This window comes from Pseudarthrobacter sp. PvP090 (assembly GCF_040547365.1).
Lineage (GTDB): Bacteria > Actinomycetota > Actinomycetes > Actinomycetales > Micrococcaceae > Arthrobacter.
The window spans coordinates 57,672-142,455 of record NZ_JBEPPO010000014.1 but is presented as its reverse complement, the minus strand read 5'-3'; the positions used below and the strand labels follow the sequence as shown (position 1 = coordinate 142,455).

The 84,784-nt window shown below is 69.1% G+C and carries 73 protein-coding genes and 2 tRNA genes (1 of these 75 running past the window's edge); 45 read left to right on the top strand and 30 right to left on the bottom strand.

The genetic code is table 11. The features are described from left to right. Nucleotides 1-251: 251 nt before the first annotated feature. On the bottom strand, nt 252-884 hold the full coding sequence (locus tag ABIC21_RS16560; RefSeq protein WP_354351475.1) for an O-methyltransferase: 633 nt from the start codon (nt 882-884) through the stop codon (nt 252-254). Nucleotides 885-1,203: 319 nt separating this feature from the next. Between ABIC21_RS16560 and sigE the strand changes: the two genes are divergently transcribed. From sigE to ABIC21_RS16545, 3 genes are all read left to right on the top strand, one after another. Next, nucleotides 1,204-1,839: an RNA polymerase sigma factor SigE gene (gene sigE, locus ABIC21_RS16555; RefSeq protein ID WP_354351463.1), complete on the top strand. Its 636-nt coding sequence runs from the start codon at nt 1,204-1,206 to the stop codon at nt 1,837-1,839. Nucleotides 1,840-1,847: 8 nt separating this feature from the next. Continuing rightward, nucleotides 1,848-2,987, top strand: a complete 1,140-nt coding sequence (locus tag ABIC21_RS16550) for a hypothetical protein (protein ID WP_354351462.1) — start codon at nt 1,848-1,850, stop codon at nt 2,985-2,987. Nucleotides 2,988-3,142: 155 nt separating this feature from the next. Continuing rightward, complete coding sequence (locus ABIC21_RS16545; protein WP_354351461.1) at nt 3,143-3,532, top strand: twin-arginine translocase TatA/TatE family subunit; 390 nt, start codon at nt 3,143-3,145, stop codon at nt 3,530-3,532. Here the strand turns inward: ABIC21_RS16545 and ABIC21_RS16540 are convergent. Genes ABIC21_RS16540 through ABIC21_RS16530 form a run of 3 tightly spaced genes read right to left on the bottom strand, consistent with a single transcriptional unit; the run spans nt 3,529 to nt 6,759 of the window. After that, on the bottom strand, nt 3,529-4,695 hold the full coding sequence (locus tag ABIC21_RS16540) for an Mrp/NBP35 family ATP-binding protein (protein ID WP_354351460.1): 1,167 nt from the start codon (nt 4,693-4,695) through the stop codon (nt 3,529-3,531). The genes ABIC21_RS16545 and ABIC21_RS16540 overlap by 4 nt on opposite strands. A gap of 11 nt (nt 4,696-4,706) precedes the next feature. Continuing rightward, a complete protein-coding gene (locus tag ABIC21_RS16535; RefSeq protein ID WP_354351459.1) occupies nt 4,707-5,495 on the bottom strand; it encodes a DUF1003 domain-containing protein in 789 nt (262 codons plus the stop codon). Next, nucleotides 5,476-6,759 (bottom strand): magnesium transporter MgtE N-terminal domain-containing protein, encoded by a 1,284-nt coding sequence (locus ABIC21_RS16530; RefSeq protein ID WP_354351458.1) that lies wholly within the window; start codon nt 6,757-6,759, stop codon nt 5,476-5,478. The genes ABIC21_RS16535 and ABIC21_RS16530 overlap by 20 nt, the downstream gene beginning before the upstream one ends. 77 nt (nt 6,760-6,836) lie before the next feature. On the opposite strand from ABIC21_RS16530, the gene ABIC21_RS16525 reads away from it, so the two are divergent. Beyond that, nucleotides 6,837-7,760, top strand: a complete 924-nt coding sequence (locus ABIC21_RS16525) for a YflT domain-containing protein (RefSeq protein ID WP_354351457.1) — start codon at nt 6,837-6,839, stop codon at nt 7,758-7,760. Nucleotides 7,761-7,882: 122 nt separating this feature from the next. On the opposite strand, the gene ABIC21_RS16520 is transcribed toward ABIC21_RS16525, so the two are convergent. After that, nucleotides 7,883-9,466 (bottom strand): aminopeptidase P family protein, encoded by a 1,584-nt coding sequence (locus tag ABIC21_RS16520; RefSeq protein ID WP_354351456.1) that lies wholly within the window; start codon nt 9,464-9,466, stop codon nt 7,883-7,885. A gap of 94 nt (nt 9,467-9,560) precedes the next feature. Here ABIC21_RS16520 and ABIC21_RS16515 point away from each other — a divergent pair, with 94 nt between their 5' ends. Continuing rightward, on the top strand, nt 9,561-10,406 hold the full coding sequence (locus tag ABIC21_RS16515) for a PHP domain-containing protein (protein WP_354351455.1): 846 nt from the start codon (nt 9,561-9,563) through the stop codon (nt 10,404-10,406). A 72-nt stretch (nt 10,407-10,478) separates the two neighbouring features. On the opposite strand, the gene ABIC21_RS16510 is transcribed toward ABIC21_RS16515, so the two are convergent. The 3 genes from ABIC21_RS16510 to ABIC21_RS16500 form a co-directional block, all read right to left on the bottom strand. Continuing rightward, nucleotides 10,479-11,348, bottom strand: coding sequence for a DNA-methyltransferase (locus ABIC21_RS16510; protein WP_354351454.1), 870 nt, complete (start codon nt 11,346-11,348; stop codon nt 10,479-10,481). A gap of 8 nt (nt 11,349-11,356) precedes the next feature. Further along, entirely contained in the window at nt 11,357-13,126 is a 1,770-nt protein-coding gene (locus ABIC21_RS16505; protein ID WP_354351453.1) for a DEAD/DEAH box helicase, read from the bottom strand. 300 nt (nt 13,127-13,426) lie between these two features. Continuing rightward, the gene (locus tag ABIC21_RS16500) at nt 13,427-14,920 is read right to left on the bottom strand and encodes an RNB domain-containing ribonuclease (protein ID WP_354351452.1); all 1,494 of its coding nucleotides are present in this window, start codon (nt 14,918-14,920) and stop codon (nt 13,427-13,429) included. Nucleotides 14,921-14,961: 41 nt separating this feature from the next. Between ABIC21_RS16500 and ABIC21_RS16495 the strand changes: the two genes are divergently transcribed. Further along, on the top strand, nt 14,962-15,633 hold the full coding sequence (locus ABIC21_RS16495; protein ID WP_354351451.1) for a ferritin-like fold-containing protein: 672 nt from the start codon (nt 14,962-14,964) through the stop codon (nt 15,631-15,633). A gap of 51 nt (nt 15,634-15,684) precedes the next feature. Here the strand turns inward: ABIC21_RS16495 and thiE are convergent, their stop codons facing one another. After that, the gene (gene thiE, locus ABIC21_RS16490; RefSeq protein ID WP_354351450.1) at nt 15,685-16,380 is read right to left on the bottom strand and encodes a thiamine phosphate synthase; all 696 of its coding nucleotides are present in this window, start codon (nt 16,378-16,380) and stop codon (nt 15,685-15,687) included. Between the two features lie 154 nt (nt 16,381-16,534). On the opposite strand from thiE, the gene thiO reads away from it, so the two are divergent. The 4 genes from thiO to ABIC21_RS16470 are packed head-to-tail and all read left to right on the top strand — an operon-like array spanning nt 16,535 to nt 19,292. Then, nucleotides 16,535-17,887 carry a glycine oxidase ThiO gene (gene thiO, locus ABIC21_RS16485; RefSeq protein ID WP_354351449.1) on the top strand — a complete coding sequence of 451 codons (1,353 nt, stop codon included), beginning with the start codon at nt 16,535-16,537 and terminating at the stop codon, nt 17,885-17,887. Then, the gene (gene thiS, locus ABIC21_RS16480; RefSeq protein WP_354351448.1) at nt 17,884-18,120 is read left to right on the top strand and encodes a sulfur carrier protein ThiS; all 237 of its coding nucleotides are present in this window, start codon (nt 17,884-17,886) and stop codon (nt 18,118-18,120) included. The genes thiO and thiS overlap by 4 nt, the downstream gene beginning before the upstream one ends. A gap of 5 nt (nt 18,121-18,125) precedes the next feature. Then, the gene (locus ABIC21_RS16475; protein ID WP_354351447.1) at nt 18,126-18,944 is read left to right on the top strand and encodes a thiazole synthase; all 819 of its coding nucleotides are present in this window, start codon (nt 18,126-18,128) and stop codon (nt 18,942-18,944) included. 18 nt (nt 18,945-18,962) lie between these two features. Continuing rightward, nucleotides 18,963-19,292, top strand: a complete 330-nt coding sequence (locus tag ABIC21_RS16470) for a 4a-hydroxytetrahydrobiopterin dehydratase (protein WP_354351446.1) — start codon at nt 18,963-18,965, stop codon at nt 19,290-19,292. 16 nt (nt 19,293-19,308) lie between these two features. On the opposite strand, the gene ABIC21_RS16465 is transcribed toward ABIC21_RS16470, so the two are convergent. The 3 genes from ABIC21_RS16465 to ABIC21_RS16455 all read right to left on the bottom strand — a co-directional run bounded on the left by ABIC21_RS16465 (nt 19,309) and on the right by ABIC21_RS16455 (nt 20,623). Beyond that, complete coding sequence (locus ABIC21_RS16465; protein WP_354351445.1) at nt 19,309-19,611, bottom strand: hypothetical protein; 303 nt, start codon at nt 19,609-19,611, stop codon at nt 19,309-19,311. Between the two features lie 69 nt (nt 19,612-19,680). Further along, the gene (locus ABIC21_RS16460; protein ID WP_354351444.1) at nt 19,681-19,905 is read right to left on the bottom strand and encodes a DUF3107 domain-containing protein; all 225 of its coding nucleotides are present in this window, start codon (nt 19,903-19,905) and stop codon (nt 19,681-19,683) included. Between the two features lie 52 nt (nt 19,906-19,957). After that, nucleotides 19,958-20,623, bottom strand: a complete 666-nt coding sequence (locus ABIC21_RS16455) for a TetR/AcrR family transcriptional regulator (protein ID WP_354351443.1) — start codon at nt 20,621-20,623, stop codon at nt 19,958-19,960. Nucleotides 20,624-20,707: 84 nt separating this feature from the next. Here ABIC21_RS16455 and moeB point away from each other — a divergent pair, with 84 nt between their 5' ends. The 4 genes from moeB (at nt 20,708) to ABIC21_RS16435 (ending at nt 25,687) form a co-directional block, all read left to right on the top strand. Further along, the gene (moeB, locus tag ABIC21_RS16450; RefSeq protein ID WP_354351442.1) at nt 20,708-21,928 is read left to right on the top strand and encodes a molybdopterin-synthase adenylyltransferase MoeB; all 1,221 of its coding nucleotides are present in this window, start codon (nt 20,708-20,710) and stop codon (nt 21,926-21,928) included. 796 nt (nt 21,929-22,724) lie between these two features. Continuing rightward, nucleotides 22,725-22,988 carry a M23 family metallopeptidase gene (locus ABIC21_RS16445; protein WP_354351474.1) on the top strand — a complete coding sequence of 88 codons (264 nt, stop codon included), beginning with the start codon at nt 22,725-22,727 and terminating at the stop codon, nt 22,986-22,988. Nucleotides 22,989-23,189: 201 nt separating this feature from the next. Further along, the gene (locus tag ABIC21_RS16440) at nt 23,190-24,404 is read left to right on the top strand and encodes a virginiamycin B lyase family protein (protein WP_354351441.1); all 1,215 of its coding nucleotides are present in this window, start codon (nt 23,190-23,192) and stop codon (nt 24,402-24,404) included. Nucleotides 24,405-25,027: 623 nt separating this feature from the next. Continuing rightward, nucleotides 25,028-25,687 carry a Type 1 glutamine amidotransferase-like domain-containing protein gene (locus tag ABIC21_RS16435; protein WP_354351440.1) on the top strand — a complete coding sequence of 220 codons (660 nt, stop codon included), beginning with the start codon at nt 25,028-25,030 and terminating at the stop codon, nt 25,685-25,687. 233 nt (nt 25,688-25,920) lie between these two features. Here ABIC21_RS16435 and ABIC21_RS16430 read toward each other — a convergent pair whose 3' ends face one another. Next, a complete protein-coding gene (locus ABIC21_RS16430) occupies nt 25,921-26,484 on the bottom strand; it encodes a dihydrofolate reductase family protein (protein ID WP_354351439.1) in 564 nt (187 codons plus the stop codon). 333 nt (nt 26,485-26,817) lie between these two features. On the opposite strand from ABIC21_RS16430, the gene ABIC21_RS16425 reads away from it, so the two are divergent. Beyond that, the gene (locus ABIC21_RS16425; protein WP_354351438.1) at nt 26,818-27,381 is read left to right on the top strand and encodes a DinB family protein; all 564 of its coding nucleotides are present in this window, start codon (nt 26,818-26,820) and stop codon (nt 27,379-27,381) included. Between the two features lie 139 nt (nt 27,382-27,520). Next, on the top strand, nt 27,521-29,149 hold the full coding sequence (locus tag ABIC21_RS16420; RefSeq protein WP_354351437.1) for an HNH endonuclease signature motif containing protein: 1,629 nt from the start codon (nt 27,521-27,523) through the stop codon (nt 29,147-29,149). 175 nt (nt 29,150-29,324) lie between these two features. Here ABIC21_RS16420 and ABIC21_RS16415 read toward each other — a convergent pair whose 3' ends face one another. After that, complete coding sequence (locus tag ABIC21_RS16415) at nt 29,325-30,662, bottom strand: glutamyl-tRNA reductase (protein ID WP_354351436.1); 1,338 nt, start codon at nt 30,660-30,662, stop codon at nt 29,325-29,327. A 170-nt stretch (nt 30,663-30,832) separates the two neighbouring features. Here ABIC21_RS16415 and hemE point away from each other — a divergent pair, with 170 nt between their 5' ends. The 10 genes from hemE (at nt 30,833) to hemL (ending at nt 41,814) form a co-directional block, all read left to right on the top strand. Beyond that, complete coding sequence (hemE, locus tag ABIC21_RS16410) at nt 30,833-31,930, top strand: uroporphyrinogen decarboxylase (RefSeq protein ID WP_354351435.1); 1,098 nt, start codon at nt 30,833-30,835, stop codon at nt 31,928-31,930. A gap of 4 nt (nt 31,931-31,934) precedes the next feature. Next, the gene (gene hemG, locus ABIC21_RS16405; RefSeq protein WP_354351434.1) at nt 31,935-33,413 is read left to right on the top strand and encodes a protoporphyrinogen oxidase; all 1,479 of its coding nucleotides are present in this window, start codon (nt 31,935-31,937) and stop codon (nt 33,411-33,413) included. A 110-nt stretch (nt 33,414-33,523) separates the two neighbouring features. After that, nucleotides 33,524-34,285 carry a hypothetical protein gene (locus tag ABIC21_RS16400; protein ID WP_354351433.1) on the top strand — a complete coding sequence of 254 codons (762 nt, stop codon included), beginning with the start codon at nt 33,524-33,526 and terminating at the stop codon, nt 34,283-34,285. A gap of 130 nt (nt 34,286-34,415) precedes the next feature. Further along, nucleotides 34,416-35,129, top strand: coding sequence for a hydrogen peroxide-dependent heme synthase (gene hemQ, locus ABIC21_RS16395; RefSeq protein WP_354351432.1), 714 nt, complete (start codon nt 34,416-34,418; stop codon nt 35,127-35,129). Then, nucleotides 35,126-36,409, top strand: coding sequence for a ferrochelatase (locus tag ABIC21_RS16390; protein WP_354351431.1), 1,284 nt, complete (start codon nt 35,126-35,128; stop codon nt 36,407-36,409). Before hemQ ends, ABIC21_RS16390 begins: the two co-directional genes overlap by 4 nt. Beyond that, nucleotides 36,406-37,404: a hydroxymethylbilane synthase gene (gene hemC / locus ABIC21_RS16385; protein ID WP_354351430.1), complete on the top strand. Its 999-nt coding sequence runs from the start codon at nt 36,406-36,408 to the stop codon at nt 37,402-37,404. The genes ABIC21_RS16390 and hemC overlap by 4 nt, the downstream gene beginning before the upstream one ends. A gap of 20 nt (nt 37,405-37,424) precedes the next feature. Further along, nucleotides 37,425-38,384: a uroporphyrinogen-III synthase gene (locus tag ABIC21_RS16380; protein WP_354351429.1), complete on the top strand. Its 960-nt coding sequence runs from the start codon at nt 37,425-37,427 to the stop codon at nt 38,382-38,384. Next, a complete protein-coding gene (gene hemB, locus ABIC21_RS16375) occupies nt 38,381-39,361 on the top strand; it encodes a porphobilinogen synthase (RefSeq protein WP_354351428.1) in 981 nt (326 codons plus the stop codon). The genes ABIC21_RS16380 and hemB overlap by 4 nt, the downstream gene beginning before the upstream one ends. After that, nucleotides 39,361-40,464, top strand: a complete 1,104-nt coding sequence (locus ABIC21_RS16370; RefSeq protein ID WP_354351427.1) for an LLM class flavin-dependent oxidoreductase — start codon at nt 39,361-39,363, stop codon at nt 40,462-40,464. The genes hemB and ABIC21_RS16370 overlap by 1 nt, the downstream gene beginning before the upstream one ends. Nucleotides 40,465-40,482: 18 nt before the next feature. Beyond that, nucleotides 40,483-41,814 carry a glutamate-1-semialdehyde 2,1-aminomutase gene (gene hemL / locus ABIC21_RS16365; RefSeq protein WP_354351426.1) on the top strand — a complete coding sequence of 444 codons (1,332 nt, stop codon included), beginning with the start codon at nt 40,483-40,485 and terminating at the stop codon, nt 41,812-41,814. A 104-nt stretch (nt 41,815-41,918) separates the two neighbouring features. Here hemL and ABIC21_RS16360 read toward each other — a convergent pair whose 3' ends face one another. The 4 genes from ABIC21_RS16360 to ABIC21_RS16345 form a co-directional block, all read right to left on the bottom strand. Further along, complete coding sequence (locus ABIC21_RS16360; RefSeq protein ID WP_354351425.1) at nt 41,919-42,761, bottom strand: MetQ/NlpA family ABC transporter substrate-binding protein; 843 nt, start codon at nt 42,759-42,761, stop codon at nt 41,919-41,921. A 163-nt stretch (nt 42,762-42,924) separates the two neighbouring features. After that, nucleotides 42,925-43,596 (bottom strand): methionine ABC transporter permease, encoded by a 672-nt coding sequence (locus ABIC21_RS16355; RefSeq protein ID WP_354351424.1) that lies wholly within the window; start codon nt 43,594-43,596, stop codon nt 42,925-42,927. Then, on the bottom strand, nt 43,593-44,666 hold the full coding sequence (locus tag ABIC21_RS16350; protein ID WP_354351423.1) for a methionine ABC transporter ATP-binding protein: 1,074 nt from the start codon (nt 44,664-44,666) through the stop codon (nt 43,593-43,595). The genes ABIC21_RS16355 and ABIC21_RS16350 overlap by 4 nt, the downstream gene beginning before the upstream one ends. Before the next feature lie 294 nt (nt 44,667-44,960). After that, entirely contained in the window at nt 44,961-45,671 is a 711-nt protein-coding gene (locus tag ABIC21_RS16345; RefSeq protein ID WP_354351422.1) for a 3'-5' exonuclease, read from the bottom strand. Nucleotides 45,672-45,813: 142 nt separating this feature from the next. On the opposite strand from ABIC21_RS16345, the gene ABIC21_RS16340 reads away from it, so the two are divergent. The 3 genes from ABIC21_RS16340 (at nt 45,814) to ABIC21_RS16330 (ending at nt 53,203) form a co-directional block, all read left to right on the top strand. Next, nucleotides 45,814-46,230 (top strand): MGMT family protein, encoded by a 417-nt coding sequence (locus ABIC21_RS16340; protein ID WP_354351421.1) that lies wholly within the window; start codon nt 45,814-45,816, stop codon nt 46,228-46,230. Between the two features lie 143 nt (nt 46,231-46,373). Then, complete coding sequence (locus ABIC21_RS16335) at nt 46,374-49,628, top strand: ATP-dependent helicase (protein ID WP_354351473.1); 3,255 nt, start codon at nt 46,374-46,376, stop codon at nt 49,626-49,628. Next, on the top strand, nt 49,625-53,203 hold the full coding sequence (locus ABIC21_RS16330) for an ATP-dependent helicase (RefSeq protein ID WP_354351420.1): 3,579 nt from the start codon (nt 49,625-49,627) through the stop codon (nt 53,201-53,203). Before ABIC21_RS16335 ends, ABIC21_RS16330 begins: the two co-directional genes overlap by 4 nt. Here ABIC21_RS16330 and ABIC21_RS16325 read toward each other — a convergent pair. Continuing rightward, nucleotides 53,200-54,678, bottom strand: coding sequence for a macrolide 2'-phosphotransferase (locus ABIC21_RS16325; protein WP_502936017.1), 1,479 nt, complete (start codon nt 54,676-54,678; stop codon nt 53,200-53,202). The genes ABIC21_RS16330 and ABIC21_RS16325 overlap by 4 nt on opposite strands. Nucleotides 54,679-54,867: 189 nt before the next feature. On the opposite strand from ABIC21_RS16325, the gene nudC reads away from it, so the two are divergent. From nudC to ABIC21_RS16310, 3 genes are all read left to right on the top strand, one after another. Then, nucleotides 54,868-55,935, top strand: coding sequence for an NAD(+) diphosphatase (gene nudC, locus ABIC21_RS16320; protein ID WP_354351419.1), 1,068 nt, complete (start codon nt 54,868-54,870; stop codon nt 55,933-55,935). 150 nt (nt 55,936-56,085) lie between these two features. After that, nucleotides 56,086-58,227: an ATP-dependent DNA helicase UvrD2 gene (locus tag ABIC21_RS16315; protein ID WP_354351472.1), complete on the top strand. Its 2,142-nt coding sequence runs from the start codon at nt 56,086-56,088 to the stop codon at nt 58,225-58,227. Beyond that, entirely contained in the window at nt 58,227-58,865 is a 639-nt protein-coding gene (locus ABIC21_RS16310; protein ID WP_354351418.1) for a M48 metallopeptidase family protein, read from the top strand. Before ABIC21_RS16315 ends, ABIC21_RS16310 begins: the two co-directional genes overlap by 1 nt. A 108-nt stretch (nt 58,866-58,973) precedes the next feature. Here the strand turns inward: ABIC21_RS16310 and ABIC21_RS16305 are convergent, their stop codons facing one another. Continuing rightward, nucleotides 58,974-60,497 carry a zinc-dependent metalloprotease gene (locus tag ABIC21_RS16305; RefSeq protein ID WP_354351417.1) on the bottom strand — a complete coding sequence of 508 codons (1,524 nt, stop codon included), beginning with the start codon at nt 60,495-60,497 and terminating at the stop codon, nt 58,974-58,976. Between the two features lie 236 nt (nt 60,498-60,733). On the opposite strand from ABIC21_RS16305, the gene ABIC21_RS16300 reads away from it, so the two are divergent. From ABIC21_RS16300 to ABIC21_RS16285, 4 genes are all read left to right on the top strand, one after another. Then, complete coding sequence (locus tag ABIC21_RS16300; RefSeq protein ID WP_354351416.1) at nt 60,734-61,882, top strand: YlbL family protein; 1,149 nt, start codon at nt 60,734-60,736, stop codon at nt 61,880-61,882. A gap of 145 nt (nt 61,883-62,027) precedes the next feature. After that, nucleotides 62,028-65,048, top strand: coding sequence for a UPF0182 family membrane protein (locus ABIC21_RS16295; RefSeq protein ID WP_354351415.1), 3,021 nt, complete (start codon nt 62,028-62,030; stop codon nt 65,046-65,048). A 203-nt stretch (nt 65,049-65,251) separates the two neighbouring features. Next, nucleotides 65,252-65,325 (top strand) — tRNA-Met (locus tag ABIC21_RS16290). Between the two features lie 144 nt (nt 65,326-65,469). Beyond that, nucleotides 65,470-65,543 (top strand) — tRNA-Met (locus tag ABIC21_RS16285). 115 nt (nt 65,544-65,658) lie between these two features. Here ABIC21_RS16285 and ABIC21_RS16280 read toward each other — a convergent pair. The 3 genes from ABIC21_RS16280 to ABIC21_RS16270 all read right to left on the bottom strand — a co-directional run bounded on the left by ABIC21_RS16280 (nt 65,659) and on the right by ABIC21_RS16270 (nt 70,262). Then, nucleotides 65,659-67,098 (bottom strand): cryptochrome/photolyase family protein, encoded by a 1,440-nt coding sequence (locus ABIC21_RS16280; RefSeq protein WP_354351414.1) that lies wholly within the window; start codon nt 67,096-67,098, stop codon nt 65,659-65,661. A gap of 200 nt (nt 67,099-67,298) precedes the next feature. Next, nucleotides 67,299-68,084 carry a PspA/IM30 family protein gene (locus tag ABIC21_RS16275; protein WP_282381562.1) on the bottom strand — a complete coding sequence of 262 codons (786 nt, stop codon included), beginning with the start codon at nt 68,082-68,084 and terminating at the stop codon, nt 67,299-67,301. A 138-nt stretch (nt 68,085-68,222) separates the two neighbouring features. Continuing rightward, nucleotides 68,223-70,262, bottom strand: coding sequence for a TPM domain-containing protein (locus ABIC21_RS16270; protein ID WP_354351413.1), 2,040 nt, complete (start codon nt 70,260-70,262; stop codon nt 68,223-68,225). A gap of 296 nt (nt 70,263-70,558) precedes the next feature. Between ABIC21_RS16270 and ABIC21_RS16265 the strand changes: the two genes are divergently transcribed. From ABIC21_RS16265 to ABIC21_RS16245, 5 genes are all read left to right on the top strand, one after another. After that, complete coding sequence (locus ABIC21_RS16265; RefSeq protein ID WP_354351412.1) at nt 70,559-72,133, top strand: S1C family serine protease; 1,575 nt, start codon at nt 70,559-70,561, stop codon at nt 72,131-72,133. A gap of 241 nt (nt 72,134-72,374) precedes the next feature. Continuing rightward, nucleotides 72,375-73,175 (top strand): electron transfer flavoprotein subunit beta/FixA family protein, encoded by an 801-nt coding sequence (locus ABIC21_RS16260; RefSeq protein ID WP_354351471.1) that lies wholly within the window; start codon nt 72,375-72,377, stop codon nt 73,173-73,175. 14 nt (nt 73,176-73,189) lie between these two features. Beyond that, nucleotides 73,190-74,143: an electron transfer flavoprotein subunit alpha/FixB family protein gene (locus tag ABIC21_RS16255; RefSeq protein WP_354351411.1), complete on the top strand. Its 954-nt coding sequence runs from the start codon at nt 73,190-73,192 to the stop codon at nt 74,141-74,143. A gap of 4 nt (nt 74,144-74,147) precedes the next feature. Next, nucleotides 74,148-74,927, top strand: coding sequence for a PIG-L deacetylase family protein (locus tag ABIC21_RS16250; protein WP_354351410.1), 780 nt, complete (start codon nt 74,148-74,150; stop codon nt 74,925-74,927). A 75-nt stretch (nt 74,928-75,002) separates the two neighbouring features. Continuing rightward, entirely contained in the window at nt 75,003-75,572 is a 570-nt protein-coding gene (locus ABIC21_RS16245; protein WP_354351409.1) for a gluconokinase, read from the top strand. 101 nt (nt 75,573-75,673) lie between these two features. On the opposite strand, the gene ABIC21_RS16240 is transcribed toward ABIC21_RS16245, so the two are convergent. From ABIC21_RS16240 to ABIC21_RS16225, 4 genes are all read right to left on the bottom strand, one after another. After that, nucleotides 75,674-76,561: an anti-sigma factor gene (locus ABIC21_RS16240; RefSeq protein WP_354351408.1), complete on the bottom strand. Its 888-nt coding sequence runs from the start codon at nt 76,559-76,561 to the stop codon at nt 75,674-75,676. A 1-nt stretch (nt 76,562) separates the two neighbouring features. After that, a complete protein-coding gene (sigK, locus tag ABIC21_RS16235) occupies nt 76,563-77,168 on the bottom strand; it encodes an ECF RNA polymerase sigma factor SigK (protein WP_354351407.1) in 606 nt (201 codons plus the stop codon). Between the two features lie 231 nt (nt 77,169-77,399). Further along, nucleotides 77,400-77,867 carry a tRNA (cytidine(34)-2'-O)-methyltransferase gene (locus tag ABIC21_RS16230; protein ID WP_354351406.1) on the bottom strand — a complete coding sequence of 156 codons (468 nt, stop codon included), beginning with the start codon at nt 77,865-77,867 and terminating at the stop codon, nt 77,400-77,402. Nucleotides 77,868-77,888: 21 nt separating this feature from the next. After that, entirely contained in the window at nt 77,889-78,845 is a 957-nt protein-coding gene (locus ABIC21_RS16225; protein ID WP_354351405.1) for a J domain-containing protein, read from the bottom strand. A gap of 125 nt (nt 78,846-78,970) precedes the next feature. Between ABIC21_RS16225 and ABIC21_RS16220 the strand changes: the two genes are divergently transcribed. Further along, the gene (locus ABIC21_RS16220; RefSeq protein WP_354351404.1) at nt 78,971-79,873 is read left to right on the top strand and encodes a diacylglycerol/lipid kinase family protein; all 903 of its coding nucleotides are present in this window, start codon (nt 78,971-78,973) and stop codon (nt 79,871-79,873) included. A 120-nt stretch (nt 79,874-79,993) separates the two neighbouring features. Next, on the top strand, nt 79,994-80,737 hold the full coding sequence (locus tag ABIC21_RS16215; protein WP_354351403.1) for a hypothetical protein: 744 nt from the start codon (nt 79,994-79,996) through the stop codon (nt 80,735-80,737). Between the two features lie 23 nt (nt 80,738-80,760). Here ABIC21_RS16215 and ABIC21_RS16210 read toward each other — a convergent pair whose 3' ends face one another. Beyond that, nucleotides 80,761-81,174 carry a hypothetical protein gene (locus ABIC21_RS16210; RefSeq protein WP_354351402.1) on the bottom strand — a complete coding sequence of 138 codons (414 nt, stop codon included), beginning with the start codon at nt 81,172-81,174 and terminating at the stop codon, nt 80,761-80,763. A gap of 89 nt (nt 81,175-81,263) precedes the next feature. Here ABIC21_RS16210 and ABIC21_RS16205 point away from each other — a divergent pair, with 89 nt between their 5' ends. After that, nucleotides 81,264-82,013, top strand: a complete 750-nt coding sequence (locus ABIC21_RS16205; RefSeq protein ID WP_354351401.1) for a helix-turn-helix domain-containing protein — start codon at nt 81,264-81,266, stop codon at nt 82,011-82,013. Here ABIC21_RS16205 and ABIC21_RS16200 read toward each other — a convergent pair. Continuing rightward, entirely contained in the window at nt 82,010-82,906 is an 897-nt protein-coding gene (locus tag ABIC21_RS16200) for a DMT family transporter (RefSeq protein WP_354351400.1), read from the bottom strand. The two genes, ABIC21_RS16205 and ABIC21_RS16200, sit on opposite strands and share 4 nt — an antisense overlap. A gap of 50 nt (nt 82,907-82,956) precedes the next feature. On the opposite strand from ABIC21_RS16200, the gene ABIC21_RS16195 reads away from it, so the two are divergent. Continuing rightward, on the top strand, nt 82,957-84,198 hold the full coding sequence (locus ABIC21_RS16195; protein ID WP_354351399.1) for a cysteine desulfurase family protein: 1,242 nt from the start codon (nt 82,957-82,959) through the stop codon (nt 84,196-84,198). A gap of 20 nt (nt 84,199-84,218) precedes the next feature. Here the strand turns inward: ABIC21_RS16195 and ABIC21_RS16190 are convergent, their stop codons facing one another. Continuing rightward, nucleotides 84,219-84,784, bottom strand: partial view of an NAD(P)/FAD-dependent oxidoreductase gene (locus ABIC21_RS16190; RefSeq protein ID WP_354351470.1) — the end only. 679 nt of this gene lie beyond the right edge of the window; 566 of the gene's 1,245 nt are visible here — the last part of the coding sequence; the start codon falls outside the window, past its right edge; the stop codon is at nt 84,219-84,221.

Here is an 84,784-nt window from a genome sequence, read left to right as displayed (position 1 = left end):
CCCCGCGCGCCCGCCGCCCGCGGGGCCCGCGCCGCCGCGCGCCCGGGGGGCGGCGGGGCGCGGCGGCGCGGCGCGGCGCGCGGGCCCCGCCCCCCCCCCCCCCCCCCCCCGCCCGGGCCGCCCCCCCCCCCCCCCCCCCCCCCCGCCCGGGCGGGGGGGGCCCCCCCCCCCGGGCGCCCCCCCCCCCCCCCACCCGCTTTTCGTTTTACCCGCGGAGGTGCCAGCCGCCCCGAACAGTGAGTTGCCGACGGCTACTTCTTGACGGCGACCAGCAGGCCGTCGCCGGTGGGCAGCATTGCCGACGCGAGGCGGTCGTCGTCGCGGATGGCCTTGCCCACGTGGCGCAGGACCACGGTGGTGGCCTCCCGTGCGGCCGGGTTGGCGACGCGGTCCTTGTCCAGCGCGTCGTTGACGATCAGCAGGCCGCCGGACTTGAGCAGGCGGATGGCCTGTTCCACGTAGCCGGGGTAGCTCGGCTTGTCCGCGTCGATGAAGACCAGGTCGTAGGCGGCGTCCGTCAGCCGGGGGAGGACGTCGCGGGCGCGGCCGGAAATGGTCCTCGTGCGGTTGGCCGGGCTGCCGGCTTCCTGGAACGCTTCCCGTGCGGCCTTGAGGTGTTCGACGTCGACGTCGATGGTGGTCAGGACGGCGTGGGGACCCAGGCCGCGCAGGATGCAGACGCCGGAGACGCCCGCGCCGGTGCCGATTTCGACGGCGGTCTGGGCCTTTGAGGCGGCGGCCAGGACGGTCAGGACGGCTCCGACGCCCGGGCCGACCGGGGTGACGCCCAGTTCGAAGGACCGTTCGCGCGCGTGCATCAGGACCTCATCCTCGGCAGGCAGATCTTCTGCGTAGGACCAGCTCGTGGACTTATCGGCGCTCATGTACTTCGCTTTCTGGGCGGCAGGGGGATTGTTCACTCCAGCGTACTGTGTCAGGTGGTACCCGGCCGGGAGGCGCCCCCGCTGCGGCGGTCACACTGCGGCCCGGGCAGAGCGGCGTGAGGGGCGGCGTGATGCGGCGGCGTCGGCGGCCATTCTGCCGTGGGCGGAAGGCACTCCGGCGTCAGGAAATTCCCAGCTTGATTTGAAATGATGAATATCCGCTCATCCGCGTGGTGATCGGCGCCGAATCAAGGATGCAGGAGCTTGCAGCCGCAAGCACCGTCCACGGCGTAAGCACCATCCACGAGGGGAGCGGACAATGTCGGTAGTGGCAGCTGTCCCTGCAACTGAAGAGTCCCAGCCCGCGGCGGAGGCCGAGTGGGTCCGGCCCACCTGGGAGGAAGTGGTGACCAACCACTCCGCGAAGGTGTACCGCCTCGCGTACCGGCTCACCGGCAACAAGTACGACGCCGAGGACCTCACCCAGGAAGTGTTCGTCCGCGTCTTCCGCTCGCTGGAGAACTTCAAGCCCGGCACGCTCGACGGGTGGCTGCACCGGATCACCACGAATCTCTTCCTGGACCAGGCACGGCGCAAGAGCAGGATCCGCTTCGACGCACTGGCCGACGACGCCGAATCCCGTTTGCCCGGACGCGAGCCCGGCCCGGAACAGAGCTTCGAGTTCAACAACCTTGACGTCGACGTGCAGGCCGCGCTGGAGGAGCTTCCCCCGGACTTCCGCGCCGCCGTCGTCCTCTGCGACCTGGAAGGCCTGTCCTACGACGAGGTCGCCGTGGCCCTGGGCATCAAGCTCGGCACCGTCCGCTCCAGGATCCACCGCGGCCGGACCATGCTGCGCGAGAAGCTCGCACACCGCGACCCGCGGCCGCCGCAGACCGCCAAGGCCTCGCTGAAGCCGCGGCTGAAGATGCCGCGCATCGCCGGTCTCCTCTGAACCAGGCAATGCGTCTGCTGAAACGACTGCTCCGTGGCCCGCACGAACGGCGGCCCCGGCACCTGGACTCGTGCGCGGAATGCCGGCTCCGGCAGCGCCGGGAACGGCAGTACCTGGAGCGGCTGCGCGGTGCCGAAGTGCCCGTGGCCAGCGATGACCTGACCGCACGGCTGCTGGCACGCACTGCGGAACTGGCCCGCAATGAACAACGGCCCACCCGCCCGGCGGCGGACCGCGGGTTCCGTCCGGCACTCCGTGCTGCCGTGCTCGGCGCCGGGACCGCGGCAGCCGCCACAGCCCTGCTTGGCGGATCGGCGTACCTGATGGGCGGGGACCACGCCCCGGCGGCTGCCGGAGCGCCGGCCCCCGTCTTTCTGCAGCGGGACCTTGCTTCCGGGGCTGCGGCCGCCGTCGACGCCGGGGCACCGGCCGGGTGGAGCCTTACCGGCGAACCCGATTTCACACCGGCCGGGGCACTCACGGGCGAGCAGCTCGCCGCCCTGCGCTCCGAAGGCTGGACCTGCCCCGAGCTCCGCGAACTCGGCTACCACCTCGTCTGGGCCAGGACCGGGGTGCTCGCCGGCGGTGACATCCTGGAACTTCGCCTCACCGACGGCCGGTATTTCGCGACCGTCCTCGAACAGCGCAATGGCGAACAGAACAGCGGCGAACAGAACAGCGGCGCACGGCACAGTGGCGTTCCCGGGCAATCCGGCGGTCCGCACGGCTGGCCACAAACCGCCCTGCCGGCACCGGTCAACGCACTGACTGGGCGGCCGGCGACGTCGGACGGTTTCACCTCCGCAGCGGTGCCGGCGGGGACCGAGGCGACTGGCGACGGGGCAGGGGCCGAGCGCGGGACCTTGTGGGTCAGGCATGCTGCACCTTTCGCCGCGATCTACCAGGCGGGCGACGTCACCTTCACGTACGTGTCGGACCAGCCTGCGGAGCAGGCCGATGACGGTGTGGCCACCCTGGTACGCGCCCGGGCCGCGGCGACGCCCGGCGACGGGGGATCCGGGCAGGACGGCGCGGTCGACGGCACAGGGGCGGTCCCCGGGGACGGGACAGGGTCCGGCGCCGGGCACAATTTCGCCGCGCGGCTGGAGCGCGGCCTGGGCAGGATTATGGAGCTGCTGGCCCCGTGACGTGCCGATGCCGGCCCGAAGTGAGATGTCGCGCCCATGGGATGCTCCGCAATGGGCGCGACATCTCACCTCGGCGGGGGCACCAGCCCATGGGGATGCACCGTGTGTCACGGCCGAATCGTCCCAGCTCCGATTGAGAGGGTAATCTTCCTACAGTGCTTGGAATCAATGGACCGGAGTTTTTACTTCTGCTGATCATCGGCCTTCTGGTGATTGGTCCCAGCAGGCTGCCCGAATACACCCAGAAACTTGCCAACATCGTCAAGGAAGTCCGCCGGATGGCGTCGGGCGCGCGGGAACAGATCAAGGAAGAAGTCGGCATCGATATCGATGACGTCGACTGGAAGAAGTACGACCCCCGGCAGTACGATCCGCGCCGGATCATCAAGGAGGCGCTCCTCGACGATGACAGCAAGCCGGTCAGCGCCGGCGCCCCGGCGGCGGTGGCCACTGTCGCTGCTGCCGCTGCGGCACACCCGCCGGCCCGGACGGTCGAGCGGCTTCCGGACGGCGAGCCGGCGCCCTTCGACTCCGAAGCGACTTAGCGGGGCTGCAGGCCCAGCGGCTTGCCGCTCAGCCCGCGCGGGACAGTGGCGAGCCTCCCGGCGATGTCCAGCAGTGCCGCGGCCGCCGGGGTCTCGGGTCGGCCCAGCACCAGGGGAACTCCGGCGTCGCCGCCCTCCCGCAGCAGGATGTCCAGCGGGATCTGTCCCAGCAGCGGAACGTCGGTACCCACGGTGGCGGACAGCCGTTCGGCGAGCACAGCGCCGCCGCCGCTTCCGAAGAGCTCCATCCGGCCGCCGTCGGGCATTTCCAGGTACGACATGTTTTCCACGACGCCGGCAACGGCCTGGCCGGTCTGGGTCGCAATGGCGCCCGCCCGCTCGGCCACATCCGCGGCAGCCGCCTGCGGGGTGGTCACCACGAGGATCTGGGCTTTGGGCAGCAGCTGGGCCACGGAGATGGCGATGTCGCCGGTGCCGGGCGGCAGGTCCAGGAACAGGGCGTCGAGGTCGCCGAAGTAGACGTCGGTGAGGAACTGCTCCAGGGCGCGGTGCAGCATGGGACCGCGCCACGCGACCGGCTGGTTGCCGGTGACGAACATGCCGATCGAGATGACTTTGACCCCGTACGCCACCGGCGGCAGGATCATGTCATCCACCCGGGTGGGGGCCTGGGTGATCCCCATCAGCGCCGGGACGGAGAAGCCGTAGACGTCCGCGTCCACGATCCCCACGCGCAGCCCCTGGGCGGCCAGTGCGCAGGCGAGGTTCACCGTCACGGAGGACTTGCCCACGCCGCCCTTGCCGCTCGCCACCGCGTACACCCTGGTCAGCGAGCCGGGGTCGTTGAACGGGATCCCGCGCTGCCCGCCGGCGCCGCGCAGCTGCTCCTTGAGGGCGTCGCGCTGCTCCTGCGTCATGACCTTCAGGTCGACGTCGACGCCGGTGACACCGGGCACGGCGGTCAGCGCCGCCTCGCAGTCGGCGGTGATGGTCCCGCGCAGCGGGCAGCCCGCAATCGTCAGCAGCACCGAGACCCGCACCCGGCCGCCGTCGGAAACCTCCACCGCGTCCACCATGCCGAGTTCGGTGATGGGACGGCGGAGTTCGGGATCGATCACGGTGGCGAGGGCGGCGTGCACGGCCCCCTCCAGAGGGGAGGCCGCGGAGATGCCCTGGGTGGTGCTGTGCTGGCTGGGGTTCATGCGGTGAAGGCTCAGTTCTCGGGGGAAACGGGGTGCGCCGGTGCGCCGGCATTGTCCGGCCCGGCACCTTGCAGCGCGTCCGGTGCGGTGTCGGACTTTTTGGCGGGTTTAGAGTCCTTGCTGCTGTCGGACTTGACCCGGGGGATCTGCTGGGTCCGGGGGCTGCGCTGCTTGTCGCGGCGTTCCTTCAGCTTTTCCTTGACCTTGTCCCGCGGTGTCTCGTGGACGCCGGCGGACGGATCGTGGGTGCGCAGTTCCTCCTGCGCCTCCAGCATGTCCTCGAGCAGGCTGCGCAGTTCGGCCCGGACGTAGTCGCGGGTGGCGACTTCCCGCAGGGCGATCCGCAGCGAGGCGAGTTCCCGGGTCAGGTATTCGGTGTCGGAGAGGTTGCGTTCCGCGCGCTGGCGGTCCTGCTGGAGGGAGACACGGTCACGGTCGTCCTGCCGGTTCTGGGCAAGGAGCAGCAGCGGCGCGGCGTAGGAGGCCTGCAGCGAGAGCATCAGGGTCAGCAGCGTGAATCCGAGGGCCCGCGAATCGAACTGCCACTCCTCCGGGGCGAAGGTGTTCCAGGCCAGCCAGAGGACGACAAACACCGTCATGTAGACCAGGAACTGCGGCGTGCCCATAAAGCGGGCAAAGCCTTCCGTGGTCTGGCCGAAGGCGTCCGGGTTGGGGGAGAACTTCGGCAGGATCCGCTGGCGGCCGCTCAGGGGTGTATCGAGGCTTCCCTTGGCCGATTTGCTGCCCGGCCGGACGTGGGGGTTCCGTGGTGCGCTGTTATCAGCCAATGCGGCCTCCAAGCTTCCTTATCGGGACATCGTCCTCGTGGGCGCGCCAGTCATCGGGCAGCAGATGATCCAGCACATCGTCAACAGTCACCGCCCCCACAAGCCGACCGTCGCTGTTGACGACGGGGAGCGAGTTGAGGTTGTAGGTGGCCAGCGTGCGGGCCACCTCGCTGATGTGGGCCTGGTCCGACACCGGCTCCAGGGTCTTGTCGACCAGGTTCCCCAGCGGCTCGGGCGGCGGGAAGCGCAGCAGCTGCTGGATGTGCACGACGCCGAGGAACCGGCCCGTGGGCGTCTCCAGCGGCGGCCGGGCAATGAAGATCGACGACGCCAGGGCCGGGGAGAGCTCCTCGCGGCGGACATGGGCCAGGGCTTCGGCGACAGTGGCTTCCGGGGGCAGGATGACCGGGACCGGGGTCATCAGGCCACCGGCGGTGTCCTCGTCGTATTCGAGCAGACGGCGGACGTCTTCGGCGCCTTCGGGTTCCATCAGCTGGAGCAGTTCCTCGGCCTGGGCGCTGGGCAGTTCCGCGAGGAGGTCGGCGGCGTCGTCCGGGTCCATTTCCTCCAGCACGTCGGCGGCACGGTTCACGTCGAGGGCGGAAAGGATCTCCACCTGGTCACCTTCGGGCATCTCCTGCAGGACGTCGGCGAGGCGTTCGTCCTGCAGCTCGCTGGCAACCTCGAAGCGGCGCTTGTCACTCATCTCCTGCAGGGCTTCGGCGAAGTCCGCCGGCTTGAGGTCCTCGTGGGTCGCGACGAACTGGGTGGCGGCCTGGGGCTCGGTGCGCGCGCCCTGCTGCGCGTCCGCCCAGTCAATGATCAGGGTCTCGTTGCGGCGCAGCCGGCTCAGCGGGGAGAGGGAATGGCCGCGGCGGACAAAGAGCTTGCTGACAAACCAGTCGCCGGAGCGGTGCTTGTCCATCGCGATGTCCTCGATCGTGGCGTCCCCGCTGCCGTCTGCGAGCGTGACGCGGCGGTCGAACATCTCGGCCACGACGAGGGTTTCCGCGCCGCGCTGTTCGAAGCGCCGGAGGTTCACCAGACCGGTGCAGATGATCTGGGTCTGGTCGATCGAGGTAATCCGGGTCATCGGCACGAAAACGCGCTTCTTCCCGGGGACCTCGACGACGATGCCCACCACGTGCGGGGCGCCCCGGGTTCCGCGGGAGAGCACGACGACGTCGCGCAGCCGGCCCAGACGGTCGCCCAGTGGGTCAAAGACGTCGAGTCCGAGGAGGCGCGCAACAAACACCCGCGAAAGATTTGTGCTCACCTGTACAGGCTACCGAGTCCGCTCTCTTTTAGCTGAATTTACAGCCGGTGCCCAGCCGGATAGGTAAGAATAGGCATATGTCAAACATTTTTGGTGCTCCCAGGGCTGGCGCCCCCAACGGCCCGGACGAGGCCCGCAGTGTCCCCAAGGGCGACACCGTCGGTTCCTACAACTCCTACCTGGATGCCCAGAAGGCGGTGGACTACCTCGCCGACCAGCAGTTCCCGGTGCAGATGGTCTCGATTGTCGGAAATGACCTGAAGATGGTGGAGCGGGTCACCGGCCGGCTGACCTACCCCCGGGTGGCCCTGTCGGGTGCCCTGAGCGGCATGTGGTTCGGCCTGTTCGTCGGCATCATGCTCTCCTTCTTCTCCACGACGCCGGGATATTTCTCGATTGTGACCTCCGTGTTGATGGGCGCGGCCTTCTTTATGCTGTTCGGCATCGTCACGTACGCCATGCAGAAGGGCAAACGCGACTTCACGTCCACGAGCCAGGTGGTGGCGACCAACTACGACGTCGTGGTCTCCTTCGAGGCGGCGAACGAGGCGCGGCGCCTCCTTCACCAGCTTCCGATGACCCAGCATGACGCCTCGGCCTCCGCCGGGTCGGCCGGCTACTCCCAGCGCGACTACCAGCACCAGCCGTACCAGCCCGGTCCCGGGCAGGGGCCCCAGCAGCCGGGCCAGCAGGGCCACGCCCCGCAGCGCCCCGCGGCCTGGAACGACCCGTACGGCCAGCGCACCCCCGACGCCGGCGGGCAGCAGCCTGGCGGGCAGCAGCCCGGTGCCGAGCAGCCCGGCCACCAGCCGGCCGCGGGCCAGCAGGCTGAGCCCCACATCCGACCGGCAGGATCCGCCGACACTGCAGCGGAGACGGAGGAGGTCGCCAAGCCCGCCGGGTTCGCGTACCCGGACCTGCCGGACGGCCGCCCGCAGTACGGGGTCCGCGTCACCGATACGCCCAAGCAGGGTCCCGACGACGGCGGTTCGCAGCAGTAACTCGCAGCAGTATTTCGCAGCAGTACCCGCAACGCAGAAGGCCTCCGCCCCGGTGATCCGGGCGGAGGCCTTCTGCGTGTCAGCGGCGGTGACTGCCAGGAAGGCAGCCGTCAGGAACGGGGTTACGCCGTCGGGCCGTCCGCGTCCTGGTAGATTCCCGCCATCCAGGATTCGACGTCGTCGGCCTTGCGGGGCAGGGCCGCGCTGAGGTTGACCGGGCCGTCGGCGGTCATGAGGATGTCGTCCTCGATGCGGACGCCGATGCCGCGGTACTCCTCCGGGATCGCGAGGTCCTCATCCTTGAAGTACAGCCCGGGTTCGATCGTGAAGACCATGCCGGGGGTGAGGACACCGTCGAGATACAGTTCGCGCTTGGCCTGGGCACAGTCGTGCACGTCGAGGCCGAGGTGGTGGCTGGTGCCGTGCGGCATCCAGCGGCGGTGCTGCTGGCCTTCGGGGCTGATGGCCTCCTCCACGGAGACCGGCAGCAGGCCCCAGACGGCCAGCCGCTCCGCCAGCACAGTGGTCGCCGCGGTGTGGATGTCGCGGAACCGGGTGCCCGGCTGGGCGGCGGCGAAACCGGCGTCGGCGGCGTCCAGCACGGCCTCATAGACCTTGCGCTGGATCTCGGAGAAGGTGCCGTTGGCCGGCAGCGTGCGGGTGATATCCGCGGTGTAAAGCGAATCCGCCTCGACCCCGGCGTCCAGCAGCAGCAGCTCGCCGGCGTTGACCTTGCCGGTGTTCCGGGTCCAGTGCAGCACCGTGGCGTTGTTGCCGGAGGCCGCGATGGTGTCGTAGCCGAGTTCGTTGCCCTCCTCCCGGGCACGCGCGAAGAACGCGCCTTCGACGACACGCTCGCCGCGCTGGTGGGTGAGGGCCCGCGGCAGGACCTTGACGACCTCCGTGAATCCCTGCACCGTGGCGGCGACGGCGGTCTTCATCTGCTCGATTTCCCACTCGTCCTTGAGCAGTCGCAGTTCGGAGAGGGCCTCGGAGAGCTTCTCGTCGAGGGCGTCCAGGATGCCCAGGTCCAGGTTCTCCGGGTCTTTGGCGGTGTTGTAGCGGGCGGTGTCCACGAGGGCGTCGATGTTCTCGTCCACCTTCCGCACCAGCCGGATGGAGATCCCGCCGATTTCGGGGGCGCCTACGTTCTTGGTGATGCCCAGTTCGAGTTCGCTGATGTCCGCGGTGTCCAGTCCGAGGAGGGCTTTGAACTCGGCCAGCGTCGGACGGGCGCCGATCCAGAATTCGCCGGAGCGGGAATCGGCATAGAACTGCTCGGTGTCGCGGCCGGCCAGCGGTCGGAAGTACAGCGTCGCGTGGTGGTGGCCGCCGTCGTCGCCCTTGCCTGCCTCCACGGGTTCCAGGATGAGCACGGCGTCGGGCTCGTGGTCCAGGCCCAGTCCGGTGAGGTGCGCGAAGCCGGAGTGCGGCCGGAAGCGGTAATCGCAGTCGTTGGAGCGGACCTTCAGCGGACCGGCGGGAATGACCAGGCGTTCGCCTTTGAACTGCTCTGAGATGGCGCGCCGGCGGGTGGCGGCGTGGCCGGCGACGGCGTCGCGTTCCGGAAGCTGCTCGCGGGACGGGGCCCAGTTGCTGGCCATGAACGCCTTGAACGCGTCGGAGCTGGGCCGCTGTGAGCGGTTGTTGACGCGCTCTTCGAGGGGCTGGGAAGCGGAGACTTGGGTGTTATCTGCATCTTTCACCGTCCCATAGTCTCACCAGCGGAGCGGCTTAGGCCAACAGGCCGGCGGCGTCCTTCCCCGGGGCGCCGCGGCGGCGATCTACTAGGCTGGTGGGGTGAGGATCGACCTGCATGCCCACTCGAATGTATCCGACGGCACCCAAGCGCCCGGCGCGGTGATGGCCTCCGCGGCGGAGGCGGGCCTCGACGTCGTCGCCCTGACCGACCATGACTCCACCGACGGCTGGGCCGAGGCCGCCGTCGCCGCGCGCGGGCACGGCGTGGCGCTGGTTCCCGGGATGGAGATTTCCTGCCGGACGATGGAGGGGATCAGCGTGCACCTCCTGAGCTACCTGCACGACCCGGCGCACGCCGGGCTGCTGGAGGAAATCACGAAGGCCAAGGACGCGCGCTTCACCCGGGCCGAGCGGATGGTCAGCCTGCTCGCGGAGGACTACCCGCTGAGCTGGGACGACGTCATCCACCATGTGGCGCCCGGTGCCACCCTGGGCCGCCCGCACATCGCCGACGCCCTCGTCGCCGCGGGCGTGGTGGCGGACCGCACCGAGGCTTTTGAATCCATCCTGACGTCCCGCTCACGCTACTTTGTGCAGCACTACGCGCCGGACCCGGCGTTCGCCGTCGAACTGGTCCGTGCCGCCGGCGGCGTGCCGGTGTTCGCCCACCCCGTGGCGTCCGCCCGCGGGCGGATCGTGGGGGAGCGCGTCTACCAGGAAATGATCGACGCCGGGCTGGCCGGGCTGGAAATCTACCACCGCGACAATCCCGAGGAAGGCCGGGTGTTCCTGCGCAAACTCGCGGACCGGCACGGGCTGCTGGTTACGGGGTCCTCCGACTACCACGGCGCCGGGAAGCCGAACCTGCTCGGCGAGAACCTCACCTCACCCGAAGTGTTCGCCCGGATCGAGGAAGAGGGAACCGGAACCCCGGTGGTCCGCTGACCCCCTCGTTGACCTATCAGTTTTGGTCCCCATCGGGCCGGAATGGCCACTAAAGGTGATAGGGCAACGGGGTTAACTTGGAAAGACGGTGAAGGCGGCATACGGGGCGAGCCGCTTGGCCATGACGTCAATGGCGGGCTGGTTCTGGTCCACGCAGACGAACCTGCGGTCGAGCTTCGCGGCGACGGCGCCAAGGGTGCCAGAGCCGGCGAAAAAGTCCAGGCACCAGTCGCCGGGGCGGCTGGAGGCTGCGACCACGCGGCGGATCAGGCCTTCGGGCTTCTGCGTCGGGTAGCCGGTCTTTTCCTTGCCGGTGGGGGAGACAATCGTGTGCCACCAGACGTCGGTGGGCAGCTTGCCGAGCTCGCGTTTGGCCGGTGTCACAAGTCCCGGGGCCATGTACGGCTCCCGGTCCACCTCGGCGCTGTCGAAGTGGTATTTCGCCGGGTTCTTGACGTACACGAGGATGTTGTCGTGTTTCGTGGGCCAGCGGTACTTGGCGCGGGCGCCGTAGTCGTAGGCCCAGATGATCTCGTTCAGGAAGCACTCGCGGCCGAAGATCGCGTCGAGCATGACCTTGGCGTAGTGCACCTCACGGTAGTCCAGATGCAGGTAAAGGGTGCCGTCGTCGGCGAGCAGCCGCCAGGCCTCGACGAGGCGCGGTTCCAGGAACGTCCAGTAGTCGCTGAACGCGTCGTCGTACTTGTGCAGCGCGCCCTTGATCGTGTCGTAGGAGCGGCCCTTGAACCCGACCCGGTCGCCGTCGCCGCCTGTGTTGAGCACCATCCTGGTTTCCTGGCGCTTCTGGACCCGGCCGGTGTTGAAGGGCGGATCCACGTAAATGAGTGTGAAGGCGCCGTCCGGCAGCGTCGGGAGGTACACCGCGTTGTCCGCGTGTACCACCAGATTGCTGCCGTCCGGCGCCCAGACGGTGTCAGTCATGAGGGGGTTTAGGCCTCGGTGCTGCTTGCCGGAGCCCCGGCCTGTGCCTCGCCTGCAACCACTTCGCCGTTGCGGCGGCGGGTGCGGGTGCGCCGGCGTGCGCGGGTGGCGCGGTCGACCTCGGTCGGCGCGCTCGCGGCGGACCTGGCCGGTGCCTCGGCGGCCGGGCCGGTGCTGGCTTCCGCCTCGGCCGGACGACGACGGCGGTCGCCGGAGCGTCCGCTGTCCTTGCTCGCGCTGGCCCCGCCGCTGCGGCGGGTATCGCGGCTGCCGTCGCGGCTGCCGCCGGTGGTACGGCCGCCGTCGCGACCGCCGCCGGTGGCGCCGGCGTCACGGCCGCCGCTGCGGGCGCTGTCGCGTCCGCCAGTGCCCTGTCCCGTACGGGGGGCGTTCTTCTTGCCGGTCTCGCCCAGGTCCTCCAGGACCTCGGCGTCGACGCCGGCCAGCACACGCTTGTCGCGGGGCAGCCTGCCCTTGGTGCCCTCGGGGATGTCAAGCTCCTCGAAGAGGTGCGGGGAGGAGGAGTAGGTTTCCACGGGCTCCGGGACGCTCAGGCCCAGGGCCTTGTTGATCAGGCCCCAGCGGGGCATGTCGTCCCAGTCAACGAAGGTCACGGCCGTGCCCTTGTTGCCGGCGCGGCCGGTGCGGCCCACGCGGTGCAGGTAGATCTTTTCGTCTTCCACGCACTGGTAGTTGATGACGTGGGTAACGTCGTCGACGTCGATGCCGCGGGCGGCGACGTCGGTGGCGACGAGGACGTCGACCTTGTTGTTGCGGAAGGCGCGCAGGGCCTGCTCGCGGGCGCCCTGGCCGAGGTCGCCGTGGATGGCGGCGGCGGCGAAGCCGCGGTCCACGAGTTCCTCGGCAACCTTGGCCGCGGTGCGCTTGGTCTTGGTGAAGATGATGGTGCGGCCGCGGCCGCGGGCCTGCAGGATGCGGGCGACGACCTCGATCTTGTCCATGCTGTGGGCACGGTAGATCAGCTGGCGGATGTCGCGCTTGGTGAGGCCCTCGTCGTCCGGGTCGGCGGCGCGGATGTGGGTCGGCTTCGTCATGTAGCGGCGGGCCATGGCGACGACCGGGCCGGGCATGGTGGCCGAGAACAGCAGGGTCTGGCGGACGGCGGGCGTCCCGGCTATGAGGGTCTCGACGTCGGGCAGGAAGCCGAGGTCCAGCATTTCGTCGGCCTCGTCAAGGATGACCATCTTGACGTTCTTCAGCACGAGGTGCTTCTGCTTGTACAGGTCAATGAGGCGGCCGGGGGTACCGACAACAACCTCGACGCCCTTCTGCAGGGCCTCGACCTGCGGCTCGTAGGCACGGCCGCCGTAGATCGTGGTGATGCGGGCGTTGCGCTTGCGGGCGGCGTTCTGCAGGTCATTGGCGACCTGGACGGCCAGTTCGCGGGTCGGTACGATCACCAGGGCCTGCGGGGCGCCGGGGGCCGGGAGCTTGTCATAGCCCGCATCGTCCGGTCCGACGACGCGCTGCAGCGCCGGGATACCGAAGCCGAGGGTCTTGCCCGTGCCCGTCTTGGCCTGGCCGATGATGTCATGGCCGCTCAGGGCGACCGGCAGGGTCATGGCCTGGATCGGGAAGGGGTGGGTGATGCCGGCGTCGGCCAGCGACTCCACGATGTCGGCGCGGACGTTGAAGTCGGCGAAGGTTTTCTCGGCAATCTCGTGCGGCTTCTCGTCCGAGATAATGGTCTCTTCCGGCTCGAGCGTTTCCCTTCCGGATTCGTCGGTCAGAAGCTGGTGCGTGTGCAATTCACTCACGGGGGAGTTTCCTTATTCATTTTGGGCTGCGCTGCTTGCTCAACGGGGCCGGCCGGGTGGCCGTTCCGGAGCACGCTCAGGCGCGCAAGCAATTCCAGTGGAAGCCGATCGCGGGCTATCTAAATGCTGGCACTGGGGACCAGCGGGTCTATCTCAAGATCGCGTAGGGGCGGGCTTGTTGAATTCGGAAATCAAGGAAATCAACGACCGGGCATCCATATCTACCCTTCCAGTCTAGCTGTACGCGGACCGGATCCTCGACTGACGCCGCAGGCGGCGCGCGGGAGCACCGCCGATTCCCTAACCCACGAGCTCCAGCCGGACCTCGCGGGTGGCAATGTCGGAGGACACTATCCGCACCCGGACCTGTGTGCCTGGTTCCAGTTCGCCGGGGCAGCGGGCGGTGACCGCGGGCTCGGCGATCTGCACGATCCCGGAGGGTCCGTTGCCGTTTCCGTTCTTGACGTTCGCGGCTTTTCCGTTCCCATTCTTCCCGTTCCGGGCGGGCTTGGACCCGGAAATCACCACGGCGTCGAACTCCTGGCCGATGTGGTTTACCAGAAGCGCCGCCTCGACGGTGTCGAGGGAGAGCCGCTCGAGTTTGGCAGCCAACTGGTCCGAGGTCGCCATGATCGCCGGAAGGGAAGGAAGGGCCTCGCGGGCCCAGGTCGGGACAGCTGTGCCGTTGCTGAGCGCCTCGCAGATCACCAGGACGAACCGGTCGATCAGCCGGCGCAGCGGTGCCGTGGAATGGGCGTAGGCAGCGCCGATGGCGGCCTGGGTGGCGGCCCCGGGCACGGTTCCGTCGAAAGGGGTGTAGCCGGCGCCGCGGAACAGCATGCCGGCCGAGTGCACGATCGCCAGCTGGCGCGGATCTGTCGGATCCAGGGTGCGCAGATATTCGCCGTAGCTCATTTCGCCGTCCCAGGGCTTTCCCAGGGCGCGGGTCTGCCGGTGGAAATGCGCCAGCGAGGCTTCATCCGGGGCCGGCATGGTGCGCAGGATGCCGACCTTGCCCGCCAGCATGATCTCAGCGGCGGCCATCCCCGTCATCAGCGAGATCTGGGCGTTCCAGTCCTCCACGGGCAGCGGCGGCGCAGCGGCAATCCGGTAGCCGCCGTCGGCCAGCTGCTCGATTTCCTGTTCCGGCATGTTCAGGCTGGCGCCGCCCCGGAGCCGTTCCAGCTCAACCCGCTTGATGCCGACTTCCTTGAGCAGCTGCAGCACGGGCGCGGCGGTGCCGGCGTCGAGCTCGGCCTGCACCCCCCGGTAGCTGAGCTTGGCGCGGCTGCGGACCGTTGCGCGGCGGACCAGCACCGCGGACACTTCGGCCGCGGCGTTCAGCTCGAACTCCCAGACAAACGCCGCGCACCGCTGGCCGGCGAGCAGGCTGCCGGCTTCTTCGCTGATGACTTCCGGATGCAGCGGAATCCGGCCGTTGGGCGTGTAGTACGTCTGGCCGCGGCGGCGGGTTTCGGCGTCGAGCGCGCCGCCGGGGACCACAAAGGAGGGGACGTCGGCGATCGCGTAGAAGACCTTGTAGCCCGCACCGGAACGGTCGATGAAGAGGGCCTGGTCCAGGTCGGTGGAGGACGCCGGATCGATGGTCACAAACTCGATGTGCGTGAAATCCAGCTCCGGCAGCTCATGCCCGGCGACTGCCTCCTTGGCTTCCCGGAGCGCGTCCTCGGGGAAGGGGCCCGGCAGCTCCAGCGTCGTGCGCAGCGCGTTGAGCGCCTCCGCAAGTTGGTTTTTCTGCTGGTGGACATTCGGGGTCAGGCGATGATGGGACACGAAAATCAGATTAGCTTCATTTGCGCCATTAGTCTTGGATCATGAGCACATCCCCGGCTGATCCTGCCCGTTACAACAGCTTCCTGATGGATCTGCTCGGCGTGATGGCCTACGGCGAGCTGTCCGCCTTTGAACGGCTCTCCTCCGATGCGCGGTATTCGCCCTCCCTCCACGACCGTGCGGTGCTGGGCCGGCTCGCTGTCATCGAGTTCCAGCACTACGAGCTGGTGAGCGCCAAACTCGACGCCATTGGCCTGGACCCGGAGGCCGCCATGCTGCCGTTCCAGCCGTCCGTGGACCACTTCCACGAACGCACGCGCCCGGCGGACTGGTACGAATCCCTGATGAAGGCGTACGTGATCGACACCGTCTCCGCCGATTTCTACCGCGCCATATCCCGCTACGTCGACGCCGGCACCCGGGCCCTGGTGGAGCAGATCCAGGCCGACGGGGGAGCCACGGAGGTGCTGCGGGAGCGGCTCAAGACGGCCCTCGCCGACGACCCGCGGCTGGCCTCGCGGCTGGCCCTGTGGGCCAGGCGCCTGCTCGGGGAAGCACTGACCCAGGCCCAGCGGGTGAGTTTTGAGCACTCGTTCGTCGGGGGACTGGTCGGCGCGGACGAGGACCGGTCCAAGGAACTGGTCCGCGAGCTGATGGACGAACTGGCGGCGAACCACTCACGCCGGATGACCCAGCTCGGGCTGGCCGGCTGACCGGACGGCCCGGACCGGGATCGTTTCCGCGGGCTCAGTTCCCCTCGGGGCTCAGTTCCCCGAAGCGTCGAGTGCCGCGAGCAGTGCCCGCGCGGCGTCCGCGGGATCGTCTGCTTCGGTGATGGCGCGGACCACCACGATCCGGCGCGCCCCTGCCTCCACCACCTGCTCCACATTTCCGAGGTCGATGCCGCCGATCGCGAACCACGGCACCTCGCCCGCGACCTTCCCCTCATCAGAGGCCGATGCCCGGCGGGCCGCGTCGGCCGCGTAGCGCACCAGCTCGAGTCCGACGGCGGCGCGCCCCGGTTTCGTGGGGGTGGCCCACACCGGGCCGACGCAGAAGTAGTCCAGGCCGCTGCGGCCGGGGGAAGCGGCGATGGCCGCGTCCACCTGGTCCGGGCTGTGGGTGGAGAGACCGATCACGGTGTCCTTGCCGAGGAAATCCCGCGCAGCACCAAGGGGGATGTCCTTCTGCCCGATGTGGAACACCGGAGCCCCGGAGAGCGAGGCGAGGTCCGCCCGGTCATTGACGGCCCAGAGCCGGCCGTGCCGGCGGGCCGCCTCGTGCAGGACCTCCAGGAGTTCCAGCTCCTCCGCCGCCTCCAGGGACTTGTCGCGCAGCTGGATGATGTCAACGCCGCCGGCAAAGGCCGCGTCCACAAAGTCCGCAAAGTCGCCGCGGTCCTGGCGGGCACCGGTGCAAAGGTAAAGGCGGGCAGTGGTGTGGGCGGCGTCCTGGCTCATGCCTCCAGCCTAGTTCCTCTAAACTGGTCGAATACCGCGGGAGCCCGCCGCAGCCGACCACGCCACAGGCGTCCGGCACCGGCAGGCTGAGAGGGCGTCAGAGCCGACCGCTTGACCTGATCCGGTTAGTACCGGCGTAGGGAAGGAATCCGCCATGGGCCCCACATCCGCCCGCCGCTCGTCCGCGGCAGCTGACACTGCGACGGCCCATGACGCCGAAACCCAGGAATATTACGACGTTGCCGTGATCGGCGGCGGAGTTGTCGGCCACGGGATCGCCTGGGCGGCGAGGCGCTCCGGCCGTTCCGTCGCCCTGATCGACGACGCCCCCGGAAGCGGTGCCAGCTGGGCCGCCGCCGGCATGCTCGCCCCGGTGAGTGAACTGCATTACCAGGAGGAAACCCTCCTGGAGCTCATGCTCGAATCATCCCGCCTCTGGCCCGCGTTCGCGGCCGGACTGGCCGGTGAACCGGCCGCGGGACGGACCGTCGAAGCCGGAGACTCAGGGACGGATACAGGGACGGACACCGGCACCGGGTACCTCACGACGCCGACCCTCGCCGTGGGGGCCGACGCCGCCGACCGCCGGGCGCTCGCGGACCTGCGCGCCGTCCAGCAGGCCCACGGCCTCGCGGTGGAACCGCTGACCGTCCGTGAGGCGCGGGTGCGCGAGCCCCTCCTGAGCCCGGGCATCTCCTGCGCATTCGACATTCCCGCCGACCATCAGGTGGACCCCCGCCGCCTGCTCACCCGGATCGGCGGACTCCTGGCCGCCGACGGACAGTGCCACACCATCCGCCGGCCCGCCTCCGGCCTGCTCTGGGCGGGCGGCCGGGTCGCAGGCGCCAGCCTCGCCGGCGGCGGCACCGTCCGCGCCAGGGAAACCATTGTGGCCAACGGCCTGGGCGCCGCCGCGCTCGAGGGCCTGCCCGCCGGACTCCGGTTGCCGCTGCGCCCGGTCCACGGCGACATCCTCAGGCTCCGGGTGCCGGAAAAACTGCGGCCGCTGCTGACCTCAACGGTGCGCGGACTGGTCCGCGGCGTCCCGGTCTACATCGTTCCCCGGCAGGACGGCACGGTGGTGATCGGCGCCACCCAGCGGGAGGATGCCCTCGGTGCCGGCAGCCCGACGGCGGCTGGCAACACCCCGGCCGGCAGCGCCGTCTCCGCCGGCGGCGTCTACCAGCTGCTGCGCGACGCACAGCAGCTGGTCCCGGCCGTCGCCGAACTGGAACTGCTTGAGGCCACCGCCAGGGCCCGTCCCGGAACCCCGGACAACGCGCCGCTGCTGGGCCGGGTCGCCGGATCCGCGTGTTCCGGCGACGTTGCCGGACTGATCATCGCCACCGGATTTTTCCGGCACGGCATCCTGCTCACCCCCGCCGCCGCGGAGATCTGCCGGCAACTGCTGGACGGCGTCGCGGACCCACGCTGGGCCCACTTCCGGCCCGACAGATTCGCAACCCACCGGGACACCACCCCCGAGCACAGCAAGGAAACGGTATGAACATCAGACTGAACGGAACCGAGCACGTGCTCCCCGACGGAGCCTCGGTCAGCACCCTCGTCAGCCAGGTCACCGGCCGGCCGCTGGCGCCGAACGGACAGTCCGCGGACGGCGGGAAACTCGGGGTCGCCGTCGCCCGCAACGCGGAGGTGGTTCCCCGGAGCCAGTGGCACGGCACCGCGCTCGCCGACGGCGACGACATCGAGCTGGTCACGGCGGTCCAGGGAGGATGAGCAGCATGGCGGACACCACACGGACAGCGGCCCGGGCAATCTCACCGGACGCGGCAGATCCCTTCACAGTCGACGGCGTGCGGCTGGGGTCGCGGCTGATCATGGGCACCGGCGGGGCGCCGAGCCTGGACGGTCTGGGCGCCGCGCTGCTGGCCTCCGGCACCGAGCTGACCACCGTCGCGATGCGGCGCTACTCGCCCGCGGAAACCGGATCGCTGTTCCAGCTGCTGCTGGACCACAACATCCGGGTGCTGCCCAACACTGCGGGCTGCTTCACCGCCAAGGACGCCGTGCTGACTGCCGAACTGGCCCGCGAGGCCCTCGAAACGGACTGGGTAAAGCTGGAAGTCATCGCGGACGAGCACACCCTGCTGCCGGACGCCGTCGAACTCGTCGAGGCCACCGAACAGCTGGTGGGCCGCGGGTTCAAAGTCTTCGCGTACACCAACGACGATCCGGTGCTGGCCCTGCGGCTGGAGAACCTCGGCGCCGCCGCGGTGATGCCCCTGGGTGCGCCGATCGGCACGGGCCTGGGCATCCTGAATCCGCACAACATCGAACTGATCGTCTCGCGGGCGTCCGTGCCCGTGGTCCTGGACGCCGGGATTGGTACCGCCTCCGACGCCGCCCTGGCCATGGAGCTTGGCTGCGACGCCGTGCTGCTGGCGACGGCCGTGACGCGGGCGCAGAATCCGGTGCTGATGGGGGAGGCCTTCAAGCATGCGGTGATCGCCGGTAGGCTGGCGAAAAGGGCCGGCAGGATCCCGCGCCGGGAGCACGCGCTGGCGTCCTCGGCCATGGAGGGCCGGGCAGAATTCCTCTAGGCAGCAAAGGAGCCCGCGATGGCAGCCACCGACGACATCCTCAGCGAGGGCCAGATCCACGAAGCCCTGGCGGAGTTGCCGGACTGGAGATACCGGCTGGGCGGTCTCGTCACCGTCTACAAGGTACGGACGGCGGCCGCGGCGCTGGAACTGATTGTCGCCGTCGGACGCCTTGCCGAGGAGCAGAAGCACCACCCGGACCTGGACTGGCGCTACAACCGGGTCTTCCTGCGGTACAGCTCCCACGACGCCGGGGACAGGGTCACGCGGCGGGACGTCGCTGCCGCCACGGCCGCCGGTGCCGCAGCAGCCGCTGTCGGCGCCACCGCGGAACCCCCGCAGGAATAGGTCGGGAGGCCGGCGGCTAGTAGCGCAGGATGGCGGTGAGCCGGGCCGTGTCGCGGCTGGTCCGGGTCTTGCCCAGGTACAGCACGGCCGCCACGGCGACGGCGGCGCCCAGGACCATGGGCAGCACCCACGGAATCCAGGTCAGCCCCGGCTGATAGCCAAGCCCGGCGGCCATGAAAGCGATCCAGCTCAGCATCCCGACGGTCAGCGACACTCCGGCCGGCACGGCGATGCCGTACTTGGCGTGGCGTTTGTCGTTGGCCCACACCACAAAGCCCGCGGCCACGGTCACCAGGGCAACCACAATCAGGGAAAGCATGTCGGGACTCCTTGCGGATCGGGGTGCCGGCCGGCAGCAGCGCGGCCGGCCGGCAGGGACTGCTGGTGGTTAGAGCGCGCCGAAACCGACGCGGCGCGTTTCCTCGGCGCCGATTTCAACATAGCCCAGCACGTTCGCGGGAATGATGATCTGGCGGCCCTTTTCGTCGGTCAGGCGCAGCTCCGTGCCCTTAGCGATGGCCTCGCCGACCACCTTGGCCACGGCGTCGGCCTCCTGGGACGATTCCAGGACAATTTCGCGGCCGATGTTCTGTATGCCGATCTTTACTTCCACAACAAGGCCTCCCAGCCAATCAAAGTTCTCAGGTGTTATCTCTATTTGTAGTCTAGGTTTCCTTGGGGAAGCGGGAGATTCCGCGCCAAGCTAAACGGTAGATCAGATCGCTGGCCACATCGAGGTCAAGATTGCCGTCGGTTTCCAGCCAGTACCGGGCGCTGACCTGCGCCATTCCGGCGAGCCCGCGGCCCAGGAGCTGGGACTCCAGCTCGGGCAGCTTCGTGTCCTCGGCGATGACCCGGGCGACGGCGTCGGCGAAGGTCTTGTTGAACGCTTCGAGCCGTGCACTGACATCGGTGTCGTTGACGAGGTCGGATTCGAAGACGAGGCGGTGGGCCTGGTCGTCGCTGGCGATGAAGCGGAAGTAGGCCCGCATGACCGCCTGGACGCGCTCGTCGTTGTCCGTGGTGGAGTTGAGGGCCCCGAGCAGCAGCCCAATCAGTTTGCTCAGCTGGCTGTCCAGCAGGGCCAGGTACAGCTCGCGTTTGGACGGGAAGTGCTGGTACAGCACGGGCTTGCTGACGTGGGCGGTCTCGGCGATTTCGTCCATCGCGGCCCCGTGGTATCCGTTGGCGACGAACACTTCCTGGGCCGCCGCGAGCAACTGTGCCCGGCGCTCATCGCGGGGCAGCCGCGCCGACCGCTGTCCGCTGCGTGCCGGGATGTCCGGTGACTTCCCGGTATGACCCCGCTCAACCGGTGCCTGATGAACCACTGTCGGCCTTCTTTCGCTTGCTGTTACGTCCACTTTACGTGCCGGTAATATGACCTGGCGGCATCTTCGGGCATAGATTGAAGTATGGCTTCCAAGTTCACCCCCAGCCCAGCCCCCGCAACGCCGGAAACAGCGTCCGTGGCCCCCGGACCGCTGGTGGAACCGGCCGACGCCCTGAGCCCGGACGAGGTGGAACGCTACTCCCGGCATCTGATCATCCCGGAGATCGGATCGGTGGGTCAGCGCCGCCTGAAGAACGCCAGGGTCCTCGTGATCGGCGCCGGCGGCCTGGGCTCTCCAGCGCTGCTGTACCTGGCCGCCGCCGGCGTGGGAACCCTGGGTATCGTCGACGACGACACCGTGGACCTGAGCAACCTCCAGCGCCAGGTGATCCACGGCGTGGCGGACGTGGGCAGGCCCAAGATCGAGTCGGCGCGCGACGCCATTGCCGCACTGAACCCGCTCGTGGAGGTCCGGCTGCACAACGTCCGGCTGGACGCCTCCAACGCCCTGGAACTGTTTGCCGGCTACGATCTCATCCTTGACGGCGCCGACAACTTCGCCACCCGCTACCTCGTGAACGACGCCGCGGCGATCCTCGGCAAGCCCTACGTCTGGGGCTCGATCTTCCGCTTCGACGGGCAGGTCAGCGTGTTCTGGGAACTGTTCGGCCCCACGTACCGGGACCTGTACCCGGAGGCGCCGCCCGCGGGTTCGGTGCCGTCCTGCGGGGAAGGCGGCGTGTTCGGCATGCTCTGCGCCGCTGTGGGCTCGCTCATGGTGACGGAGGCCGTCAAGCTGATCACCGGCGTCGGACGTTCCCTGCTGGGCCGGGTGGCGCTCTTCGACGCCCTCGGCGGGACGTGGCGGGAAATCAAGGTCTCCAGGGATCCCGAGGCGGAGCGGATCACGGAGCTGACCGATTACGAGGCGTTCTGCGGCATCACGCCGGCCGCGGAGGCCGGCACCGAACACACCGTGACGGCAACGCAGCTGGCCACCATGCTGGCCTCCCGCACGGCCGGACTCAAGGACTTCCACCTGGTCGATGTGCGCGAAACGGGGGAGTACGACATCGTCCGGATCGACGGGGCCGTTCTCATCCCGCAAGGCCGGATCCTGGCCGGCGACGCCTGGCACGAGCTGCCGCAGGACATGGACATCGTCTTCCACTGCAAGGCCGGGACCCGGTCCGCGGCCGTCCTCGCCGCCGCCCGGGCTGCGGGCTATGAGCGCGTCAGCCACCTCGACGGCGGCATCCTGGCCTGGGTGCGGGACGTGGAGCCGGACAAGCCGGTCTACTGACCGTTTCCGCCGGCAGGGGAGCCGATGCAGGGACATCCGTGTTTTGGAGTCCCCCGCTACTCAGGCGCTGCGGCTGGCGGTAACTCTGCGGGATCGGCCGCCGCGGTCCTTTCGGGCTGCCGCGGAAGAATCGACACCGTTCGGCGCTAAGCAGGGCATCGCGTGGCAGCGGGCGCCGGGTCGACGGGACGCCTCGCCTCTCTAGATTTGTGAGACGGTCTGGCGTGTAGCGTTTAGCCCCCGTCACCGGGCATTTTTGCGGGCGGGTCTTACGGGAATCGACCAGTTGCGGAGACGCGGCGATCTTGATCTGTGAAATTTTGGGTGGCGCTTGCACCGGTGGGGGACCGGCTTACGGGCGGGCGCGGTCTAGTTTTCTCTAAGTACGAGCATGAGAATGAAATGCATGATCCCTCCACCAGGTAACCACGGTCCAGTTGTGTTGAAGTACCCGCTGGCGGGCAGGTTCCGTGCGCGGAATAGCCCCGCGCGACGGGTGCCAAGTCATGGTACGGATTTGATGGGGACCACTTTCGCCATCGACTTCATCCCCGTGGATTTTCACGGACGGTCAGCCGCCTGGAACTGGCGGGCAGTTGTAGCGACGGAACGACCGGACAGGTTCGTCGGATTCGGTGCGGCCGTAACGGCACCTAGCACTGGCACTGTGGTCATTACTCATGACGGCGAAGACGATCACGAAGCTCGAAGATCGCAACTCACGCTCTTCTCATACATGGCGGGGCAGGCACAGCGCATCCAGCGCGGGGTAGGCGCGATAGCTGGCAATCATGTCGTGATAGCCCTGGGCGATGACGGGCCGTTCGTGTTGATTGCCCACTTGCGCAAGAGTTCGGTCTGCGTCGACGTCGGTGAAGTGGTGGAAAGCGGCCAGGTAATCGGTCAGTGTGGAAACTCAGGGAACAGTACGCAACCGCACGTGCATGTGCAGGTCACCGACAGCACTCAATGGTCCCGAGCGAGGGGAATGCCCATCGCGTTTGAGACCCCGACGGGTGTTGAGCTTCCATCCGAGTCACAGATCATCCTCGTGTCCTGATTAGACGCATCTGCATGCTGGAGGATCCCTGAGCGGGCGCTGTTTCCGCACACCGACGGACATGCTGTCCGGATTCCGTAGGGCCGAAAGTCGCCAGTGGCTGGACTAAGCTCCATGCAATGACATTGTGGCGCTGTGTGGTGCCACGTCTATTGGGGGTAGAAAAGCGTGAAGCATCAAAGTCTGAGGACTGCCGCAGCGGTGACGGCGGTCCTTTTCCTGGGGGCGGCACCGGCCGTGGGGGCTCCTGCCGAGATTCTCGACGTCGGCGGGACACCCCTCGGGGTAGTGGTTGGCAGTGACGGCACAGCGTACGTGGGCGATTACGGCACCGGCGGGATTCGGGTGATACCGCCGGGAGCGTCCCGGCCTTCGCGCACGCTCAGTACGGGTATCAATGTCTCCGGGATCGCATTGGACTCGGACGGCACGTTGTACGTGGCACAGCAGGACAGTGCCTTGGGTGAGGCAGTGGTGGGTGTCATCCCGGCCGGGGCGGCGGGTGTCGTACGGAGCATTCCGGTGTCGGATGGGAACCATCTGATTGCCGCCGGACCCGATGGGACGGTCTTCGTTCCGAACCCTGCCGAGGGCACTGTGTCGGTCATCGCACCCAATGGATCGGCGGTGGACCGCATTGTCACGGTCGGGGCCGGCCCGGTGGAAGTGGCGGTCACGAAGGACGGCACCGCGTTCGTGACGAACCAGTACGGCGGGACGGTCTCGGTGATCCCGGCCGGGGCGAACACCGTCTCGCGGACCATCCAGGTCAGCTCCACGCCCGGGAGGACAGAGAACCCCCACGGGATCGCCGCCGGCCCGGACGGGACGATCTATGTCACCAACATCAGTTCCAATGATGTCGCTGTCATCAAGCCGGGCGCCGACACCGTGGCCTACCGCATCTATGTCCCGGGCGGACCCACGGAGGCCGCCGTCGGGCCGGACGGGGCCCTTTACGTGGCCAGCGCCCTACGTCCCGCCCTGTCCGTAATACCGCCCGGGGCCACAGCGACCGGTCCCTCCATCCCGACAGGGAGCAACCCCGGTCGCCTCGCGGTAGCTCCGGACGGGACCATCATCGTGACGACCCCGGGCAGCGGCGCGGGAAACGGTTCCGTGGCCCGCTACGCCACCGCCGCTGCAGTTGCGGCTTCGGCCCCCGCCCCAGCCTCAGCACCGGTATCCGCCGCGACCCGACCCGGCGACGCGGCGACAACCCCGTGGAGCTCCCCGGCCGGAATCGCTGGAACGGCCGGAGCGGCAGCTCTCGTCATCGCCCTGCTCCTCGTGGCCACGCAGCGCCGGCGAATGGCGTCCCTTCGCGACCGCGCCAGCGGGTCAGAGGAACACCCCGCCGATCACCACAGCGCAGGTTTCTGGAGCGGGCACGCCGATGCAGGCCAAAGCAAGTAATCTGGCCCGAGCGGGCTTAACCGGCTGTCCCGAGCTGATGTGGAAAACCCGGACACTAAACCGTAGCCACAGCTATCCTCGGGTCCACGCCACCCTTTCACCAACTTCGGATGGGCAGTTCGGTCGCAGGCAACGGTGTGCAGAGGTAGGAGGGGTCGCCAGCAATCTATGTATGGCACGCTTCACCCCGCCGAAAGAAGTCAGTCCGAGCCACGATCGTCGCAAACAGGAAATGGCGGAAACACATGCCACTAGAGTTCATGGACATGCTGGCGAAGCCCACTCTTGGTTTCAGCCAGGCACTACTCTCAAATGCGAACCCGGAGTCAGTCCTAAATCGCTGCGCCTGCACGCCGAGTGGTATCGATAGAGTCCCGTAGAGGGATCCCTTACCGGGACAGTCAGCAGGGTCGGCCAGCGTCGGGCTGTATTTCTCTCATGGATGGACAGACCAACGTGAGGTCTGAATCCATGCCGAACTGTGGACAAAGTTTTACTGGGTGTGTACCTATTGAAGGGCCGAGCACCAGACGGGCGGGCTTACCGGATCTGTCGGTGAGTTCCAGCCCGGTCCCGCGTCTTCGGGCACATCCACCATCCGCGCGCGAACTTTGGGGGCACGTTTGAAACTCTTGCTTACATCAGGCGGCGTGACAAACCCGAGCATCCACACGGCGCTCGTGCAGCTTCTCAACAAGCCGCTCGCCCAGTGCCACGCCCTGGTCGTCCCGACGGCTCAGTGGGGTCACCCGATGTGCGGACCGGCATCGGTGCATGACCTACTGGCCGCCGTGCCAGACTCCCGTTACTTGTCCGGCCTGGGCTGGGCGTCCCTCGGCGTTCTCGAGCTCACCGCGCTGCCCACCATCGGGGCGGAGCGATGGGTCCCCTGGCTTCGGGAGGCCGATGTGCTCTTGGTCGACGGCGGCGACGCGACGTACCTGTGCCATTGGATGCGTGAGTCCGGGCTGGCCGACCTGCTGCCGTCGCTGCCCGACACGGTGTGGGTGGGAGTGAGTGCCGGAAGCATGGTGATGACGCCCCGGGTCGGGGAGTACTTCGTCGAGTGGCCGTCCGCGCCGGATGACCGCACCCTGGGAGTGGTGGACTTTTCGATCTTCCCTCACTTGAACGCTTTCCCGACCAACACCCCGGCCCACGCAGACCGGTGGGCCGCCGACCTTGGTGGCCCGGCCTACGCAATCGACGAGCAGACAGCTATCAAGGTCGTCGACGGCTCCGTCGAGGTGGTTTCCGAAGGAGAATGGAAGAAGTTCGGGTGATAGGTGCCCAGCATTTGTGAAGTCGCGTGGCATCGCCATGAAGAAGATCTGTCCGCCGTTCATGCCCCAAAGTCCAAATTGTCCGGGTAGAGGGCCGCTTGAAGGGTGGAACACCCGGAGATGCCCGCGCTGACGAATGCGCCGAGAAGTGCTCCCGTGAATACGGCCCGAATGAAGAGCGGCAACACTATTGTCTTTACTGTTTGCACGCTTCGAGGCCCATATTTCTGCTCTCAGCGCCTCGTCTCGTACCGGTTCAGGACCACGCCGCCGGGAAACGTCCGCGTCTCCATCAGGTTCAGGTTCACCCAGCTGTCCAGCGAGGTGAAGAACGGAGTGCCGCCGCCCACCAGGACCGGATAGGTGGCCAGCGCGTATTCGTCGATCAGGCCGGCCCGCATGGCGGCCCCGGCGAGCGTTGCGCCACCGATGCTCATCGGGCCGCCGTCCCCGGCCTTGAGCCGGGTGATCTCGGCGATCGCGTCGCCGGTGACCAGGCGGGTGTTCCAGTCGACCTTGTCGATCGTCGAGGAGAACACCACCTTCGGCGTGTCCCGCCAGTTCCGCGCGAACTCGATCTCCGCCGGGGTGGCATTGGGCTGCTGGTCGCCGGTCGGCCAGTAGGAGCTCATGGTCTCCCAGAGCTTGCGACCGTACAGCGACAGGCTGCTAGCCCGCTCCTGGTCGAGCCACCACTGGAACAGTTCGTCGCTCGGGTCGCCCCAGCCGATGTCATCACCGGCCGCGGCGATGTAGCCGTCCAGGGTCAGGTTCATGCCGTAGATCAGTTTCCGCATGGCGCCAGCCTTCCGTCTCGTAGTGGTCGAGGGCGCCATTGAACTCTGTCGTCCCGTACATGATGAGCAGCCTCCCGTCCCTCATGGAGCCACCGTAACTGCCAATGATCTGGATGCCACAGCCCCTAGGCCCACGTTTCAACTGAGATGCCCGGATAAGGATCCCCCAACGGGCGATTGGAGCGCCTGGTGAGCCACGGACGTACGGGCAGGATTTACGCTCGCCCCGGAGGAAAACGTCAGGGTGATCCGACTTACCATGTAAGCTCCGGTTCCTGAACAGGACACTCCACGTCAAACCTTGCATCGCCCGACAGCACGAGGAGGAACCCGTTGAACGACCAAAAAGACCAAGCCGCCCAGACGAGCCCCGAGCCTCCCATGGCCGGTGACGAGACCGCCACCCTGCTGGGCTTCTTGGAGCGACAGCGGGCGACCTTCGCTTGGAAGACCGCCGGGCTCGACGCGGCTGGCCTACGGGCGGCGCTCGCCCCATCATCAATGACACTGGGCGGCATGCTCAAGCACTTAGCCCGTTTCGAGGACGACATGTCCACCGAGTGGCTGCATGGCCGCAGGCAACTCCCCCCGTGGAACGCCGTGGACTGGAACGCTGACCCTGACTGGGACTGGAACTCTGCCAGCGACGACTCCTCCGACCAACTCTATGAAAGGTGGCGCGACGCGGTGAGCCGCTCCCGGGGCCTATTCGCGGAGGCGCTGAAGGACGGCGGTCCGGGCCGCCGGGGCACAGTTGCCTCTAACCACAGCCTCGAACTTCCCAGTCTGCGCTACATCCTGCTCAACATGATCGAGGAATACGCGCGACACAACGGCCATGCCGACCTCATACGCGAATCTGTGGACGGTCTGGTGGGACAGGACCCGCCGGGTTAAAGATCTCGTTTTCGGTAAGAGGCAATGACTAGGTGCTGAACTCCGCGGTTCAGTGGCGTTGAGCGCTGCCGTCACCGACAATCGCATGGTCATAGCCAGCACCATCAAAACTGTCGTAGCTACGTCCTAGTCTGAGGGTATGGAAGGCACGGTATGGAGTGCAGAGAGCAGGGAGGCCCTGGCGGCGGTCGCCGCGTCCGTTGCTGCGCTGGCTTCCTTCGCCGACGCCGGGGCGGACCACGGCGATCAGTCCAGCGCCGAGCCGCACCGGGGCACCGGGTCTGATCCGCTGGGGGCTGATCCGTTGCGGGATCTGGCGGATGCCAGCCTGGACGGGCTCGGCGGGGCGGCCCGGGTCGAGGCCCGGTTCGCGGCGCTGAAGGTGCTCCTGACCGCGGACTACGTCCAGGCCACCCGTGCCCAGGCGCCCCCGTCGGAGTCCCTGCAGGATCACTCCGTCCAGGAGATGGTCATGGTCTCCGAGGTCGCCTGTGCCCTGACCATCAGCGAAAGCAGCGCCGGCACCCTGCTGGGCCAGTGCGAGGCCCTGACAACCTCGCTGCCCCTGACCCTGAAGGCGCTGCAGGCCGGGACGATCTCCTGGGCCCACGCCCGGGCCATGGTGGATGAAACCGCGAACCTGGACCCGGCCGGCGCAGCCGCACTGGAGGCGCACTTCCTGGACCCCAACCCGGCCCGGGGCTGCCCGGCCGGGGACCTCGTCCCGCACCGGTTCCGCGGCAAAGCCCGCACCTGGCGGGAACGCCACCACCCGGACAGCATCGAGAAACGCCACAGCAAAAGCGCCAAGGACCGGCGGGTCGAGTTCCGCCCGGACTCTGACGGGATGGCCTGGTTCTCCGCGTACCTGCCGGCCGATACCGCCGCGGGGATCTGGGACCGGACCACCGCCGCCGCCCGCGCCCTCCAGGGCCCGGACGAGGCACGCACCCTGACCCAGCTCCGCGCCGACATCGCCGCCACCTTGCTCCTGAACACCGGCACCGACGGCAACGGCCTTGCCGGGGATGTGCCGGTCCCGCGCGCACAGGTCCTCATCACCGTCCCGGTACTATCCCTCCTCGGCGCCACCGAGGAACCGGCGATGCTCGACGGAGACGGTCCGATCCCGCCGTCCATGGCCCGCCGCCTGGTCGCCGACGGCGCCGACTCCTTCCACCGGGTCCTGATCGATCCCCGCGACGGGGCCCCGCTGGAAATCGGCCGGACCAGCTACCGCCTCACGAAGACCATGCGCCAATGGCTCCGGCTCCGCGACGGCAGATGCCCCTTCCCCGGGTGCAACAACCCGTCCCTGGACAACGACGCCGACCATCTTCTGGCCTGGGCCGACGGCGGCACGACGGGCCTCACCAACCTCGGCCAGCCCTGCCGCAAACACCACCGCCTCAAACACGCCTCAGCCTGGACACCCTCCGGGGCCAGCAAAGACACACCGCCAGGCTGGACTTCCCCGTCAGGCCGGTACTATCCCAGCGAACAGCAGGACTGGGGACCACCCCACTGGCCACCCGGCACCCTGGAAACGTTCGCGGACCCAAACGGAGACTCGGAAACGGACGCAGCCCCGGACCGGGGCCTCCCCGCGGCTCCAGGCTGGGATCCCGACCTGGACCTGCCGCCGGACCCCGACCGGGATCCAAACCTGGAACTGCCGCCGGACCCCTTCCCAGACTGGTGCGTATTCACGGCCGGGCACCCCTGGCCGGCCGAAGAAACCGACCGCCCGGGCCTGTCTCTGATTTAGTGCCTGACGGGTTGGCGTGCTGGACCATGTCGCCGATTGTCGTCCGGGCGCGTGGTCGAGGAGAGCGGATCGAATCGTTGAGGCTCCGACGGGAAGCCATCGCGGCCGGGTCGTTCGCCGCGCCGTATAGCCAGCTAGCGCCGTCGGGCGGTTAAGCCCAGGCGGGAAGCGCCGCTTAGGCGATTTCCCGCACGCCGTCCGGTGTTGGACGGTCCTGGTGTTCAACCGGGCATTCAGGGTCGGCGGCCTTTGCCGCGGGCTGTTCGACCGTGATGCCGTACAGGGCCTCCAGGGCGGCGACGTAGTCTTCCTGCTGGCCGTTGGCGGCGAGCTCGCGTGCCCGGACCGTGGGGACGTGCAGGAGCTGCTTGACCATCCGGCGGAGCGCGAACTCGACTTCCTCGGCCGCGGCGGTGCAGCCGTGGCGGGCCCGGACCTTTTCCATTTCCGTGTCCAGCACGTTCATGGTGTGCCGACGCAGGGCGACAATGGCCGAGTCCACCGAGCGGGCCTCGCGTTCTTGCTCGAACGCGCTGGCCGCGCCGGCCACAATGCTGCTGGCCTGGGCCAGCGATTCGGCCTGTTCTTGCGGGGCGGCCAGGCGGACCGATTCCAGCGTGAGCAGTTCGACGCCGTCGAGTCCGCCGACGGCGGGATCAAAATCGTGCGTGAGGGCGAGGTCGATGGCGATCAGCGGCTGGGGCGAGGACGCCCGGACCGTGGCCAGTTCCGATGCTTCAACGCGGGTGTCCGCGCCGCTGCAGCCGATCATGACGTCGGCGGCGGCGACGGCCGCCGGGAGGCTCTCGCCGTCCAGCGCGGTCCCGCCGCGGGTGGCGACAAAACCGGCGGCACGGCCGGAGGAGGAGTATACGGAGACGTCCGTGCAGCCGCGCTCTCGCAGCAGCGACATGGTGGCGCCGGCGTAGGCGCCGGTGCCGAACACCACGACCTTTTTGGTGGACCAGTCGGGGCCTTCGGACAGCTCGGTGGCGAGGTCGAGGGCCACGGAGACCACGGAGAGGCCCCGGGCGCCGAGGGCGGTCTGGGCCCCGACGTCCTTGGCGGTCTTCGACGCCGCCTGGAAGAGCCGGACGAGTCCGGCGCTGGCCGTGCCTTCATGCTGCGCCGTAATCAGGGCCCGGCGGACCTGTCCGGCGATTTCGCGTTCGCCGACGACGGCGGAGTCCAGTCCGGAGCTGACGGAGAACAGGTGCCGGGTGACGTCCGCGCCTGTGCGGGTGCTGAAGGAACGCGCCACGAGCTGTTCGTTGAGTCCGGTGGAGCCGCTGAGCTGGGCGATAAGGGCGAGGCGGGCGTCCTCGACGTCGTCCTGCCGGGGCGCCTCACCGTAGATCTCGAAGCGGTTGCAGGTGGCAAGCACAATGGCACCCGCCACGGCCGGCGATCCGGCGAGGGCGGATGTGGCGAGCTCTGAAGCGCCGGTGCTCAGCTGAGCAACGGTCTCGAGATCGATGTCGGCGTGGGTCGCCACCAGAGAAAAAAGAACCACAGCATCACAATCATAGCTTTTTCGTTCCCCTGTAGAACAACTGCCCGGCGTGGGAATGCCCACGCGCGGCTGTGATTCCCGCCACGGCCGGGTCGCGGCCCCGGTCGCTGTCCATGCCGGTGACAGGCTGTCGTTATCTTTTGGGGCTGATTTTCGGCACAATCGAAGTCATGACTCCTCGCGCTGCGGCAACTCCTGAACTCTCCGGCCTTGACGCCGGGCACCCTCTGATGGATGGCCGCACCGCGGATTCCCCGCTGATCACCGCCTACCGCGGCGGCAAGCCCTCCCGCCGTCCGGTGTGGTTCATGCGCCAGGCCGGCCGCTCGCTGCCCGAATACCTCAAGCTGCGTGAGGGGGTCGCGATGCTGGACTCCTGCCTGCGCCCGGAGCTGGCCTCCGAGATCACCCTGCAGCCGGTCCGCCGCCACGACGTCGACGCCGCCATCTTCTTTTCCGACATCGTCATTCCGCTCAAGCTGGCCGGAGTCGGCGTGGACATCGTCCCGGGCGTCGGTCCCGTGCTGGAGAAGCCGGTCCGCACCGCGGCCGACGTCGCCGCCCTGCCCGAGCTGACCTGGGAGGCTCTCGAGCCCATCCGCGAGGCCGTCCGGCTCACCGTCGCCCAGCTGGGAAAGACCCCGCTGATCGGCTTCGCCGGCGCGCCGTTCACCCTCGCGGCGTACATGGTGGAGGGGAAGCCTTCCCGCGACCACCTCGGCCCGCGCACCATGATGCACGCCGACCCGGAGACCTGGACCGCGCTGGCCAACTGGGCCGCGGACGCCTCCGGCATGTTCCTCCGCGCCCAGCTGGAGGCCGGCGCCTCCGCCGGCCAGCTCTTCGACTCCTGGGCAGGATCCCTCGGCCTGGCCGACTACAAACGCTTCGTCGCCCCGGCCTCCTCCCGCGCCCTGGACCACGTGCGTGACCTCGGCGCCCCGCTGGTCCACTTCGGCACCGGCACCTCGGAGCTACTCGTCGCCATGCGCGACGTCGGCGTCGACGTCGTCGGGGTGGACTACCGGCTGCCGCTGGACGAAGCCAACCGCCGGCTGGGCGGCACGGTGCCTCTGCAGGGCAACATCGATCCGGCCCTGCTGTCCGCGCCGTGGGAGGTGCTGGAGGCCCACGTCCGCGACGTCATCGCCGCCGGCGCTGCAGCCCCCGGCCACGTGCTGAACCTCGGCCACGGCGTGCCGCCGGAAACCGATCCGGACGTGCTGACGCGCGTCGTCGCACTCATCCACTCGATCTCCCCGGAGTAAAAGCGTGGAGGCAGCCCGCGGCACTACCGGGGACACCGCAGCACCCACAGCCGTGGTGGTGGGCGGCGGGATCTCCGGCCTGCTGGCCGCGCGCGAACTGGCCCGCGCCGGCGTCCGGACCACGGTCCTGGAGGCCTCCGGTGAGTGGGGCGGATGTGTCGGCAGCCACGTTGTGGCCGGCCTGACCCTGGACAGCGGCGCCGAGTCCTTTGCCACGCGCTCCTCCGCCGTGGCGGATCTCGCCGCCGAACTCGACCTGACCGGGAAGATCGTCGCCCCACGGCCGGGCGGCGCCTGGGTCCAGTTGCCGGACGGCCCGCGCGAACTTCCGCGCACCGGAGTCCTTGGCATCCCGGCCAGTCCCTGGGACCCGGAAGTCCGCCGCTCCCTCGGCCTCCTCGGTTCGCTCCGGGCCTCGCTCGACAAGCTGCTGCCCGCATCACTGGGTACCCGGGACGAGGCCACGAGCGTCTCGGCCCTGGTCCGCGCGCGGATGGGCCGGCGCGTGCTCGAACGGCTCGTGGCGCCCGTCGTCGGCGGTGTCCACTCCGCGGACCCGGACGTCCTCGACATCGACATGGTCGCCCCCGGCCTGCGCGCCGGGATCCGGGACCACGGGTCCCTCGCCGCCGCCGTCGGGGCGCAGCGTCGCGGAGCCCCGGCCGGGGGAGGGGCGGTCCCGGGGGCGCCGTCGCCGGGGCCGCAGAAGGCGGGATCCGCCGTCGCAGGCCTGCGCGGCGGGATGCACACCCTAATCCTGGCCCTGCTGTCCGAGCTGCGCCGCCAGGGCGTGTCACTGCTCGGCGGCACCCGGGCCGAGGCCGTGGAGCGCACAGCCAGCGGCTGGCGGGTTGCCGCGGGCGGCACCGCCTACGACGCCGGGCTCCTTGTCGTCGCCGTGGAAGGCCCGGCCGCCATCGAACTGCTCTCCGGCGCCCTGCCGGAGCTGGACGGCCGCCGCCCCGAGACCGGACCCGACGTCAGCCTGGTCACCCTCGTGGTGGACCTCCCCCAGCTCGACGCCCGGCCGCGCGGCACCGGAGTCCTGGTCGCACCGCAGAGTCCCGGAATCCAGGCCAAGGCCCTCACCCACGCCACCGCCAAATGGGACTGGCTGGCCGACCAGGCCGGCCCCGGCACCCACGTTGTCCGGCTGTCCTACGGCCGCGGCGACGCCCGGCACGGAGCCCCAGCCGGGCTGGAGCCCCGCACCGACGCGGAGCTGTTCGAGGCGGCCCTGCAGGACGCCTCCACCCTGCTCTCCGTTCCGGTCACCGCCGGCGACGTGGTGGACTGGGACGTCGTGCGCTGGGGCGGCGCCCTGCCGTTCGCCTCGCTCGGACACAAACGCCGCGTCGCGGAGGTGCGCAGCATCTGCGCGGCGGACGGCACCCTGGCGGTCGTGGGCGGCTGGCTCGCCGGCAACGGCCTGGCCGCGATCGTCGCCGACACGCCGAACCAGGTCCGCCAGCTGCTGCCCTGACGGGCGCCGAAGCCCGTCATCCGGGTACCAGGCCGGCCGCCCTGGCACCCACAAAAAAGGGGAAACGGCAAATTTTCCCCGACGTCCGCCGACGGCTAAGGTCGATGACCATGGTTACTCACAGGTCCAACGTCCAAAAAACGCAGACCGGTCACCATGGGGGACTTCGGCGCGGCACGGCGGCTGCTGCGCTCGGAGTGGTGCTGGCTCTCTCCGCGGGCGCGCCCGCCGCGCAAGCGGCCGCGGGCGTGTCCGCTTCTGCCTCCACTGCCGCCACGACGGACCTGCTGTCCCTCGACCTTGCTAACCTGTTTGACGGCCTGCTGGCGCCGGCCAAGCCCACGCCGAGCCCTTCGCCGTCGAGTCCTTCGCCGCAGCCAACTGCCTCCGATGATCCTGAGGAGCCGGAGCCGGAGCCGGAGCCGGAACCAAGCCGCAGCCCCAAACCATCGCCCACGCGGACCGTGAGTCCGCAGCCCGTGGCGCCTCCCGCACCTGCGGTTCCCGAGCCCACCACGTCGGCGGCGCCTGCGGTTCCCGCCCCCGGCGAAGCGACCGCAGGACCCGCCCCGGAGGCAGAGCCCGATTCGGCCGCCAAAGCTCCGGGAGGAGTCCCGGAGGAGGATGCGCCGGCCGCGTTCACGTCGCCCGCGGAAGCCCCCGCGGCTCCGTCCAGTGCGGTCCCAGCGTCCCCCACAGCCGCGGCTGGTTCCGGGACGGCTTCGGCCAAGCCCCGCACGGGGAGCACCTCGATGGAGGCGACGTCGACGCGTGAACCTGCCGGACCGTCCCCGCTGCTCGGCCTGGGCATCGCCCTTGTGGCCCTGTCCGGAATCGCCGGCGTCGTGGTGCTGCGGATGCGCCGCGTCTGACCGCCGTACGGCCGCCCCGACGCGCCGAATCCGCCGCGGGAATCCCCATCGATGTGAAATGAAGCACTTCTACGCGTTGTAGAAGTGCTTCATTTCGACTTAGCCAAGGGGAAGGGGCAGACTGGTATCCATGAGCCACACTTCTGCCGAAACTGTCACTAAAACTGAATCAGCCAGCGAAGAATCAGTCGAGCAGTTCTTCACACTCTGGACGGTTTTCAAGCGCTCCGCCGACGTGCTCCGCAGCGGCGATGCTGCCGAGGAATACGAAGCCCTCACCGCGCGGCTGGCCGAAGCCGGCGTGGTCCACCGCGGCAGCTACGACGTTTCAGCGATGCGCGCGGATGCCGACATCATGGTCTGGCTGCATGGTCCCCAGCCGGAAGCCCTGCAGCGCGCGGTCCGCGACATCCGCCGCAGCAAGCTGTTCACCGGCACGGAGATCGCCTGGTCCGCCATGGGAGTGCACCGGGAGGCCGAGTTCGCCAAGAACCACACCCCCGCCTTCTCCCGCGGCGTGGAGCCGGCAGAGTGGCTCTGCGTCTACCCCTTCGTCCGCTCCTACGAGTGGTACCTGCTGCCCGACGCCGAACGCGGAGCCATGCTGCGCGACCACGGCCTGCTGGGCCGGGACTTCCCCCAGGTCATCTCCAACACGGTGTCATCCTTCGCCCTCGGCGACTGGGAATGGATCCTGGGCCTGGAGGCCCCGGAACTGGTTGACCTCGTGGACCTGATGCGCCACCTGCGCGCCACCGAGGCCCGCCACCACGTCCGCGAAGAAATCCCGTTCTACACCGGCCGCCGGGTCAGCGCCGCCGAGATTGTCGAGGTCCTGTCATGAGCCCGCTGGATCCGCAAAGCGCTGTCGCTGCCGACACCAGTATCAACGAGGTGACCGAAGCAGGCAGGATGGCGCCGAAGGACTACGACGCCGTGCTGCTCGCCTCCTTCGGCGGCCCGGAAGGCCAGGACGACGTCCTTCCGTTCCTGCGCAACGTCACGCGCGGCCGCGGCATCCCGGATGAGCGCCTCGAAGAGGTCTCGCACCACTACCGCGCCAACGGTGGGATCAGCCCGATCAACCAGCAGAACCGTGAGCTCAAGGCCGGCATGGAGGCCGAACTTGCCGCCCGCGGGATCGGGCTGCCGGTCTTCTGGGGCAACCGGAACTGGGCCCCCTACATCCCGCAGACCCTCCAGGACATCTACGACGCCGGGCACCGCAAGGTCCTGATGGTCACCACCAGCGCCTACTCCTGCTACTCCAGCTGCCGCCAGTACCGCGAGGACATCGGCATCGCGCTGACCGAAACTGGCCTTGACGGACGGCTCGAAGTCGACAAGGTCCGCCAGTACTTCGACCACCCCGGCTTCGTCGAACCGTTTGTTGAAGGCACCGCCGCCGGCCTCGCCGACGTCCGCGCCCAGCTGGCCGCGGCCGGCACCCCGGACGCCCCGGTGCACATCCTGTTCGCCACGCACTCCATCCCCACCCGCGACGCCGAAGCGGCGGGCCGCTCCGACGCTGAACCGCGCCACTTCGAGGAGGACTCCGCCTACGTCGCGCAGCACCTTGCCTCCGGCACCGAGGTTATCCGCCGGGTGGAGGCCGGGACCGGCGACACCGCCCCCTGGTCCCTCGTCTACCAGTCCCGCTCCGGTGCCCCGCACGTGCCGTGGCTGGAACCGGACATCAACGACGCCATCGAGGAACTCGCCGGCCAGGGCATCAAGGGCATCGTGATCGTGCCGCTCGGCTTCGTCAGCGACCACATGGAAGTCGTCTGGGACCTCGACACCGAGGCCCTGGAAACCTGTGCCCGGCTGGGCCTCGCAGCCACACGGGTCCCGACGCCCGGGACGCACCGGAAGTTCGTGGCCGGGCTCGTGGACCTGATCTGCGAGCGGACCGCCGACAACAACGTCGCCGACCGCCCGCACCTGACCAAGCTCGGACCGTGGTACGACGTGTGCCGTCCGGGCTGCTGCGCCAACTTCCGCGGCGAGAAGCCGACCATCGCGGGCGCCGACACCACCACCGGCACCGGCCACGACCCCTACCCGGCGGCCGCCGCTGCCGCTGGCACGCCCGTCCCGGCGGCGGGTCAGGACGCACCGTGACCGTCCGGATCGGAACCCGCGCCAGCAAACTGGCCCTCACGCAGACGCAGCAGACCGCGGACCAACTGGCCGCCGTGGGCGGGTTCCCCGTTGAGTTGGTCCACATCCGGACCGACGGCGACGTCCTCACCGGGTCGCTGTCGCAGATGGGCGGCACCGGCGTCTTCGTCGCTGCCCTGCGCGATGCCCTGCTGCAGGACCGCTGCGACGTCGCGGTCCACTCGCTCAAGGACCTCCCCACCGGCGCAGCCCTCGGGCTGACGCTCGCGGCGACGCCGAAACGCGCCGACGTCCGTGATGTGCTCTGCGCCCGCGACGGGCTCAAGCTCGCCGACCTGCCCACCGGCGCCACCGTCGGCACGGGCTCGCCCCGGCGCGCAGCCCAGCTGCGGGCCGCCCGCCCGGACCTGGACATCCGTGACATCCGCGGCAACGTGGACACCCGGCTCGGCCGCGTCCCCGGACTGCCGGGCAACACCACCGACGCCGTGGTGGAAGGCAAAACCTGCGACCTCGACGCCGTCGTTCTCGCCGCCGCCGGACTGCACCGGATCGGCCGGCTCGACGCCGTCAGCGAGTACCTCGAGACCGACGTGATGCTGCCCGCCGCCGGGCAGGGCTCCCTCGCGATCGAGTGCCGTTCCGCCGACGCGCCGCGCAAGGCGGGGTCCACCGAAGGCTCGCAGGGCGTGCTCGCGCAGGCCCTCGCCGCCCTCGACGATCCCGACACGCGGCTCGCCGTGACCGCCGAACGGGCGCTCCTTGCCCGCCTCGAAGCCGGCTGTGCCGCGCCGGTGGGTGCCTACGCGTTCCGCAAGGGCAGCCTGCTGTACCTTGAGGCCGTGGTCTGCGCCGTCGACGGAACAGCCTCGATCCGGGACAAGAAGGCCACCGACGGACTGACCGAGGTCGGGGCAACCCTGCTCGGGATCGAACTGGCCGAAGTCCTGCTGGCCCGCGGCGCCGCCGACATCGCGGACCTGGCCGCCTCCTGAACGGCGGAAACCATCAGGTCATGGGACGGCACAACGGCCGCAACGACATGGACAGGCAACCCGTGGTGAGGGTGCCCGAGGGCGCCCGCGTTCTCGTAGCGCGCAGCCCGGACCGAGCCGGGGACCTGGTCGCGGCCCTGCGCAAGGTGGGCGCCGATCCGCTGCTGCTGCCCCTCATCGACTTTGAGCTCGCCCGTGACCAGCACTCCCTGGACGTCGCCTTCGACGCCCTCGGCGCCGGTGCCTACGCGTGGCTCGTGGTCAGCAGCGTGACCACGGTCCAGGCGCTCGAGGCCAAGGCTGCCGAGCGGGGAACGACCCTCAGCCGCTGGCTGCCGGGCAGCCTCCTCGTCGCCACGATCGGGCCCGCCACACGCCGTTTCCTCGAATCCCGGGGCGTTGCGGTCGATCTCGCACCCACGGGGCAGCAGTCCGGGGCCGGGCTCATCGATATCTGGCCCGAGCACCAGGGCAGCGTGCTGCTGCCGCAGGCCGACATCGCCGACCCCCGGCTCCGCCGCGGACTCGAGGCCCGGGGCGCCTTCGTGCAGGCCGTGACCGCCTACCGCACCGTGGATTACCCGGCCGACCCGGGACGCAGCCTCGCCGCGTGCCAGCCCGCCATGCCGCGCGGGCAGGATGCAGCCGCCTCACCGCACTTGGAAAATGCGGCCGCCGTGCTCACCCCCGACCAAGCGAAAACCGAAATCGGCGCCGGACGGCTCGCCGCCGTCGTCGCCGCTTCCCCCAGCGCGGCCCGGCGTATCCACGAGGACCTCGCCCCGCTGGGCGGCTGCCAATTCGTCGCAATCGGACGGTCCACCGCCGCCGAGGCGGAGTCGCTCGGCCTTACCGTCGCCGCCGTCGCCGAGGAACCCACCGCCTCCGGCCTGGTCGCCGCCGTCGTCCGGTCCCTGGCCGGCCGGCCGTCCCCACCACCCCAGCCAGCCGCAGAGCCCACAGCAAAGGACACCGTATGAGCTTCCCGACCCACCGCCCCCGCCGGCTCCGCACCACCCCGGCCATGCGCCGGCTGACGGCCGAACACCGCCTCGCGGCCTCGGAACTCATCCTGCCCGCTTTCATCCGCGAAGGCCTGACCGAGCCGAACCCCATCGCCTCGATGCCCGGCGTGCAGCAGCACACCGCGGACACCCTGAAGCGCGCCGCCAGCGAGGCCGTGGAGCTCGGCGTCGGCGGCATCATGCTCTTCGGCATCCCCGCCGTCCGCGACGCCGCCGGCAGCGCCTCACTGGACCCCGACGGCGTGCTGAACAAGGCCATCCGGGACGTCCGCGCCGAGGTCGGGGACGACCTCGTCATCATGAGCGACGTCTGCCTGGACGAATTCACCGACCACGGGCACTGCGGTGTCCTCGACGCCCACGGGTACGTGGACAACGACGCCACGCTCGAAATCTACGGCCGGATGGCCGTGGCGCAGGCGGAGGCCGGTGCCCACGTGCTCGGCCCGTCCGGGATGATGGACGGGCAGATCGGCGTGATCCGGCAGGCCCTCGAGGACGCCGGCCACACCAACACCGCCGTCGTCGCCTACGCCGCGAAATACGCCTCCGCCTTCTACGGGCCGTTCCGCGAGGCCGTGGATTCCCAGCTCAAGGGCGACCGCCGCACCTACCAGATGGACGCCGCGAACCGGCGCGAAGCGATCCTCGAAGTCGAACTGGACCTCGCCGAGGGGGCCGACATGGTCATGGTGAAGCCCGCCATGAGCTACCTCGACATCCTCGCCGACGTCGCCGCCATGAGTTCCGTGCCGGTCGCCGCCTACCAGATCTCCGGTGAGTACTCGATGATCGAGGCCGCCGCAGCCAACGGCTGGATCGACCGCCGGGCCGCGATCACCGAATCCGTGCTGGGCATCAAACGTGCCGGGGCCAACATGGTCCTGACGTACTGGGCGAGCGAGCTCGCCGGCTGGCTGAAGGAGTCCTGATGGGCACGTCGACCGACCCGGCTTCCGGGTCCAACCCCACGGCGCCGGTGGGCCCGGGGCGCATCCTGCTGGGCCTGAACACCTTCGGCGACGTCGGGGTCTTCCCCGACGGGCACCCCGTCCCGCAGGCCCAGGTGCTGCGCCAACTGCTGGAACAGGCCGAACTCGCGGACGAAGTGGGACTCCATGCCTTCGGCGTGGGGGAGCACCACCGCCGCGACTTCGCCGTGTCCGCCCCCGAGGTGTTCCTCGCCGCGGCCGCCGCCCGGACCAAGAGGATCCGGCTCGGCTCGGCCGTCACCGTCCTGAGTTCCGATGACCCCATCCGCGTCTTCCAGCGCTTCTCCACCGTGGACGCCCTGTCCAACGGCCGCGCCGAGGTCATGCTGGGCCGCGGCTCCTTCATCGAATCCTTCCCGCTCTTCGGCCTCGACCTGGCCGACTACGACGTCCTGTTCGAGGAGAAGCTCGAGCTCTTCGACAAGGCCCGGGCCCAGCAGCCCATCCACTGGGAGGGCCGCACCCGCCCGGCCATCAACGGGCTTAGCGCCTACCCGCCGCTGGAACACCACCTGCTGCCCGCCTGGATCGGGGTCGGCGGGACGCCCGAATCGGTGCTCCGCTGCGCCGAATACGGCTATCCGATCATCTTCGCGATCATCGGCGGACAGCCGCGGTCCTTCGCCCCGCTGGCGAACCTCTACCGCGAGGCAATGGCGAAATACGGCCACCCGATGCAGCAGATGGCCACACACTCACCCGGCCACGTTGCCGAGACCGACGAGGAGGCGCGGGAGGAGTTCTTCCCGCACTGGCTCGGCCAGCGCAACCTGATCGGCGCCGAGCGCGGCTGGGGCCCTGGCAACCGGGCCGAGTTCGACGCCATGTGCACCCCCGAGGGCGCCCTCTACGTCGGCTCCCCGGACACCGTGGCGGCGAAGATCGTGCTGCTCAAAAGGAACCTGGCCGTGGACCGCTTCGACCTCAAGTACAGCAACGGCACGCTGCCGCACAAGGCGATGATGCGCTCGATCGAGCTGTTCGGCACCGAGGTGGCCCCCCGGGTGGCCGCCCGGCTGGCCGCGGCCACCCCGCAGAACTGAACTGAAAGAATAGGAACCATGACTTCCAGCCACCCTCGCAACGAGGAACTCTTCGACCGCGCCCGCCAACTGATGCCGGGCGGCGTCAACTCGCCCGTCCGCGCCTTCGGCTCAGTCGGCGGGACGCCGCGTTTTATGGTCTCCGCCAAGGGCCCGTACCTGACGGACGCCGACGGCGCCGAGTACGTCGACCTGGTCTGCTCCTGGGGCCCGGCGCTGCTGGGACACGCCCACCCGGCGGTCCTCGCCGCCGTGCACGCCGCGGTGGACCGCGGGCTGTCCTTCGGGGCATCCACCCCGGACGAAGCCAACCTCGCGGCGATCGTGCAGGAACGCGTCCCCGCCGCCGAGCGCGTCCGGATGGTCTCCACTGGCACCGAGGCGACCATGACGGCTGTCCGGCTGGCCCGCGGCTTCACCGGCCGGGACCTCATCATTAAGTTCGCCGGCTGCTACCACGGCCACCTCGACGGGCTGCTCGCCGCGGCCGGCTCCGGCCTCGCCACCCTGGCGCTGCCGGGCTCCGCCGGCGTTACGGCCGCCACCGCCGCCGAGACCCTCGTGCTGCCCTACAACGACCTCGCCGCCGTCGAGGCCGCCTTCGCCAAGCACGGCGACAACATCGCCGCCGTCATCACCGAGGCGGCCCCCGCCAACATGGGTGTTGTCACCCCGGGTGAGGGCTTCAACGCGGGACTGTCCCGCATCACGCGCGAGCACGGCGCCCTGCTGATCCTCGACGAGGTCCTCACCGGCTTCCGTACCGGGTACTCCGGCTACTGGGGACTCACCGGCGGCGCGGCTGACGCTGCCCAGCCGTGGACCCCGGACCTGCTCACCTTCGGGAAGGTCATCGGCGGCGGATTGCCGACGGCGGCCCTCGCCGGCCGCGCCGAGGTCTTGGACTACCTCGCGCCGCTCGGCCCGGTCTACCAGGCCGGCACCCTGTCCGGGAACCCGGTGGCGATGGCCGCCGGCGTCGCGACCCTGACCCACGCCACCCCCGAGGTCTACTCGTTTGTGGACGCCCGCTCGCTGGAGCTCTCCGCGGCACTGTCGGCGGCCCTGGACACGGCCGGGGTGGACCACTCGATCCAGCGTGCCGGGAACCTGTTCTCGGTGGCCTTCGGCACGTCCGCCCGGGGAGTGCACAACTACGACGACGCCCAGGGCCAGGAAGTGTTCCGCTACGCCCCGTTCTTCCACTCCATGCTGGACTCCGGGGTGTACCTGCCGCCATCGGTCTTCGAAGCCTGGTTCCTGTCCGCGGCGCACGACGACGCCGCGATGAACCGGATCTTCGACGCCCTGCCCGCCGCCGCCAAGGCCGCCGCCGCCGCGCAGGCCTAGGGCAGAAAGCAGCACGGCATCCGGTTCCGGGACCGTCGTTAAAACACTGAGGGCACCCGCCGCGGCGGGTGCCCTCAGTAGTTGGAAACGTTGTTGGTCCGAGGCTAGAAGGCCACGGTCACGTCACCGTTGGGCCATTCCTTCTCGATGAACGCCTTGACCTCGGGGGAGTGCAGGAGCTCGTCGAGCTTCTTGATCCGGACGTCATCCTTGGAGTCCTCGCGCCAGGCCAGGAAGTTCGCGTAGGGGTTGTTCTCCACGGACTCCACCGCGAGGGCGTCCTTGGTGCTCAGGCCGGCTTTCAGGATGAAGTTGCCGTTGATCAGGGCCAGGTCCACCGACGGGTCCTTGAGGTCGTTGATCAGCAGTTCCGGCTGGTTTTCGGAGAACTTCAGCTTCTTGGGGTTCTGCTCGTCGGTGAGCGTCAGCACGGAGGAGTCGTCCTTGATGTCCTTGACCAGGCCTGCGACCTGGAGAACCTTGAGGGCTCGGACCTGGTTGGACGGGTCATTGGTGATGGCAACCTTGGCGCCGTCCTGGATGTCCTGGATGTCCTGGACCTTCTCGGAGAACGCGGCGTAGGGCTCAATATGCACGCCTTCGCCGTGGCCGAACTTGTAGCCCTTGGTGGTGACCTGATCTTCGTACCAGGGCAGGTGCTGGTAGTAGTTGGCGTCCAGGGAACCGTCGCTCAGCGCGGTGTTGGGCGTCTGGTAATCCTCGATCTCCTTGATGTCCAGTTTCAGGCCGGCCTTCGGGGCCAGGTCCTGGTTGATGAACTCAAGGATCTTCGCCTGCGGCACGGGGCTGGCGCCGACCGTGAGCGTGGCGGGATTTGCCGGGTCGAGGGTCGTGACCTGGGCGCTGGGGGTGGACGAACCACCGCAAGCCGTCAGCGCCAGGGCAGTGACAATGCCGGTGGCCAGGAGGGTAAGTGACTTACGCATTGGATGCGTTCCTTTCGAAGTAGCTGGATTCACGACGTCGGCGCCGTAATCCGCGCAGGTGCAGGGGGCGGCTACCCGCTGCAGGTTGGTGGTGCAGGAATCGGCGGGCCGGCCGGGGTCGGGCCGGACTGCCGGTGTCTGTGGCCGCTGGAGCCGGGATGCGTCAGCGGTGGTCGAGGCCGCGGGAGATCCGCTCGCCGACCAGCTGGATGATCTGGACCAGGACAATGATCAGCACGATGGTGACGAGCATGACCGTGACGTCGAAGCGCTGGAAGCCGTAGTTGTAGGCGAGTTTTCCGAGGCCGCCGCCGCCGACGAGCCCGGCCATGGCGGAGTAGCCCACCAGCGTGACCACCGTGGTGGTGGCGGCCGCGACGAGGGCGGGGAGGGATTCGCGCAGCATCACCTTGTTGATGACCTGCATCTTGGTGGACCCCATTACCTGCGCGGCGTCGATCTTGCCGTGGTGCACGTCGCGGAGGCAGTTTTCCACCAGCCGGGCGAAGAACGGGATGGTGCCGATCGAGAGGGATACCGAAGCGGCGACAGGGCCGAGGCTGGTGCCGGTCAGGGTACGGGCCACCGGAATGAGCGCCACCATCAGGATGGCGAACGGGATGGAACGGGTGATATTGACGATCACGTCGCTGAGGATCCGGTTCGTGACCGGCATCGGGCGGAGTCCGCCCGGGGCAGAGACGTGCAGGAACACACCAAGCGGCAGCCCGATCAGCACGGTAAAGAAGGACGAGATCCCCACCATTTGCAGGGTTTCGATGATGGCTTCGGGCAGGGCCTTGGCCAGGACGGGATTGCTGAAGATGTCGTTCATGAGTTACCTCCCTGTTCCCCGGTGGAGGGGACAGAGGTTGGGAGCGCCGCGTCGGCGAAGTCAGGGGCGGGTGCTGCGGGGGCCGCGCGCTTCGCGGAGATGCCACGCTCGTGCAGGTACGCGAGGACGGCGTCCAAGTCTGCATTTTCCGTCAGCTGGACGCGCAGGTGGCCGAACTGCTGGCCGCCGAGGGTTTCGACGCTGCCGGCCAGGACATTGATGTCAATGTCGAAATGCCGGGCGACGCCGGTGAGGACAGGCTCCTTGGCGCTGTCGCCGGAGAAGAGAATCTCCAGCACCGGCCCGCGCTGCAGGGCGCCCGGCAGGGGCTCCGAGGGCGGAAGGGGGAGCAATGCGCGTGCCAGCATGCTGTCCAGGTCACCGGCCACGTCCTGCAGGTCGCCGTGTTCGACGATGCGGCCGCGGGAGAGCAGGGACACCGATCCGCAGACGCGCTTCACGACGTTCATCTCGTGCGTGATGATCAGCACGGTGAGCTGAAGGCGCTTGGTGAGGTCCTGGATCAGGTCGAGGATCTCATCCGTGGTGGTCGGGTCCAGAGCCGAAGTCGGCTCGTCACAGAGCAGGACGTCGGGGTCCGAGGCCAGGGCCCTGGCGATGCCCACGCGCTGGCGCTGGCCGCCCGAAAGCTGCGAGGGATAGGCGTTCTCGAAACCCTCGAGCCCAACAAGTTTCAGGAGTTCGGCGACCCGGGTCCTGATTTGGTCCTTCGGGGTCTTGACCAGTTCCAGCGGATGCGCCACGTTCCCGGCCGCAGTCCGGGAATCCATGAGGTTCGCGTGCTGGAAGACCATCCCGATGCGCCGCCGCGCGGCGCGGATCTCCGAGTCCCGGACGGAGCTGAGCTCGGTGCCGTCGATGCTGACGGAACCCGACGTCGGACGGTCCAGCAGGGTAAGGCAGCGCACGAGGGTCGATTTGCCGGCACCGGAGTGGCCGATGATTCCGTGAATGGATCCCTTTGGCACGGAGAGGGTGACGCCGTCGAGGGCCACCACTTCCTTTTTGCCCTGCTGGTAGACCTTGCGCAGGTCGGTAACTGTGATCATTGATCCCTTGGCGGTTTGGGGTGGGCGCGGCATAACACGCGCCAGAGTCTGAACTAAATTATGTCAGGGCCGCCATGTGGCATCTACTTGCGCATAAAGTTCGTCACAAAGGGTCGATCCGTTTAGAAAATTCGGGAAATTGCGGGAGCGTCAGGACCTCGCGGCCCTGCGTCCCCGGTAGGCGGAATCCCTGCAAGGACTTAGCGGTGATGGCGCCGTCAGGGCGGGCTGTGATTTCCGTCCCAACCCCTTGTGCGCGGCCGGCCGCGCTGGTCTGCCGGCGTCCGTCAGAGCCTAGAAGTCCCCGCGGCTGGCGTCCTCGGGCGGCAGCACCGGCCAGTCGCCTTCGATCACGGCTGCGGGCTTGGTCTTGCGCAGGTAGCTCTGGAAATCGGAGGCCTGGGCGGAGGCCCACTCGATCTGCAGCTGGTGCAGGTGGCTGGCCGGCATCCGAAGCTTGGGGAACTTCCCGGCCATGGCGTCGAGCATGCGCAGGGTTGCCAGGGCGTCGGCGGCCGAGGTGTGGGCGTTGTCCAGGTTCACCCCGTACTCCTCGCAGAGGGCTGTGAGGGTGCGCTTGCCCTTGCGGTACCGGTCCACCTGCTTGTTCATGATGTACGGATCCAGCACCGGGAAGCGGCTCAGCTGCGGCACGCCGTAACGGGCCGACTCGGCGGCGAGCACGGTGAAGTCGTAACTGGCGTTGAACGCGATGACCGGCACGCCTGTGTCGAACAGGTCCTGGAGCACCGCGGCGACTTCCCGCGTCACCTCCGCGGCAGGACGGCCTTCGCTGCGGGCACGCTCCGTCGTGACGCCATGGATGTCGCTGGCCTCCGTCGGAATCTCGACGCCCGGATCGGCGAGCCATTCGTGTTCCTTGACGATCCCGCCGTCGGCATCCACCACCGTGATGGACGCGGTGACAATCCGCGCGGAGCGGGAGTTCCGCCCGGTGGTTTCAAGGTCGAAGGCTGCGCGGGGGAGGGTGTTCCAAGTGCTCATGCTTCAACGCTACCTGCTGCCACCGACAGAAATGCGCCACCACCCCGGGCCCGGTCCGGCGTCACTGCGCCCCTGCAGGGAACGCCCGACGGCGCCCCGCTCCGGCCGCGCGTTCCGGTGCCCCGGCCGCTAGGCTTGTGCCATGCGGATGGAGTATGTGGAGGCGGTGCTGGACGTGGTGGCACTGATCCCCGCAGGCGTAGCGGTGGCGTACGGTGACGTCGCCGAGCTCCTTGGATCCGGCGGCCCCCGGCAGATCGGGTCCGTCATGAGCCACCACGGCAGTTCCGTGCCCTGGTGGCGGGTCCTGAAGGCCAGCGGTGACGCGCCCCCCGGGCACGAGCGTGAGGCCCTTACCCTGTACATCCTGGAAGGAACCCCGCTGCTGGGAAATTATGCGGAGTACCTCCGCACCGGCGAGGGACGCTGGCGCGTGGACCTGATGGCCGCCCGCTGGGCCCCGAGCGACGGCGAGTTCGACCGGATCGACGCCGTGGCCGAGCGGCTGGAACGGTCCTTGCGTAAACTGTCGGCCCCGAATGATGAAATGACTGTGTGAGCATCCCCAGCAACAACCCCGCGTCCCTCCAGCCCACACCAACACACCCCGCACCAACGCACCCCACACCACCGCAGCACGCCGCCACCGCGCCCGCCAAGAGCGGGCAGCGCCCGGCCAGGCCGCGCACCTCCGGCTCCACGCTGCGCCTGCTGCCGCCGCGCAAGCTGCACAGCGTGGCTCCCGTGCTGGCGGCGGACCAGCTCGCCGCCGTCGACGTCCCGCACGGCTCCGGCCCGGTCCTGATCCCCGGAGCGCCCGGCACCGGCAAATCGACGGTACTGGTCGAGGCCGCCGTCCGGCGCGCGCAGCGGGACGGCATCGATCCCGAACGGATGCTCATCCTCGCCCCCGGGCGCCTCGCCGCCGACGCACTCCGCGACCGCTTCACCGCCCGGCTGGACCGCAGTTTGAGCACGACGCCGGCCCGCACGTGGGCGTCGTACGCCTTCGACCTGATCCGCCGCGCCAAGGCCGAAGGAATCCTGCCGCTGCCGCGCCCGCCGAAACTCCTCTCCGGCCCGGAACAGGACCTGATCATCAAGGAGCTCCTCGAAGGCCACGCCCAGCCCGGGCTGGAGCTGCCCTGGCCGGAGGACCTGGGAGCCGCCCTGCAGACGCGCGGGTTCCGGCAGGAGGTCCGGCAGCTGTTTGACCGGATCATCGAATCCGGACGGACCGCCGAGGACCTGGTGGTCCTCGCCCGGCGCTGCCACCGGCCGGACTGGGTGGCCGCGGCCGCGCTGTACGCGGAGTACCGCGACGTGCTGGACCTGCGCATGCCCGAATCCTTCGATCCGGCCGGCATCATCACCGCGGCCCGGCAGATCTTCCAGGACGAACCGGATTTCCTCGCCGCCGAACGCGACCGGCTCCAGCTGGTGCTGGTGGACGACATGCAGGAAGCCAACCCGGCCGTGTTCGAACTGCTCGCGGACATCGCCGCGGGCAAGGAGGCCCTCATCACCTCATCGCCGGACACCGTGGTCCAGGGGTTCCGCGGCGCCCGCCCGGACCTTGTGGCCGAGCTTCCCCGGCTGCTCGCCCCGGCCGGCGGCACCGTCCTCGAACGGCCGCTGTGGACCGCGCACCGCCACACCCCGGCGGTGGCGGAAGCCTGGCTGTCCGTCGCCGGACGGATCTCCAGCCGGGCCGGCGGGCAGTCCGCGCGACGGCTCGAACAGCCCCAGGGCCAGGGCTCCACCGGCGGCACCGTCGAAGCGCACCTGCTGCCGTCGCCGGTGCACGAACTGCGCTACGTCGCGCAACGGATCCTGGAGGCCCAGCTCAACGACGGCCGCGAGCTCGGTGACATCGCCGTGATCGTTCGCAACGGCGGCCAGCTCAGCCAGCTGCAGCGCTACCTCGCAGGCCAGGGCATCCCGGTCCGGATCCCGGTGGCCGAATCCGCCGTGCGCGACGAGGTCGCCGTCCGGCCCCTGCTGGATGCCTATGCCGTGGCGCTGGACCCGGCCGCACTGACCCCCGAGGCAGCCGTGGCGCTGCTGACCTCACGGATCGGCGGGTCCACCGCGATCGAGCTGCGGCGCCTGCGCCAGTCCCTGCGCCGCGAGGAACTCCTGGGCGGCGGCGGCCGCACCAGCGACGTCCTCCTCGTCGAGGCGCTGCTGGAACCCGGCGCGCTGGCGACCCTGGGCATCGAGGGGCACTCCGCACGCCGGATCGCCCGGATGATTCAGGCCGGCCGGGACGCTGCCCAGGCTCCCGGAGGCAACGCCGAAACGGTGCTGTGGGCGCTCTGGAACTCCACCGGCCTCGCCGCCCGCTGGACCGAGGCGGCGCTGGCCGGCGGGTCGGCAGGGGCCCGGGCGGACCGCGACCTCGATGCCATGATGGCGCTGTTCCACACCGCCGAGCGCTTTGTGGACCAGCTCCCCGGGTCCGGACCGGAGCAGTTCCTTGAGTACCTGCTCAGCCAGGAACTCCCGATGGACACCCTCGCCGCACGGGCCCAGCTGGAGGACGCGGTGGAACTGATGACCCCGGCCAGCGCCGCCGGCCGGGAATGGCCCGTGGTCATCGTCCCCGGCCTGCAGGAAGGCGTGTGGCCCAACACCAGGCTCCGCGGCGAACTGCTCGGCAGCACACTGTTCGCCGACGCCGTCGAGCACGGCGTGGAATACGCCCTGCAGCTGGACCCCCTCAGCCGGCTGCGCGAAATCCGCTACGACGAACTGCGCAGCTTCTCCACCGCGGTGTCGCGGGCACAGCAGTCGCTGATCTGCACCGCAGTGTCCTCGGAGGACGACCAGCCGTCCTCGTTCCTGGACTACGTGGCGCCGCTCGGTCCGGACCAGGACCGGCGCGGCTTCACCCCGGTGGAGCGCCCGCTCACCCTGCGCGCCCTGGTCGCCGAACTGCGCCAGTACGCCCAGCTCGACGCCGGAACCCCTGAAGCCCTGGAGGCCAGCACCGTCCTCGGCGCGCTGGCCGCGGCGGAGCCGCCCGTCCCCGGCGCGCACCCCGCGAGCTGGTGGGGCCTTGCGGCGCTGTCGTCCGAGGAGCCCGTCGTTCCGCCGGGCGGCACCGTGTACGTCTCGCCGTCGAAGGTGGAGACCGTGCAGAAATCGCCGCTCGACTGGTTTGTCCAGGCCGCCGGCGGGGAGGCCGCCACCGACTTTGCCCGCAGCCTGGGCACCCTCGTCCACGCGATCGCGCAGGACCTGCCGGACGCCTCCGGCAGCGAGTACGTGGCAGAACTCGTCCGGCGCTGGCCGGCGCTGGGGATGAAGGACAACTGGGAGGGAAAGCTGGACTTCCAGCGCGCCGAAACCATGGTCCGGAAGCTCGCCCAGTACGTGCTGGTGATGCGCAGCGAGGGCCGGTCCCTGGTCGGCGTCGAGCTGGACTTCGAAGTCAAACTCCCGGACGTTCCGGCCCCGGCCGGAAGCACCGGCGCTGAAGCCGGCGCTGACGCGGATGGCGACTCCTGGCCGGCCCGCCCGGCCGTGCTGCGCGGCCAGGTCGACCGGCTGGAGATCGACGCCGAGGGCAGGCTCGTCGTCGTCGACCTCAAGACCGGCAAGCGGCAGCCCGGCAAGGCCGACCTCGAGCGGCATCCGCAGCTGGGCGCCTACCAGGCCGCAGTGCTGGGTGGAGGCTTCGCCGGCCCCGACGACGGCCCGCCCCCCTTGCCCGGCGGGGCCGTCCTGGCCCAGCTCGGCACCACCACCAAGAGCCCGGGCATCCAGGCCCAGGCGCCACTGGATCCGGCGGAGAACTGGGCCCTGGACATGGTCGGCGACGCCGCCCGGGTCATGTCCGGGACCACTTTCGAGGCCCGCCATGATCCGTCCAAAGGCGGCCACGGCGGCCACGGCTGCCGCCTTCCCGAAGTCTGCCCGCTGTGCCTGCGGGGAAAGCAGGTTACCGAATGACCGCCGAGACAACGCATGCCAGCGCCCAGCCCGAAGCACCTCCCTCCCCTCCTCAAGCCGCCGATCTTCCCGCACCGAAGTTCACGCCCGAGGAGCTCTCGGCCCTGCTGGGCGAGAAGAACAGCCCCACTGCCGAACAATCGCACATCATCTCCTCGCCGCTTTCACCCCGGCTCGTTATTGCCGGCGCCGGCTCGGGCAAGACGGCCACCATGGCTGACCGCGTGGTGTGGCTCGTCGCCAACGGCTGGGTCCGGCCGGAGGAAGTGCTCGGTGTGACCTTCACCCGGAAGGCCGCCGGGGAGCTGGCCACCCGCATCCGCGCGAAGCTGGCCGCGTTGCAGCGTATCGCCGCGGCCGACACACAGAACCAGGTCTTCCCCGCCGGGCTGCTCAGCACCGACGCGCTCGAACCCAAGGTCTCCACCTACCACTCGTACGCCAGCAGCATCGTGTCCGACTACGGGCTCCGGCTCGGCGTCGAGCGTGACGTCGTGCTGCTCGGCGGCGCGCAGTCCTTCCAGCTCGCCAGCGAGGTGGTGGAAGCCTTCGACGGCGAGTACGAACACTTCCGTTCCGCCAAATCCACCCTGGTCAAGGCGGTCATCCAGCTCGCCGGCGAGTGCGCCGAGCACCTCCAGGACCCGTCCGGGGTCCGCGGCTGGCTGCTGGAGCGGGTGGCCGAGTTCGAGGCGCTGCCCTACCTCGCCACCGCCAAAAAGAACCCCAGCCAGGCCGTGGGCGAGCTCAGCGGGCTGCTGCGCACCCGGGCCAGCGTCGCCGAGATGGTGGGACGCTACACGGACGCCAAGCGTGCCCGCGGGGCCCTCGACTTCGGCGACCTCGTGGCCCTCGCCGCGCGCGTCGCCAGCGAGGTCCCGGTCGCCGCGGACACCGAACGCCGGCGCTACAAGGTGGTGCTGCTGGACGAGTTCCAGGACACCTCGCACGCCCAGCTGGTGCTCTTTTCCCGGCTGTTCGGCGACGGGCACGCAGTCACAGCGGTGGGGGATCCCAACCAGTCCATCTACGGCTTCCGCGGCGCCTCCGCCGGCCAGCTCTTCCACTTTGTCCGCGAATTCCCGGTGCGGCTCGGGTCCGAGGATGGCGGTGGCATCACCGCCGGCGCCGACAACGCTGCCGCCGCGGCCGAAGCGGCTCAAACGGCCGGCGCCGCCGCCGCAGGCCCTGCGCGCTTCGCCGTCGCCCCGACGTCGTACCTCACCACGGCCTGGCGCAACGGCCGGACCATCCTCTCCGCCGCCAACGTCATTTCCGCGCCGCTCAGCAGGGCCGCCGCCCGGACCGGCCCGGCCGGCGAACGGGACACCGCCGGGGCTGTCGAGGTTCCCCCGCTGCAGCCCAGCCCGGCAGCCGTCCAGGGCCGCGTGGTGATGGGCCGGTTTGGCACCGACGAGGACGAGGCCGCGGCCATCGCCGGTGACGTGCTGAAGTTCCGTGTGACGGACTTCGACGGGTCGGCGGCCGAGCCCGAACCGCCCGCCATGGCGGTGCTGTGCCGCCGGCGCGCCCAGATGGAATGCATCCGCCGGGAATTCGAGGTGCGCGGGATCCCCTACGAGATTGTCGGCCTCGGCGGTCTCCTGGACACCCCCGAAATCATCGACCTGGTCGCGACCCTCCGCGTGCTGGCCGATCCGGGGCGTTCCGATTCGCTGATGCGCCTGCTCGCCGGGGCCCGCTGGCGGATCGGACCCGCGGACCTGATGGCCCTGCGGGACTGGTCCAGTTTCCTCGCCCGGCGCCGCGGACGCCCGGGCGCCCCGGACGACGACGCCGACGACGGCGCGGAGGCGGCGGTGATTGAGGGCGACCTCACGGACGCCGCCAGCCTGGTCGAGGCCCTCGACTGGCTGCCGCGTGAAGGCTGGACCTCGGCACACGGCCGGCAGCTCAGCGCCGAGGCGCTGGAGCGGCTCCAGCGGCTCTCGGCGGAACTCCGGCAACTGCGTGGCTACATGGGCGATGACCTCACCACCCTGCTCGGCGAGGTGGAGCGGGCCATGCTTTTGGACATCGAGGTGTCCGCGCGGCCCGGGATCAGCATTCACCAGGCCCGCCGCAACCTGGATGCCTTCCAGGACGCCGCCGCCGGGTTCCTGCACACCTCGCACCGGGTCGACGTGCTCGCCTTCCTGGCCTGGCTGGAGGCCGCGGCCGCCGAAGAGAACGGCCTCGACGCCGCCGCGCCGGAGGTGAACCACGAAGCGGTGCAACTGCTGACCGTGCACGCCTCCAAGGGCCTGGAATGGGACGTGGTGTTCGTGCCCGGGCTCAACGCCGGGGCCTTCCCCAGCAGCCGGGACTCACGCTGGAGCAGCGGCAGCGCCGCTCTGCCGTGGCCGCTGCGCGGGGACCGTGCGGACCTGCCGCAATGGGACCTCGAACACCCGGACCAAAGAGGCTGGCTCGACGCCGAGAAGGAGTTCAAGTCCGCCGTACAGGTTCACGGCGAGGCCGAAGAACGGCGGCTCGCCTACGTGGCCTACACCCGGGCGAAGCACGTGCTCTGGGTTTCCAGCGCCGCCTGGGTGGGCTCGCGCGCCGGGATGGCGGACATGTCTCCCTTCCTGGCCGAACTCGAGGTGCTGGTTGCCGACGGCGCCGCCACGATCCACCCGCAGTCCGTCAGCGAGGAATCACTGCCGGAGGAAAGCCCGCTGACCTCCGAGCTGGAGGTCGCCGGCTGGCCGTATGACCCGCTGGAGGGGCCCATCGATCCGCGCACCGGGTCCCGGCTGCGCCTGGTTCCCGGCCGGCGGGCGGCCATGCAGGCCGCGGCGGCACGGGTGTTGGCGTCCCTGGACTCCGACGTGCTGCGGGACGCCGCCGCGGGGACGGACACACCCGGCACGGACAAACGCCGGCCGTTGCGCGGCCCTGCGGGCGGCTGGGCATCCGAGGCCGCGACGCTGCTGGAACGCCGGTCCCGCCGGACCACGGTCCACGAGGTGCACCTGCCGGGCCACATCTCCGCGTCCACCCTGGTGGATCTGGAAGACGACGCCGGCTCCGTCGTCGCCCGGCTCCGCCGTCCAGTCCCGCGGGAACCGGGGATGTCGGCCCGCAAGGGCACCGCTTTCCATGCCTGGGTGGAGGAGTACTTCGGCGCGGCCGGCATGCTGGACCTCGGCGAGGCAGCCGGCTCCGACGACCACATCGACGCAGCGTACGGTCTGGACAGCATGGTGGAAACCTTCCGCCAGTCCGAGTGGGCCAACCGCGCCCCGGCCCACGTTGAGGTGCCGGTGGAGACCCGGATCGGTGACGTCGTGGTCCGCGGCCGGATCGACGCCGTCTTCCGTGATGCCGACGGCGGCTGGGACCTGGTGGACTGGAAGACCGGCCGCCGGCCGTCCGCCGCGCAGCTGAAGACCAAAGCGGTCCAGTTGGCCGTCTACAGGCTTGCCTGGGCCCGGCTCAAGGGCGTCCCGCTGGACCAGGTCAGGGCGGCGTTCTACTACGTGGCGGACAACCAGGTGGTCCGGCCGCACGACCTGGGCTCAGCGGAACGGCTCGAACAGATCGTCGCCACGGCCCTGGGGACCGGCTAGCGGGACTTCGCTTCGACCACCGTGAGAGAGGCCGTCGACGTCTCCTCTGCCGGGCCTGCCGGGGAAGCTGCCCCGGGCGCGACCGCGGCTGCCCCGGCGGGCGCATCTGCCTCGGCCGGGGCATCCGGCTGGATGACGGCGACCGACTGGGTTGAATTGTCTTCCTCGGCGGGCTCTTCGGCGGCCGGCCCGTCGCCGGGCATCGCAGGAGCCGATACACCGGACACCTGGGCAGGTGCCGGCTCAGAGCCCGCGGCACTGGCGTCAGCCCCGGCCGCGTTGTCTTCCCCGGCCGCGCCGTCAGCCTGACCTGTTCCCTTAGCCTGACCTGCTCCGTCATCGCCGGCGGCGTCGAGCGGGATGGGCGTGACTTGCACGGCAGGCATTGCGGTGCTGGAGGGAACGGCGGCCAGACCGGAGACCGAGTCAGGCGCCAGCAGGGTTACCTTGCTCACGGCAGGCACCGACGCGTTTCCAGCAGCGGCGGTCTGCGGCTCCTGTCCTGCGGTGCTGGGAACAGGGGCGGGCTGGGGGAGCGGTTCCACGCTGATCGGCTGCCCGCCATGTTCCGCGACGTCCTCGGCGAGTGCGGTGAGCATGGACTCGGCCTCGTCGATCATGTCCTGGTTCCCGGCAGCGATGCCCTTCACGAGGTACTGCGCCAGGGCGAATTCGGCGGAGAGTGCGGCGCGCCGCAGCAGATGGGCGTCCGGCACGTCGCGCCGGGACGAGGTGTAGTGCGCCAGCACGGCGTCCACGAAGTCCTGGTCGTTGGACGCGACCAGCCAGGCCATGTCGTCGGCAGGGTCCCCGATCCTCAGATCGGTCCAGCCCGTCACGGCCGTCACACGGTCGCCGTCGACCAGCAGGTTGTCCTCATGCAGGTCCCCGTGGACCACGCAGGGGTTGAAGCGCCAGAGCGAGACGTCCTCGAGGGCGTGTTCCCAGCGGCGGAGCAGCAGGGGCGGAATCTTGCCGGTGGTGGCGGCCTGGTCGAGTTCGTTGAGGCGGCGCTGGCGGAATTCGTTGGGGGTGTAGCTGGGCAGGTCGGCATTGCTGACCAGCGACTGGGGCAGGTCATGGATGGCGGCGAGGGCGGCGCCGATTTCGCGTGCCACCGCGGGGGACGCGGCGCCGAGTTCCTCGACCGACCGGGTCGAGCCTGCCAGGTGCGAGTAGACGAACGTGCTGAGCAGGCCCTGCCGCACGGTCCCGGCCACGGTGGGCATCAGGAAGGGAAGTTCGGCCCGGATGCCCGGCAGGAAGGCGCGAAGCACCAGAAATTCTGTTTCCAGACGGGCGCTGGCCTCGGCGTGCCGCGGCGAGCGGACGCGCCAGCGTTTTCCTTCGGAATCCAGGAGGAGAGCCGAATCGAAGTCCGCCGGATCGTCGGGCGCAGAGCTGACGGCGGTCGGGGTCAGTCCGGGGACTGCCGCGGTTGCCACAGCTGCCAGTTCGATTGGTTTTCTTCTCACTCTTCCACGGTAGATTGAGTGGAGCCCAAGACGGCGATGCACCACGGCGAGTCTGAAAGATCGGGAATAAATTGCCCTCAGGTTCTCCATTCCTGTGCCGTGCCACACTGTGTCCCGCGGGCACGTGCGGATGCCCACATACGTCCGGGAGAAATGTCATTTGTCAGCGGGAGTCAGTACGGTGGGTACATGAGTCTTGCGGAGCCACCGGCGTCTAATAACCAGGCCCGAACGGGCACATCAATCGCCCCGCACGCAGGCCTGGCCGCCAACCACCTCCTGGACACTGTCCTCCCCGTACGCCCAGCGCTGATTGACCGAGGCTCCGCCGCGCGGCTCAAGCCCGGGATGCTCGAGGACATCCTGGGCTCCGGCGCCGCACGGGCCATGGTGCTGTCCGGCCGGCAGGCCCTCATCAACGGCAGCAACCTGGTGCTGCTGGATGCCGCCGAACTCGCCCAGCACCTGCAGAACACGGCCTACGCCCCGGAACAGCTGATCTACCTGGGCTCCGCCCTGCCCGGCTCGGACCTGGCGGCGGGCACCGAACTGGTCCTCTTCCTCCTGCCGCAGCAGTTCGAGGTCCAGGCCGAGGAATTTGAAGCCCACGTTGCCGGCATCCCCGAGGGTGCGCAGTGGGCGGGCTTCCGTGATGTCGCGGCCACGCTGAACCCCACGGACACCGCAATCTTCATCGAGGCCAGCGCCGTCGCCAACTGGCACGCCACCCACACCCACTGCCCGCGCTGCGGTACCGCCACGGCGCCGGAATCCGGAGGATGGGTCCGCCGTTGCCCCGCGGACGGCTCCGAGCACTACCCGCGAACCGATCCGGCCATCATCGTCACGGTGGTGGGTCCGGACGGCCGGCTGCTGCTCGGCGGGGGCGGCCCCCCGGATGCCCGGAACTACTCCACCCTCGCCGGGTTCGTCGAACCGGGGGAGTCGCTGGAACAGGCAGTGGTCCGGGAGATCGGCGAGGAAGTCGGTGTCCGGGTCACTGCCTGCCAGTACCTGGGTTCCCAGCCGTGGCCTTTCCCTGCCTCCCTGATGCTCGGCTTCACAGCCACCACAGCGGACACCGACGCCACGCCCGACGGCGTCGAGGTCACGCGGGCGCGCTGGTTCAGCCGGAGCGAACTGCAGGCGGCGGTACTCAGCGGCGAGATCGTCATCTCCAGCAGGCTGTCGATCGCCCGGGCCCTGATCGAGCACTGGTACGGCGGGGTCATCCAGGACCGCGCGGACAACCTGTGAGGCTCTCGTGACCACACCCGGGGGCAACCCCGCGCCGCGGATCGACTACCGCAGCGCATCCACCTCACACCCTCCAACGACTGAGCAGCAGAAGTGAACACAGATATCTTCCAGTCCAGCGCCTTCCCGCCCGGCCCGTCGGACGACAATGTGCCGGACACCGAGGCCCGGGCGCCGGACAACCGCTCCCTTGAAGAGCGCATCCTCGGCGGCCTTGACGCCGAACAGCGCGAAGTTGCCAGCACCCTGCAGGGGCCCATGTGCGTACTCGCCGGTGCCGGCACCGGCAAGACCCGCGCCATCACCCACCGGATCGCCTACGGAGTGCACTCCGGTGTCTACAACCCGCAGCGCCTCCTGGCCGTCACCTTCACGTCGCGGGCAGCGGCCGAAATGCGCAGCCGCCTCCGCGACCTCGGCGTCGGCAACGTCCAGGCCCGCACCTTCCACGCCGCCGCCCTGCGCCAGCTGCAGTTCTTCTGGCCCCAGGCCGTCGGCGGTGTCCTGCCCAACCTGCTGGACCACAAGGCCCAGATGATTGCTGAGGCGGCCCGGCGGCTGCGCCTCAGCACTGACCGGGCCTCGATCCGCGATCTGGCCTCCGAAATCGAATGGGCCAAGGTGTCGATGCTGACCCCGGCCAACTACCTGGAAAAAGCCCAGGGCCGCGGCGCCCCGGGCGGGTTTGACCTGACCGCCGTCGCCCGCGTTTTCCAGTCCTATGAGGACGTCAAGACGGACCGGAACGTGATCGACTTCGAGGACGTGCTGCTGATCACGGTGGGCATCCTGCAGGAAGACCCGAAGGTGGCCGCCACCGTCCGCGAGCAGTACCGCCACTTCGTCGTCGACGAGTACCAGGACGTTTCGCCGCTGCAGCAACGGCTGCTGGAACTCTGGCTCGGCGGCCGCGACGAGCTCTGCGTCGTCGGCGACGCCAGCCAGACCATCTACTCCTTTACGGGCGCCTCGCCCAAGCATCTGCTCGGGTTCAAGGCCCAGTACCCCGAAGCAACAATCGTCAAGCTGATCCGCGACTACCGCTCCACCCCGCAGGTGGTGAGGCTGGCCAACGACCTGCTCGCGGGCCGGCGCAGCGGCGGTCCCGTCGCCGACGCCGCCTGGGCCACGCCATTGCAGCTCCTGGCGCAGCGCCCACCCGGTCCGGTGCCGCAGTTCACCGAATGCTCCGACGACGAGGCCGAGGCCGCCACTGTGGCCGTCAAGGTGCGTGAGCTCCTCGACGCCGGCACGCCGGCCAGCCAGGTCGCCGTGCTCTTCCGCACCAACGGCCAGTCCGAGGCCTACGAGCAGGCCCTGGCGTCGGCGGGGATCGGTTACCAGCTGCGCGGCGGAGAACGCTTCTTTGCCCGCAAGGAAGTCCGCGACGCCATCCTGCAGCTCCGGGCCGCCACCCGGGCCGTCGCCGAAACGGCCAGCCCCGAGCCGCTGGGCCAGCTGGTCCGTGACATCGTCGCCTCCCTTGGCTACACGGACGCCGCCCCGCACAGCGGCGGCGCGCTCCGGGAACGCTGGGAATCCCTCGCAGCGCTGGTCGCGCTGGCCGACGAACTCGTCATCAGCCGCGGCGCACAGTTCACCCTCGCCGACTTCGTCAACGAACTCCAGGAACGCTCCCTGGCCCAGCACGCCCCGACCGTCCAGGGCGTCACCCTGGCCTCGCTGCACGCCGCCAAGGGCCTCGAATGGGACGCCGTGTTCCTCGTCGGGCTCAGCGAGGGGCTGATGCCGATCTCGTTCGCGGACAGCCCCGAATCCGTGGACGAGGAACGCCGCCTGCTGTACGTGGGGATCACACGGGCCAGAGAACACCTGTTCCTGTCCTGGTCCACCGCACGGACCCCGGGCGGGCGCGCCAACCGGAAGCCCTCGCGCTTCCTGGATGGGCTGCGCCCCGACTCCGTGGCCAGCTCCTTCGTCCGCGGCAAGGGGGCGGCACCGCGCCGTAAAGCCGCTGTGCCGGCCACCTGCCGGGTCTGCGGGACCATGCTCTCGTCCGGGGCCGAACGCAAAGTGGGCCGCTGCAACCAGTGCCCGCCGAGCTACGAGGAGCAGACCTTCGACGCGCTCCGGCAGTGGCGCAAGGACATCGCACTCGAGGCCGACGTCCCCGCCTTCGTGGTCTTCACCGACGCCACCCTGACGGCCATTGCCGAAGCCCGGCCCGAATCCCTCGAGCAGCTCGCGAAGCTTCCCGGGGTAGGCCCGTCCAAACTGGAGAAATACGGCGAAGCGGTGCTGGCAGTGCTGGTCGAAAGCACCACCCTCTGATGGCTGGCAGCAGCCCCGCGGTTCCCGGAAGCACACCGCTGACCACTGCCGACGGCGCCCCGGTGGAAGTCCGGCGCTCGGCCCGGCGCCGCCGCACCGTAGCGGCCTTCTGGGAGAACGGCACTGCCGTGATCGCGATTCCTGCCTCTTTCAGCCGCGCCCAGGAGCGCGAGTGGGTGCACCGGATGCTCGAGAAGCTGCGGCTGCAGGGGGAGCGGGGGACCCGCGGCGCCGGCAGGCGCCGTCCGCGCAGCGATGCCGCCCTCGCGGCGCACGCCGCCGAGCTCTCCGCGAAGTACTTCGGCGGCAGGGCAGTCCCGTCCTCGGTGCGCTGGGTGGGCAACCAGAACTCGCGGTGGGGGTCCGCGACGCCGTCGGAGGGGACCATCCGGCTGTCGGACAAGCTGCAACCCATGCCGCAGTGGGTCATCGACTACGTGCTGCTGCATGAGCTGGCGCACCTGCTGGTGGCCGGCCACGATGCCGCGTTCTGGCGGCTGCTCGAGGCCTACCCGGACACCGCCCGGGCCAAGGCCTTCCTTGAGGGCGTCTCCTTCGCCACGTCCCGGGGCCTCACGCCGGGCGAATACGATGACGTGGACGGCGCCGACGCCGACGCCGATACGTTGTCCGTCTGACGCTTCCGTTCCGGCCGGCGCTGTCCGCCTCGCGGAACCGTAAGTCCCGGCGCCGGCACGGATAAGCCCCGGCCGGAACCGAAGTTCCAGCCGCGGCCATCCGAAGACCTAGGACTTGGGGTTCCCGCCGTTGCCGGGAGCGTCGTCAGTCCCGGTCCCGCCGGTGTCTTCGCCCGCGTCGCGGGTGCCTTCCCCGGTTTCTTCTGCGGGTTCTTCGCCCGCGTCGCGGGTGCCTTCCCCGGTTTCTTCTGCGGGTTCTTCCCCGGCCGCCGGGGCGTCCTCCTGCTCATCGAAGCCGCCACTGAGCAGCTTCTGCAGGGCATCGTCAACCTCGGAGTCGCTGGCCTCGGCCAGCTTCCGGCGTTCGCTGAACCCTTTCGGGTCTTCCAGGTCTTCGGCGGTGGGCAACAGGTCGGGGTGCTGCCAGATCGCGTCGCGGCCGTCGACGCCGCGTTCGTCTTTCAGCAAGGCCCAGAGCGCGGCGGCCTCCCGGAGCCGGCGCGGCCGCAGTTCCAGTCCCACGAGGGAGGAAAACGCATGTTCGGCCGGCCCTCCGGTGGCGCGGCGGCGCCGCACCGTCTCACGCAGCGCCGCGGCCGAGGGCAGCAGCTTCTCCGTGGCGGCCCAGCTCAGCTCGTCGACCCAGCCCTCCACGAGGGCGAGGGCGGTCTCCAGCTTTTCCAGCGCCTGATCCTGCGCGGGAGTGCGCTGTGGCATAAAGACCCCCTGGGACAGGGCCTCCTGGATGCCCTCGGGGTTCCCCGGATCGAGTTCGCGGGCGAGTTCCTCGATTTTGGAGGTGTCGATGTGGATGCCGCGGGCGTACGCTTCGATGGCGCCGAGGAGGTGTCCCCGCAGCCAGGGGACCTGCACGAACAGCCGGGCGTGGGCGGCTTCGCGGACGGCCAGGAACAGCCGGATGTCGTTCTCCGGCAGACTGAGGCCTTCGCCGAACTTCGCCACGTTGGAGGGCAGCAGCGCCATCTCGAGGTCGGCGAGAGGGACGCCGATGTCCGTGGAGCTGACCACCTCGGCCGACAGGGCGCCGATGGCCTGGCCCAGTTGCATGCCGAAGATCGCACCGCCCATGTTCTGCAGCATTGAGGATGCGCCGCCCATCATGGACTTCATTTCCTCGGGCATCTGCTCGGTCATGGCGGTGGACAGTGCATTCGCGATGCTGTTGGCGACAGGTTCGGTCAGGCGTTTCCAGGTGCCGAGCGTTTCCTCGACCCACTCCGCCCGTGACCAGGCGCGGCCGATCAGGCCCGTGGCCGGCAGTCCGGTGACCTGGTCAAGCCAGAGTTCGGCGAGCCGCAGGGCTTCGTCGACCTCGCGGGACTGCTGCGCCGTGACGGACGGGTCGGATCCGCTGGCGGCCACGCGCCGGGCGTTTTCGTGCGCCAGCTGCCAGTTCACGGGGCCCTCCGAGGAGGCGCTCATCATGGCCTGGACCTGGGAGAACATCTGGGCAAGGAGGTTTGGGTCGTCCGGAAGGCCTGCTGCCTTCGCCAGTTCCGCGGGGTCGATGTTCCCCATGCCCTGGCCACCCATCAGGTTCTTCAGCATTTCTGCCAGCGGATCCTTGGGTTCCTCGTCGCCATTGGACGGATTGAGTGGGTTGGAGGTCATGATCCCGCCGATCGTCGGTGTGGCTGCTTCTCACGTTCACGGTACCCCGCAGCCTCCGGGCTGTCTGCTGAAACCCCGCCACGTTCGCTGTAGGCAAAGAGCCCGGCCGGCAGTCGAGCGCGTAGTGTTAGAAACTGGAATATTGGCAGGCAGCAGCCGCGGCTTAGGGCGCGGGAGCGGTGCGCTGATCAGGGGGTCCGCGGGGTCCCCGAGCGCCGGCACGGAGAGGTCCTTCATTGACGATTACGCAGGGTGAGCAGCCCGCCAGCGAGCCGGCGGCCGGCCAGACCCGGGGCCGCAGGGCCCTCCTGGCCGGATCACGTTCCGGCCGTAAGTGGGACAATCGCTCTTCAGCCATGCTCGCTTCGGGACTACTCGCACTGGCGCTGGGCATCACCGCCCTGAGCTTGCCCGTCCCGTACGTCGTCGAGTCACCTGGCCCCACCTTCAACACCCTGGGCACTGACAACGGCCAACCCGTCATCAGCGTCACCGGCCACGAGGCCTTTCCCGCCAAGGGCAACCTGGACCTGACCACTGTCTATGTCGACGGCGGCCCCAACGGGCCGGTGACGGTCTTCGAGGCGTTTTCCGCCTGGCTCAACGGCGCCAAGGGCGTCTATCCGGAGGAGCTCGTGTTCCCCACCGGTGTGACCAAGGAACAGTCCCAGCAGGAAAGCGCCGTCGCGATGACCACCTCGCAGGAGAACGCCGTGGCCTCAGCCCTCACGGATCTGGGGATCGCATTCGAGCAGAAAATGCAGATCGCGGGCATCCCGGAGGGCTCGGCCTCCGCCGGCAAGCTCCAGGAAAGCGACGTGGTGGTGTCTGTCAACGGCAAGACGGCGACCGCGCTGAGCGTCGTCCAGGCTGAACTGGCCGCCGGCAACGGTGCCCCGGTGGAGGTGGTCGTCGACCGCGGCGGCAGCAACGTGAGCACCAGCATCACGCCATCCAAGACCGAAGCCGGACGGTTCATCCTCGGGGTGCTGCTGCAGTACCAGTTCAAGTTCCCCTTCGACGTCAAGATCTCCCTGGAGAAGGTCGGCGGTCCCAGTGCCGGAATGATGTTCGCCCTGGGCATCGTGGACACGGTCACCCCCGGCGACCTGACCGGCGGCAAACACGTCGCGGGCACCGGAACCATCACCCCCGACGGAGTTGTCGGTCCGATTGGCGGCATCAGCCAGAAGATGCACGGCGCACGCTCCGGAGGCGCCACCCTGTTCCTGGCCCCGGCCGCAAACTGCGACGACGTCGTCGGTCATATTCCGGACGGCCTGCAGGTGGTGAGGGTCGAGAATCTGGCCGACGCGCGGAAAGCGGTCGAACTGGCCGCGTCCGGGGCCGACACATCCGGGCTTCCGGGTTGCTCCACCAACTAGACTGACGGCGGAACTAAGATCCGCCGCCACTCGTGGCACTTATGACGGCTTCGCCGCCCTGTAGGGGCGGTGCCGGCGGTCGCTTCGAGGCACCGCACAGATAACTAAAAACCAGTAACTGACGACCAGCTATGAGGTACCGAGTTTGTCCCGTCCCGCCAGCACCGTCCCGCCCGGAAGACCCCAACAACGACGCAGCGCACTGACGCCGACGTTAATTGTTGTGGCCGTGATCGTCGTGGGCTTCATCTTCTTCGCCAATGTCTGGACGGACGTCCTCTGGTACCAGCAGCTGGGCTTCTTCGAAGTCTTCCTGACCGAGAACCTGGCACGCATCGCCATCTTCCTGGCCGGCTTCGCCCTGATGTTCTCCGCCGTCTTCTTCGCCATCCGGATCGCCTACCACGCCCGCCCGGTGTACGCACCGGACTCGGAGATCCGGGACAACCTGAACCGCTACCAGGTCCAGCTTGAACCGATCCGCCGCGTCGTGATGATCGGCCTGCCGGTCCTCTTCGGCCTGTTCGCCGGAAGCGCCGCGGCCAGCCAGTGGCAGAAGGTGCTCCTGTTCCTGAACCAGGAGTCGTTCGGCCAGAACGATCCGCAGTTCGGGCTCGACATCAGCTTCTACCTGATGACCCTGCCGTTCCTGGGCTTCGTCACCGGCTTCCTGATCAGCGTCACCATCGTCGCCGGCGTCGCGGGCATCCTGACGCATTACCTCTACGGCAGCATCCGGATCATGGAACGCGGCATCTTCACCAGCCGCGCGGCGCAGATCCACCTCGCCGTGTCCGGTGCAGCCTTCCTGCTCCTGCTGGGCGCCAACTTCTGGCTCGACCGCTACGCCGCCGTGCAGAACAGCGGCGGCCGCTGGGCCGGTGCGCTGTACACGGACGTCAACGCCGTCATCCCCACCAAAGCCATCCTGGCCGTGGCCGCGGTCCTCGTGGCCGTGCTGTTCATCGTCGCCGCCGTGATCGGCAAGTGGCGGCTGCCCGTCATCGGCACCGCCATGCTCGTCATCACCTCGATCCTGGCCGGCGGCGTCTACCCCTGGGTGATCCAGCAGTTCCAGGTCCGGCCCTCGGAGCAGACGCTGGAAAAGCAGTACATCGAACGCAACATCAACATGACCCGCTCGGCGTACGGCCTCGATAAGATCCAGGAAACCCGGTACAACGCGACCACCAACCCCACCACGGGCGCCCTGGCCCCCGACGCGCAGACCACGGCCAACATCCGGCTGCTGGACCCCAACCTGATCTCGGACGCGTTCTCCCAGCTCGAGCAGTACCGGCCCTACTACCAGTTCCCGAGCGCCCTGAACGTGGACCGTTACGAGATTGACGGGAAGGTCCAGGACACCGTTATCGCGGTCCGCGAACTCAACCCGGACGGGCTGAGCGCCAACCAGCAGTCCTGGTTGAACCGCCACGTCGTCTACACGCACGGCTACGGCGTCGTCGCCGCCAAGGGCAACAAGTTCACCGTCGACGGCAAACCGGAGTTCCTGCAGGCCGGAATCCCGTCCACCGGCGTGCTCGGCGATGACTCGACCTACCAGCCGCGGATCTACTTCGGCGAGAACTCGGCAGACTACTCAGTCGTCGGCGCCCCCGAAGGTGCCCCGAACCGCGAGCAGGACCGGCCCGCCGCCAAGGAGGGCGACGGCGAAACCCAGTACACCTTCACCGGCGACGGCGGCCCGAACGTGGGCAGCTTCTTCAACAAGGTGCTCTACGCGATTAAGTTCCAGTCCTCGGACCTGCTGCTCTCCGACGGCGTCAACCCCGAATCCCAGATCCTTTACGACCGCAACCCCCGGGAGCGTGTCCAAAAGGTTGCCCCGTACCTCACCGTGGACGGCAACGCCTACCCCGCCGTCGTCGACGGACGGGTGAAGTGGATCGTGGACGGCTACACGACGAGCCAGTACTACCCGTACTCCCAGCAGGAGCAGCTCTCCGAGGCCACCGCCGACTCGCAGACCACCGCGGGGCGGACGGCCTCCCTGCCGAACACCTCCGTCAACTACATCCGCAACTCGGTCAAGGCCACCGTGGACGCGTACGACGGAAAGGTGACGCTCTACGCCTGGGATGACCAGGACCCGGTGCTGAAGTCCTGGCAGAATATCTTCCCGTCTTCGCTGAAGCCGTTCTCGGAAATGTCCGGAGCGCTCATGAGCCACGTCCGCTACCCGGAAGACCTGTTCAAGGTCCAGCGGGAACTCCTGGGCCGCTACCACGTCACCCAGCCCGACAACTTCTACACCAACAACGACGCCTGGAGCGTCCCGAACGATCCGACTGTGCAGGACGACGTCAAGCAGCCGCCGTACTACATGTCCCTGAAGATGCCTGACCAGGACAAGCCGGCGTTCCAGCTGACCTCATCGTTCATCCCGCAGGTCGTCAACGGAAACGCCCGCAACGTGCTCTACGGCTTCTTGGCCGCGGACTCCGACGCCGGCAGTGAGAAGGGTGTGAAGGCCGAGAGCTACGGCCAGCTCAGGCTCCTGCAGATTCCGCCGGAATCCAACATCCCCGGTCCGGGCCAGGCGCAGAACAAGTTCAACTCGGACCCGACCGTCTCGCAGGCCCTGAACCTGCTCCGCCAGGGTGCGTCCGCGGTGCTCAACGGCAACCTGCTGACGCTGCCGGTCGGCGGCGGCATGGCCTACGTCCAGCCCGTCTACCTGCGGTCCACGGGTGAAACGTCCTACCCCACGCTGCAGCGCGTCCTCGTGGCGTTTGGTGACAAGATCGGGTTCGCGCCGACCCTGGATGAGGCACTGAACCAGTTGTTTGGCGGTGAGTCGGGAGCCAGTGCCGGCGACTCGGCCAATAACGGGCAGACCCCTGCCACGCCCACGGCGCCGGGGGAGACTCCGGCCGGTCCCGGCAGCACGGATGCCAAGGCAGAGCTGAAGGCGGCGCTGGATGCGGCGAACGCCGCCATCAAGGCCGGCCAGGAGGCCCTCGCGAGGGGTGACTTCGCCGCCTACGGCGAGGAGCAGAAGAAGCTCACCGCGGCCCTGCAGCGGGCCATCGACGCCGAAGCCAAGATCGCGGCGGCAACTCCGGCCCCTGCACCGGCGGCCAGCCCGGCGCCGGATGCCACCACACCGGCGGCCACCCCGGCCCCGACGCCGAGCAGCTGACGCAGGCATACTGAGGCACGGCAACTGATGCACAGCAACTGATGTACGGCTGAAGGCCGGGTTCCCGCTCCCACCGGAGCGGGAACCCGGCCTTTTGGTTTCCCTCCGGACGCGGGCCGGTCGATGCCCCGGACCCTGGAGACGCACATCACGCCGCCTCGATTTGGCCTCAAGTTCACCGGCAGGTAGAGTTGATCTTGCGACGCGGGGTGGAGCAGTTCGGTAGCTCGCTGGGCTCATAACCCAGAGGTCACAGGTTCAAATCCTGTCCCCGCAACTGAAGAGAAGGTCCGGAACACTGGAAACAGTGTCCCGGACCTTCTGCTTTAAGCCGGCAGTGTGTGTCGCCGACCGCCCGCAGGGCGCCCGCTCGGGCGGTGGTTCGGACGGCGTCAAAAGTAGGGTAGTGTTGATCAAGCGACGCGGGGTGGAGCAGTTCGGTAGCTCGCTGGGCTCATAACCCAGAGGTCACAGGTTCAAATCCTGTCCCCGCAACTGAAGAAAAGAAAGGCCCGGATCTGTTGATCCGGGCCTTTCTTGTTGCCCCCGTTTCCGCCGCCCCCGCTGCCAGGTGCGGCCCGTCCCTGCGGCCGGCAGTCCGGGGCCCGGTTCAGCCGTCCTTGAGCCGCTGGTAGGTCTCCAGCGCCCGGGCACGGGACTCCGGCAGGCCGACAATCGGTCCCGGGTAGCCCGCAGCCGAACCATTGGCCTTCCACGGTTCGTGGATCGCCTTGTCGTCCAGGCCGGAGAGCTCCGGGATGAACCCGCGCAGGTAGCGTCCGCCGGCGTCGAACTTCTTGCTCTGGGTGACCGGGTTGAAGATCCGGAAGTAGGGCGAGGCGTCGGCGCCGGATCCGGCCACCCACTGCCAGTTCGCGGGGTTGCTCGCGGCGTCGGCATCGACCAGGGTGTCCCAGAACCAGGCCTCGCCGAGCCGCCAGTCGGCCAGCAGGTTCTTGACCAGGAAACTCGCGGCGGCCATCCTGACCCTGTTGTGCATCCAGCCGGTCTGCCACAGCTGGCGCATCCCCGCGTCGACCAGGGGATACCCGGTGCGGCCCTGCTGCCATGCTTCGAGTTCAGCGTCTGAAGGTGTCTGCCAGGCGAAGCGGTCAAACTCGGGCCGGTAGTTCCGCGTCGCCAGCTGCGGGTTCTCGTAGAGCAGCTGCCAGCAGAACTCCCGCCAGCCGAGTTCGGAGCGGAAGATCCCGACGTCGGCCGGAGCGGCGGGCCCATAGTGTTCCCGCAGTGCGTGCCAGATGCGGAAGGGGCTGATCTCGCCGAACCGCAGATGCGCGGAGAGCCGGCTGGTTCCCTCGACCCCGGGGATGTCCCTGCCGGTGCCGTACTCCTCGGCCGGGCCGTCGAGGAAATCCTCCAGCCGCCGGTGGGCCCCGGCTTCCCCGGGCTGCCAGGTGCCGGCGAGGCCGGCACTCCAGTCCGGCCGGCGGGGGAGCAGCCCCCAGCTGTCGAGCGGGTCGCCGGCGGGGACCCTTCCCTGGGCGTCGGCGGCCGGGGCCGGGAGGCTCTCCGGGGCGTCCAGCGGCAGCCGGGGCTCCTGGCCATCTAGGCAGGCCCGCCAGAAGGGCGTGAACACCTTGTACGGCCCGCCCGCCCCGGTGCGCACCGTCCACGGCTCAAACATCAGGTTCGCCTGGAAGCTGGCAGCGGTCAGGCCCTGGTCCGAGGCCCAGGCCTTGACGCCGGCATCCACCTCGCGTTCGGGGCCGCCGTAGCGGCGGTTCCAGAGCAGCGTCGTGGCGCCGGTTTCCCGGGCGAGGTCCCGGATGATGTCCGCGGCAGCGCCGCGGCGCAGCAGCAGGCGCGATCCGGCGGCTTCCAGTCCGGCGGCGAGATCCGCCAGCGAATGGTGCAGCCACCATTTCGTGGCGCCGCCGAGGGGCCGCACACCGGGGGAGGATTCGTCGAGGACGTAGACCACGGTCAGCGGCTGTCCCAGCGACGCCGCTTCGCTCAGGGCCGGGTTGTCGTCCAACCGGAGGTCGTCGCGGAGCCAGACAAGGGTCGAAGAAAGGGTTCCCGAAGACATGGGTCAACGGTACACGCGGAGCCCCGCCGCGGCCGCACCACACCTGTACCGGCGGCGCACCGCAGCCGCACCGCAGCCGCACCGCGGACGCACCTTCCGGGACAGCTGAGGCCGGGCCCAGCAACCGTCGGTGGACGGTCCGGGCCCGGCCTCATCAGGTCCGGTGGCAAATCCTCGGCGGTAACGCGCCGGAGGTGTGCCTACAGCTTGTCGAAGTCCGCCTCGTCGACGGTGGAACCGGCGGCGCGGTTTTCACCGGCGCCAATGGCCGCGGGGGAGCCGCCGGACTTCAGTGCCGCAAGGCGCGCCTCGATCTCGGTCTGCTCGCCGAGGTCCTCCAGCGAGTTGAACTGTGCGTCCAGGCTGGAGGCGGCGAGTTCCTGCTGGCCCCGCACCTTGGCTTCTTCGCGGCGGATCTTTTCTTCGAAGCGGCCCACCTCGGACGTGGGGTCCATGAAGTCGATGCTCTTCATGGCATCGTGCACCTGCGTCTGGGCCGCGGCGGTCTTGGAGCGGGCCACCAGTTCGTTGCGCTTGCTGGTGAGCTCGTTGAGCTTGCCCTTCATCTGCCCCAGGCCGTGCTTGAGCTTGTCCACGACCTCGGTCTGGGATGCGATGCTCGGCTCGGCGGACTTTGCCTCGTTTTCCGCGGACATCTGGCGCTGCAGGGCCACCTTGGCGAGGTTGTCGAACTTCTCGGCGTCGACGATGTCGCCCTTGGCCCGGTACTCGTCCGCCTTGCGGGACGCGGCGAGGGCCTTTTTGCCCCAGTCCTGGGCGTTTTTGATGTCCTCGTTGTAATCGTCCTGGAGCATCCGCAGGTTGCCGATGGTCTGGGCTACGGCCGATTCCGCCTCGGCGATGTTGTTGGTGTAGTCCCGGACCATCTGGTCCAGCATCTTCTGCGGGTCCTCGGCCTGGTCCAGCAGGGAGTTGATGTTGGCCTTCGCCAGCTGCGCCATGCGGCCGAAAATGGACTGCTTCATGGTGTTACCTTTCGTCCTGCTCAGTGGTTCCCACTGAATTTCGGTGAACAGTGAAATGTACCGCTTCTATCCGCCGGCGTGAGCGTGCCCGCCGGCGCCTAGTCTGTGGGTGCCCGGCGTGTTTGCCGGGACTGTTGCCTAGAAGTCGCCGCCGCCGCCGAAGTCGCCGCCCCAGCCTCCGCCGGAGTCACCGCCGCCGCCCCAGCCTCCGCCGGAATCGCCGCCGCCGCCCCAGCCCCCGCCTCCACCGCCGCCGTGCAGGATGGAGTTGATCAGAATGCCACCGAGGATGGCGCCGCCCAGGCCGCCGCCTCCGCCGCCGCCGAACATCCCGCCGCGGCCGTAGCCCTGGTTGGCGTAGCCGCCGAAGTGGTCGACGTCGGACTGGGCCAGCTGCGCCGCCTGCGCCGCGAGCGAGTGCGCCTGCTGGGCGTACTGCAGGGCGGTGACGGGGTCGGTGCGCGAGATGGACAGTGCGTAGTCGAGGTTCCGCTGGGCTTCCGCCAGGCGGGTTCTCGCCTCGGTGCCCACGCCGCCGCGGCGGGCGGTGATGTAGTCAGAGGTCGCGCTGATCTGCGCCTGCGCGGACATGATGCTCTGCTGCAGGGAGGCCTGCGCACGGCGGGTCTGCTCCTGCTGGTCGCGGATGCCGGAGAGGGCCCCGTCCAGCGATTGGTGCGCCGTCTCGACCCGCTCCAGGGTGGCGATCGGATCGATCTTGCCGCCCTGGATTTCGGCCTTGACCTGCGCCAGGGCTGCTTCCACCGAGGCGACCGGTCCGGCGAGTTCGGGGTGCGCACCGGACTGGATCAGGGCCCTGGCCTGGGCCAGGTCCTGGGAGGTGTCCACGACGGCGGACTCCAGGCCGCTGCGGGCCTCGTCCAGGCTCCCGGCGACCTTGGTAATGGCGCCGATCAGCACGTTTGTCTGGTGCAGGCTTTCCTCCGCCGCGCGGACGGCGACGGCGGCCAGGCTGCCTTCGCCGGCACTGAGCTTCTCCTGGGCCGTGACGGACGCGTTCTGCACGAAGGCGAGGCGTTCCTTGGCCTGGTTGATGTTGTCGCCGACCTGCACCAGGGCGCTCTCGGCGTACTTGGCGCGCAACTCGGCGAGGGAACGCTCGGCGCTGGCAATTTTGGCTTCCGCCTCACCCGCGCCGGCGCTGACCGCGGCCAGGGCCTGCGGGGCATTCTTTTCAAGCTCGCGGAGTGAATCGAAGTCGGCCTTCTGCTCCTGCAGGGAGGCCAGTGCGGCCTCGGAACGGCGGATGATCTCACCGAGCCAGGTCCGCTGCTGCTCTTCGGTATCGGGGATGTGGTCATCGAGCTGCTGCTGCAGTTTGAAGGACTCCGACATGTGGCCCTTGGCGTCCTCCAAGGCCTTCGTGAAGTTCCCGACGGCGGCGTCGCCGTATTGTGCCTGCGCGAAGCCGAGCTCCTGCTCGCTGGACTTGATCGCGTCGTCGGCCTCGATCAGGAGTGAGCCGCTCTTGCGGCGCAGTTCCTCGACGGTGAGTCCGGCCAGCGGATCCAGCTCGGCGCCCTGCGGGCCGTAGCCTGCCTGCGCCCCGGCGGCAGCTTTCTTCCGGCGGTTGCGGAGATAGAGGTAGGCGCCCGCTCCGCCTGCGGCAACGACACCCACGCCCACGAGCACGGCGCTGCCGGCGCCGCCACCCTCGGACGGGACCGTGCCCTTGCCTCCGCTGGCGGCATCGCCGATGGCTGCGGCGCTGTCGATGGCGGCCTGGGCGTAGTTGCCTTCGCGCAGGTTCGGGTCGACCGCGCTGGTCACGATGGTGTCGCGCTGGGCATCCGTGATCTTGCTGTTGGACGGCTTGCTCAACAGGTACTGGCGCGTGTCCGTGGCAACCGTCAGCAGCATGGCATTGGTGCCGAGGCTGGCCGTGTCGGCGACCTTCTTGGCCCACTCATACCGGTCGGTGGGGTTCTCGAATCTGTCCACATAGACGACGTGGTACGTCATCGCGTGGTCGGCGCCGAGCTGCTTGATGGCCTGTTCGACTTCGCCCCTCCGGTCGCCCAGGACCCCGGCGGAGTCCACGACCTTCGTGACGGGGTCGAGCGTCACCGGATCTTCGGCGAGGGCCGGAGCGGCGGGAAGCGCCAGCAGTCCGACGACACCAAGAACGGCGAGGAGACGTTTATAGGTAGACCGCATGTGCAACCCTTCAGCACTTCTGCGACCAGTTCAGGCCGAACCGGTCGTCACAGAATGCAGCAGCGCCCCCACGCAGATGTAAAGCCGCAGGTCGCTGTGGCGATTCCATTTGATTCTATGGTGCACCCAATAGGCCGTCCACCGCGGGGAATATGCCACCAGCGAAAAGCGCTGAACCGGTCACGGCACCGCCGGACACGGCCATGCCCGGCGTCCAGCAATCTCCCAGCAAACGTGCGCTCTAGTATCAGTGAGATCGTCCATAGTTAATACAGACGAGGATGAAAGGAAGTCTTATGACTGAGAACCCAGCGCAGGGCGCGTCACCAGAGAACCGGGAGCCGGCCACGCCGAACGAGGGCGCTCCGGGGCACCCGCAGGCTGCCCCCGCGCCGGACTCAGCACCCGAGAACCCGACGCTCCGGCTGGACCGGGCCGCGGACAACCCCCCGCAGCCGGTCTACCCGCAGCACCAGCCGTCCTACGGGCAGCCCAACCCCGGATACGGCCAGCCGGCCGGAAACTCCTTCGGGCAGCCCCAGCAATTGCACGACCAGCACGGCAATCCGCAGCACGCCCAGGGCCCCTACGGCCCGCCCCAGCAGGGCGGCTTTGGAGCCAACCAGCCCGGGTCGCCGTATGCATCCAACCCGGCGCACGCCCCTAAGCGGAAGGCTGCCTTCGGTGTGCCCACCCTCGTGGCCAGCATCCTCGCCGCAGGGCTGGTCGGCGGCGGTGTGGTCGCAGGCACCACGCAGCTGCTCGGCGACCGGGCCGTGATGTCCACAGGATCCACCAACAGCCAGGCGGGCCCTGTCATCGTGAACAACCGGGAAGACGTGAACGCCATCACCGCGGCTGCCGTGAAGGCCACCCCCAGTGTCGTGACCATCAAGGCCTCGAACGGCAGTGAGGGCGGCACGGGCTCCGGGATCATTCTGGACGGCGAAGGCCATGTCCTCACGAACACGCACGTCGTCACCCTCGACGGGACCGCGGCCAACGCCGCGATCGAGGTCCGCATGAGTGACGGCAAGGTCTACAGCGCCAAGATCGTCGGGACGGATCCGCTGTCCGACCTCGCCGTGGTGAAGATCCAGAACGGCTCCGGGCTGGTCCCGGCAGTCCTGGGCGACTCCGGCAAGCTGAACGTTGGGGACACCGCCGTCGCGATCGGCTCGCCCCTTGGCCTCACGGGAACCGTCACCGACGGCATCGTGTCGACGCTGAACCGCACCATCAGTGTTGCCTCGTCCGCCGCGCCCAAGGAGGGCGCGGACGACGCGCAGGGCGGCGACCAGGGCTTCCAGTTCGCCCCGCCGGACGGCGGGCAGGGCCAGAGCACCGCCAACCAGGGCAGCATCTCGATCAACGTGATCCAGACCGATGCCGCCATCAACCCGGGCAACTCGGGCGGCGCCCTGGTCAACACCAAGGGTGAGATCATCGGCGTGAACGTCGCGATCGCCTCCGCCGGCGGCGACTCCGCCAGCAGTGGGAACATCGGCGTTGGCTTCAGCATCCCGATCAATCACGCCAAGCGGGTCGCCCAGGAGATCATCAGCACGGGCAAGGCCACCCACGGCCAGTTCGGCGTGAGCGTGAAGCAGAAGACCGCGAGTTCCTCGGCCTCCGGTTTCTCCGTCGGGGCAGAAGTCGCCACGGTGGAGCCCGGCTCGGCAGCAGACAAGGCCGGCGTCAAGGTCGGCGACGTCGTGACGAAGTTCCAGAACCTCGCGATCAGCGACCCGAACCAGCTGACGGCCGCCGTGCGCGAGCAGCCCGCCGGAGCCTCGGTCAAGGTCACCGTCCTCCGCGACGGCAAGGAACAGCAGCTGGACGTGACCCTCGGCGCGGCCGCCGAGCAATAGGCCAGCACGCCGTTACCATCCGGAGGCCGGGCGGCACCAGGAGGTGCCGTCCGGCCTCCGCCGTGCCGCCGCCTGCCTGCACAGCGCGGTCCTGACATAGGCGTTAACCCAAGCCGTGGCCGCGCTCCCCGATATGGTTAGCTAGGAGCAGCCCGGCACCCCGGGCGTTCCGTGGCCACGACCCCGCCCGGCTGGCTGTCCACCCGCATGGAAGGCTGCTGTAAACACAGTGGAAGAGACATTGAAGATCATCGTGCTGGTCAAGCACGTCCCTGATGCCCAGTTCGACCGGCACCTTACCGGCGAGGGCAACACGACGGACCGCTCCGAGAGCATCCTGTCCGAACTGGATGAGTACGCGCTCGAGGCCGCACTGCAGCTGATCGAAGCCCGCGGCGGGGAAGCGGCCGGCAACAAGGTCATTGCCCTGAGCATGGGTCCTGCCGGTGCTGTCAACGCGGTGAAGAAGTCCCTGCAGATTGGTGCCACCGAAGGCGTCCACCTCAGCGACGACGCGCTGGCCGGGTCCGACGCGGCCGCCACCTCCCTTGCCCTGGCCGCAGCCATCCGCCACCTCGGCGCTGACACCCCGGCAGACCTCATCATCACCGGCATGGCCTCCACCGACGGCGAAACGTCCCTGGTCCCGGCCCAGCTCGCGGAGCGCCTCGACCTCCCGCAGGTCACCTTCGCGTCCTCGCTGGAGCTCGACGGCGGCAAACTCACCGCCCGCCGCGACGGCGACTCGCACGCGGACACGGTCGAGGCCACCCTGCCCGCCCTCGTCTCGGTCACGGACCAGATCAATGACCCCCGCTACCCGAACTTCAAGGGCATCATGGCGGCGAAGAAGAAGACCATCACCACGCTGAGCCTTGCGGACATCGGCGTCGAACCCGCGCAGGTCGGGCGGTCCGGGTCCTGGACCGCCGTCGAATCCGCCGAGGCACGCCCGGCGCGCGCCGCCGGCACCATCATCACCGACGAGGGCGACGCCGGCATCAAGCTGGTCGAGTTCCTGGCCGCCCAGAAGCTGCTCTAAGGGGATCCCCAGACATGGCAAAAGTGCTTGTATTCATTGACAACCCCGGCCCGGCCCTGAAGAAGGCCAGCCTGGAGCTGCTCACCATTGCCCGGTCCCTGGGCGAGCCGGCGGTCGCCTTCAACGGCGAATTGCACGACGACGTCGCGGCGGCGCTGGCGGCCTACGGCGCCCAGACGCTGTACCGGCCCTCCGCGGCGGACCTCGACGACTACCTCGTCGGCCCCAAGGCCTCCTACCTGGCCGCCGCGGTGCAGACCGCCGGCGCCACCGTCGTGCTGACCGAGAATTCGGCGGAGGCCAGGGAAATCGCGGCGCGGCTGGGCATCAAGCTCGGTGCCGGCGTCATCACCGACGTCGTCGCCGTGGACCCCGACGGTACCGCGCACAAGTCCGTGCTGGCCGGTTCCTACACCACCACGGCGAAGGCGTCGACGCCGGTCGCGGTCCTGACCGTGAAATCCAACAGCATCACCCCCGAACCCGCCGTGACCGGCACGGCGCCCGGAACCGTCACCGTGGAGGTGCCGGAGACCGCCGCCGCGGCGTCGGCCAGGATCACGGCCCGATACGAGAAGGCCGCCAGCGGCCGCCCGGACCTCGCCGAGGCGCGGATTGTGGTGGCCGGCGGCCGCGGCGTCGACGGGAACTTCGGCCCCCTGGAGGACCTGGCCGACGCCCTCGGTGCCGCCATCGGCGCCTCCCGCGCCGCCACGGACGCCGGCTGGATCGGCCACGATGCGCAGATCGGCCAGACCGGCAAGACCGTGTCCCCGCAGCTCTACATCTCGGCGGGCATTTCCGGGGCCATCCAGCAGAAGGCCGGCATGCAGACCGCAAAGGTGATCGTGGCCGTGAACAAGGATGCCGAGTCGCCCGTCTTCGAGATCGCGGACTTCGGCATCGTCGGGGACCTCTTCCAGGTCCTGCCGCAGGCCACCGCAGAGATCAAGAAGCGCAAAGGCTGATTCCGTGAACACCTTCGCCACACAGGCGCGCAGCCCGTTCGATCCGGAACACCACCGGATCGAGCGGGTGCTTTGTTTCACCGCGCACCCGGACGACATCGACTTCGGCGCCGCCGGCACGATCGCGGCCTGGACCGCCGCCGGGGTGCAGGTCAGCTACTGCATCATGACCGACGGGGACGCCGGCGGCTTTGATCCGGCACAACGGGATGAGATCGTCCGGCTGCGGAACGAGGAACAACGCCGTGCGGCCGCCCTCGTCGGAGTGACCGACATCCACTACCTGCACGAGCGCGACGGCTACCTTGAGCCCTCGCACGCCGTGATCCGGGACGTGGTGCGGCTGATCCGTCAGCTGCGCCCCGACGTCGTGCTGTCGATGCATCCGGAGCGGAACTGGGACCGGATCCAGAAGAGCCACCCCGACCACCTGGCGGTAGGGGAGGCGGTGACCCGGGCGGTGTATCCGGCGCTGGAGAACCCGTTCGCGTATCCCGAGCTGGACGAGGCGGGGCTGGAGGCGTACAAGCTGCCGTGGCTGTGGCTTTTCGCCGGGCCGGAGGAACGCGAAAACCACGTCGTCGACGTCACCGAACACATCGAGGCCAAACTCGCCGCGATCCACATCCACGTCAGCCAGCACCCCGACATCGAGGCCATGGACCGCACCGTCCGCGGGCTGATGCTCCGGACCGCGGAACGGGGCAGCCTCCCGGCCGGCCGCAGCGCGGAGGCGTTCCACGTCGTAGCAGTCAACGGTTCGGGGACCATCGCCGGGTTCTAGCCTTGCCCCCGGGCCGCCCTCTCCCATAAGCTGGCCTCTGTTTAAATCATATTTAATTGAGGAGGGCAGGCTTTGATGGCGAAGACTGCGCAGCACCCCGTGCTCGTGATCATGGGCGTCTCAGGATCAGGAAAGTCCACCGTGGCCGGCCTGCTGGCCGGCCGGCTGGGCTGGGATTTCGCGGAAGGCGATGACCTGCACCCGGAGTCGAACGTGGCGAAGATGCACGCCGGACAGCCCCTGACCGACGCGGACCGCTGGCCCTGGCTGGAAAGCATCGCCGGGTGGATCCGGCAGCACGCAGACTCCGGCGTCCCCGGCGTCGTCACCTGCTCGGCGCTCAAGAAGCGCTACCGGGACGTCCTGCGCGGTGAAGGCGTCGTGTTCGTGTTCCTCGACGGGAGCAGGGACCGGATCTCGGACCGGCTGGCAGCCCGGCACGGACACTTCATGCCGCCGTCCCTGCTTGAGTCCCAGTTCGAGGCGCTCGAGGCCCCTACGAGCGACGAAAACTTCATCACCCTCAGCGTCAGTTCGGCGCCTGCGGACGAAGCACAGGAAATCATCGACCGGCTCGACCTCCATGCCGGAGACGGTCGGGCCCGCGAGGCCGTCAGGCCGCAGCCGGGCCGACACCAGGCATAGACAGCAAAAGGCCGGGCAGGCCCTGGACCCTCAAGAGGTCCGAGGCCTGCCCGGCCTTGTTCGTGCACTGCTGGAGTTCGTGCGTGGCTAGAGGCCCGACGCTAGGCGCCCAGCGGGGCGGCGGCCACGGTCGGCATGGTCGGCGACGTCGATCCGCCGGTCGGTTCCACTGTGATGCCGAGGGCCGCCGCAGTGCTGATGCCCTTGACGACGGCCGGCTTGGACAACGCCTCCGCGTCCATGAGGCCCTGGGACACCGGGGCCGAGCCGTCCTTGGGAATCAGCCACATCTGGTACACCTTGCCGGCCGGCGGCGGCGGGACGTCGTTCATCTTCACGACAATCGCGTCCTTCGACGGCGAGACGGTCACCGTCGCGGTGCCGCCGCCGGTGACGTTGACAGTCGCCTGCCGAACATCGCCGGCCTGCAGCACCTGGTTCAGCGGATCGTTCTGGTTCGCCACGTAGGCTCCGACGCCGACACCGCCCAGGGCGATGATGGCTGCGGCCGCGACGCCGACGAGCCAATTGCGCATTCCCTGCGGCCGGCGTCGTTCCTCCCGGCGCTGGCGGGCTGCGCCGAGTTCGTCGGTGACCGGGAGCCCGGAGGGCTCCCGGACGGGACGGGCGACGACCGGCGAAACCGCCGGCGGCCGGGACGGCTGGGCGTCCGGCAATGCAGTGGCCTCCTGGCTGGGCAGGGACGCCATGATCCGGTCCAGCAGGCCGGCCGGTGGTTCTTCCTCCGCGGCAAAGCTGGACGCGAGCGTCTCCCGGGCCTGGCGGACGCGGTCGTCGAAGGCGGCGCGTTCGGCCTGCGGAGCCGAGTGGAGGTAACCCTCGATGGCCGCGCGTTCGGCGTCGTCTACAGCGTCCAGGGCATACACCTCGGCGAGGTCTGCCGCACGTCCCGAGGCAAGGTCAGTGGCGATATCGGCGGCAAAGCCGCCGGGGAGGCGGCCGTGGTTCCGTGCGTTCATATCGGTCATCTCAACTCACCCCCAGACAGGTCTTCAGACGGATCAGTCCGTCGCGGATGCGGGACTTGATGGTGGGCACCGCAGCGTTAAGCTTTTCTGCGACTTCCCGGTAGGTGAGGCCGCCGTAGTAGGCAAGCCGCACGGACTCCTGCTGTGTATCGGTCAGGGTCGCCAGGCAACGGACCACGGCCTCGGCCTCAAGCCTGCTGCCGACCTCGTCGGAGACCGAATCGTGGTCGATGTCCTGGCTGCTGGCGCCGTATTTCGCTTCCCGGTCGGTGGAGGACTGGGAGGAGCGGACCTTGTCTACGGCCCTGCGGTGCGAGATGGTCATGAGCCAGGCGAGCGGGCTGCCGGCTTCTGGATTGAACTTGGAGGCGTTCTGCCAGACCTGGAGAAAGACCTCCTGGGTGGTGTCCTCACTGAGTTCCACATCGATCAGTACCCGCCGGGCCATGCCGAATACGCGCCGGGACGTGAGTTCGTAGAACTCGGCGAAGGCGGCCTGGTCACCGGCGGCAATCTGCTCCAGCAGTGCGCCGAGCCGGCGGTTCACATCGGCCGGCGTGCCAGGGGGAGCGGAAGCCTCGGGAATCGGGGCGTTGGGAGTGTCCATCACCTTCAAGCATAAGGTGCCCGCCGCCGATCGCGGGTCAGGATGCGCTGCTGCCGGGGCGTGGTCACCCACAACACGCCGGGCTGGACGTCTATCCACCTGCATGGTTGTCACCTGCCGCTCCTCGCTCCCTTCCCCGTTCCCTGCGCCCGTGGGTGGAACTGGGCTTCAGCAGTGATTCGGGACGGCCGGGCTTCCGGATGGGCCGGGCGGAGGAAAAAGTTGCGGTGCCTACAGCCTGGCGCCGGCAAATCCGTTCTGGCGCCACGCCTCATAGACCGCGATCGAGGCCGCGTTCGCAAGGTTCAGCGAGCGCAGCGCGGGCAGCATCGGCAGCCGGACGCGGGACGTGACGTGGGGGTCGTGTTTGAGTTCCTCGGGAAGCCCCACGGATTCCCGGCCGAACAGCAGCACGTCCCCGGGCCGGTAGCTGATGTCCGTGTAGGACGCCTCGCCGTCGGAGGTGAATGCGAAGACGCGCTCCGGAGCGAGGGCTGCCCAGGCGGCGTCGATGTCCGGGTGGACGGTCACGACGGCGAGGTCGTGGTAGTCCAGGCCGGCCCGGCGCAGCTTCGCGTCCGAAAAATCGAAGCCCAGGGGCTCGACCAGGTGCAGCTCGGCTCCGGTGATGGCGGCCAGCCGGATGGCATTGCCCGTATTGCCGGGGATTTCTGGGGCGTGGAAGAGGATGCGGAACACGGGTCCATCCTAGCGAGCCTGCTAGTGCATCCCGCGCAGCAACCGGGCGAGCACCGGAACGATGACAGTGTTGGGGGCCGGGCCGGAACCCAGGAATTGCTTGAGGCCCCGGGCCAGCCCGGCGGCATTGACCACCTGCACGGTCTCGTGCGCCCCCGAGCGGCGGTGCCGGTCGATCACCGGTTCGTGCAGGTTGCCGTCGGTGCTGTGGACCACGGTCCAGCCGGTGACGTTCAGTTCCGGGAAGATGTCCTGCATGCGGCGCACCACATGGGCCAGCTGGGGCGGTGCGATGGACCGGCCGCCGTGGGTCAGGGCACTGCCGTTCCACGCGTAGGCTCCGGGCGGAAGCAGCATCGAGCCGATGATCGCCATGCGGTAGCCGGACAGCACCACATGGTCGATGTGGCTGTTGTCCGCCGGGGACTGCAGCCCGTTGATGAGCCGTGCGGCCGGGATGGCGGGCAGGATCTGCCGGCTGATGAGCTGCACCGTCCGCATTTCCCGCTGGATCCGGGCCTCGGCCCCGAAGATCCCGCGTTTGCGGGGGATCCCGTGGACCTGTTGGCGGGCCAGGCTCTCCGGGATCAGCGGCACCTCGCCCGTCCCGGCGTACTGCTCGAAGGGCGGGATGTAGACCGGGGCGTCGGAAGCCGTGTTTCGTGGTGTGTTGGGGCGCCGGACATTGGCCGAGGCGCGGCTGCCGGCCGCCGGGGCATCAAAGTGGGCCCCTTCGTCGGCGGCCGGTCCGGCGAAGGCGCCGCGGCCGCTGCCGTAGGACCGGTCGTAGTCGGCCCGGCTCTTGGCATCAATCAGCGTCTCGTAGGCGAGCGTGACGCGCCGGAAGGCCGCCGGGTCGCCACCGTGATCGGGGTGCGCGGTGCGGGCAGCCTTGCGGTAGGCCACTTTGATTTCCTTTTCCGTCGCCGTGACGGGGATCCGGAGGACCTGGTAATGCGAGCTGTTGCCCTGCGTCAAGCAAGAATCCTTTGCCTCGGTGGTGCCAGCCCATCCTGAACGTCCGGCTTGGCCAGTTTAACCGGCATGGGGAAGAACGAGCGTACCGGCACGGAAGGTTCCCGGCGGCTGGCATAATTCAGCGCATGATGATCGCCGTCGCCGTCAACCCGCGGGCATCCCGTGGCCGCGGGCGGCACGCCGGCGACGAAGCCGCAGGGTATTTCCGGGCTGCCGGGGCGGAGGTCCTGGTCCTGTGCGAAGGCTCCTATGACGCGCTGGCACGGGCCGTGGACAAGGTCCTGGCCTCAGGCGTTGACGCCCTCGTGGTGGTGGGCGGCGACGGTATGGTCCACCTCGGCGTCAATGCGCTCGCCGGTTCGGGCCTGCCTTTCGGCACGGTGCCGCTCGGGATTGTCCCCACCGGCACCGGAAACGACATGGCCCGGGCGCTCGGCGTGCCGCTGCACAACCTCCCGGGCGCCTGCGCGGCGGTGCTCGCAGCCCTGGAATCCGGCGGGCGGCTGATCGACGCCGGACGTGCCTCGTCGTCCGGGACGTCCCGCTGGTTTGCCGGTGTGCTGTCCGCCGGTTTCGATGCAGCCGTCAACGAACGGGCCAACACCTGGCGGTGGCCCCGCGGCAAGGCCCGGTACCACGTGGCCATGCTCCGCGAGCTCGCCTCGTTCCGGCCGATCAGCTACACGGTGACGGCCGATGGCGAGTGCTGGCGGCAGGGCGCGATGCTGATTTCGGTCGCCAACGGCCAATCGATCGGCGGCGGCATGAAGGTCACACCGGACGCTGTGCTCGACGACGGCAGCCTGGACCTCTTCATTGTCGGCCCGCTGTCCCGGCCGGGCCTGCTGAAGGTCTTTCCCAAGGTCTTTTCCGGCGGCCACCTCGGGCATCCGGCCGTGCACATCCGGCGGGTCCGCAAGGTCGAGCTGTCCGCGGACTCGGTGGTGGCCTATGCGGACGGGGAGCGGATCGGCCCGTTGCCCCTCACCATCGAGGTGGTTCCCGGGGCGTTGCGGGTCCTGGCTTAGCCTGGGGCGGCAGGGGACCGGCGGCAGCGGGCGCCCCGCGATGCTTTCGCCACGGGAGTCTAGAATCGTGCGGGGGCCCGGGGAGGAAGCGGAACCGGCACAACGACATGGGGGCGGGGCATGGGAAGCAAACGGGAAACCGGCGTCAAGGCAGCGGCCGGGTGGAGTCCCGGTTCCCGCGGCGCCCGCCGTGTCCGGCGCGACCGGCAGGGGAGCCGCGCGTTCCTGGCGCTCGCGGTCACGGCCACGCTGGCCGGCTGCAGCGTCGGCGTTCCGGACCCCACCGCACTGACGGCTGGGCCTGCGGTTCCGGCCCTGGCCACGCCCACCATCACTCCCGGCCACGACGCCGCGGCTGTCGCGGCGCAGGACATGCCCTTCGCCGCCGGCGGCACCCTGGCGGCCGGCGTGCCCGTCCGGCTTTCCGACGGGCTGCGTGACGTGCCGCGGTGGAAGCCCGGCAAGGAAAACGTGGCCGGGACCAGCGAGTACGTCAACGAGGACGGCTGCGTGGTCTCGGCGAAGGTCCGGACCAACCAATCCGCCCTCGCCGTTTCCGGAGACGACAGGGCGTCCACCGAAGCGCTCTTCCAGTACCTGGACGCGAGTATTCTTCCGGCGTACCTGAAACCGGAGACCCTGCGCTGGGGCGGAGAACCCGGCAAGCCCGCTCCGCGCGTCGAGGTTCTCGTGTATACGGGCGGTGCGCCGGCCGGCGCCCGGGCCACGGCCATCTACGCGCGGCTGTTCAGCAGGTCGGGCTCGTCGGTGTACCTGTCCGCCTCGTGCCCCGACACCGCGACGCTGGCCGCCGCGCGGACCGACGCCGAAGCGTGGATTGCCGTCGTTCCGCCGTCCGCCTGAGTCCCCGGCCGGCGCGGTACCGTTCACGACCGCTTTGTGGGGGACAGCCGGTTCAGGGCCAGCGCCCCGACGAGCAGGCCGAAATCGCGCAGGGCCACGTCGGAAAAGCTGCCCAGGAGGATGAGGTTGACGATGATTCCGAGGAGCCAGGCCGCCACGAGCAGTGAGCCGAACCGCGGCTTCAGCGCCACGGCCAGACCGGCGGCGATCTCCACCACGCCGACGCCGTACATAATGGTCTGCGCCGGGAGCGGCACAACATCCGTGACGATGGGCGCCAGATATATGGTCCAGTCGGTGAGCAGGTTGGTGAACTTGTCCAGGCCGAAGATCACCGGCGCGACGGTAAAGACCGTCCGCAGCAGCAGGAACGCCTGCCGCTCGGGAGCCGAAGCCAGCGGTCCGGCCGTGGTGTTCAGGGCTGCAGGGGATTCCATGGCTACTCCTTCTAAAAGTGTATAGCTTGATTTTAGAAGCGCGCCGACAATTAAGCAATGAAACTTGTTTTTAGAGTTAGTCTGATTCCATGATCCGAACCCCCTGGAACCGCAGGATTGCGGCCGTCGCCTCCCTGGGGGACGAGAACCGCCGGAAGCTGTTCGACTTTGTCGCCTCGGCGGGGTGCGCCGTCAGCCGGGACGACGCCGCCGGCGCCCTTGGGCTGCCCCGGAGCACGGCCTCCTTCCAGCTGGACCGGCTGGTGCACGACGGGCTCCTTGCCGTGGAGTTCCGCAAGCTCGGCGGCAGGGGAGGGCCCGGTTCCGGCCGTCCGGCCAAACTGTATCTGGCAGCTGTCCGGGAGGTAGCGGCGTCAGTGCCGGACCGGAACTACGATCTGGCCGCGGAGCTGCTCGCCTCGGCCATCGAGGAGTCAACGGCCGACGGCGGTAGCGCGCGCGACGCGCTCGTGCGCACCGCCTACGCGCGCGGGGAGGCATCCGCCCGGGCCGCGGTCGGGGCAGCGGGGCCGGCGGATTCCGGGACAACAGCCGGGGGAGCCGCTTTCGCCGGATTCCTCACCGCCGAGGGTTACCGTCCCGAGGACGACGGCGCGGGCGGAATGGTCCTGCTCAACTGCCCCTTCCACCGGATCGCCGAAGGCCACACCGACGTCGTCTGCGCCATGAACGGTGGGTATCTGGCCGGGGCCGCGGCAGGCTGCGGCTTCGACCCGGACCGGGTCCAGGCTCTTGCCATCAAAGACCTCCGCGTTCAGGGAACTGCACAGCCGGCGCAGTGCTGCGCCCGGATAATGCCCCAGGAACCCAGAGCCTAGGCGGCAATGCGTGCCGTGGCTGCCGCCGCGGGCCTGGGCTGCCCGTTCCGGCCGGTCAGCAGCACGCCGGCGATCACGAGGATGCCGCCCGCGACCTGCGCCAGGGTGAGCGGCGTCCCCAGTGCCACGGTGATGACCGCCGTGAACACAACGATCAGGTTGAGGTAGTTCCCGGCCGTTCCCGGCGGGGTGGTCTTCAGGGCGATATTCCAGAACAGGTAGGCGCCCAGGGACGGAAAGACGACGATGTAGGCCAGCGACCAGGCTTCGGACGGTGTCTCCGGAAGCCGAACATCCAGGGCGAGGGCGAAGGGTGCCAGCGTTAACGTCGCCATCGCCACCTGCACGGCGGTGGCCGTGATGGCGGGGACACCCAGCCTGCGGGCGATGATCGTGTAGAGGCCCCAGACGATGACCGCGCCGATCATCATGACTTCGCCAAGGTTGAGGGAAAAACTCAGGGCACGCTGCAGCTCGCCGCGGGTCAGCACCAGCAGCACGCCGAGCAGGCCGAGGCAGATGCCGAGCCAGCCCAGCCGTGTCGTCCTCTCGCCGAGCAGCAAAATGGCCATCACAACGATCAGGGCCGGGTTGGCCGCGGTGATCAGGGCGGCGTTCACGGCGGAGGTATGGCCGAGCGCCCCGTACAGCAGGAGCGTGTAACCGCTCATGCCGAGCACGCTCAGCAGCAGAAGCACCGGCCAGCGGCGCAGGACCGCGCGCCAGTCGGGTTTCTCCACGAAGTGGGCGAGGAGCAGCAGCGGCACCGCGGCCAGCGTCCAGCGCCAGAACGTCAGGTCCAGGGCGGTCATCGAGGCGACGGCGGCCTGGCCGACAACGAAATTCCCGGACCAGAACAGGGTGGCCAGGACCAGGTACAGGGACGCTTTCACCGCTTGAATCTACACCAGTGCCGTGATGTGGCCGCGGGTAGAATTGCCCTGTGCCCGTCTACCTTGATCATGCTGCCACCACCACCCTCGCCCCGGAGGCCCTGGCCGCGCTGACCCGCGAATTGGCCCGGACCGGCAACCCGTCCTCACTGCACGGATCCGGCCGCCGCGCCCGGCGCGCCGTCGAGGACGCCCGCGAGGTGCTGGCGGCCGCAGCCGGGGCGCATCCCTCCGAGGTCATCTTTACCTCGGGCGGGACCGAAGCCGATAACCTCGCCGTCAAGGGCCTGTACTGGAACCGGCGCGCGGGAAACCCGGCCCGCACCCGCATCCTGTGCTCCGCCGTCGAGCACCACGCCGTGCTGGACACCGTCGAATGGCTCGAGCGGCACGAGGGTGCCGAGGCCTGCTGGCTGCCGGTGGATGCGGACGGCGTCGTGGACCTGGCGGTGCTGGCGGCGGAGCTCTCCCGGGACCCGGCGTCAATCGCCCTGGTCACGGTGATGTGGGCCAACAACGAGGTCGGCACCATCCAGCCCATCGCGGAGATTGTTGACATGGCGCACCGGGCCGGCGTCCCGGTCCACTCCGATGCGGTCCAGGCGTTCGGTTCGGTGCCCGTGGATTTCCGGGCCAGCGGACTCGACGCCATGTCCATCTCCGGGCACAAGATCGGCGGCCCGGTCGGCGTCGGAGCACTCCTGCTGGGCCGCGCGGTGAAACTGACCCCGGTCCAGCACGGCGGGGGACAGGAACGGGACGTCCGCTCCGGAACCCTCGATACCGCCTCCATCGCAGCGTTCGCCGCGGCGGCCGAAGCCGTCACGGCGACACTTCCGGAGGAAGCGGCGCGCCTCGCCGCGCTCCGGGACCGGCTGATCGACGGCGTCCTGGCAGCCGTGCCCGACGCGGTGCTGCGCGGTGCTCCCGGCGCGGGACGGCTGCCGGGCAACGCCCACTTCACCTTCCCCGGCTGCGAAGGCGATTCGCTGCTCTTCCTGCTGGATCTGGCCGGGGTGGAATCCTCCACCGGATCGGCCTGCACCGCGGGGGTTCCGCGGCCGTCCCATGTGCTGCTGGCGATGGGACTGGACGAGGACACCGCCCGGGGCGCCCAGCGCTTCAGCCTGGGGCATTCCTCCACCGGGTCCGACGTCGATGCGCTGCTGGCTGCCCTGCCCGGCGCCTTTGCCCGCGCGCGCCAGGCCGGCATGGCCGGGCACGAGTCCAGCATCCAGACCGCAGGAACCGTCGCCCGGCAAGTCGTCCGCCAATCCACGGAATCCAGCTAGGCGCCTTCCGGCTTCAGGCTTCACGCCTCCGGCAGGAGCCGGTCAAGCGGGACGCCGGGGTCGGCGAGAACATCGGGGCCCACGGCGGTTTTCGCGGAAATGAGTTGCTTGATGATCTTTTGGGGCTTGGCGGACCGGGGCCAGTTCACACTCATTCCCGCTGTGACCCGGCCGTCGCGCTGCCAGAAGGCGAGGAACTTCTTCGCCTCGAGCGAACCTCGGATCGTGGGCGGACCGGAGACGAGTGTCGGGAAGCCGGAGAACTCCATGCTGACGTCGAACTGGTCGGTGTAGAAGTAGGGGACCGTGTCCAGTGCCGCATCCAGGCCAAGCATGGCCCTGGCCGCCACCTTGCCGCCGTTGAGGGCATTGGACCAGTGCTCGCTGCGGTGGTGCTCCCCGGTGAAGGGATGCAGGGCGTTGGCGACGTCCCCGGCGGCATAGATTCGGGGCGCGGACGTCCGCAGCGAGGCGTCCGTGAGGATGCCGTTCTGAAGTGCGATGCCCGCCGCTTCCGCCAGCGACACCTCGGGGACCACTCCCACAGCGATGATCACAAGGTCCGCGGGCAGGACTTCCCCGGCAT

What these genes read in the sequence shown, in the direction of transcription:
- ABIC21_RS16560 (WP_354351475.1), bottom strand. Translation starts at nt 884, where the DNA reads ATGAGCGCCGATAAGTCCACGAGCTGGTCCTACGCAGAAGATCTGCCT.
- sigE (WP_354351463.1), top strand. Translation starts at nt 1,204, where the DNA reads ATGTCGGTAGTGGCAGCTGTCCCTGCAACTGAAGAGTCCCAGCCCGCG.
- ABIC21_RS16550 (WP_354351462.1), top strand. Translation starts at nt 1,848, where the DNA reads ATGCGTCTGCTGAAACGACTGCTCCGTGGCCCGCACGAACGGCGGCCC.
- ABIC21_RS16540 (WP_354351460.1), bottom strand. Translation starts at nt 4,695, where the DNA reads ATGAACCCCAGCCAGCACAGCACCACCCAGGGCATCTCCGCGGCCTCC.
- ABIC21_RS16525 (WP_354351457.1), top strand. Translation starts at nt 6,837, where the DNA reads ATGTCAAACATTTTTGGTGCTCCCAGGGCTGGCGCCCCCAACGGCCCG.
- ABIC21_RS16510 (WP_354351454.1), bottom strand. Translation starts at nt 11,348, where the DNA reads ATGACTGACACCGTCTGGGCGCCGGACGGCAGCAATCTGGTGGTACAC.
- ABIC21_RS16495 (WP_354351451.1), top strand. Translation starts at nt 14,962, where the DNA reads ATGAGCACATCCCCGGCTGATCCTGCCCGTTACAACAGCTTCCTGATG.
- thiE (WP_354351450.1), bottom strand. Translation starts at nt 16,380, where the DNA reads ATGAGCCAGGACGCCGCCCACACCACTGCCCGCCTTTACCTTTGCACC.
- thiO (WP_354351449.1), top strand. Translation starts at nt 16,535, where the DNA reads ATGGGCCCCACATCCGCCCGCCGCTCGTCCGCGGCAGCTGACACTGCG.
- thiS (WP_354351448.1), top strand. Translation starts at nt 17,884, where the DNA reads ATGAACATCAGACTGAACGGAACCGAGCACGTGCTCCCCGACGGAGCC.
- ABIC21_RS16475 (WP_354351447.1), top strand. Translation starts at nt 18,126, where the DNA reads ATGGCGGACACCACACGGACAGCGGCCCGGGCAATCTCACCGGACGCG.
- ABIC21_RS16470 (WP_354351446.1), top strand. Translation starts at nt 18,963, where the DNA reads ATGGCAGCCACCGACGACATCCTCAGCGAGGGCCAGATCCACGAAGCC.
- ABIC21_RS16465 (WP_354351445.1), bottom strand. Translation starts at nt 19,611, where the DNA reads ATGCTTTCCCTGATTGTGGTTGCCCTGGTGACCGTGGCCGCGGGCTTT.
- moeB (WP_354351442.1), top strand. Translation starts at nt 20,708, where the DNA reads ATGGCTTCCAAGTTCACCCCCAGCCCAGCCCCCGCAACGCCGGAAACA.
- ABIC21_RS16430 (WP_354351439.1), bottom strand. Translation starts at nt 26,484, where the DNA reads ATGCGGAAACTGATCTACGGCATGAACCTGACCCTGGACGGCTACATC.
- ABIC21_RS16420 (WP_354351437.1), top strand. Translation starts at nt 27,521, where the DNA reads ATGGAAGGCACGGTATGGAGTGCAGAGAGCAGGGAGGCCCTGGCGGCG.
- hemE (WP_354351435.1), top strand. Translation starts at nt 30,833, where the DNA reads ATGACTCCTCGCGCTGCGGCAACTCCTGAACTCTCCGGCCTTGACGCC.
- ABIC21_RS16400 (WP_354351433.1), top strand. Translation starts at nt 33,524, where the DNA reads ATGGTTACTCACAGGTCCAACGTCCAAAAAACGCAGACCGGTCACCAT.
- hemQ (WP_354351432.1), top strand. Translation starts at nt 34,416, where the DNA reads ATGAGCCACACTTCTGCCGAAACTGTCACTAAAACTGAATCAGCCAGC.
- ABIC21_RS16390 (WP_354351431.1), top strand. Translation starts at nt 35,126, where the DNA reads ATGAGCCCGCTGGATCCGCAAAGCGCTGTCGCTGCCGACACCAGTATC.
- ABIC21_RS16380 (WP_354351429.1), top strand. Translation starts at nt 37,425, where the DNA reads ATGGGACGGCACAACGGCCGCAACGACATGGACAGGCAACCCGTGGTG.
- hemB (WP_354351428.1), top strand. Translation starts at nt 38,381, where the DNA reads ATGAGCTTCCCGACCCACCGCCCCCGCCGGCTCCGCACCACCCCGGCC.
- ABIC21_RS16370 (WP_354351427.1), top strand. Translation starts at nt 39,361, where the DNA reads ATGGGCACGTCGACCGACCCGGCTTCCGGGTCCAACCCCACGGCGCCG.
- hemL (WP_354351426.1), top strand. Translation starts at nt 40,483, where the DNA reads ATGACTTCCAGCCACCCTCGCAACGAGGAACTCTTCGACCGCGCCCGC.
- ABIC21_RS16360 (WP_354351425.1), bottom strand. Translation starts at nt 42,761, where the DNA reads ATGCGTAAGTCACTTACCCTCCTGGCCACCGGCATTGTCACTGCCCTG.
- ABIC21_RS16355 (WP_354351424.1), bottom strand. Translation starts at nt 43,596, where the DNA reads ATGAACGACATCTTCAGCAATCCCGTCCTGGCCAAGGCCCTGCCCGAA.
- ABIC21_RS16350 (WP_354351423.1), bottom strand. Translation starts at nt 44,666, where the DNA reads ATGATCACAGTTACCGACCTGCGCAAGGTCTACCAGCAGGGCAAAAAG.
- ABIC21_RS16345 (WP_354351422.1), bottom strand. Translation starts at nt 45,671, where the DNA reads ATGAGCACTTGGAACACCCTCCCCCGCGCAGCCTTCGACCTTGAAACC.
- ABIC21_RS16340 (WP_354351421.1), top strand. Translation starts at nt 45,814, where the DNA reads ATGCGGATGGAGTATGTGGAGGCGGTGCTGGACGTGGTGGCACTGATC.
- ABIC21_RS16330 (WP_354351420.1), top strand. Translation starts at nt 49,625, where the DNA reads ATGACCGCCGAGACAACGCATGCCAGCGCCCAGCCCGAAGCACCTCCC.
- nudC (WP_354351419.1), top strand. Translation starts at nt 54,868, where the DNA reads ATGAGTCTTGCGGAGCCACCGGCGTCTAATAACCAGGCCCGAACGGGC.
- ABIC21_RS16310 (WP_354351418.1), top strand. Translation starts at nt 58,227, where the DNA reads ATGGCTGGCAGCAGCCCCGCGGTTCCCGGAAGCACACCGCTGACCACT.
- ABIC21_RS16305 (WP_354351417.1), bottom strand. Translation starts at nt 60,497, where the DNA reads ATGACCTCCAACCCACTCAATCCGTCCAATGGCGACGAGGAACCCAAG.
- ABIC21_RS16280 (WP_354351414.1), bottom strand. Translation starts at nt 67,098, where the DNA reads ATGTCTTCGGGAACCCTTTCTTCGACCCTTGTCTGGCTCCGCGACGAC.
- ABIC21_RS16275 (WP_282381562.1), bottom strand. Translation starts at nt 68,084, where the DNA reads ATGAAGCAGTCCATTTTCGGCCGCATGGCGCAGCTGGCGAAGGCCAAC.
- ABIC21_RS16270 (WP_354351413.1), bottom strand. Translation starts at nt 70,262, where the DNA reads ATGCGGTCTACCTATAAACGTCTCCTCGCCGTTCTTGGTGTCGTCGGA.
- ABIC21_RS16265 (WP_354351412.1), top strand. Translation starts at nt 70,559, where the DNA reads ATGACTGAGAACCCAGCGCAGGGCGCGTCACCAGAGAACCGGGAGCCG.
- ABIC21_RS16255 (WP_354351411.1), top strand. Translation starts at nt 73,190, where the DNA reads ATGGCAAAAGTGCTTGTATTCATTGACAACCCCGGCCCGGCCCTGAAG.
- ABIC21_RS16245 (WP_354351409.1), top strand. Translation starts at nt 75,003, where the DNA reads ATGGCGAAGACTGCGCAGCACCCCGTGCTCGTGATCATGGGCGTCTCA.
- ABIC21_RS16240 (WP_354351408.1), bottom strand. Translation starts at nt 76,561, where the DNA reads ATGACCGATATGAACGCACGGAACCACGGCCGCCTCCCCGGCGGCTTT.
- sigK (WP_354351407.1), bottom strand. Translation starts at nt 77,168, where the DNA reads ATGGACACTCCCAACGCCCCGATTCCCGAGGCTTCCGCTCCCCCTGGC.
- ABIC21_RS16220 (WP_354351404.1), top strand. Translation starts at nt 78,971, where the DNA reads ATGATGATCGCCGTCGCCGTCAACCCGCGGGCATCCCGTGGCCGCGGG.
- ABIC21_RS16215 (WP_354351403.1), top strand. Translation starts at nt 79,994, where the DNA reads ATGGGAAGCAAACGGGAAACCGGCGTCAAGGCAGCGGCCGGGTGGAGT.
- ABIC21_RS16210 (WP_354351402.1), bottom strand. Translation starts at nt 81,174, where the DNA reads ATGGAATCCCCTGCAGCCCTGAACACCACGGCCGGACCGCTGGCTTCG.
- ABIC21_RS16205 (WP_354351401.1), top strand. Translation starts at nt 81,264, where the DNA reads ATGATCCGAACCCCCTGGAACCGCAGGATTGCGGCCGTCGCCTCCCTG.